98 protein-coding genes and 4 tRNA genes (2 of these 102 running past the window's edge) are annotated in these 114,636 nt (G+C 66.0%); 72 read left to right on the plus strand and 30 right to left on the minus strand.

Annotated elements, in window-relative coordinates; all coding sequences use genetic code 11:
• From I6I07_RS07350 to I6I07_RS07360, 3 genes are all read left to right on the plus strand, one after another.
• Positions 1–19 carry the 3' end of a sigma-70 family RNA polymerase sigma factor gene (locus I6I07_RS07350; RefSeq protein WP_198486171.1) on the plus strand. 536 nt of this gene lie to the left of the window's left edge, so 19 of the gene's 555 nt are visible here — the last part of the coding sequence; its start codon lies off the left edge, out of view; its stop codon occupies positions 17–19.
• 3 nt (positions 20–22) lie between these two features.
• Positions 23–1,066 carry a FecR family protein gene (locus I6I07_RS07355; protein WP_232625939.1) on the plus strand — a complete coding sequence of 348 codons (1,044 nt, stop codon included), beginning with the start codon at positions 23–25 and terminating at the stop codon, positions 1,064–1,066.
• A gap of 161 nt (positions 1,067–1,227) precedes the next feature.
• A complete protein-coding gene (locus tag I6I07_RS07360; protein ID WP_198486172.1) occupies positions 1,228–3,714 on the plus strand; it encodes a TonB-dependent siderophore receptor in 2,487 nt (828 codons plus the stop codon).
• Positions 3,715–3,770: 56 nt separating this feature from the next.
• Here the strand turns inward: I6I07_RS07360 and I6I07_RS07365 are convergent, their stop codons facing one another.
• The 8 genes from I6I07_RS07365 to I6I07_RS07400 form a co-directional block, all read right to left on the minus strand.
• Positions 3,771–3,950, minus strand: a complete 180-nt coding sequence (locus I6I07_RS07365) for a hypothetical protein (RefSeq protein WP_054431010.1) — start codon at positions 3,948–3,950, stop codon at positions 3,771–3,773.
• Positions 3,951–3,981: 31 nt separating this feature from the next.
• Positions 3,982–4,896, minus strand: coding sequence for a TauD/TfdA dioxygenase family protein (locus I6I07_RS07370; protein ID WP_198486173.1), 915 nt, complete (start codon positions 4,894–4,896; stop codon positions 3,982–3,984).
• 225 nt (positions 4,897–5,121) lie between these two features.
• On the minus strand, positions 5,122–6,324 hold the full coding sequence (locus tag I6I07_RS07375; RefSeq protein WP_198486174.1) for a M20 aminoacylase family protein: 1,203 nt from the start codon (positions 6,322–6,324) through the stop codon (positions 5,122–5,124).
• Between the two features lie 108 nt (positions 6,325–6,432).
• Positions 6,433–7,449, minus strand: coding sequence for an ABC transporter ATP-binding protein (locus I6I07_RS07380; protein ID WP_198486175.1), 1,017 nt, complete (start codon positions 7,447–7,449; stop codon positions 6,433–6,435).
• Positions 7,446–8,441: an ABC transporter ATP-binding protein gene (locus tag I6I07_RS07385; RefSeq protein WP_198486176.1), complete on the minus strand. Its 996-nt coding sequence runs from the start codon at positions 8,439–8,441 to the stop codon at positions 7,446–7,448. Before I6I07_RS07385 ends, I6I07_RS07380 begins: the two co-directional genes overlap by 4 nt.
• Positions 8,442–8,452: 11 nt before the next feature.
• Positions 8,453–9,373, minus strand: a complete 921-nt coding sequence (locus I6I07_RS07390; protein ID WP_198486177.1) for an ABC transporter permease — start codon at positions 9,371–9,373, stop codon at positions 8,453–8,455.
• Complete coding sequence (locus tag I6I07_RS07395; protein WP_198486178.1) at positions 9,370–10,344, minus strand: ABC transporter permease; 975 nt, start codon at positions 10,342–10,344, stop codon at positions 9,370–9,372. The genes I6I07_RS07390 and I6I07_RS07395 overlap by 4 nt, the downstream gene beginning before the upstream one ends.
• Positions 10,345–10,366: 22 nt before the next feature.
• The gene (locus I6I07_RS07400) at positions 10,367–11,953 is read right to left on the minus strand and encodes an ABC transporter substrate-binding protein (protein ID WP_198486179.1); all 1,587 of its coding nucleotides are present in this window, start codon (positions 11,951–11,953) and stop codon (positions 10,367–10,369) included.
• 115 nt (positions 11,954–12,068) lie between these two features.
• On the opposite strand from I6I07_RS07400, the gene mnmE reads away from it, so the two are divergent.
• Positions 12,069–13,421, plus strand: a complete 1,353-nt coding sequence (gene mnmE, locus I6I07_RS07405; RefSeq protein WP_198486180.1) for a tRNA uridine-5-carboxymethylaminomethyl(34) synthesis GTPase MnmE — start codon at positions 12,069–12,071, stop codon at positions 13,419–13,421.
• 358 nt (positions 13,422–13,779) lie between these two features.
• On the opposite strand, the gene I6I07_RS07410 is transcribed toward mnmE, so the two are convergent.
• From I6I07_RS07410 to I6I07_RS07425, 5 genes are all read right to left on the minus strand, one after another.
• A complete protein-coding gene (locus I6I07_RS07410; RefSeq protein WP_198486181.1) occupies positions 13,780–13,932 on the minus strand; it encodes a hypothetical protein in 153 nt (50 codons plus the stop codon).
• Positions 13,933–14,031: 99 nt separating this feature from the next.
• A complete protein-coding gene (locus I6I07_RS31860) occupies positions 14,032–14,625 on the minus strand; it encodes a DEAD/DEAH box helicase (RefSeq protein ID WP_332840429.1) in 594 nt (197 codons plus the stop codon).
• Positions 14,626–14,767: 142 nt separating this feature from the next.
• On the minus strand, positions 14,768–16,444 hold the full coding sequence (locus I6I07_RS31865) for a TOTE conflict system archaeo-eukaryotic primase domain-containing protein (protein ID WP_420094567.1): 1,677 nt from the start codon (positions 16,442–16,444) through the stop codon (positions 14,768–14,770).
• 42 nt (positions 16,445–16,486) lie between these two features.
• Complete coding sequence (locus I6I07_RS07420; protein ID WP_198486182.1) at positions 16,487–17,536, minus strand: Fic family protein; 1,050 nt, start codon at positions 17,534–17,536, stop codon at positions 16,487–16,489.
• Between the two features lie 412 nt (positions 17,537–17,948).
• Positions 17,949–19,337 (minus strand): ClcB-like voltage-gated chloride channel protein, encoded by a 1,389-nt coding sequence (locus I6I07_RS07425; protein ID WP_198486183.1) that lies wholly within the window; start codon positions 19,335–19,337, stop codon positions 17,949–17,951.
• A gap of 492 nt (positions 19,338–19,829) precedes the next feature.
• Here I6I07_RS07425 and I6I07_RS07430 point away from each other — a divergent pair, with 492 nt between their 5' ends.
• From I6I07_RS07430 to I6I07_RS07450, 5 genes are all read left to right on the plus strand, one after another.
• Positions 19,830–20,507: a response regulator gene (locus tag I6I07_RS07430; RefSeq protein WP_054504523.1), complete on the plus strand. Its 678-nt coding sequence runs from the start codon at positions 19,830–19,832 to the stop codon at positions 20,505–20,507.
• Positions 20,508–20,604: 97 nt separating this feature from the next.
• The gene (locus tag I6I07_RS07435; protein ID WP_232626106.1) at positions 20,605–21,981 is read left to right on the plus strand and encodes a sensor histidine kinase; all 1,377 of its coding nucleotides are present in this window, start codon (positions 20,605–20,607) and stop codon (positions 21,979–21,981) included.
• A gap of 113 nt (positions 21,982–22,094) precedes the next feature.
• Complete coding sequence (locus I6I07_RS07440; protein WP_006392116.1) at positions 22,095–23,093, plus strand: Bug family tripartite tricarboxylate transporter substrate binding protein; 999 nt, start codon at positions 22,095–22,097, stop codon at positions 23,091–23,093.
• A 10-nt stretch (positions 23,094–23,103) separates the two neighbouring features.
• Positions 23,104–23,541: a tripartite tricarboxylate transporter TctB family protein gene (locus I6I07_RS07445; protein WP_198486185.1), complete on the plus strand. Its 438-nt coding sequence runs from the start codon at positions 23,104–23,106 to the stop codon at positions 23,539–23,541.
• Positions 23,538–25,064: a tripartite tricarboxylate transporter permease gene (locus tag I6I07_RS07450; RefSeq protein ID WP_198486186.1), complete on the plus strand. Its 1,527-nt coding sequence runs from the start codon at positions 23,538–23,540 to the stop codon at positions 25,062–25,064. Before I6I07_RS07445 ends, I6I07_RS07450 begins: the two co-directional genes overlap by 4 nt.
• 105 nt (positions 25,065–25,169) lie before the next feature.
• On the opposite strand, the gene I6I07_RS07455 is transcribed toward I6I07_RS07450, so the two are convergent.
• A complete protein-coding gene (locus I6I07_RS07455; RefSeq protein WP_054430992.1) occupies positions 25,170–26,336 on the minus strand; it encodes a pyridoxal phosphate-dependent aminotransferase in 1,167 nt (388 codons plus the stop codon).
• A gap of 115 nt (positions 26,337–26,451) precedes the next feature.
• Between I6I07_RS07455 and I6I07_RS07460 the strand changes: the two genes are divergently transcribed.
• The 8 genes from I6I07_RS07460 (at position 26,452) to I6I07_RS07495 (ending at position 36,600) form a co-directional block, all read left to right on the plus strand.
• Positions 26,452–27,486: an AbrB family transcriptional regulator gene (locus tag I6I07_RS07460; protein ID WP_198486187.1), complete on the plus strand. Its 1,035-nt coding sequence runs from the start codon at positions 26,452–26,454 to the stop codon at positions 27,484–27,486.
• A gap of 232 nt (positions 27,487–27,718) precedes the next feature.
• Positions 27,719–27,925: a cold-shock protein gene (locus I6I07_RS07465; protein ID WP_006389561.1), complete on the plus strand. Its 207-nt coding sequence runs from the start codon at positions 27,719–27,721 to the stop codon at positions 27,923–27,925.
• A gap of 2,482 nt (positions 27,926–30,407) precedes the next feature.
• Positions 30,408–32,327, plus strand: coding sequence for a tRNA uridine-5-carboxymethylaminomethyl(34) synthesis enzyme MnmG (gene mnmG, locus I6I07_RS07470; RefSeq protein WP_198486188.1), 1,920 nt, complete (start codon positions 30,408–30,410; stop codon positions 32,325–32,327).
• Complete coding sequence (gene rsmG / locus I6I07_RS07475; RefSeq protein ID WP_054430986.1) at positions 32,324–33,013, plus strand: 16S rRNA (guanine(527)-N(7))-methyltransferase RsmG; 690 nt, start codon at positions 32,324–32,326, stop codon at positions 33,011–33,013. The genes mnmG and rsmG overlap by 4 nt, the downstream gene beginning before the upstream one ends.
• Positions 33,010–33,810, plus strand: a complete 801-nt coding sequence (locus tag I6I07_RS07480; protein WP_198486189.1) for a ParA family protein — start codon at positions 33,010–33,012, stop codon at positions 33,808–33,810. The genes rsmG and I6I07_RS07480 overlap by 4 nt, the downstream gene beginning before the upstream one ends.
• Positions 33,811–33,819: 9 nt before the next feature.
• Positions 33,820–34,641: a GNAT family N-acetyltransferase gene (locus I6I07_RS07485; RefSeq protein ID WP_198486190.1), complete on the plus strand. Its 822-nt coding sequence runs from the start codon at positions 33,820–33,822 to the stop codon at positions 34,639–34,641.
• A gap of 44 nt (positions 34,642–34,685) precedes the next feature.
• Positions 34,686–35,603, plus strand: coding sequence for a ParB/RepB/Spo0J family partition protein (locus tag I6I07_RS07490; RefSeq protein ID WP_198486191.1), 918 nt, complete (start codon positions 34,686–34,688; stop codon positions 35,601–35,603).
• Positions 35,596–36,600 (plus strand): asparaginase, encoded by a 1,005-nt coding sequence (locus I6I07_RS07495; RefSeq protein WP_198486192.1) that lies wholly within the window; start codon positions 35,596–35,598, stop codon positions 36,598–36,600. Before I6I07_RS07490 ends, I6I07_RS07495 begins: the two co-directional genes overlap by 8 nt.
• Positions 36,601–36,648: 48 nt before the next feature.
• Here I6I07_RS07495 and I6I07_RS07500 read toward each other — a convergent pair whose 3' ends face one another.
• Complete coding sequence (locus I6I07_RS07500) at positions 36,649–37,530, minus strand: LysR substrate-binding domain-containing protein (RefSeq protein WP_061072889.1); 882 nt, start codon at positions 37,528–37,530, stop codon at positions 36,649–36,651.
• 123 nt (positions 37,531–37,653) lie between these two features.
• Between I6I07_RS07500 and I6I07_RS07505 the strand changes: the two genes are divergently transcribed.
• The 4 genes from I6I07_RS07505 (at position 37,654) to I6I07_RS07520 (ending at position 42,224) form a co-directional block, all read left to right on the plus strand.
• Positions 37,654–38,241: a hypothetical protein gene (locus I6I07_RS07505; RefSeq protein WP_269784340.1), complete on the plus strand. Its 588-nt coding sequence runs from the start codon at positions 37,654–37,656 to the stop codon at positions 38,239–38,241.
• Between the two features lie 5 nt (positions 38,242–38,246).
• The gene (gene metC / locus I6I07_RS07510; protein WP_198486193.1) at positions 38,247–39,458 is read left to right on the plus strand and encodes a cystathionine beta-lyase; all 1,212 of its coding nucleotides are present in this window, start codon (positions 38,247–38,249) and stop codon (positions 39,456–39,458) included.
• A 2-nt stretch (positions 39,459–39,460) separates the two neighbouring features.
• Complete coding sequence (locus tag I6I07_RS07515) at positions 39,461–41,056, plus strand: rhodanese-like domain-containing protein (protein ID WP_198486194.1); 1,596 nt, start codon at positions 39,461–39,463, stop codon at positions 41,054–41,056.
• 166 nt (positions 41,057–41,222) lie between these two features.
• On the plus strand, positions 41,223–42,224 hold the full coding sequence (locus I6I07_RS07520; RefSeq protein ID WP_198486195.1) for a Bug family tripartite tricarboxylate transporter substrate binding protein: 1,002 nt from the start codon (positions 41,223–41,225) through the stop codon (positions 42,222–42,224).
• Position 42,225: 1 nt separating this feature from the next.
• Here I6I07_RS07520 and I6I07_RS07525 read toward each other — a convergent pair whose 3' ends face one another.
• Genes I6I07_RS07525 through I6I07_RS07540 form a run of 4 tightly spaced genes read right to left on the minus strand, consistent with a single transcriptional unit; the run spans position 42,226 to position 46,794 of the window.
• On the minus strand, positions 42,226–42,987 hold the full coding sequence (locus I6I07_RS07525) for a DeoR/GlpR family DNA-binding transcription regulator (protein ID WP_006392098.1): 762 nt from the start codon (positions 42,985–42,987) through the stop codon (positions 42,226–42,228).
• Between the two features lie 17 nt (positions 42,988–43,004).
• On the minus strand, positions 43,005–44,687 hold the full coding sequence (locus I6I07_RS07530) for an ABC transporter permease subunit (protein ID WP_198486196.1): 1,683 nt from the start codon (positions 44,685–44,687) through the stop codon (positions 43,005–43,007).
• A gap of 37 nt (positions 44,688–44,724) precedes the next feature.
• On the minus strand, positions 44,725–45,732 hold the full coding sequence (locus tag I6I07_RS07535) for an ABC transporter ATP-binding protein (RefSeq protein WP_198486197.1): 1,008 nt from the start codon (positions 45,730–45,732) through the stop codon (positions 44,725–44,727).
• 51 nt (positions 45,733–45,783) lie between these two features.
• Positions 45,784–46,794: an ABC transporter substrate-binding protein gene (locus I6I07_RS07540; RefSeq protein ID WP_076408024.1), complete on the minus strand. Its 1,011-nt coding sequence runs from the start codon at positions 46,792–46,794 to the stop codon at positions 45,784–45,786.
• 214 nt (positions 46,795–47,008) lie between these two features.
• Between I6I07_RS07540 and hisN the strand changes: the two genes are divergently transcribed.
• From hisN to rpoC, 17 genes are all read left to right on the plus strand, one after another.
• Complete coding sequence (gene hisN / locus I6I07_RS07545) at positions 47,009–47,815, plus strand: histidinol-phosphatase (RefSeq protein WP_198486198.1); 807 nt, start codon at positions 47,009–47,011, stop codon at positions 47,813–47,815.
• 64 nt (positions 47,816–47,879) lie between these two features.
• A complete protein-coding gene (locus I6I07_RS07550) occupies positions 47,880–49,265 on the plus strand; it encodes a glutamine synthetase family protein (RefSeq protein WP_035359783.1) in 1,386 nt (461 codons plus the stop codon).
• 43 nt (positions 49,266–49,308) lie between these two features.
• Complete coding sequence (locus tag I6I07_RS07555) at positions 49,309–50,700, plus strand: aldehyde dehydrogenase family protein (protein WP_198486199.1); 1,392 nt, start codon at positions 49,309–49,311, stop codon at positions 50,698–50,700.
• An 18-nt stretch (positions 50,701–50,718) separates the two neighbouring features.
• The gene (locus tag I6I07_RS07560) at positions 50,719–51,882 is read left to right on the plus strand and encodes an iron-containing alcohol dehydrogenase (protein ID WP_198486200.1); all 1,164 of its coding nucleotides are present in this window, start codon (positions 50,719–50,721) and stop codon (positions 51,880–51,882) included.
• Positions 51,883–51,995: 113 nt separating this feature from the next.
• Positions 51,996–52,082, plus strand: a tRNA-Tyr gene (locus I6I07_RS07565).
• Between the two features lie 150 nt (positions 52,083–52,232).
• A tRNA-Gly gene (locus I6I07_RS07570) sits at positions 52,233–52,306 on the plus strand.
• A gap of 12 nt (positions 52,307–52,318) precedes the next feature.
• Positions 52,319–52,393, plus strand: a tRNA-Thr gene (locus I6I07_RS07575).
• 68 nt (positions 52,394–52,461) lie between these two features.
• Complete coding sequence (gene tuf, locus I6I07_RS07580; protein WP_198486201.1) at positions 52,462–53,652, plus strand: elongation factor Tu; 1,191 nt, start codon at positions 52,462–52,464, stop codon at positions 53,650–53,652.
• Between the two features lie 164 nt (positions 53,653–53,816).
• Positions 53,817–53,892 (plus strand) — tRNA-Trp (locus I6I07_RS07585).
• Positions 53,893–53,956: 64 nt separating this feature from the next.
• Positions 53,957–54,337, plus strand: a complete 381-nt coding sequence (secE, locus tag I6I07_RS07590) for a preprotein translocase subunit SecE (RefSeq protein ID WP_062680841.1) — start codon at positions 53,957–53,959, stop codon at positions 54,335–54,337.
• Positions 54,338–54,346: 9 nt separating this feature from the next.
• Positions 54,347–54,880, plus strand: a complete 534-nt coding sequence (gene nusG / locus I6I07_RS07595) for a transcription termination/antitermination protein NusG (protein WP_006389586.1) — start codon at positions 54,347–54,349, stop codon at positions 54,878–54,880.
• Positions 54,881–54,941: 61 nt separating this feature from the next.
• Positions 54,942–55,373, plus strand: coding sequence for a 50S ribosomal protein L11 (gene rplK, locus I6I07_RS07600; RefSeq protein ID WP_006389587.1), 432 nt, complete (start codon positions 54,942–54,944; stop codon positions 55,371–55,373).
• A gap of 2 nt (positions 55,374–55,375) precedes the next feature.
• Positions 55,376–56,077 carry a 50S ribosomal protein L1 gene (rplA, locus tag I6I07_RS07605; protein ID WP_006392088.1) on the plus strand — a complete coding sequence of 234 codons (702 nt, stop codon included), beginning with the start codon at positions 55,376–55,378 and terminating at the stop codon, positions 56,075–56,077.
• Between the two features lie 270 nt (positions 56,078–56,347).
• Entirely contained in the window at positions 56,348–56,872 is a 525-nt protein-coding gene (rplJ, locus tag I6I07_RS07610) for a 50S ribosomal protein L10 (protein WP_198486202.1), read from the plus strand.
• An 81-nt stretch (positions 56,873–56,953) separates the two neighbouring features.
• Complete coding sequence (gene rplL / locus I6I07_RS07615; protein ID WP_013397031.1) at positions 56,954–57,334, plus strand: 50S ribosomal protein L7/L12; 381 nt, start codon at positions 56,954–56,956, stop codon at positions 57,332–57,334.
• 163 nt (positions 57,335–57,497) lie between these two features.
• The gene (rpoB, locus tag I6I07_RS07620) at positions 57,498–61,610 is read left to right on the plus strand and encodes a DNA-directed RNA polymerase subunit beta (protein WP_006392085.1); all 4,113 of its coding nucleotides are present in this window, start codon (positions 57,498–57,500) and stop codon (positions 61,608–61,610) included.
• Positions 61,610–65,854 carry a DNA-directed RNA polymerase subunit beta' gene (gene rpoC / locus I6I07_RS07625; RefSeq protein ID WP_198486203.1) on the plus strand — a complete coding sequence of 1,415 codons (4,245 nt, stop codon included), beginning with the start codon at positions 61,610–61,612 and terminating at the stop codon, positions 65,852–65,854. The genes rpoB and rpoC overlap by 1 nt, the downstream gene beginning before the upstream one ends.
• A gap of 111 nt (positions 65,855–65,965) precedes the next feature.
• Here the strand turns inward: rpoC and I6I07_RS07630 are convergent, their stop codons facing one another.
• Positions 65,966–66,361, minus strand: a complete 396-nt coding sequence (locus I6I07_RS07630) for a TssQ family T6SS-associated lipoprotein (protein ID WP_116520756.1) — start codon at positions 66,359–66,361, stop codon at positions 65,966–65,968.
• A gap of 157 nt (positions 66,362–66,518) precedes the next feature.
• On the opposite strand from I6I07_RS07630, the gene I6I07_RS07635 reads away from it, so the two are divergent.
• Positions 66,519–67,790, plus strand: a complete 1,272-nt coding sequence (locus I6I07_RS07635; RefSeq protein WP_198486204.1) for a serine/threonine protein kinase — start codon at positions 66,519–66,521, stop codon at positions 67,788–67,790.
• Between the two features lie 18 nt (positions 67,791–67,808).
• On the opposite strand, the gene I6I07_RS07640 is transcribed toward I6I07_RS07635, so the two are convergent.
• From I6I07_RS07640 to I6I07_RS07650, 3 genes are read right to left on the minus strand one after another with little or no spacing between them, the layout of a single operon-like run.
• A complete protein-coding gene (locus tag I6I07_RS07640; RefSeq protein ID WP_198486205.1) occupies positions 67,809–70,136 on the minus strand; it encodes a CHASE2 domain-containing protein in 2,328 nt (775 codons plus the stop codon).
• Between the two features lie 10 nt (positions 70,137–70,146).
• Positions 70,147–71,256 carry a FecR domain-containing protein gene (locus I6I07_RS07645; protein ID WP_198486206.1) on the minus strand — a complete coding sequence of 370 codons (1,110 nt, stop codon included), beginning with the start codon at positions 71,254–71,256 and terminating at the stop codon, positions 70,147–70,149.
• Between the two features lie 33 nt (positions 71,257–71,289).
• On the minus strand, positions 71,290–72,006 hold the full coding sequence (locus tag I6I07_RS07650; protein WP_198486207.1) for a response regulator transcription factor: 717 nt from the start codon (positions 72,004–72,006) through the stop codon (positions 71,290–71,292).
• Positions 72,007–72,267: 261 nt separating this feature from the next.
• Between I6I07_RS07650 and I6I07_RS07655 the strand changes: the two genes are divergently transcribed.
• The 24 genes from I6I07_RS07655 (at position 72,268) to I6I07_RS07770 (ending at position 94,183) form a co-directional block, all read left to right on the plus strand.
• Complete coding sequence (locus I6I07_RS07655; RefSeq protein WP_198486208.1) at positions 72,268–72,969, plus strand: response regulator transcription factor; 702 nt, start codon at positions 72,268–72,270, stop codon at positions 72,967–72,969.
• Positions 72,970–73,587: 618 nt separating this feature from the next.
• Positions 73,588–73,965, plus strand: a complete 378-nt coding sequence (gene rpsL / locus I6I07_RS07660; protein WP_005017264.1) for a 30S ribosomal protein S12 — start codon at positions 73,588–73,590, stop codon at positions 73,963–73,965.
• Between the two features lie 175 nt (positions 73,966–74,140).
• Complete coding sequence (rpsG, locus tag I6I07_RS07665; protein ID WP_006216561.1) at positions 74,141–74,611, plus strand: 30S ribosomal protein S7; 471 nt, start codon at positions 74,141–74,143, stop codon at positions 74,609–74,611.
• Positions 74,612–74,629: 18 nt separating this feature from the next.
• A complete protein-coding gene (gene fusA / locus I6I07_RS07670) occupies positions 74,630–76,732 on the plus strand; it encodes an elongation factor G (RefSeq protein ID WP_198486209.1) in 2,103 nt (700 codons plus the stop codon).
• Positions 76,733–76,812: 80 nt separating this feature from the next.
• Entirely contained in the window at positions 76,813–78,003 is a 1,191-nt protein-coding gene (gene tuf, locus I6I07_RS07675) for an elongation factor Tu (protein WP_198486201.1), read from the plus strand.
• A 73-nt stretch (positions 78,004–78,076) separates the two neighbouring features.
• On the plus strand, positions 78,077–78,388 hold the full coding sequence (rpsJ, locus tag I6I07_RS07680; RefSeq protein ID WP_003806903.1) for a 30S ribosomal protein S10: 312 nt from the start codon (positions 78,077–78,079) through the stop codon (positions 78,386–78,388).
• A 330-nt stretch (positions 78,389–78,718) separates the two neighbouring features.
• Entirely contained in the window at positions 78,719–79,408 is a 690-nt protein-coding gene (rplC, locus tag I6I07_RS07685) for a 50S ribosomal protein L3 (RefSeq protein WP_006392074.1), read from the plus strand.
• Between the two features lie 4 nt (positions 79,409–79,412).
• Positions 79,413–80,030 (plus strand): 50S ribosomal protein L4, encoded by a 618-nt coding sequence (rplD, locus tag I6I07_RS07690; RefSeq protein ID WP_006389605.1) that lies wholly within the window; start codon positions 79,413–79,415, stop codon positions 80,028–80,030.
• A complete protein-coding gene (gene rplW / locus I6I07_RS07695; RefSeq protein WP_006216557.1) occupies positions 80,027–80,323 on the plus strand; it encodes a 50S ribosomal protein L23 in 297 nt (98 codons plus the stop codon). The genes rplD and rplW overlap by 4 nt, the downstream gene beginning before the upstream one ends.
• Positions 80,324–81,151: a 50S ribosomal protein L2 gene (gene rplB, locus I6I07_RS07700; RefSeq protein ID WP_006392073.1), complete on the plus strand. Its 828-nt coding sequence runs from the start codon at positions 80,324–80,326 to the stop codon at positions 81,149–81,151. It abuts the gene before it with no gap.
• 12 nt (positions 81,152–81,163) lie between these two features.
• The gene (rpsS, locus tag I6I07_RS07705) at positions 81,164–81,439 is read left to right on the plus strand and encodes a 30S ribosomal protein S19 (RefSeq protein WP_006216555.1); all 276 of its coding nucleotides are present in this window, start codon (positions 81,164–81,166) and stop codon (positions 81,437–81,439) included.
• A gap of 3 nt (positions 81,440–81,442) precedes the next feature.
• On the plus strand, positions 81,443–81,772 hold the full coding sequence (gene rplV / locus I6I07_RS07710; protein ID WP_006227021.1) for a 50S ribosomal protein L22: 330 nt from the start codon (positions 81,443–81,445) through the stop codon (positions 81,770–81,772).
• A 9-nt stretch (positions 81,773–81,781) separates the two neighbouring features.
• Positions 81,782–82,573: a 30S ribosomal protein S3 gene (gene rpsC / locus I6I07_RS07715; RefSeq protein ID WP_006389609.1), complete on the plus strand. Its 792-nt coding sequence runs from the start codon at positions 81,782–81,784 to the stop codon at positions 82,571–82,573.
• Positions 82,574–82,575: 2 nt separating this feature from the next.
• Positions 82,576–82,992, plus strand: coding sequence for a 50S ribosomal protein L16 (rplP, locus tag I6I07_RS07720; RefSeq protein ID WP_006392071.1), 417 nt, complete (start codon positions 82,576–82,578; stop codon positions 82,990–82,992).
• Between the two features lie 13 nt (positions 82,993–83,005).
• Positions 83,006–83,197 (plus strand): 50S ribosomal protein L29, encoded by a 192-nt coding sequence (rpmC, locus tag I6I07_RS07725; RefSeq protein WP_003806912.1) that lies wholly within the window; start codon positions 83,006–83,008, stop codon positions 83,195–83,197.
• Positions 83,198–83,199: 2 nt separating this feature from the next.
• The gene (gene rpsQ, locus I6I07_RS07730) at positions 83,200–83,481 is read left to right on the plus strand and encodes a 30S ribosomal protein S17 (RefSeq protein WP_006216549.1); all 282 of its coding nucleotides are present in this window, start codon (positions 83,200–83,202) and stop codon (positions 83,479–83,481) included.
• Between the two features lie 227 nt (positions 83,482–83,708).
• Positions 83,709–85,049: a GumC family protein gene (locus I6I07_RS07735; protein ID WP_198486210.1), complete on the plus strand. Its 1,341-nt coding sequence runs from the start codon at positions 83,709–83,711 to the stop codon at positions 85,047–85,049.
• The gene (locus tag I6I07_RS07740) at positions 85,046–86,023 is read left to right on the plus strand and encodes a CpsD/CapB family tyrosine-protein kinase (protein WP_198486211.1); all 978 of its coding nucleotides are present in this window, start codon (positions 85,046–85,048) and stop codon (positions 86,021–86,023) included. Before I6I07_RS07735 ends, I6I07_RS07740 begins: the two co-directional genes overlap by 4 nt.
• Positions 86,024–86,034: 11 nt before the next feature.
• Positions 86,035–87,429 (plus strand): O-antigen ligase family protein, encoded by a 1,395-nt coding sequence (locus I6I07_RS07745; RefSeq protein ID WP_198486212.1) that lies wholly within the window; start codon positions 86,035–86,037, stop codon positions 87,427–87,429.
• Positions 87,426–89,705 (plus strand): capsular biosynthesis protein, encoded by a 2,280-nt coding sequence (locus I6I07_RS07750; protein WP_198486213.1) that lies wholly within the window; start codon positions 87,426–87,428, stop codon positions 89,703–89,705. Before I6I07_RS07745 ends, I6I07_RS07750 begins: the two co-directional genes overlap by 4 nt.
• Positions 89,702–90,631, plus strand: coding sequence for a glycosyltransferase family 2 protein (locus I6I07_RS07755; RefSeq protein ID WP_198486214.1), 930 nt, complete (start codon positions 89,702–89,704; stop codon positions 90,629–90,631). Before I6I07_RS07750 ends, I6I07_RS07755 begins: the two co-directional genes overlap by 4 nt.
• Positions 90,632–90,635: 4 nt before the next feature.
• The gene (locus I6I07_RS07760; protein WP_198486215.1) at positions 90,636–91,826 is read left to right on the plus strand and encodes a glycosyltransferase family 2 protein; all 1,191 of its coding nucleotides are present in this window, start codon (positions 90,636–90,638) and stop codon (positions 91,824–91,826) included.
• A complete protein-coding gene (locus I6I07_RS07765; protein ID WP_054474560.1) occupies positions 91,823–93,112 on the plus strand; it encodes a lipopolysaccharide biosynthesis protein in 1,290 nt (429 codons plus the stop codon). Before I6I07_RS07760 ends, I6I07_RS07765 begins: the two co-directional genes overlap by 4 nt.
• A gap of 6 nt (positions 93,113–93,118) precedes the next feature.
• A complete protein-coding gene (locus I6I07_RS07770; protein ID WP_198486216.1) occupies positions 93,119–94,183 on the plus strand; it encodes an acyltransferase family protein in 1,065 nt (354 codons plus the stop codon).
• Here I6I07_RS07770 and I6I07_RS07775 read toward each other — a convergent pair.
• The 5 genes from I6I07_RS07775 to I6I07_RS07795 are packed head-to-tail and all read right to left on the minus strand — an operon-like array spanning position 94,155 to position 99,681.
• Positions 94,155–95,171, minus strand: coding sequence for a capsular biosynthesis protein (locus tag I6I07_RS07775; protein ID WP_198486217.1), 1,017 nt, complete (start codon positions 95,169–95,171; stop codon positions 94,155–94,157). The genes I6I07_RS07770 and I6I07_RS07775 overlap by 29 nt on opposite strands.
• Positions 95,172–95,197: 26 nt before the next feature.
• Positions 95,198–96,130: an NAD-dependent epimerase/dehydratase family protein gene (locus tag I6I07_RS07780; protein ID WP_198486218.1), complete on the minus strand. Its 933-nt coding sequence runs from the start codon at positions 96,128–96,130 to the stop codon at positions 95,198–95,200.
• Positions 96,127–97,809 (minus strand): FAD-dependent oxidoreductase, encoded by a 1,683-nt coding sequence (locus I6I07_RS07785; protein ID WP_198486219.1) that lies wholly within the window; start codon positions 97,807–97,809, stop codon positions 96,127–96,129. The genes I6I07_RS07780 and I6I07_RS07785 overlap by 4 nt, the downstream gene beginning before the upstream one ends.
• Before the next feature lie 58 nt (positions 97,810–97,867).
• Positions 97,868–98,629: an SGNH/GDSL hydrolase family protein gene (locus I6I07_RS07790; RefSeq protein WP_198486220.1), complete on the minus strand. Its 762-nt coding sequence runs from the start codon at positions 98,627–98,629 to the stop codon at positions 97,868–97,870.
• On the minus strand, positions 98,629–99,681 hold the full coding sequence (locus tag I6I07_RS07795; protein WP_198486221.1) for an SLBB domain-containing protein: 1,053 nt from the start codon (positions 99,679–99,681) through the stop codon (positions 98,629–98,631). The genes I6I07_RS07790 and I6I07_RS07795 overlap by 1 nt, the downstream gene beginning before the upstream one ends.
• 337 nt (positions 99,682–100,018) lie before the next feature.
• On the opposite strand from I6I07_RS07795, the gene I6I07_RS07800 reads away from it, so the two are divergent.
• A complete protein-coding gene (locus I6I07_RS07800) occupies positions 100,019–100,783 on the plus strand; it encodes a WecB/TagA/CpsF family glycosyltransferase (protein ID WP_198486222.1) in 765 nt (254 codons plus the stop codon).
• Positions 100,780–102,123, plus strand: coding sequence for a hypothetical protein (locus I6I07_RS07805; RefSeq protein ID WP_198486223.1), 1,344 nt, complete (start codon positions 100,780–100,782; stop codon positions 102,121–102,123). The genes I6I07_RS07800 and I6I07_RS07805 overlap by 4 nt, the downstream gene beginning before the upstream one ends.
• A gap of 4 nt (positions 102,124–102,127) precedes the next feature.
• On the opposite strand, the gene I6I07_RS07810 is transcribed toward I6I07_RS07805, so the two are convergent.
• Both I6I07_RS07810 and I6I07_RS07815 read right to left on the minus strand, forming a co-directional pair.
• A complete protein-coding gene (locus I6I07_RS07810; protein WP_332840431.1) occupies positions 102,128–103,582 on the minus strand; it encodes an undecaprenyl-phosphate glucose phosphotransferase in 1,455 nt (484 codons plus the stop codon).
• Complete coding sequence (locus I6I07_RS07815; RefSeq protein WP_198486224.1) at positions 103,566–104,984, minus strand: mannose-1-phosphate guanylyltransferase/mannose-6-phosphate isomerase; 1,419 nt, start codon at positions 104,982–104,984, stop codon at positions 103,566–103,568. Before I6I07_RS07815 ends, I6I07_RS07810 begins: the two co-directional genes overlap by 17 nt.
• A 670-nt stretch (positions 104,985–105,654) precedes the next feature.
• Between I6I07_RS07815 and bcsD the strand changes: the two genes are divergently transcribed.
• The 7 genes from bcsD to bcsZ all read left to right on the plus strand — a co-directional run.
• The gene (bcsD, locus tag I6I07_RS07820) at positions 105,655–106,110 is read left to right on the plus strand and encodes a cellulose biosynthesis protein BcsD (RefSeq protein WP_232625940.1); all 456 of its coding nucleotides are present in this window, start codon (positions 105,655–105,657) and stop codon (positions 106,108–106,110) included.
• A 15-nt stretch (positions 106,111–106,125) separates the two neighbouring features.
• On the plus strand, positions 106,126–106,830 hold the full coding sequence (gene bcsP / locus I6I07_RS07825) for a cellulose biosynthesis protein BcsP (protein ID WP_198486225.1): 705 nt from the start codon (positions 106,126–106,128) through the stop codon (positions 106,828–106,830).
• Positions 106,827–107,606: a cellulose biosynthesis protein BcsQ gene (bcsQ, locus tag I6I07_RS07830; protein WP_198486226.1), complete on the plus strand. Its 780-nt coding sequence runs from the start codon at positions 106,827–106,829 to the stop codon at positions 107,604–107,606. The genes bcsP and bcsQ overlap by 4 nt, the downstream gene beginning before the upstream one ends.
• Positions 107,603–109,801 (plus strand): UDP-forming cellulose synthase catalytic subunit, encoded by a 2,199-nt coding sequence (gene bcsA / locus I6I07_RS07835; protein WP_198486227.1) that lies wholly within the window; start codon positions 107,603–107,605, stop codon positions 109,799–109,801. Before bcsQ ends, bcsA begins: the two co-directional genes overlap by 4 nt.
• Before the next feature lie 140 nt (positions 109,802–109,941).
• Positions 109,942–112,170: a cellulose biosynthesis cyclic di-GMP-binding regulatory protein BcsB gene (gene bcsB, locus I6I07_RS07840; protein WP_232625941.1), complete on the plus strand. Its 2,229-nt coding sequence runs from the start codon at positions 109,942–109,944 to the stop codon at positions 112,168–112,170.
• A 2-nt stretch (positions 112,171–112,172) separates the two neighbouring features.
• Complete coding sequence (bcsB, locus tag I6I07_RS07845; RefSeq protein WP_198486229.1) at positions 112,173–114,503, plus strand: cellulose biosynthesis cyclic di-GMP-binding regulatory protein BcsB; 2,331 nt, start codon at positions 112,173–112,175, stop codon at positions 114,501–114,503.
• Positions 114,503–114,636 carry the start of a cellulose synthase complex periplasmic endoglucanase BcsZ gene (gene bcsZ, locus I6I07_RS07850; RefSeq protein WP_198486230.1) on the plus strand. Its footprint extends 1,090 nt past the window's final position, so only the first 134 of its 1,224 coding nucleotides appear in the window; the start codon lies at positions 114,503–114,505; the stop codon falls past the right edge of the window. Before bcsB (I6I07_RS07845) ends, bcsZ begins: the two co-directional genes overlap by 1 nt.

Raw genomic sequence — 114,636 nt, forward strand, 5'->3', positions numbered from 1 at the left:
GGATCCGACTTTCGCCTGACCCATGGCCGCCATCCCACTGATCCCCGCGGACGGACAAGACGCGCGCCCGGCCTGTGCCCACCCGCCGCACCACGTCATGGAGCAGGCCGCCGAATGGTACGCGCTGCTGATCTCCAGCGACGCGGTCGTGGCCGACCAGCAACGGTGGCTGGCCTGGCTCGATGCAGATCCCAGCCACCGCCAGGCCTGGACTTATGTCGAACGGGTCAGCCAGCGCATCCTCGCCCCCTTGCGCGAAACCCCCGACCCGCGCCTGACCACTGACAACCTGCACGCGGCCGGCCAGCGCGTCATACGGCGCCGCCGCGCCCTGGTCCGCATCGCCTCGTTGGCCGGCGTCGGCGTCTTCGGCTGGCTCGGATGGCGCCAGACGCCGCTGGGCACGCTGGCGGCGGCCTGGACCGCCGACTACCGCGCGGCCACCGGCGAGATCCGCGCCACCGTGCTGTCCGATGGCTCGCGTGTCTGGCTCAACACGGCCAGCGCCTTCAACCAGGACTTCCTGCCCGGCTTGCGTCGCCTGCGCCTGGTAGCGGGTGAAATCCTGATCGAGACAGGGGCCGACAAAGACCGTCCGTTCGTGGTCGACACCGCCGAAGGCCGGTTGCGGGCGCTCGGCACGCGCTTCACCGTGCGCCAGGAGGCGGGCGCGACGCTGCTGGCGGTCTATCAAGGCGCCGTCGAGATCCGCACCACTGGCAACGCGCCCGCGGTCGTCATCACGGCGGGCCATCAGGCGCGCTATACCGCCCGCGCCGTCGCGCCAGCCACGCGGGCCGATCCGGCGCGCGAAGCCTGGATCCGGGGCGATCTGCTGGCCAACAACCTGACGTTGCGGGAGCTCGCCGACGAACTGGGCCGCTACACGCTCGGCCATATCGGCGTGGCGCCGCAGGTGGCGCAACGTCGCGTCTTTGGCACGTTCCCGCTGCGCGACGTCGATAGCGCCCTGGGCCTGCTGGCCCAGGCCGCGCAGGTCAAGCTGCAACGGCCCCTGCCGTGGTGGACCACCCTGGTCGCGGCCGACGACGCGGCTGCGCGCTGACGCGGCCGTTACAAATTTTTCGGCGATTGCGCGGTGGGCCAGGTTCCGTTTGCGGCCGCTCGATTGATTCAGGAGGTGAAAGCGCATTGCCCACATGGCCTGGCGGCCTGGCGATGGCAACGCGCTGACGACACTCCCACCTCCAGCCAGGATTGAACGCCATGTCCCGCCGCTTGTCCCCCGCCCGTCCCGCCATCGCCGGGCCGCGCCGCTCGCCCCCGTTGCGCAGCCCCCGGCGCGCCGCGCTGACCCTGCATCTGGCCGCCGCCTGCCTGGCGGCCGGCGCCTTGCCCGCCCACGCGCAGCAAGTGGCCTCGGACCGTCCCGCGCAAGCCCCCGCGCCGCGCAGCTACGACATCCCCGCCGGCCCGCTGCAGGCAGTCCTGGCGCGCTTCTCGGCCGAAGCGGGCGTCTATCTCGCTGGCGCCACCGAACTCGTCGATGGCAAGCACAGCCCCGGCCTGAAAGGCCGCTTCGGCGCCACGGACGGCCTGGCCGCGTTACTGGCCGGCACCGGCCTGCGGGCGGTCGCCAACAGCCAGGGGCAATATGTGCTGACGGCCGCGCCCCCCGCGAATGGCGTGGCCACGCTGCCGACCATCGCCGTCAGCGGCGCAGCCGTCGACCCGGTGGCCCAGCGGCTCAATCCGCCGACCACGGTCGCCTCGAAAATCCCGTTATCGCAACGCGAGATTCCGCAGACCATCAGCGTCATCACGCAGCAGCAGATCCAGGAACAGAACCTGCAATCGCTGGACGAGGCCATGAAGCGCACGCCCGGCGTGATGGTGCTGCAAAGCGACGCGGACCGGGTCCAATACTATTCGCGCGGCTTCCCCATCAGCTCGATGGTGGTGGACGGACTGCCGGTGGTCATGAACTCGGACATGTCGTCCACCGCCGGCACCAATGCGCCCAGCCTGGCCATGTACGAACGCGTCGAAGTGCTGGACGGGCCGGCCGGCCTGTACGGCGGATTCGGCAGCGTCGGCGGCGTCATCAGCCTGGTGCGCAAGCGCGCGCCGTCGGAATTCGCGGCCTCGCTTTCGACCACCGCCGGCACCAGGGACAACTTCGGCGCCCAGGCGGATATCGGCGGCCCGCTGAACGCATCGGGCACCGTGCGGGGGCGCTTCGTCGCTTCCGCGCAGCGCAAGGATCTGGAACTGGACTCGACCTGGCGCAAGGACCAGTCTTACTACGGCACGCTGGAGGCGGACCTGTCCGCCAATACCTTGCTGCGCACCGGCGTGAGCTACAGCCAGCGCGACTCGAACGTCGGCTGGGCCGACAAGGCGCCGCTGTATGACGACTATTCGGTGGCCGGCGGCCGCAACGATTTCTTCGGCGCGTCGTGGAACCACGACCGCTATGCCACCACCAATGTGTTCGCCAGCCTGGAGCACAAGCTGGGCCAGGACTGGAAGGTCACCGCGACGGGCAGCTTCGACCACAACACGGCGCGGGTGCTGTCCGGCGAGCTCTTCGGCATCGTCGACAAGGCCACCAACACGGCCAACTTCGGCACCACCAACACCGACTACTACGAGGACAACCAGAGCTACGACCTGAACGCCACCGGCAAGTACACGCTGCTGGGCCGCCAGCACGACGTGGTGATCGGCGCGAACTACAGCCACATGTACAACTACGGCACCAGCTACTACGGCACGGACAGCCTGTTCAATTTCCAGACCATCGACATCTGGAATTATTCATACGCCAAACCCAGCTGGAGCGGTTCGCCGGAACACACCTCCAAGGGCGCGGTGGTGCAAAGCCAATATGGCCTCTATGGCAACACGCGCTTTCACGTGACCGACGCCTTGACCGCCATCGTCGGCGCCCGCGTCTCGTGGTGGGACACGCGCTACAAGCAGGATCAAACCTACAACCCGTTCGGCAACCAGTCGAGCAGCGATTCGTACAAGAAGAAGATCACGCCCTATGCCGGCCTGGTGGCCGATGTCGACGACGCGCATTCGGTCTATGCCAGCTACTCCACCATCTTCCAGCCGCAGGCATTGCGCACGCCGTCCGGCGAATTGCTCAAGCCGATGGAAGGCGAGCAGTACGAAGTGGGCGTGAAGGGCAGCTATCTGGAGGGCAGGCTGCAGACCTCGGCCGCGCTCTACCAGATCACGCAGAGCAACCGCGCGCTGCCCACCGACGACACCGGACAGTTCTTCGCGGCCGCCGGCAAGGCGCGTTCGCGTGGCGTCGACCTGCGCGCCTCGGGCCAGGTCACGCCGGGCTGGACGGTGACCGCCGGCTACACCTACAACAACAGCAAGTACCTGGACGAGGCCAGCCTGGACACCAGCGCCTCGGCGTTCTCGCAGATCGCCCCCAAGCACCTGTTCCGGGTCTGGACCAACTACCGCCTGCCCGGCGACCTCAGCCGCTGGGAAGTGGGCGGCGGCATCAATGCCACCAGCAAGCTGTTCAGCGGCAGCGGAGCCACCACGGTCACGCAGAGCGGCTTCTACACCGCGGATGCGCGCATCGCCTACAAGATCGATCCGCACATGACCGTGTCGCTCAACGCCACCAACCTGTTCGACAAGCACTATTACATGCCGCAGAACCAGGGCGTGGTCTTCGGGGAAGGGCGGCGGGTCGCGCTGACGTTGCGCGCCGACTTCTGACGCGGGCCCTGCGCCCGGGCCTGCGGGATATCCACAGGCCCGGCCGGGCCAACGGTTCAGCGCGGCAGGGACGAGGGCGCGTGTTGCGCGCTGGCGGCGCCGGGGGCGGGCAGGTCGGCTTGCCCCGCCACGGCTGGCGTGGGCGCGGCCAGCGCGACGATGGCCAGCGCCAGCGCGACGCCCGCGGCGGTGGCGGTGCGGATCAATCGTTCGCGCAGATCGGGAGACAGACGCATGGCGTTCCTTGTGGATAAGTCGCGGGCCGGCCTAGAACGGCGCGTCGCCTTCGATGGTGGTGCGGTACAGCTTGCGGCGCAGGTGGTCGGGCGTGCCGCCGGCCAGGTGGATCAGCGAGCGGTTGTCCCAAAACACCAGGTCGTGCGGCTGCCAGCGGTGGCGATAGATGTGCTCGGGCCGCACGCTGTGCGCGAACAGCTCGTCCAGCAGTTGCCGGCTCTCGTCCTCCGGCAGGCCTTCGATATGGGTGGTGAAGCCTTCGCTGACGAACAGCGCGCGGCGGCCATTCTCGGGGTGCGTGCGCACCACCGGGTGCGACACCGCCTGCACCTGCGCCACCTGCTGCGCGCTCAGGTTGGGGCGCCAGTTGCCTTCCTTCTGCAGCTGGCCGTACTTGGCCAGGTACGAATGCACCGCGCGCTTGCCCTCGACGGCGTTGCGCAATGCGGCGGGCAGGGTGTCGTAGGCCAGGTGCATGTTGGCGAACAGCGTGTCGCCGCCTTGCGCCGGCAGTTCCTGCGCGTGCAGCAGCGACCCCAGGCTGGGCAGTTCCTTGTACGAAATGTCCGAATGCCAGTACTTGCCGGCATCGCCCAGGCCGACGGGCTTGCCGTGCTCGATGATGTTGGAGACGATCAGGATCTCGGGGTGGTTGGCCAGGTGGAACTGATGCAGCACGTGGATCATCAGGCGGCCGAAGCGGCGGCTGAAATCGATGTGCTGCTGCGGCGTGATGCGCTGGTCGCGGAACACCAGCAGGTGGTGGTCCAGGTGCGCCTGGTGCACGCGCTTGAAATCGGCGGACGACAGTTCACGGCCCAGGTCCAGGCCGATGAGCTCGGCGCCCACGGGGCCCGCCAGCGGCCGCAGCTCGAACGCCTGCGCGGCCGGGGGCGGCGGGACGGGGGCGGCCGCTTCGCGCCGCACGGCGTTGCTCTGGGACATCGGTCACTCCGGTTGGCGTCGCGGCGTTGCCGCCGGCGCTGCGGTCCATCCGCGGATGGATCAGGAATGACCGATTATGGAAAGCGCGCCTTGTATCTCAAACGAAGTTATCGGCGTTTGAACAAAGCCTGGCGTCATATAGAAAAACCGCCCGGAGAACCGGGCGGCTTGGGGTGGCATCGCGCATAAGCAAATAACCGCAATGCCTGAAGCGCGGCGGCGCGCTTAATTGTGCTTGGGCAAATAGGCCTCGACCAGCTTGACCCAATACGTCGCGCCCACCGGCAGCAGCGCGTCGTTGAAATCGTAGTTCGGGTTGTGCAGCTGGCACGGCCCCATGCCGTGATAGCTCTCCATGCGGTGGTCGCCGTCGCCGTTGCCCAGGAACAGATAGGTGCCGGGCAGGGCCTCCAGGAAGAACGAGAAGTCCTCGGCGCCCATGAAGGGCGGCATGTCGCGCACCACGTTCTCGGCGCCGAAGGCGTCCTCGGCCACCTGCGCCGCGAACGCGGTCTCCTTGTCCCAGTTCACCAGCGGCGGATAGGCGCGCACGAAGTCCAGCGTGCCGCTGCCGCCATACACCTGCGGCAGCGTGGTGGCGATGCGGCGCATGTCTTCCTCGATCTTGTCGAGCACCTCGACCGAATAGGTGCGCACCGTGCCGCGCAGCACCGCTTCGCCGGGAATCACGTTGTAGGCGTCGCCGGCGTGGATCTGCGTGATCGACAGCACCGCCTGCTCCAGCGGGTTCTTGCTGCGCGAGATCACCGTCTGCAGCGCATGCACCATGTCGGCCGCGACGATGATCGGGTCGACCGACGCGTGCGGCTGCGCGGCGTGGCCGCCCACGCCTTTGATGACGATGTCCCAGCGGTTGCTCGACGCCATGGTGGGGCCGGCGCGGAAGCCGAACTGGTTGACCGGCATGCCGGGCATGTTGTGGATGCCGAACACCGCGTCACAGGGGAATTTGTCGAACAGGCCGTCCTGCATCATGGCGCGCGCGCCGGCGTTGCCGCCTTCCTCGGCCGGCTGGAAGATGAACACCACGGTGCCGTCGAATTCGCGATGCGTGGACAGGTACTGCGCCGCGCCCAGCAGCATCGTGGTATGGCCGTCATGGCCGCAGCCGTGCATGCGGCCGCTGATGGTGGACTTGTGCGCGAAGCGGTTGTGCTCGGGCATGGGCAGCGCATCCATGTCGGCGCGCAGGCCGATGGTCTTGCCGCCGCTGCCGCCTCGCAGGACGCCGACCACGCCGGTTTTCCCCAGCCCCGTGTGGACTTCCAGCCCCCACTGGCGCAGGCGCTCGGCCACCAGGTTGGAGGTGCGCGTTTCCTGGAAGGCCAGTTCGGGATGGGCGTGGATGTCACGGCGCAGTTCGGTCAGTTCGCCGTGTGCGCGTTCGATTTCGGCGAGGGTTTTCATGGCGGAAGGTAGGCGAAAAGGAAAGAAGAGAACGGATGTCGTATGACAGGGTACCGGGAAATTCTCGCGCCCGTCGCCGGCCGCGTCCAGCGTTGTTACGGATTGGCGTCAGGCCGGGTCGTTCAGATGGCAGGCGCTGAACTGCATCGGCGCCACCTCGCGCAGCAGCGGCCGCTCGGTCTTGCAGCGCGGCATCGCCTGGGGACACCGCGGATGGAAGGCGCAGCCGCCCGGCGGATCCAGCGGCGACGGCAGCTCGCCCTTGATCGGCTGGTAGCTGCGGCGTTCCGGCGTGAGCGTCGGCAGTTCCTTGAGCAGCGCCTGCGTGTAGGGATGGTTGGCGCGCTGGAACACCGTGTCGGTCGGCGCCAGCTCGACCACGCGGCCCAGGTACATGATGGCGACGCGATCCGAGATGTGGCTGACCACGCTCAGGTTGTGGCTGATGAACAGGTACGTCAGGTCCAGCTCGTCGCGCAGCTTCTCGAACAGGTTCAACACCTGCGCCTGGATCGACACGTCCAGCGCCGCCACGGCCTCGTCGCAGACGATCACGGAGGGTTTCAGCGCCAGGGCCCGCGCGATGCCGATGCGTTGGCGCTGGCCGCCCGAGAACTGGTGCGGATAGCGCTGCGCGAAGGCCGGGTCGAGTCCCACCTGGCGCATCAGTCCGGCCACGTACTCGGCCTTGTCGCGCGCGCGGATCAGGCCATGCGCCACCGGCGCCTCGCCGATGATCTCGCGCACCCGCATGCGCGGGTTGAGCGAGGCGTAGGGGTCCTGGAAGATCATCTGCACGCCCAGCTCGTAGGCGCGCCGCTGCGGGCCCGCCATGGCCTTCACCGCCTGGCCCTGGTAGTGCACCTCGCCGGCGGAGGGCGGCAGGATGCCCGAGACGATGCGTCCCAGCGTCGACTTGCCGCAGCCGGATTCACCGACGATGCCGATGACCTCGCCCGGCTGCACGTCCAGGTCCACGCCGGCCACGGCGTGCACCACCTGTGTCTTCAGGCCCGCGCCCAGCAGGTTGGCGATGCGCCCGGCCAGGTCCACGTGCTGCGTGAAGCGCAGCTCCACGCCGCGCAGCGACAGGATGGGGGCGGCGTTGCGATCGGCGGCGCTCATTGAACCTCCGCCGCGCCGGCATGCCAGCACCGCACCCATTGCGCCGGGCGCACTTGCACCGGCTGCGGTTCGACCAGACAGGCGTCGCTGGCGCGCGGGCAGCGCCCGCGGAACGCACAGCCCTGCGGCAGGTTGAGCAGCGACGGCGTCATGCCGGGAATCGGCACCAGCGGCCGGCCGCGCGATTCCGGCGTGGGAATCGAGGCGATCAGGCCGTGCGTGTACGGATGCATTGGATGGCTGATGACGTCGCGCGTGCTGCCGGTCTCGACCACGCGGCCGGCGTACATCACCGACACGCGGTCGGCCAGGCCCGCCACCACCGCCAGGTCGTGCGTGATCCACACCAGGCCGGTGCCGGTCTCGCGGCACAGCTTCTGCACTTCGAACAGGATCTGCCCCTGGATGGTCACGTCCAGCGCCGTGGTGGGTTCGTCGGCGATGATGACGCGCGGTGAATTCAGCAGCGCGATCGCGATCGCCACGCGTTGCCGCATGCCGCCCGACAACTGGTGTGGATAGGTCCGCAGGCGTTCCTGCGGTGACGGGATGCCGACCATCGTCAGCGTCTGCAGGGCGCGTTCACGCGCCTGTTCGCGCGATACCTTGTGATGCGCCTGCACCGCTTCGATCATCTGCGTATCGACGCGCAGCACCGGGTTCAGCGTCATCATCGGGTCCTGGAAGATCATGGCGATCTCCTGCCCGCGCAACTGCCGCCAGCGCGCCGGCGACGCGCCGCGCAGGTCCTCTCCGTTCAGGCGCAGTTCGCCCTCGACGATGCGGCCCGGTTCATCCAGCAGGCCCATCAGCGAGAAGCCGGTGATGCTCTTGCCCGAACCCGATTCGCCCACCAGCCCCAGGATCTCGCCTTCGGCCACCGTCAGGTCGACGCCATCGACCGCCTTCACTACGCCATTGCGGGTGAAGAAATGCGTCTTCAGGCCCCGCACATCGAGCACCGGCGACTTGTCCACAGCTTGCGTCTGCATCGCGTCCGCCCTCAATTCGCGTGGCGCGGGTTGAGCACATCGCGCAGGTGGTCGCCCACCAGGTTGATGGCGATGATGGCCAGCGCCAGCGCGATGCCGGGGAAGAACGAGATCCAGTACTGGCCCGACAGCAGGTACTCGAAGCCGTTGTAGATCAACATGCCCAGCGACGGCTCGGTCACCGGCACGCCCACGCCCAGGAACGACAGCGTGGCTTCCAGCGCGATGGCGTGCGCCAGGTCGATGGTGGCGATCACGATCAGCGGCGGCATGCAGTTGGGCAGCACGTGGCGGAACAGCACCCGCCCCCACGACAGCGACATGCAACGCGCCGCCTCGACGTATTCCTTGCCGCGCTCGACCAATGCGGCGCCGCGCGCGGCGCGAGCGAAATAGGCCCACTGCACCACGATCAGCGCGATGATCACCTTGTCCACACCCTTGCCCAGGATCGCCAGCAGCATCAACGCCACCAGGATCGCCGGGAACGACAACTGGATATCCACAATGCGCATCAGCAGCGCGTCGATGCGGCCGCCGAAGTAGGCCGCGATCAGGCCCACCGTGGCGCCGATGCCGAAGGCCGCCAGCACCGATACGGCGGCCACCATCAGGCTGGTGCGCATGCCGTACAGGATGGCCGACAGCAGGTCGCGCGCCTGGCCATCGGTGCCCAGCCAGTAATGCATGCTGCCGTCGCCGCTTTCGCTGCCCGGCTTGAGCTTGGAATCCATGATGTCCAGCGTCGCCAGGTCATACGGATTCTGCGGCGCGATCCACGGCGCCAGCAGCGCGGCGCCGACGATCAGCACCAGCATCACCAGGCCCAGCGTGGCCAGCTTGCTGGCGAAGAAATCGCCCAGAAAACGGCGCCATGGCGTCTGTTCCCTGGCGGCGGCGGTCGGTACGGTGGCGGTCGCGGGGGCGGTCATCGGCGGCTATCCAGGCGTACGCGGGGATCCAGCACCGTATAGATGATGTCCACCACGAGGTTCAGCATCACAAGGAAGAACACGATCAGCAGCAGATACGCCACCACCACCGGACGGTCCAGGTTGATGATGGAATCGATCAGCAGCTTGCCCATGCCGGGCCACGAGAACACCGTCTCGGTCACCACCGCGAAGGCCATCACCTGACCGAACTCCAGGCCCGCCACGGTGACCACGGGGATCAGGATATTCTTGAGCAGGTGCACGCCCAGCACGCGCTTTTCCGACAGGCCCTTGGCGCGCGCGAACTTGATGTAGTCCATCGGCAGCGCCTCGCGCGTGGCGGCGCGCGTCACGCGGATGATCATGGCGCACTTGGCGAAGGCGATGGTGGCCGCCGGCAGCGCCAGGCTGAGCCAGCCATCCAGCGTCAGCACGCTCAACTGCAGCGAGCCGATGCTGACGGTCTGGCCGCGGCCGCCCGCCGGCACCCAGCCCAGCATCACCGCGAACACCATGATGAGCATCAGGCCGACCCAGAAGTTCGGCAGCGAGAAGCCCAGCACCGATCCCGTCATGATGGCGCGCGAGCCGACCGCCTTGGGCTTGAGGCCCGCGATGATGCCCAGCGGCACGCCGATGAGCACCGACAGCAGCATGGCCACACAGGCCAGCTCGACCGTGGCCGGCATGCGCTCCAGGATCAGGCGCATGGCCGGCTCGCCGGTCAGGAAGCTGTTGCCGAAATCGCCGCGCACCGCCTGGCCCATGAAGATCAGGTACTGCCGCCACAGCGGCAGGTCCAGGCCCAGCGAGGCGCGGATGGCGGCGCGCTGCGCCTCGGTGGCCTCCGGACTGGCCAGCATCGACACCGGATCGCCGACCATGTAGATGCCGGCGAAGACCAGCGCCGACATGACCAGCATGACGACGATGGTTTGCAGCAGTCTTCGTACGATTGTCGCTAGCACGTCATACCGCCCGCTGCGCGCATTACTTCTTCAGCGTTGCGAACTGCGCCAGCGTGACCTGGTCGGGACGGCCCTGGTAGCGGATGTCGTTCTTCATCGCCCACACCGACAGCTCGAAGTGCACCGGCAGCATCGCGAAGTCGTCCATGGCGATGTTGCTGGCCTTGGACAGCAGCTCGGCGCGCTTGGCGTCATCCATGGTGGACGAGGCTTCCTTCACCAGTTCGTCCATCTTGGGATTCGAGTAGCGGCTGCGGTTGGTGGTGCCCAGGCCCGCCTCGGGATTGCGTGTCACCAGCAACGAGGTCAGCGCGTTCGACATCTCGCCGCTGGTCACCGACCAGCCGGCCAGGTAGGCCGAGAACGCGTAGCTGTCGCGGTTCTTGAAGAACACCGGGGGCGCCATGGCGTCGACGCTGGTCTTCACGCCCACGCGCGTCCACATCGACGCGATGGCCTGCGCCACCTTGGAGTCGTTGACGTAGCGGCCCGACGGCGAGCCCAGCGTGATCGAGAAGCCGTTGGGATAGCCGGCGTCCTTCAACAGCGCCTTGGCCTTTTCCACGTCGGCCTTGGGCGCCTTGGAATGCTCCTTGCTCGACCCGAACATGGGGTAGGGCAGCAGGTTGCCCGCGGGCAGCGCCACGCCGCCCATCACGCGCTCGACCAGCGCATCGCGGTTGATGGCCAGCGACAGCGCTTCGCGCACGCGCTTGTCCTTCAGCGGATTCTTGTCGGTGCCCTGGATGCCGGGCGAGGGCTCGGCGTACTGGTCCAGCGCCACGTACACCACGCGCACCGACGGCGTCTCTTCGACGTACAGTTTCTTGTCGCCCTTGAGCTTGGGCAGGTCATCGGTCGGGGGATCCTCGATCATGTCGACGTCGCCGGCCAGCAGGGCCGCCACGCGCGCCGCGGCGTTGCTGATCGGGCGATAGATCACCTTGTCCCAGGCGGGCTTCTTGCCCCAGTAGTTTTCGTTACGCGCCAGCACGAATTCGGCGCCGCGCTTCCACGACACGAACTTGTACGGGCCGGTGCCGATCAGGCCATCGCCGCTGTTCAATTCCGTGGTGGTCTTGCCTTCGGCCGCGGGACCGGAGGCGGCCTTCTTCGACATGATGGGCAGCTGCGCCAGGTTCACCAGCAGGTTCGGCGCCACTTCCTTGGTGGTGATGCGCAGGGTCATCGGATCCACCGCTTCGGCCTTGGCCACCGAGCCCAGGTAGAGCGTGAACGGCGACGGGCTGTTGGGTACCTTCGGCACGCGGTCGTAGGTGAAGACCACGTCTTCGGCCGTGAACGGCGAACCATCCGAGAACTTGACGCCGGGCCGCAGCTTGAAGGTCCACACCTTGCCGTCGACGGTCCAGGATTCGGCCAGCGCCGGCACCGGCTTGAGCTGCGCGTCGGTGGCCACCAGCGTGTCGAAGATGGTCTGGGAGATCTGGGTGTTCGGTGTCAGCGCGTGGTACTGCGGATCCATCGACGACGGCTCGGTCTTCAGGCCGATCACCAGGTCGCGCGCAAGCGCAGAATTGCAGGTGCCGAACGCCAACATGACCGCGACCGAACTACAGGCCAACACACGCGAAAACCGAGATGCCATCGTGATCTCCCAGGGTTGTTTCGGGTTTTAAACCTCTGGGGCACAGTAACCAGCAAACAAGCCGCCGCGCAACAGTTATATTCCCCTATTGTCCTAGCTTCGCGTTATCCCCGATATGTCCGTCCATGCCCCCATCGCCGCCATTGCAACCGCCCCCGGAAGAGGCGGCATCGGCGTCGTGCGCGTTTCTGGTGCGGACCTGTCAGAATTGGTGCGGCGCCTGTTCCAGCGCGACCTCACGCCGCGCCACGCTCACTATCTGCCGTTCAAGGCGGTCGATGGTGAACTGCTCGATGAAGGCATCGCGCTGTACTTCAAGGGGCCGCATTCCTACACCGGCGAAGACGTGCTTGAGCTGCAAGGCCACGGCGGCCCCGCGGTGCTGCGCCGCGTGCTCGACAGCTGCCTGGCGGCGGGCCGCGACCAGGGCCTGCGGCTGGCCGAACCGGGTGAATTCACGCGCCGCGCCTTCCTCAACGATCGCATGGACCTGGCGCAGGCCGAGGCCGTCGCCGATTTGATCGAGGCGTCCTCGGTGGCCGCCGCGCGCGGCGCCATGGCCTCGCTGTCGGGCGAATTCTCGGCGCGCGTCAACGACCTGTCCGACCGCATCATCCACCTGCGCATGCTGGTCGAGGCCACGCTCGATTTTCCCGAAGAGGAAATCGACTTCCTTGAAAAGTATCAGGCGCGCCCCACGCTGGAAAAGCTGGCCGGCGACCTCGGCCATCTGATCGCTCAGGCGCGCCAGGGCGTGATCCTGCGCGAAGGCCTGCACGTGGTGCTGGCGGGCCAGCCCAACGTGGGCAAGTCCAGCCTGCTGAACGCGCTGGCCGGCGACGACGTCGCCATCGTCACGCCGATCGCCGGCACCACGCGCGACAAAGTGGTGCAGCAGATCCATATCGACGGCGTGCCGCTGCACATCGTCGACACCGCCGGCCTGCGCGAAACCGAAGACACCGTGGAAAGCATCGGCATCGCCCGCAGCTGGCAGGAAATCGAGCGCGCCGACGTCATCCTGCACCTGCAGGACGCCACCCAGCCGGGCGATGAACTGGACGCCCAGATCACCGCGCGCCTGCCGCCGCGCACGCCGGTGCTGAAGGTTTTCAACAAGGTGGACCTGTTATCCACAGCGTTTACGGCCGGCCCCGGCGAACTCGGCATTTCCGCCAAGCGCGGCGCCGGCCTGGACGCGCTGCGCGCCGAACTGCTGCGGATCGCCGGCTGGAATCCCGGCGCCGAATCGCCCTGGCTGGCGCGCGAACGCCACCTGCACGCGCTGCAGGACGCCGCCGACCACCTGGCGCTGGCGGCCGAACACGCCGAGCAGGACGACCGCGTGCTGGACCTGTTCGCCGAGGAACTGCGGCTGGCGCATGACAGCCTGTCGAGCATCACCGGGAAGTTCACCAGCGACGACCTGCTGGGCGAGATCTTCTCGAGCTTCTGTATCGGGAAATAATAGCCCCAACCAATGCCATTCGCGAGCAAGTCCCTATCTCGCTAGAGATGTGCAGCGCTTCGTCAAGGCAGTCCTATGTCGTTGCAGCACTGCTCATACTCGCGGCTGCAAGCAGATCTGGGGCAATCTCCAGAAACTCGACCAATGCTTGCTGCGCCGGTGATAGTTCGGCCAAACCGGAAGGAACTTCTGGCTCCAGCATGCCATCTTGCAAAGCATCCCCAGCGGCCAACCACCCTAGATACAGAGGCCGCAAATCGCCACGCATCAACTCATCACGCAAGAGAATCAACCTACGCATCCAACCACTACCATCGTCTTCGGCAAAACGGTCATAATCTTCGCTTTCTTCCAGCGTTCAACCGAAGATCCTGTGTTGATCGCTGGATTCAATCGACAGCGCGGGCGAACGTGCGAAAAGATCCAGCTCTGCCTTGCGGAAAACAGCAGTGGTTGGTGTAACCGCTGGGAGTAATGAGGGCTCAAACTCGTAGAACTGATATTCGCTCATGGGACTGGCATCCTGTTGGTCTTGTCTGACTTGGCAGGCACGCAACCTTCTGCGTCAGGAAGTGACATCGCTTTTTGGTTTAAAACGGCGCCGGAAGCCCTACACTGGCAATTCCAGATTCCGTTCTTCATCCGCGATAACTCTATATCCCATAGCGTGATACCCACGCCGCCGCCTTTCCCACATGCGCAGCAATGAGGGATGCCCAGGATCGATGAAGTCGATGATGCGTACATGCTGTTTGCCCGCCTGCTCTCGATGCAGGCGGCCGGCATACTGTTGTAACGTACCTTTCCAAGATATTGGCATCGCCAACACCAGGGTATCGAGCGGCGGATGGTCAAAGCCTTCGCCGATCAATCTGCCACTGGCAAGCAGCACCCGCGGGACATCGGATTCCAAGGCTACCAAGGCGGAAATCACGCTGGCCCGCTGTCGCTTCGATTGACGGCCATGCAGCACAAACAGGGGCTGGACGCGACCTGCCAGAACGGTGTGCAACATGTCGAGATGGTCGGTCCGTTCGGTCAGGACGAGTATCTTGCCTCCTTCCTGGAAGACGCGCACGATCTCGTTGGCGATACTGGCTGTGCGCGCTTCATCGACAGCAAGCTGGCGGAATATTTCCTGGATGGCGGCATTGTCTGTAAACGATGTTTGCACCGGCAAATAGCGCGGCACGACTTCCAGCATTCGCGGTGCCCCAGTGGGCCTGGCAGCCGTATGGCGAATAGGGCCACATTGCATAAGCAGGATAGGCTGACGTCCATCGCGCCGGATCGGCGTGGCTGTGAGCCCCAACACATGGCGGGCACTAACACGCTTGAGTATCGCTTCAAATGCCCAACACATGGCGGGCACTAACACGCTTGAGTATCGCTTCAAATGAGATCGCCGATAAGTGGTGACATTCGTCGACGATTACATGCCCGTAATTTTCCACAATGGCATTGGTTTCGCCGTGACGATGCAATGACTGCATAACGGCGATATCGATTCGACCGGTTGGCTTAGATTTTCCGCCGCCGATGACGCCCACCATCTCCTCGCCGCCATCGAGAAAGGTCTGCAGACGTTCCTGCCACTGCCTGAGCAATTCAGTTCGATGGACCAACACCAACGTGTTGACTCCACGGCGTGCAATCAACGCAGCAGCAGTAACAGTCTTGCCGAAGGCGGTTGGCGCACACAGGATACCGATATCGAAGCGAAGCATCGTCCTGACCGCATTCTCTTGATCGTCGCGAAGCTGGCCGACAAACATGGCCTCCAGGCGCTGACCGGCATAGCGTTCGTCTTGCAGTTCTTGGACAATACCGTTCTCGCGCAGCAACTCGCAAACGGCATCGAAGCAGCCGCGAGGCAGAGCAATATGGCGAGGAAAATTCTCGGCACAACCGATCAGGCGAGGTTTGTTCCAGACCTGCAGACGCAGGGCCTGGGCCTGGTGGAATTCGGGATTGGCGAAGGCGGCGAGGCGAATGAGCCGATTGGTCAGCGCCTGCGGAAGCGCGTCCTTCTCAATGTAGATGTAGTTGGCCAAGGTTAGCCTAACTGAGGCTGGCATGGGTCCAGCAAGATGCTGTCTGCTAATCGCCGAGCGCCTCCACGGTTCATGCAAGTCTTCATCGCTAGCGAAGGTGACATCAAGTGGGTGTGAACCACCTGTGGCGCGCAGGATAGTGGACTCAATGGCCTGCGGCGCCATTGACTGCATTGAGGCGAGGAATGCCCATTGGTCGATATATGGCTGCAGGGCATCGTCCACGAACACGCTCGCCCCACGTTCGCGTGGAATCTTCTGTAGCGGCAGGGCAATCAGGTTACCGAAGCCTCCCTTAGGCAGGGTATCCTGGTTGGGAAACAGGCGATCGTAAGAGCGGAGTTTCAATTGCCGCGTGCGAGCGCAGGTATGGCTGATTAGGGCCGAGCCCAGCCGACGCGCATCGCGTGCCGGGACGAGGCCGGAGAAAAAAATCCAGGCATGGGCACCACTGCCAGAGCGAGATATCTCCAGCGCTACAGGGACATTCAACTCGCGGCAGGATTGAACAAAGGCCCTGGCATCTTCACGCCAGTCTGCCTCGTCGAAATCCACAGCGAGCAGTTGACAACTATCGTCGACCTGTAGTGGGTAGAGACCAATAGTATGCCGTCCCGCCAGGTGGTCGAAGAGAACCTGATCGGTCAATGGCAACAGCAGCCTATGCTCGCAGTCGGCGCATTTGACACGAGGTTTCTCACAGATGCCAGGGCGCCACTCATTCGCACAGGCCGGTGCGTAGCCGCTCTTGCCAGCCTTGCTTTCCCAACGAATGGGATAAACATCGGTGCGACCATGAAACAGTCGCCGAAAGAGAGCGACCTTTTCATCAGTAGTGAGGGACGAACTCGGAAGGGACGTGCGAACTGGCACAGGCACTTTCCAAGCGATGCCATGTGCTTCGAGCAACCCGACCAAGCGGGCGTTCTCAGCGCGGAGAAGGGTTAGTTCGTCACTGTGTCCAGTCATTTGCGTGGCTACGAGGGCATGTTAAGGCATGCCCCAGAGAGTTCAGCGCAACTCATACCAAGTCCCACGGCCACCGCCATGCTGAGCCAGATGCCCTTGCTCCACCAGCATCCGAAAGTGCTGCTTGAGCGTATTGCGGCTGCCGTCAGTCAGGCGAATCGCTTCGGCCATGGTGATGCGACCATGCTCGCGGGCGAACTCAACGATTTTCAATGCCAGGTCCGGTAGTTTGGCCAGCACCAACTTCTCGCGCTCAACCTTGCGTTCCAGTCGACGCATTTGTTGCGATAGTGCCCGCAGGAAAAACACCAACCAGGGCTGCCAGTTCGGCGTTTCAGTGCGGATGCTGCCCTGGGTTTGTCGCAACGCTAGATAGTAGGCCTCCTTGTTCTGCTCGATCACGCTTTCGAGCGAACTGTATGGGATATAGGCATAACCCGCTTGCAACAACAGCAAGCTGGTCAACACTCGACTCAGGCGACCGTTGCCGTCCTGAAACGGATGGATCTCCAGGAACACCACTCCCCAGATACCGATCAACAACAGCGGATGCAGACGTCCAGCGCGTCGTTCCTCGTTGTACCACGCGATGAGTTCGGTCATGAGGCGCGGCGTATCGAACGGCGTGGCGGTTTCGAACACCACGCCTAGCGGCTTGCCGTCTTCGTCAAATGCGGCCACATTGTTGACGGTTGTCTTGTAGTGGCCCCGGTGCCAGGCGTCCTTATTGCTGTGGATCAGCAAGTCCCGATGCAACTGGCGAACATGGTTCTCGGTCAACGTGATCTCCTGCCAGGAGGAGAACACCAGTTCCATGACCTCGGCGTAACCCGCCACTTCCTGTTCGTCACGGGTCTCGAACGACTTGATCTGCAAATTTGAAAGCAGACGTTCGACGTCTCGATCCGACAGTCTGCTGCCCTCGATCCGGGTCGAGGAACCGATGCTCTCGATAGTGGCAACCCGCCGCAGTGCAGATAAGCGGTCAGGCGCCAGCGTGCCCAAGGCACGCCACGCGCCCTTGAACTCGTCTATGCCTGCAACTAGGCCGAGGATCTCGGGAGTGATCAAAAGAGAATCTGTACGGATCATGCGCACCAATAATATACCCATTTACACCCAAAGCATTTCCCTCGAACTGTTTTCTCACCCATTTACACCCTTTTTTGGCAGGGAGCCATTCCGGATGCGCATCACTTAAGGGCAGGCACTCGTGCTGAAAGACGAAGACGGCATCCGCGCCGTGCAGGCGCTGGCTCGCGAAGCGGACTGCATGCTGTCGGACAACGTGTCGATCCAGGCCCCGAAAATATATGAATAATTACTCGCTTATTTCTCACGAAGCCCACATCGGAGTTCCATCCCGTACATCCTATTTCCACCACCTTCCAGTTTCCACCATCTTTCCTGCGCCAATCTTCATTGCCACTCCAATGCCAAACTCTAAATATGAGCTTTTGCTTACACTTATTCTTCAAGCTATTTCATCAGAAAAAAGCGCCAATCAGGCATCCTTTATCTTGTCGGCCGGCAACGGCGCGGCCCTCAACGCTTCCCGCGCAATTCGATTGCTCGCCAGCGATTTCGCATACACCGAATCCGGCCGGATGCGTTGCGCGATCACGAAGCCGGTGATGCACGCCAGCATCAGCGGCAACATCACCTCATAGCTCAACGTCATCTCGAAGATCATCAAGATCGACATCAGCGGCGCATAGGTCGTGGCCGCCAGCAGCGCCCCCATGCCGACCACCGCATAACTCGACACCGCCGACAGGTCGCCAGCGGGAAACAACGCATGCAGGCCGGAGCCATACAGGGCCCCGACCGCCGCGCCCACGAACAGGGTCGGCGTGAACACGCCGCCGATCGCGCCGGAGCCAACGCTGGCGCCGGTGGCCACGATCTTGAACAGCAGGATCGCCGCCACCGCCTGCCAGGCCCATTCGGTATGCAACATGCTGTTGACCACGCTGTAGCCGTTGCCCCAGACCTCGGGCTTGAACACCGACAGGGCACCGACCACCAGTCCGCCCAGCGCCATCTTGGCCCACAGCGGCAGGGTCAGGCGGCGAAACAGCGCCTTCGACCCATCGAGAAACCGCAGGAATTGCGGCGCCACCATCCCGGCGATCAGGCCCAGCCCCAGGTAATTGACCACTTCCCAGCCCGACACGAACTCGAATGGCGGCATATGAAAGACCGCGTCGTAGTGCAGGATCTGACGCGTCACGATGTTGGCGACCACCGATGACACCACCAGCGGCACCAGGGTCGCCGACGAAATGGCGCCGTAGACGATCTCGGAAATGAACAGCGCGCCGGCGATCGGCGCGTTGTAGGCGGCCGTGATCCCCGCGGTGGCGCCGCAGGCCACCAGCAGCCGCAAATGCCGAGGCGGCAGGACCAGGTAGCGGCCCGACAGCGACGAGAACATCGCCGCCAACTGCACCATCGGCCCCTCACGGCCGATCGATGCGCCCGAACCAATTGAAAACAAAGAAGAAATGCTGCGCGCCACGGTCTGGCGAAAACCGATCACGCCGCGGCCGATGGCAATCGCTTCCATGTAGTCGGCGGCCCCTCGCGGCGGCAGGCGCCGGGCGGCCGCCTGCAGGATCAACCCCGCGATCGCGCCCCCGGCCGCCGGCAGCAGAAACCGTTCCCAGAGCGACATCCCGCGCGCCAGCGACACCATGCCGTGCGGCGAATCGACCCCGCCCAGCACCATCTGGATCCAGCCCAGCAATTCCCGAAAGATCACCGTCGCCAGCGCGCCGGCCAGTCCCATCAGCGCGGCCGCGCACAGGGTCGCGGGCAGGTTGTCGGCCAGCAAATGGCCCCTCAGCCAGGTCGCCCAGGCCGGTTTTTTGATTCTGAGTTGTCGTGCCATGGGCGGAATTCTACGGCGGAAATCTGCTCACTTTTTGTTCAGCACAACGTCAACCGCACGGGGGCGCCACCCCTCACGTGGCCAATTCCAGCTGCGCCTCCAGGGGCTTTTACGGGCCTGGAAAGGGGCGAAAACCAGGGTAGGCAAGGGGCGTTTTTTCGGGGTAAAAGTGCCGCTTCCCGACCCGGTTCGGCAGAAAAGGGCTGTGGATAACTCCTAAGGCGGCAGGTTGTGCACATTGTGTGGAGGCAAGTTGAACAAGCGGGGGTTTTCGACCGGGTCCGAAATCTTGTCCAACTTCGACTCTTTTCCCACACAGAGTTCTTGCACAGCCAAAAACGCTCGCAACCTGATGAAAAAAAACAGGTTTCCAAGGTTAAGGTAGTTATCCACAGGCCTTATTAATCATTAGTCTTTATATAAAGAGAAATACAGGGAAAAGACAAACATGCTTTCTCCTATCTCCCAGCCACGCCCCCCCGGACTCCGTCCATGCGCATCCTTCTCATAGAAGACGAAGCCGAACTTGCTCGCTGGCTCTCAAGAAGCCTGGCCCGGCATGCGGGCTTCGTGGTCGACTGGGCTGACGACGGCCTGGTCGCCGAAAGAAGACTGGCGGTCGAAGAATTCGATGCGGTCATCCTCGACCTGGGACTGCCGGGCATGGATGGCCATACCTTGCTGGCGAAGATTCGCGCGCGAGACGACCGTACGCCGGTGCTGGTCCTGACCGCGCGCGATTCACTGGCCGAAAAAATCGGGACACTTCACGAAGGCGCGGACGATTTCCTGCCGAAACCGTTTGTTGTGGAAGAGTTGGAAGCGCGTTTGATCGCACTGGTACGCCGCAGCCGTGGCCGCGACCATCCGCGACTCACCCTGGGAAACCTGGTTTTCGAGACTTCCGCGCAAAAATTCACGGTCTCCGGACAGGCTTTGCAGTTATCCCCACGTGAACACGCGGTCCTGCGGGTGTTGATCCAGAAAAGCGGCGAACCGATCAACAAGCAGCAGATCCTGGATCGGATCGTGACCGACGATGCCGACATCAACCTCGAGGCCATCGAGGTGCTGGTGCACCGGTTGCGCAAAAAATTGGCGGAAACCGGCGTGCAGATCACCACCATGCGCGGCATGGGCTACTGCCTGGAGAACGCTGTTGACAACTAGTTTTCCGGAAAAAACCCTGGTTTCCAGGAAAAAAAGCCGCAACCGGACCCTGAAAACGCAGTTGCTCTGGTGGTTGATCCCGACCCTGGTGCTGGTGATGGTCGGCGCGCTCTGGCTGTCCAACCACCAGCTGCGAAACCAGGTCGATATCGCCTATGACCGGTCGCTCGCTGGCGCGCTGCGCGCGATCGACCACAACATATCCACAGCCAGCGGTGGATTAGCCATGGAACAGCCCTACCTGATGCTGGAATTTTTCGAGCTGACGGCCAATGGCAGCGTGTTCTACCGCGTGGCCACCGAGGACGGGCTGGCCGAAATCGGCCATCCCGGGCTGCCCATGCCGACCCAGCCGCTGGAATCCGGCGAGGCCCAGTTTTTCTACGCGACCTACCTGGGCACCCCGGTACGGGTCGCCGCGCTGGCGCGGACGATGGATCCGCCGCTCTATGCGAACAAAGGGGGACGGGTTATCGTGCAGGTCGCCGAGGGGCTGCAGAGCCGCCAGGCGTTCCTGCACCAGGTGCTGGTGCGCTCGGTCGAGCGCGACCTGGCCGTGATCCTGATCAGCGTCCTGGTGATCGTCCTGGGGGTTTTCATGGCCCTGCGTCCCCTGCAGCGCCTGAAGCAGGAAGTGGAAAGGCGCTCTGCGGACGATTTAAGCCCCGTCAGCGCGTCGGAGATGCCAGGGGAGGTCCTACCCCTGGTCGCGGCCGTAAACCTCCACATGGCCCGCTACGCGGCTCAGGCGAGGGTCCAGAGCCAGTTCCTGGACGACGCCTCGCATCAGTTGCGTACGCCGCTGTCGGTCTTGCGGACCCAGACCGCGTATGCCTTGCGCGAAACATGCCCCCAGGAGGTCCGTACAGCCCTTCTGGCGATGCAGGAGGGGTTGGACAGGGCCGTACGCACCACCAACCAGATGCTGGCCCTGGCGCGCGCCAAGGACGCTTCCCTGCCCGAAGCCGGTTTCGCGCCCGAACCGGTCGACCTGGCCGAACTGGCCCACGGGGTGATCCGCGGCCTGTTGCCGACCGCCCGCGCCCGTCAGCTGGACATCGGCCTGGACGCCGAAACCGGTCCGGTGGTGGTCAACGGCGCCGACTGGCTGCTGCGGGAGGCGGTCAGCAACCTGGTCGACAACGCCATCCGCTACACCGCCCCCGGGGGCATGGTCACGGTGCAGGTCCGCAACCAGCCCGGCCAGGCCTGGCTGACGGTGGAGGACGACGGTCCCGGCATGTCGGCCGAGGACATCGCCCGCGCCGGCGTGCGTTTTCGCCGCGGCGCCGCCGGCAAGAACAAGCCGGGCGCCGGACTGGGGCTGGCCATCGTCGGCACCATCGCCGAGCTGCTGGGCGCTCGCCTGGTGCTGGAGAACCGGATTCCCGGGCCGGGCCTGCGCGCCTCGCTGGTGTTTTCCCTGAAAACGGCCACGAATGTTGCGTCGCACCCAGAAAACGGCGATTTTTGAAAGCTTTTGGAAAGCTTCGATTTTGTACGGTGGCATCCGCTGGACCCCGGGACCGGCGGAACACCGCCGGGATCGCCAGCCATGCCTAGACCTATAAATTCGGAGACGCAAGAATGCAGACCAGCCTCAAGCTGCGCCTGGCCGCCGTCGCGGCCCTCGGCGCGATCACCCTGTCCCTGGGCGCCGCCCATGCCGCCGACGAGCCGCGCCGCCCCGAGTGCATCGCCCCCGCCCAGCCCGGCGGCGGTTTCGACCTGACCTGCCGCCTGGCCACCGAAGGCCTCAAGCAGAGCGGGGCGCTCAAGAGCGCCATGCGCATCGTCTACATGCCGGGCGGCATCGGCGCCGTGGCCTACAACAACATCGTGGCCCAGCACCCCAACGAGCCCGGCACCATCGTCGCGTTCTCGGGTGGTTCGCTGCTCAACCTGGCGCAAGGCAAGTTCGGCAAGTACAACGTCGACGACGTGCGCTGGCTGGCGGCCATCGGCACCGACTACGGCGTGGCCGTGGTGCGCAACGATTCGCCGTACACCGACCTCAAGGGCCTGATGGAGGCCTTCAAGCAGGATCCGACCAAGATCGTGCTGGGCGCCGGCGGCACCGTGGGCAGCCAGGACTGGATGAAGGCCGCGCTGACCGCCAAGGCGGCCGGGGTCGATTTCAAGAAGATGCGCTTCGTGGCCTTCGAAGGCGGCGGCGAGGCCGTCACCGCGCTGCGCGGCGGCCACATCCAGGCCTACATGGGCGACGCCGCGGAAGCCTTCACCATGCTCGAGGGCGGCGCCCCCATCCGCGTGCTGGCGGTGTTCAACGACCAGCGCCTGCCGGGCAAGCTCGGCACCGTGCCGACCGCGAAAGAGCAGGGCTACGACATCGTCTGGCCCATCATCCGCGGCTTCTACGTGGGCCCGAAGGTGTCGGACGCCGACTACCAGTTCTGGGTCAACGCCTTCAACCGCGTCACCGAGGCGCCCGAGTTCGCCAAGCTGCGCGAACAGCAGGGCCTGTTCCCCTTCAACAAGACGGGCGCCGACCTGGACGCCTACGTGAAGCAACAGGTCAAGCAGTACGCTGAACTGGCCGGCTCCTTCGGCCTGGTCAAGAAGTAGGCCGCCAATCATGAACGATCGAATCCTGGGCATCGCGGCGTTGCTGCTGGCGGCCTTCATGACCTGGGCGGGGTGGGGCATCGAGGCCCCGTTCGCCTACGAACCGGTGGGGCCGCGCGCCTTCCCGATGCTGCTGGCGCTGATCATCGGCCTGTGCGGATTGCGGCTGGCCTACAAGGGCGGCAACACGGTCGAACCCAACCCCGCCGGCGCCAACGGCCGCATCGCGCTGATGGTGGCGTTTGCCGCCGCCTACGCGTTCCTGTTCCAGTGGCTCGGCTTCATCATCGCGACCTCGCTGATGACGGTGTTCGTCGGCCGCCTGTTCGGCGGCGGCTGGGCCAAGTGCGCGCTCGGCGGCGTGGTCATGAGCGTCTTCTTCTTCGTGTTGTTCGACAAGGTGCTGGACGTGGTCCTGCCCGGTGGTCTGCTGGAGAACCTGATATGAGCGGAATCCTCGATCATCTGTCGATCGGCTTTGGCGTCGCGCTGTCGTGGAACAACATCCTGGTGGCCGCGATCGGCTCGTTCTTCGGCACCATGGTGGGCGTGCTGCCGGGCCTGGGGCCCATCAACGGCGTGGCGATGCTGATCCCGATCGCCTTCGCCATGAACCTGCCGCCCGAGACCGCGCTGATCCTGCTGGCGGCGGTGTACGTGGGCGCGGAATACGGCGGCCGCATCACCTCGATCCTGCTGAACGTGCCGGGCGAGGCCAGCGCCATCATGACCACGCTGGACGGCTATCCGCTGGCGCGCCAGGGCCTGGCCAACGTCGCGTTGTCGCTGTCGGCGTGGTCCGCCTTCTTCGGCGCGATCGTGTCGGTGGTGGGCATCATCCTGCTGGCGCCGCTGCTGGCCAAATGGGCCTTGGCATTCGGTCCGGCCGAGTACTTCGTGCTGATGATCTTCGCCTTCTGCTGCCTCACCAGCCTACTCGGCAAGCAACCCATCAAGGGTGTGCTGGCGGCCATGATCGGCTTGTCGATCTCGGTCATCGGCGTGGATGCGAACTCGGGCGTATACCGCTATACCTTCGACTCCGTGCACCTGGCCGATGGCATCGATTTCGTGGTCGTGGTGATCGCGCTGTTCGCGGTCAGCGAGATGCTGGAGATGCTTGAAAAAGTGATGGCGGGCCACAGCGTCGAGGTCAAGCCCAGCGGCCGCAAGCTGTTCAACCTGAAGGAATTGGCCTTCACCTGGTGGAGCGTGGTGCGCAGCGCGCTGGTCGGCTTCGGCGTCGGCGTATTGCCGGGCGCTGGCGCCAGCGTGGCCGCGGCCGTGGCCTACTCGCAGGAAAAACGCATCATCGAAGCCAAGGATCCGGACGCCAAGTTCGGCAAGGGCGACATGCGCGGCCTGGTCGCGCCGGAAGCCGCCGCCACGTCGTCGGCGATCGGTTCGTTCGTGCCGATGCTGACGCTGGGCGTGCCGGGCTCGGGCACCACCGCGGTGATGATGGGGGCGCTGACGCTCTACAACATCACGCCGGGCCCGGTGCTGTTCGACACCAAGCCGGAACTGGTGTGGGGCCTGATCGCGTCGCTGTTCGTGGCCAACGTGCTGTTGTTCGTCATGAACGTGCCGATGGTGCGGCTGTTCTCGAAGGTGCTGTCGGTGCCGGGCTGGCTGATGGTGCCGGGCATCCTGTGCATCAGCTACATCGGCGTGTATGCCATCAACGCCGGCACGTTCGATCTGCTGCTGGTGACGGGCATTGGCGCGATCGGCTACTTCCTGCGCAAGTTCGGCGTGCCGATGGCGCCGCTGGTGCTGGGCGTGGTGCTGGGCAACATGATGGAACAGAACCTGCGCCGCGCTTTGTCGATGACCGACGGCAACGTGTCGGTGCTGTTCGCCAGCCCCGTCGCCATCACGTTGTGGACCGCCGCGATCGCCGTGGTGGTGGTGCCGCAGATCCTGCGCCGCGTGCGCCGGGCCAGGAAGGTTGCCGCCGAACCGGTGTGACGGGTTCCGCGCCGCGGCGCTCCTTTCTTTATCGCCGTATTTGTGGTCGAGACAAAAGAAAAGCGCCCCATCGGGGCGCGTTGTCTTGATGCGTGCGTCGCGTCGTCAGACCTGTGCCAGGCGCTCCAGCGCGGCATCGAGCGTGGCGTCTTTCTTGGCGAAGCAGAAGCGCACGATGCGATGGTTCGATTCGGCCGCGTCGGGCTTCTGGTAGAAGGCCGAAACGGGAATCACCGTGACGCCGTGGCGCACCGTCAGGTCGCGCGCGAAGTCCGCTTCGTTCTGCTTGGAGATTTCGCTGTAGTCGGCCAGCAGGAAGAACGTGCCGGGGCTGGGCAGCGGCTTGAAACGCGTCTTGGCCAGGCCTTGCGACAGGCGGTCGCGCTTGGCCTGGTAGAACGCCGGCAGCTCCAGGTAGGGCTTGGGATCGCGCATGAATTCGGCCAGCGCGAATTGCATCGGCGAGGGCACCGTGAACACCATGAACTGGTGCACCTTGCGCAGCTCGGCGCTGAGCTGGCGCGGCGCGCAGCAGTAGCCGATCTTCCAGCCGGTGGTGTGATAGGTCTTGCCGAACGACGAGATCACGAACGCGTGCTCCGCCAGCAGCGGGCGGCGCGCGATGCTGGCGTGCGGCTTGCCGTCGAACACGATGTGTTCGTAGACCTCGTCCGACACCAGCAGCACGCCGGTGTCGCGCACGATGGCTTCGAGCGCGTCCAGGTCGCTGTCGTCCAGCACCGCCCCGGTGGGGTTGTGCGGGAAGTTCAGCATCAGCAGCCGGGTCTTGGACGTGATGGCGTCGCGCACGCGCTGCCAGTCGATGCGGTAGTAAGGATCCTCGGCGGTGGGCGCGCGCAGCGGCACCGGCACCGCGGTGCCGCCGGCCAGGCGGATGGCCGGCAGGTAGGAGTCGTAGCAGGGCTCGATGACGACGACTTCGTCGCCGCTGTTGACCGCGGCCAGCACGGTGGCCATCAGCGCCTCGGTGGCGCCGCTGGTGACGGTGATCTCGGTTTCCGGATCGTAGGCGCGGCCATACAGGGCCTGCGTCTTGGCGGCGATGGCTTCGCGCAGCGGCGCTACGCCGGGCATGTAGGGATATTGGTTATGGCCGTCGGCCATGGCCTTGCTGACCAGCGCGCACAGCGCGGGATCGGGATCGAAGTCCGGAAAGCCCTGGCCCAGGTTGATGGCCTTGTGCTCGATGGCCAGGCGGCTCATCACGGTGAAGATGGTGGTGCCGACGTCGGGAAGTTTGGATCGGATCATGGTGGACGCGAAGTGGAACGCTGGGTGTGCAAGAGAGTTTTCGTAAGTATCCCACTAACTCATAATTCGGTTTTCTCATGAGCTTATTGGCGTGGGCGGTATCGTGGTTCAAAACATGTTGTGGAGGGTCGTCGGCGGCCTGGCGATCGCGTTGACGGGCGCCTTGCTGGCGCTGTGGATGCATTTGCCGTTGCCGTGGATGCTGGGCGCGTTGCTGCTGACGGCGGCGGTGCGGATCGCGGGCGGCGGCACGGTCTGCCCGCGGCCGGCGCGCAATGCCGGGCAGTGGGTCATCGGCACGTCGCTGGGCCTGTATTTCACGCCGCAGGTGATCGGGCACATCGGTAGCAATGCCGGTCCCATCATCGTCGGCATGCTGTTCGCGCTGGGGCTGGCGTTCATCGGCACGGCCATCCTGCGGCGCTACACCGATGCCGATTTCAAGACGGCGTGGTTCTCGTCGGCCATGGGCGGCGCCAGCGAAATGGCCAGCCTGGCGGAACGCCATGGCGCCCGTATCGACCGCGTGGCGACGGCGCACAGCGTGCGCGTGTTGCTGGTGGTGGTGACGGTGCCGTTCATTTTCCAGTGGTGGGGTGTCGCGGGCATCGACCCGACGGTGCCCGGGCCCAGAACCGTGCATGGTGCCGGTCTGGCCGCGCTGGTGGCGCTGACCTGCGTTGGCGGCCTGTGCTTCATGAAGCTGCGCCTGCCCAATCCGTGGGTGCTGGGGCCGATGCTGGTGGCGATGATCCTGACGGCCAGCAGCATCGAATTGTCGGCGTTGCCGGATTTCGTGCCGAAGATCGGCCAGCTCTTCATCGGCTGGTCGCTGGGGGATCGTTATCGGCCGGACTTTTTCCGCGCGGCGCCGCGCTTCATCGCGGCGGTGGCGGTGTTCACGGTGATCGCGTTGGCCCTGGCGTTCGGCCTGGGCGCGTTGTTGTCGTTGTGGTCCGCGGCGCCGGTGCCGACGCTGATCCTGGGCACTACGCCGGGCGGCATCGCGGAGATGGCGATCACCGCCAAGGTGCTGCAGCTGGGCGTGCCGGTGGTGACCGCATTCCACGTATCGCGCATGGTGTTCGTGGTGATCGTGACGGGTCCGATGTACGCGTTTCTGGCGCGGCGGCAGGCAAATTCCGCGTAGCGGTACTGGCGTTCCAGTCAGAAAAATACGACATTGGGGAAAACAACTATATGAGTCTGTAATGCGGGATGAGTATGCTGGTTCCGCAGTTGATTCAAGCAGCGCGCGGACTTGTTCTGCCGCTTTTGCGGCATGCGAGAACGCAGCAGCAACGCAGGTATCCCTACCGGTCGTTCAGTTCTCACGGCGTCCTTGATTCATTGCATTTCGTTAATTACAGGACGCTAGGAAAATGGCTCAGAAGGGCAAAGTCAAGTGGTTCAACGCTGACAAGGGTTACGGTTTCATTACGCCGGATGCCGGTGGCACCGACGTTTTCGCACACTTTTCCGCCATCCAGGGCCGCGGCTATCGCAGCCTGAACGAAGGGCAGGAAGTCGAATTCGAAGTCAAGGATGGTCCGAAAGGACCTCAAGCGGCCGAAATTCGCCCGCTCTAAATCGGGAAATCCCAATTTCCCGTCCGCCAGGCTTGGCCTGGCTACAACGCCCCAGTACCTCGCGGTCTGGGGCGTTGTTTCATTTGCGGCGTGGGTTTCCATGGCCCGTTCTCGCCATGATGTTAGTGATTACTAACATATCCTCGAGCGTTGGATAAGTTTGTGGATAATTATTTTCGGGCATGTGCATTGCGCTGCGCAGTAATGAAGCACACCGCTTTTGCGCGAGGTAGTTTTGCACAATTTCTGGAAAGATCGATCGACGTGGAATCGTGATTCACATGTCATCGTTGCGCCCCTTCCTGCCAGGGCGCGCTTCATGAGAAACAGCGTGTTTCCCTAGGAAAACCGGGCGCTTACGGCGTTTTCTCGCATGCATGGCGGCGCTGAATCCGGTGCGGGCGGGGAAGCATTGATGCTCGTCATGACGCATTTTTGTCCTTTCGCGCCGTGGTTGTTCACAAAGATATCCCCATCCCGGTTATGCACAGAATGACACCTTGGATAGCCAAAAGGTGGGTGCTCAGCCTGTGGATAGAAATGGGGATAGCGAGTCGAAAACCGGGTTTTCCGGATCGGCCGGCGGCGTGCTGTCGTCGGCTTTTGCATCGGACCGCCTGGCTGTGGATTTCATGTGAAGGCGAATTCTCGCCGGGATTTTCCGCCAACGAGTTTTCCACAGTTGGCGGCGAGTTGGCCGTGGGGATGGAAGCGTGTCAGCCGAATGGATGATGGCGCGAAGCTTCCAGGACGGGCAAGATGATTGTCCGATCAAGCGTCCTGCCACGACTTGTGCACAGCCGCGCGATGCGAACCGGCGGCACGGGATAAATATGTGAATAAGGTGCTGGCTTCCGCTTAAGGCGCGGTTGGACTTTTGACCGGGTTTGAAGTTCCCCGTGAAGTCGCGGCAATGTCCCACCTGCGCGGCCGGAGCAAAGACAGATTTGTTTTTCCGCGGCGACTTTGGGATTCGGGTTTTGGCGGCGCTTATCGAATCGATAGCGGCAGCTTATCCACAATCTTTTCCACCGTTTTTTCTCCCTCTTTCTGTATCGTCCCGGGTATACCTGGCGGGCAGATCGCAGACGTTGCAGGCATGGCAATTTCGCGCTTGTGGCCTGCCTTTCCCAGGTAGCGCGTTGTGAATTTGTGCGCTTTCCGCAATCTGGGTAATTCCCCCTCGGGTCACCTCGGGCCCGCATTTTCCACTTCTTGCGTCCGTCGCCTCTCCGAGTTATCCCCAAAGTTGTTCCACGTGAAACCCAGGCCATGGGAGGCGTTCATGGCTGTGGATGGCTTTGTGCATAAAGTGCGAGCGGGCTGGCGTTGCTCTGGCGTTCCGCGTGAACTCGATTTCCATTCACACCATTTCCGGGCGATGTACTTGCGGGTCCCGACTTGTGGCTGTTGATCGACGTGATGGATTTTTCATAGGGGCTTAGTGTTTCAGCTGAATGACGGGAGATATTCAAGGCGGATAGCTGCGAATGCGATGGTGAAGATTGTGAGATTCAGGGCACGCAAGTTGAATTGAATCGACGTGCTGTTTCACGTGGAACAGGAAAATGATGATGTTTTGGGGATAGGGGTAGGGTAGGGGTGGTAAAAAGCTTTTTTTCTGCATGAACCCAGGCTCCGCTCCGTTGAGCTACGGGAGTCTCGTTCCTCCCTTATCGGGCAGGCTTGAGGGGAATCCAGAAGATGAAGTGCTTGCTTCCGTGGCATTTTCAATGCGATGGGTTTCCCGGGATTGATGAGCTTCTCGCTATGTTTCACGTGAAACAGCTATCGGTGTTCGGTCCGGTAGCTGGTTGGAGCACCGAATCTAAGGTTCAGGTGCGGCATGTTTCACGTGAAACATCGAATCAAAGCACCGGTCTTTTGAGTTGCAGCTTTGTTCGCCAGCTTGCTAGGGGGCATGTATCCTTGGCCGACGGTGCGCTATGAAGCGATGTTTCACGTGAAACATTGGCAGTTATCGAGGGTGAAGTAGGGCAACCGATGAGGGGTGGACTATCGATGCATCGGCAGTTGCCTGACCGGAATCCCCGTACTGGCCGAGTTGGAAATCCTTCATACGTGGCTCACCCCCCCTCACATGTTTCACGTGAAACATCAGGCAGTCATGTAGCGAGTGCTAGGGCAGGGGAGACTTCAGGCGACGAGAGCCTAGTCTCAGCTCAGGCCAGGATGTCTTTGATGAACGGTATTGGACACTGCAACTGGCCCGGCAGTCTGCCATGTTTCACGTGAAACATCGCCCCGACTCACCGTGGGTATCAGGTGTTCCACGTGAAACATCACCCGCTAACAGCGGCAGATGCCGACATATTCAAACGCCGATCCACCCTTCCTCGTTGCCAATCTGCACACGAGGGCAAGTGTTACTGCCTCCATTGCTGCACCGAACCATGTTTCACGTGAAACATGCACACCCTGCCTCTATAATGAGCACCGAACGCTCTCTTATCTCCCCATCATGGATTATCCCCGCGAATTCGATGTCATCGTCGTCGGTGGCGGCCACGCCGGTACCGAAGCGGCGCTGGCTGCGGCACGTACTGGTGCCCAGACGCTGCTGCTGACTCACAACATCGAGACCCTAGGCCAAATGTCCTGCAATCCCTCCATCGGCGGGATTGGCAAGGGCCATCTCGTCAAAGAAGTCGATGCCCTTGGCGGTGCCATGGCACTGGCGACGGACGAGGCGGGGATTCAGTTTCGTATCCTGAACGGCTCCAAGGGCCCGGCCGTGCGCGCTACCCGCGCGCAGGCGGACCGGGTGCTGTACCGCAAGGCCATCCGTGGCCGCCTGGAGAACCAGCCCAACCTCTGGTTGTTCCAGCAGGCGGTGGAGGATCTGATGGTGGAGGGCGACCGCGTGGTCGGCGCCGTTACCCAGGTCGGCCTGAAGTTCCGGGCGAAAACGGTGGTCCTGACCGCCGGCACGTTCCTGAACGGCCTGATCCACGTGGGACTGCAGAACTATTCCGGCGGCCGTGCCGGCGATCCCCCGGCCATTTCGCTGGGGCAGCGCCTCAAGGAACTGCAGTTGCCGCAAGGTCGTCTGAAGACCGGCACGCCGCCGCGCATCGACGGCCGCAGCATCAACTACAGCATCCTGGAAGAGCAGCCGGGCGACCTGGATCCGATTCCGGTGTTCTCGTACATGGGCAACGTGGCCATGCACCCGCGGCAGCTGCCGTGCTGGATCACGCACACCAACGCCCACACCCACGACATCATCCGCGGCGGCCTGGACCGCTCGCCGATGTACAGCGGCGTCATCGAGGGTGTTGGCCCGCGCTACTGCCCGTCGATCGAAGACAAGATCCATCGCTTCGCCGACAAGGAATCGCACCAGGTCTTCCTGGAGCCCGAAGGGCTGGACACGCACGAGGTCTATCCGAACGGCGTTTCCACCAGCCTGCCTTTCGATGTGCAGCTGGACCTGATCCATTCCTTGCCCGGCCTGGAGAACGCGCACATCCTGCGCCCCGGCTACGCCATCGAATACGACTACTTCGATCCACGTGGATTGAAGAGCACGCTGGAAACCAAGGCGATCTCCGGTCTGTACTTCGCCGGCCAGATCAACGGCACCACCGGCTACGAAGAAGCCGCGGCCCAAGGCCTGCTGGCCGGAGTCAACGCCGCCCTGTCGTCGCTCGGCCGCGACCCCTGGACGCCGCGGCGCGACGAGGCCTACCTCGGTGTGCTGGTGGACGACCTCGTCACCCGCGGCGTGACCGAGCCGTACCGCATGTTCACCTCGCGCGCCGAATACCGCCTGAGCCTGCGCGAAGACAACGCCGACCTGCGCCTCACCGAGATCGGCCGCCAGCTCGGCATCGTCGACGACGCCCGCTGGGATGCCTTCAACCGCAAGCGCGACGCCGTCGCGGCCGAGGTCGAGCGCCTGAAATCGTCGTGGGTCAATCCGCGCGTGCTGCCGCTGGAAGTGGCCGAACCGCTGCTGGGCAAGGCGATCGAACGTGAGTACTCACTTGCAGACCTGCTGAAACGGCCCAATGTTTCCTATGAAGCGCTGATGGCCGCCCGCAACACCGACGGCACGCTGCTGGCCGGTCCGGGCGTGGTCGAGGACGAAGTCCTGGCCGAACAGGTCGAGATCCAGGTCAAGTACGCCGGCTACATCGCCCGCCAGCAAGACGAAGTACAGAAACAGATCGCGCACGAACAGCAGCCGATTCCGGCCGACGTCGACTACGACGCCGTGACCAGCCTGTCGTTCGAAGTGCGCCAGAAACTCAAGACGCATCGCCCCGAGACCATCGGCCAGGCCGCCCGTATTTCTGGCGTGACGCCGGCGGCGATCTCGCTGCTCCTGATCCACCTGAAGCGCCTGCACTACGGCTCGCGCAAGCAAGCCGCATGAGCGCCCATCCCCAACCGGCCGGCGCGGACATGGCCGGCCGCCTCTCGCATGCCTTCGAGCAACTCGGACTGCAGGCGGATGCCGCCGCGGCCGCCAAGCTGCTCGACTACCTGGCGCAGATGCAGCGCTGGAACCGGACCTACAACCTGACCGCCATCCGCGATCCGCAACAGATGCTGGTGCAGCATCTGTTCGACAGCCTGGCCGCCGTGGGACCGTTCAGCGAAGCGCTGGGCGCGCCCGGCACGCCGGCCAAGGTCTACGACGTCGGCTCCGGCGGCGGACTGCCTGGCGTCGTCCTGGCGGTCATGCGGCCCGAGTGGTCGGTGACCTGCATCGACGCCGTTGAAAAGAAAACCGCATTCGTCCGGCAGATGAGCGGCGCGCTGGCGCTGCCCAACCTGCAGGCGCGCCACGCGCGCATCGAAACACTGGAACCCGCCGGCTGCAACATTGTGACGTCGCGCGCATTCGCCTCCTTGGAGGATTTTGCGATGCTCGCGGGCAGACATGTGGACAACGGTGGTACCCTCGTCGCCATGAAGGGCAAGGTCCCGGATGATGAAATCCAGGCGCTGCATGCGCGTGGGGAATGGCAAGTCGACCATATTCAGCCGCTCCGTGTGCCGGAGCTGCAAGCAGAACGCTGCCTGATCTGGATGCGCCGCAGTCAAGGAACCCTATGAAGAACTTACCCCCCAGCTCGACCGCCCGCGTTTTCTGCATCGCCAACCAGAAGGGCGGTGTCGGCAAGACGACCACCGCCATCAATCTGGCGGCCGGGCTGGCCACGCACAAGCAACGCGTGCTGCTGGTGGACCTGGACCCGCAAGGCAACGCCACCATGGGCAGCGGCATCGACAAGAATTCGCTCGAGTCGAATCTGTACCAGGTGCTGATCGGCGAAGCCACCATCGAGCAGGCGCGCGTGCGCTCCGAGTCGGGCGGCTACGACGTGCTGCCCGCCAACCGCGAACTGTCCGGCGCCGAGATCGACCTGGTGCAGATGGATGAACGCGAGCGCCAGCTCAAGGCCGCCCTCGACACGGTCGGCAGCCAGTACGACTTCGTGCTGATCGATTGCCCGCCGACGCTGTCGCTGCTGACGCTGAACGGCCTGGCCGCGGCGCATGGCGTCATCATTCCGATGCAGTGCGAGTACTTCGCGCTCGAAGGCTTGTCCGACCTGGTCAACACGATCAAGCGCGTGCACCGCAATATCAACGACGACCTGCGCGTCATCGGTCTGCTGCGCGTGATGTTCGATCCGCGCATGACCCTGCAGCAGCAGGTGTCGGCGCAGCTCGAATCGCACTTCGGCGACAAGGTCTTCAAGACCGTGGTGCCGCGCAACGTGCGCCTGGCCGAAGCGCCCAGCTACGGCATGCCCGGCGTGGTGTACGACCGTGCCTCGCGTGGCGCGCAGGCGTACATCTCTTTTGGCGCCGAAATGATCGAGCGCGTTCGCGAACTCAACAAGTAAGCCGCCCGCATGTCCGCCGTCACGCGCCTGTCCCCGGACTCCCCCCATACCCGCACGCCGCCCGTCGACGTGCGGGACGGGCTGCGCGTGCGGCTGGAAGAGGCCGCGCTCAATGCCACCGCGGTGCGCGCGCAGGTGCTCTACGACGGCTGGCTGGTGCGTTTCGCGCCGTCGTCCGCCAAACGGGTACGCAGCATCAATGTGCTGGGGTTATCCACACGTCCGCTCGATGAGCGGCTGGCGTATTGTTCAACGTTGTACGCGCGCCATGGCTTGCCCATGGTGCTGCGCCTGACCTCCATCGGCCCCGATTTCGCCCTGGATGCCGAACTGGCGTCGCGGGGCTACCTCCTCACCGAAGAGACCCGAGTCATGAGCATGCCGCTCGCTCCCAGGCTGGCCGCCCGGGGCGATCTGCTTTTCAGGACAGTGGACGCTGCCCGCTTCGCGGCGGCGGTCGGACGCATGCGCGATTCCCGGCCCGAGCATGTCGCCGAGCATCAGTCGCGCCTGGAGGGACTGGCTGTGGATATCTCGCCGGTGCTGGCGTTCGACGCCGCCGGCGAATGCGTGGCGGGCGGCATGGCCGTGCGGGATGGCGATCTCGCGGGGCTGTTCGATATCGTGACGGACCCCGCGCAGCGGCGCAAGGGCCATGCCGCGATGTTGGTCGAGCATCTGCTGGCCGTGTGCGTCGAAGACGGCGCCACCACGGCCTATCTGCAGGTGGAGCCGCAAAACACCGCCGCGCGCGCTTTGTATGGCCGCTACGGTTTCAAAGACTGTTATGCGTATTGGTACCGCCTGCCCGCCGAGCAGGCGGCCGCCTGAGCTCCGCTCGGGATACCAAAAACAGAAGGAAAGAGGATTTAACTATGGCCACCAAGAAACCCAAGGGATTGGGTCGCGGACTTGACGCTTTGCTGGGCGCCGACGCGCCCGCTATCGACAATATCGGCAAGGCTCCGGCCAAGCCCGAGGGTCTGCCGTCCACCTTGCCTGTTTCGAAGATGCGGGCCGGCAAGTATCAGCCGCGCACCCGCATGGACGAGGGCGCGTTGGGCGAGCTGGCCGAGTCGATTCGCACACAAGGCATCATGCAACCCATTCTTGTGCGCGCGCTGGGCGATACGCCCGGCCATTACGAAATCATCGCGGGCGAACGCCGTTTCCGCGCCGCGCAACTGGCCGGCCTGAAGGAAGTGCCGGTGCTGGTGCGCGAAGTCGCCGACGAAAACGCGGCCGTCATGGCGCTGATCGAGAACATCCAGCGCGAAGACCTGAACCCGCTGGAAGAGGCGCATGGCGTGCGCCGCCTGCTGGACGAATTCGGCCTGACCCACGAGCAAGCCGCCCAGGCCATCGGCCGCTCGCGCTCGGCCACCAGCAACCTGCTGCGCCTGTTGAACCTGGCTTCCGCGGTGCAGACCATGCTGCTGGCCGGCGACGTCGACATGGGCCATGCGCGCGCGCTGCTGGCGGTGGACGCCGCCACGCAGATCCAGCTGGCCAACCAGATCATCGCGCGCCGCCTGTCGGTGCGCGAAGCCGAAAAGCTGGTCGCCAAGACTGCCAAGGAAGCCGAGAGCGCCGCCTCGCCCAAGAAGAAGGCCAACGGCGTCTCGCGCGACCTGACGCGCCTGGAAGAGGCGCTGTCCGACCATCTGGGCACGCGCGTGGCGCTGAAGGTCGGCGCCAAGGAAAAGGGCCAGATCGTCATCGACTTCCACGGCTGGGAACACCTGAATTCGCTGCTTGAACGGCAAGGCCTGTCGGGAGTGGTCGATGCCTGAGCAGGCATTGCCGGTCGTCGCGGTCCTGGCCACCGGCGGCACCATCGCCGGCGCCCAGGCCGACGCCACGTCCGCCGGCTACAAGTCGGGCTCGTTCTCGGTGAGCGACCTGCTGGCGGCGGTGCCGCAGCTGTCCGGCCTGGCCGACATCCGCGCCGAACAGGTCGCCAACGTCGGCAGCCAGAACATGACGCACGATGTCTGGCTCGCTCTGGCGCGCCGTGTCGATGCGCTGTGCGCCGATCCGTCGGTGGCCGGCATCGTCATCACGCATGGCACCGATACGCTTGAGGAAACCGCGTACTTCCTCAGCCTGGTGATCCAGCACGACAAACCGGTGGTGCTGGTGGGCGCGATGCGTCCGGCCACCGCGCTGGGCGCCGAAGGCCCGGCGAACCTGTACAACGCCGTGGCGCTGGCGCGCCACCCCGACGCGCGCGGCCGCGGGCCGCTGGTCGTCATGAACGAAGACGTGCACTACGCCCGCGAGCTGCAGAAGATCGCCAGCGCCGGCATCAACGCCTTTGCCTCGCCCAATCGCGGCCGCGCCGGCGTGATGCATGGCGGCACGCCGTGCTTCTATTCGCGCAACACCACCACGCACACCACACAAAGCGAGTTTTCACTCGCATTGCTGGAAAAGGCCGGATGGCCGCGCGTGGACATCGTCCATGCGCACGCCGATTTGCAAGGCGATGTCATCGAATTCATCGCGCGGCAGGCCGACGGCATCGTGCTGGCGGGCGTGGGTGATGGCAACGCCACCGACCTGGCCATCGACGCCCTGACCCGCGCCGCCGCCGCCGGCGTCGCGGTGGTGCGATCCAGCCGCACCGGCAGCGGTTTCGTCGCGCGCGATGTCGAACTGGATGACGCGGTGCTGGGGTTCGTCGCCGCCGGCGACCTCAATCCGCAAAAGGCCCGCGTCCTGCTGATGCTGGCCTTGTGCGTCACGCGCGAACCCGTGGCGCTGCAGCGCTGCTTCGACCGCTACTGAGCGCCGCGCACGGCGGCGCGCAACGGGCCCTTTCGTTGCACGCCTTCGTCAGGGATTGGGCGGCGCGTCCGCGCCGTGCGCCAATCCCAGGCTGGTGCGCAGCATGTCGTAGACCTGCCGCGTCAGCGGATTGATCAGATCCCGCCTTATCCACAGGAAGTACGTCACGTCCGGCAAGGGCGGCAGGCCTTCCTTTTCCCCCAGCACCCGCATTTCCGGCGCCAGCAGTTCCACGCTGCGCGCCGTCACGCCCAGGCCCGCGCGCAGCGCGGCCTTGATGCCGACCAGGTTGGGCGCCACGTAGTTGGTGTGCCAGCGCACCTGCGCCTGCTCCAGCGCGGTCAGCGCCAGGCGGCGGAAGATGCTGGGCTCGTCGGCCAGCACCAGCGGCACCGGCGCGTTGATGTCATGCACATAGTCGGCCGAGGCCAGCCACACGGTGGGCGAGGTGCGCAGCGCCACGCCCTCGAATTCCTGGTCGAAGCGGGTCGAGATGGTCAGGTCCAGCTCGCCGGCGCGCAACGCGTCCATCAGGAACGGGCTGCGATCGGTGCGGATCTCCAGTTTCACGCGCGGCGCGGACCGCGCGATATGAGTCAGCAGGGTCGGCAGGATGGTGTCGGCCACGTCCAGCGGCGCGCCCAGCCGCAGGTCGCCTTCCAGCGGCGCATCCTGCAGCGCGCGCAGCGCTTCATCGTTGATGGCCAGCATGTGGCGCGCATATTCGACCAGGCGCCGTCCGTGCGTGGATAACGCCTTGTTGCGCCCCTGTTTCTCGAACAGCGGCAGGCCGATGGCCGCTTCCAGCCGCTGCATCTGCTGCGTCACAGCCGATTGGGTCTTGTGCAGCCGGTTGGCCGCTTCCGAAAACGTTTCGTAGCGCGCGATCGCGGTCAGCGTGCGCAGCAGGTCCAGATCGAGATTACGCATGGGAGCGGCGAGGCCGAAAGTATTAGGGATGCTTATGGAATATTAAGGCAATTTAAATTGTTGGCGCCCCGGTGCGGCGATACAGTGACTGCAATAACTCATGAAACAAGAGGGAAAGTCATTGTGAGCACCACGCACCCCCAGCAGCAGGGCATCGACAGCGCCATCGGAAATATTAAAAATACTTTAGGAAATAAGGGCCTGAACCGCGACAGCCTGAAGGTCGTGCTGGACGAGCTGATCGGCCTGGCCGGCCATGCCGACTGGTGGGCCCAGGACCGCTATCCGGCGCCGGAAGAGGGCGAGCGCCAGGCGCGCTACCTGATCGGCGAAGACGCCGACAAGAGCTACGCGCTCTACCTGAACGTGATGCGGCCCGGCAAGCAGATCGTGCCGCACAACCACACCACCTGGGCCTGTATCGCCGCCGTGGAAGGGGTGGAATACAACTACGTCTACGACCGCACCGACGATGGCTCGGTGCCGGGCGTGGGCCACCTGGAAAAGACCGGCACCGTGGTGGTGGGACCGGGCGCCGGCATCGCGCTGATGCCCGACGACATCCACGCCGTCGAGATCCAGGGCGACAGCGTCATCCGCCACCTGCACATGTACGGCCGCGCCCTCGAGACGCTGACCGAGCGTCTGGCCTTCGACCTGGCCGCCGGCACCTGCAAAGTCATGCCGATCGGCGTGCAGACCCGCCGCTGACCATCATGAACAAGCCCCTGCGGCCCGCGACGCGCCTGCTGCGCGCCGGGCGTCCCCATGCCGGCTGGGTCAACACCCCGGTCACGCGCGCCAGCACCTATGTGTTCGACAGTGTCGCGGCCTGGCGTGACACCCGCGCCCGCCGTGAACAGGAACGCCTGCCGTCGTATGGCGCGCGCGGCACCGACAGCACGCACGCGCTGGAAGACGCGCTGGTCGAGCTGGAGCAGGGCCATCGCGCGCAGTTGTATCCCACGGGGCAGGCCGCCATCGCCGTCGTGTTGCTGGCTTATCTGCGCGCCGGCGACCACGTGCTGGTGACCGACGCGGTCTATGAACCGGTGCGCCGCTTCTGCGCCGAGCACCTGGCGCGGCTGGGCATCGAATTCACGTTCTATCCGCCGGACGGCGCCGGCCTGGCGCAGCTGCTGCGTCCCAACACGCGCATGATCTATGCCGAGTCGCCCGGCTCGCTGACCTACGAGATGCCAGACCTGCGGCAGCTTGCCGACCTGGCGCGGCGCCACGATTGCTGGCTGGCTGTGGATAACACCTGGGCGTCGGGATTGCTGTGCCAGCCGCTGGCGCTGGGCGCGGATATCTCGATCCTTGCCGCCACCAAGTACCTGGGCGGCCACGCCGACGTGATGATGGGCGCGGTCGTGACCAATGCCCGCGCCTGGCGCGCGCTGGAACGCGCCAGCATCGACTTCGGCCAGACCGTCGGCGCCGACGACGCCTACCTGGTGCTGCGCGGCATGCGTTCGCTGCCGCTGCGCATGGCGCAGCACGCCCGCAGCGCCTTGCGCGTGGCGCAGTGGCTGCAGGGCAGGGCGGACGTGGCGCGCGTGCTGTGCCCGGCCCTGCCCGACGATCCCGCGCATGCGGTCTGGCAGCGCGAATGCACGGGCGCCAACGGCCTGCTGACGCTGGAGTTCGCCGCCGGCATCACTGACGCCGACATGGAACGCGCCATCGACGCGCTGCGCCTGTTCGGCATCGGGGCCTCGTGGGGCGGCTTCGAAAGCCTGGTGATTCCCGTCAATCTGGCCAAGGCCCGATCCCTGCCCGTCGCCCCGCATGGCGCCATGCTGCGCCTGCATATCGGGCTGGAGGATCCGGACGACCTGATCGCCGACCTCGAACAGGCATTCGGCCAATTGCGGCCCGCCCTGACGGCCCCGAACTCCCATTCCCCCGATTCCCTGCGGATTTAACGATGCATTCCCATTCCGACCTGAAACTGGCCGATATCGACTCGCACACCCTCAAGGGCTGGCTGCATGACGGCGGCGAGATTGCGCTGCTGGACGTGCGCGAGCATGGCCAGTACGGCGAGTCCCACCTGTTCTATGCGGCGCCCGTGCCGTTCAGCCGCCTCGAGGCCGACATCGCGCGCCTGGCGCCGCGCCGCGACGTGCGCGTGGTGGTCTACGACGAAGGCGGCGATGATGACGTCGCCGCGCGCGCGGCGACGGCCTTGCGCGCGCTGGGCTACACGCGGGTCTATCGCCTCGCCGGCGGCATCGCGCAATGGCAGCGCGATGGCTACGCCGCCTTCGCCGGCGTCAATGTGCCGAGCAAGACTTTCGGCGAACTGGCCGAGGAAGTTTTCCACACCCCGCGCATCAGCGCCGCCGAACTGGCCGAACGCCAGCGCCGCGGCGATGACCTGATCGTGCTGGACGGCAGGCCCTACAGCGAATACCAGAAGATGAGCATTCCCGGCGGCGTCTGCTGCCCGAACGGCGAGCTGGCGCTGCGCGCCCACACGCTGGCGCGCGACCCCAACACCACCATCGTGATCAATTGCGCCGGCCGCACGCGCAGCATCATCGGCGCGCAGACGCTCATCAACCTGGGCGTGCCCAACCCGGTCTACGCGCTGGAGAACGGCACCCAGGGCTGGTACCTGGCGGACTTCAAGCTGGACCACGGCGCCAGCCGCCGCTACGACGACGCCGTTGCGCCGGCGGACCTGCCCGACCTGGCGCAGCGCTCGGCCGGCCTGGCCCGCCGTCATGGCGTGCCCGAGGTGGATGCCGCGCAGGTGCGCGCCTGGCTGAACGATGCCAGCCGCAGCACTTTCCTGTGCGACGTGCGCAGCGCCGAGGAATTCGCGCGCGGCTCGCTGCCCGGCGCGCAGCACACACCTGGCGGCCAGCTGGTGCAGGCCACCGACCAATACCTGGCGGTGCGCGGCGCGCGCATCGTGGTGTTCGATGGCGAAGGCGTGCGCGCGCCGGTGGTGGCGAGCTGGCTGCGCCAGATGGGGTGGGACGCGAGCGTGCTGCGGGAAGGCGTGGCCGCCGATCTGCAAGCGCCCGCCGCCCCGGTGGCGGAGCCGGCGTTGACGGTGCTCGACGACGCGGGCCTGGCCGCCGCGCTGGCGCAGGGCGCGCAGTTGCTCGACATCCGTTCCAGCATGCGCTATCGCGCGCAGCACATCGACGGCACGCGCTGGTCGGTGCGGCCGCGTTTCGCCGACCTGGCGCTGGATCCCGCGCGTCCGCTGGTGCTGCTGGCCGAAGAACGCGCGGTGGCCGCATGGGCCGCGGCGGACCTGCGCGCGCTCGGCGTGCGCGACATCAAGGCCAACCTGGGCACGCCCGCGGGCTGGTCGGCGGCCGGCCTGGCGCTGGTGTCGACGCCAGCCGAACCGGCCGATGCCGATTGCATCGACTACCTGTTTTTCGTGCACGACCGCCACGACGGCAACAAGGCCGCGGCGCGTCAATACCTCGCCTGGGAAACCAACCTGGTCAAGCAGATCGACGCGCGCGAGCGCGCCGCGTACCGCTTCCCGGCCGGGTGACCGCCGGGACGGAATGACCCTCGCGGCCGCCACGGCGGCCGCGCGCAACGCTTCATCCGATCAGCACGCCCCGGCGCATTCGCCGGCGGGGCGCGGACGGTTCATGGCGAACCGAAATGCAATGGACGGCCGAGCATCCGGCCGCCAACCACAAGGGGAAATACCGATGAACAAGCTCAACCTGCAGCATGCCTGCAAGACCGCCGCGGCCCTGGCCTGCCTGGCGTGGGGACTGAATGCCCACGCCCAGGCGCCGGCGCCACTGGCCGACTATCCGAAGCAGGCGATCACCGTGGTGTCGCCGTTCCCGCCCGGGGGCGGCAATGATGGCGTGGCGCGTCTCATCGCGCAGGAACTGGGCACGCTCATCGGCCAGAGCGTGGTGGTGGAAAACCGCTCCGGCGCGGGCGGCAACGTCGGCACCTCGCAGGTCTCGCGCGCCAAGCCCGACGGCTACACGCTGGTGATGTCGCAGACCAGCGTCATGGCGGTCAACCCGCGCCTGTACAAGAACGTGGGCTTCGATCCGCTGAAGGACTTCGTGCCGATCTCGCAGATCACCTCGGCGCCGCTGGTGCTGGTGGCGCGCAGCGAAAGCGCCTACAAATCGCTCGGCGACTACCTGGAGGCCGCGCGCAAGCAGCCGGGCGTCATCACCTACGCCACGCCCGGCAACGGCACCATGAGCCATCTGATGGGGGCGCTGCTGTCGCAGAAGGCCAACGTCAAGCTGGTGCACGTGCCGTACCGCGGCGCCGCGCCCGCCATTACCGACCTGATGGGCGGCACGGTCGACATGCTGATCACGTCGCCGGCCTCGGCCGAGCCGATGGTGGCGGCCGGCAAGCTGCGCATCCTGGCGCTCAGCCATGAGAACGGCATCGGCATCTTCAAGGGCGCGCCCACGCTCGGGCAGTCCGGCATGGACGGCATCACGGCCGACGACTGGTATGGCCTGTTCGCGCCGGCCGGCACGCCGCCCGAACGCGTCGCCTATCTGGCCCAGGCGGTGGCGCAGGCGATGAAGTCGCCCAACGTCATCGCCAAGATCCAGGCCGGCGGCAGCCAGCCCGTGGGCAGCGCGCCCGACGCCTTCGGCAAGCGGTTGCAGCAGGACACCGCGTACTGGGCCGACATGGTCAAGGTCGCCGGCGTCTCGGTGGATTGAACTACACCACCAGCAGCTTGCCCACGGCGGCCTTCACCGCCGCATAGGCGGGCTGCTTCTGCGCGTTGCTGTTGGTCACCAGGTGGTCGATGCGGTTCACCTCGCAGTACGACACCCGGCTGCACAGGCCGATCTTGCTGAAGTCGGCCAGCAGGATGCGCTGCTTGGCGTTGGCCGCCATGGCGCGCGCCACCTCGGCCTCGCGCAGGTCGTAGCTGGTGGCGCCGCACTCGGCGTCCACGCCCACCGGCGACAGCAGCGCCACGTCGGCGCGGTAGCGGTGGATCTCGGAGATGGTGATGTCGCCGGCGGTGGCGCAGACCGGGCCGCCGACCGAGCCGCCCAGCATGAGCAGTTCGTTGGCGCCGCTGCCCGCGGCGCCGACCTTGAGCGCCACGTCGAACGAATTGGTGATGATGGTCAGGCCGCTCAGTTTGGCCAGTTCGTCGGCCAGCATGCTGGTGGTGCTGCCGGCGTCCAGGAATAGCGTCTGGCCGCTGCTGACCAGGCCGGCGGCGGCGCGGGCGATGGCGCGCTTGTACTTGACGCGGGTGTGCACGCGTTCGGTGATCGGCGGCTCGCTGTGCACCGGCACCGCGCCGCCATGCACGCGGCGCAGCTCGCCCATCGCTTCCAGCTCCAGCAGATCGCGCCGCACGGTCTCCCGCGATACCCCCAGTTCGCCGACGATACGGTCGGTCGATACCTGCTGCAGGGAAGACAGCAGGGCGCGGATTCTCTGATACCGCTCTTCTTGCCACATATCGGATGCTTCCTAATCTATTTGCGGCGGCGCGCCGGCAGCGCGATCAACGCGCGCATCGCCAGCAGCGAACCGCCCACGGCCAGCATGATAAGCGTCGAATAGGCCGCCGCCTGCGAGACGAACCCCGCTTCGTCCAGCCGCAGTACGGAAACCGGCGCGACGCTGACCGACGGCGTGACCAGGAAGATCACCGCCGACAGCGTCACCATGGAACGCATGAAGAGGAAAAAGAACACGCCCAGCACCGTCGCGGCGATCTGCGGCAGCACCGCGTCGCGCAGCACCTGCAAGGTGCCGCCGCCCAGGCAGCTCACCGCTTCCTCCAGCGCCTGCGGCACGGCGCGCATGCCGGTCATCATCGTCAGGAAACCCTGCGTGTGATAGTGGTAGAAGTTGCACAGCGCGATCAGCGCGGCGCTGCCGTACAGCGCGTAGAGCGGCGTGGCGGGCGAGTTGAACGCGAAGATGTACGACAGCCCCAGCACCAGCCCCGGCACGCCGACCGGCAGCACCGACACCAGATACACCAGCTTGGCCCAGGCGCGCGGGATGCGGCACACGCCGAAGGTCAGGAAGAACAGCAGCAGCACGCCGCCGGCCGCGGCCGCCAGCGACAGGTACAGCGACGTCCACAGCGGCGCATAGCCGCCGCTGACGGTGATGTCGTAATGCTTCAAGGTCCATTCCATGCGGTACGGCCACAGCCGCATGAAGCTGGCGAACACCACCGTGCCCACCGTCACCACGATGGCGCTGGCGCACAGCAGCACGCCGGCCGTGAACGCCAGGTCGCGGCCGCGCGCCGGTTGCGGCGTGACCCGCAGCCCGCTGGGCGAGGCGGCGCCGAACTGGCGCTGCGACGCCACCCGTTCGATCTGCACCGAGATCAGCGACGGCAGCAGCAGCAGGATGCCGACCACCGAGCCCATGCCGAAATTCATCTGGCCCGACACCTGGCTGTAGATCTCCGTGGCCAGCACGCGATAGTTGCCGCCGATCACGGCGGCGTTGCCGAAGTCGGTGATGGTGATGACGAACACCACGAACGCCGCGCTGAGCAGGCCGAACTTGCAGTTGGGCAGCGTGATGTCGAAGAACTGCCGCAGGCTCGACGCGCCCATCACTTCGGCCGCGTCGTAGTAGCGCGCATCGGTGTTGCGCAGCGCCGCCTGCAGGATCAGCACGGCCTGGGGCAGGGCATAGAACACGTTCGAGATCAGCAGGCCCCAGAAGCCGTAGATGTCGAACTCCCACCCGGTCCAGCGATGCACCAGGCCGTTGCGCCCGAGGATGAAGATCAGCCCCAAGCCCTGCACCAGCGATGGCGCCAGCAGCGGCAGCACCAGCGCGAGCTTGACCAGTGCCTTGCCTCGCATGCGGCTGCGGTCCAGTCCGAAGGCGATGGCAAAGCCCAGCAGCAGGCTGACGGCGGTGGTGGCCGCGCTCATCGTCAGGCTGTTGGCGGTGGCGGTCAGGATGCCGCGGGTGGCGAACACCTCGGCGTAATTGCCCAGGCCGATGCCGCCGTCCTTTTCCACCAGGCTGCGCCAGCCGACCGTGGCCAGCGGATACAGGAAGAACAGCGCCAGGCCCGCCATCGGGATGCCGACGCAGGTCCACAGCAGCAGGCGGTCCAGGGAGGCCGGCGCGCGGTTGGCGCGAGGCGAGGTGGCGGCGCCGATACGAACCGTGTTCATGCCATGGCTCCCGCGCGTGCCGGCGTGGCGGACGCAGTCATACGCGGACCCAGGCGCATTGCTCCGGCGCCATGTCCAGGCGCACCGGCGCGCCTTGCGACAACCCCGCCGCGCCCTGCTGTTCGACCAGCAGCTCGCGGCCCTGCCACGCCACCCGCACGCGCGTCAGGTTGCCCATGAAGGTCATTTCGCGCACCCGGCCCGGCCCGCGTTCATCGGCGGCGATGCGCAGGCTTTCCGGCCGCAGGCAGGCCTCGAAACGCTCGCTGGCGCCATCGGGCCGCGTGGCCAGCAGGGCGGGCATGGCCTCGCGCACCCAGTCGGTCGGCAGCAGGTTGCTCAGGCCGACGAAGTTGGCGACGAAGCGCGTGCGCGGCCGCAGGTACAGGTCTGACGGCGATCCCACCTGCTCGACGCGGCCGTCGTTCATGCACACGATCTTGTCGGCCAGCGTCAGCGCTTCCTCCTGGTCGTGCGTCACCATGATGGTCGGGATCTGCAGGCGGCGCTGCACGTCGTGGATCTCGGCGCGCATGTCGGTGCGCACGCGCGCATCCAGCGCCGACAGTGGTTCGTCCAGCAGGATCAGCGCGGGGTCCACCGCTAGCGCCCGCGCCAATGCCACGCGCTGCTGCTGGCCGCCGGAAAGTTGGTGGGGATAACGCTGTGCATAATCCGGCAGCTTGATCAGCGCCAGCAATTCACGCACCCGCGCGTCGATGCGCTCGCGGCTCTCGCCGCGGATGCGCAGGCCGTAGCCGACGTTCTCGGCCACGGTCATGTTGGGAAACAGCGAATACGACTGGAACACGATGCCGAAGCCGCGCTTGCGCGCCGGCAGCGCCGACAGGTCGCGCCCGCCCAGCGTGATGGCGCCGCTGTCGAAGGGCAGCAGCCCGGCGACGATACGCAGCAGGGTCGTCTTGCCGCAGCCGCTGGGGCCCAGCAGGCAGACGAATTCGTGTTCGCCGACGGACAGGTCGATGCCTTCCAGCGCCACCGCGCCGTCGAAGGTCTTGCGGATCCCGCGCAATTCCAGGTACATGGCCGCTCCAGGCGGTGGCGTGGCGGCCGGGGGCGCCGGCCGCGCGCGCCGTCAGCGTTTGATGGTGTCCTGCCAGGTCTTGATGGTGGCGTCGCGTTCCGCCGCCGATTTCTGGAAGTCCACCGGGTACAGCACGGCGGTCAGGTCCTTGGGCAAGCCCGCGGCCTCGGCCGCCTTGTTGGGGGCGGCGCCGGGAATCGTCACCAGTTCCTTGTACTTGCTGTACAGCCCGCCGGCCTGCGCCGACAGCGTCCAGTCCAGGAAGCGCTTGGCGTCCGCGGGATTCTTGGCGGTCTTCATCAGGCCCGAGGCCTCGAGTTCGTAGCCCACCCATTTCGACGGGATCACCATCTTCACGGGAAAGCCTTCCTCGATCGACTGCATCGCCGGGAACGCGAACGACACGCCGATCGCATATTCGCCGGCGCGCGCCATCTTGCAGGGCCGCGAGCCTGACGGCGTGTACTGCGCCACGTTCTTGTCCAGGTCCTTGAGCAGCGCCCAGCCTTTCTCGGCGCCCAGGCCCTGCAGCAGCGCGACGATCTGCAGGTAACCGGTGCCGGATGCCGCCGGGCTGGGGATGACGATCTCGCCCTTGTAGACCGGCTTGGCCAGGTCTTCCCACGAGGTCGGCATCGGCAGGTTCCTGGACTTGAGCCGGTCGGTGTTGACACAGAACGCGGCCACGTAGCCGGTGGCGGCGAACCACTTGTTGTCGGCGGCCTTGTATTGCGCGGGCAGGGCGTCGATGCCCTTGGCCGCATACGGTTCCAGCAGCTTTTGCAGGCGCGGATCCAGCATGTTGCTGACCGCGAAGCCCCAGATCACATCCTGCTGCGGATTGCCGGCCTCGGCGATCAGGCGCGCGCCCAGGTCGCCGGTGGACAGGCGCAGCACGTTCACCTTCACGTCCGGCAGGGCGGCGTTGGCGGCCTTCAGGTAGGCGGCGATCTCGTCTTCCTCCAGCGCCGTGTAGACGGTGATGGCGCCGGCGTGGACGGCCTGGGCAAAACCTAGGGAAATTACTGCAACCACGAGACCAAGCTTCTTCTTACATTGCATGATGGAACTCCGGAAAGGAATACACGGCAACGGCGATGAGCTGCTTTTCTGCGGACGGCGACCTGCGGGCGGGGCGGTAGGGTTGCGCGAGGAAACGTTGCGTTTCCCGGGTTGCGTTTTTAGGTATATTTGCAAATTTGTGGCAACGTGTCTAGACTGGAAAAACCCGAATCGCATGGGTCTTTCAGCGCCGCGCCACGCCTCGGAGCTCGTCATGCAAACTTCGCCGCCGCTCAATGCGCAGCAATTGGCCGCGTTTTCCTCGTTCGCCCAGACGCTGGCGGACCAGGTCCGGCCCTTGTCGCGCCAGTGGTTCCGCCACCCCCTGATGGTGGAAACCAAAGCGGATGAAAGTCCCGTCACCCGTGCCGACCGCGAGGTCGAGGCGGCGCTGCGCGAAGCCATCGCCCGCCAGTATCCCGACCACGGCATCTTCGGCGAGGAATACGGCGCCAGCCATGCGGAGGCCGAATGGGTGTGGTCGCTCGATCCCATCGACGGCACCCGCGCCTTCATCTCCGGCAATCCCCTGTGGGGCACGCTGCTGGGCCTGCTGCACCGCGGCCGCCCGGTGCTGGGCCTGATCGACATTCCCATGATGGCCGAGCGCTGGCTCGGCGCCGCCGGTTCGCCCGCGCGCCTGAATGGCGAGCCTTGCCGCACCCGCCAGTGCACCGAACTGGACCAGGCGATTCTCTATGCCACCTCGCCCGACATCTTCGAAGGCGCCGACCTGGGCGCGTTCGACGCGCTGGCGCGCTCGGTGCGCATGCGCCGCTATGGCGGCGATTGCTACAGCTATGGCCTGCTGGCCAGCGGCCATGTCGACCTGGTGGTCGAGGCCGGCCTGCAGCCGTATGACTATCTGGCGCTGATGCCCGTGATCGAAGGCGCGGGCGGCGTCATTACCGATTGGTCGGGGCAGCCGTTAGGCCTCGCGTCGCAGGGCCGCGTGATCGCGGCCGCCACGCCGCAACTGCATCGCGAGGCGATGCGGGTGCTGGGGGCGGCCGTGACCTGAAACACCGCGCCCCGCGACCCCGCACGTCAACGCAACGCTTCAGCCACGACAAGGTGAACGAGCCATGCATGCACTAGGGGTAGCAACGGTGGAAGACGCGGAGCGGCTGGTCCAGGCCAGCACGCTCTCGCATATCAAGATCGGCCTGTCCGACGTCGATGGCGTCATGCTGGGCAAGTACGTCAGGCGCGACAAGTTCCTGGCCGCGCTGCGCGGCGGGCTGGCGTTCTGCGACGTGGTGTTCGGCTGGGACCTGGACGACCAGCTCTACGACAACACCAAGTACACCGGCTGGCACACGGCCTATCCCGACGCCAAGCTGCGCATCGTGCCCAGCACCTGCCGCCGGCTGCCGCTGGAGCAGGGGCCAGGCGGCGAGGACATGCTGCTGTTCCTGGCCGAGTTCGAAGGCCCTGCGGCCGACATCTGCCCGCGCCGCCTGCTGCACCGCACGCTGGACCGCGCCGCCGGCATGGGCTTCGAGGTCTACGCCGCGCTCGAATACGAGTTCTTCATGTTCCGCGAGACGCCGCACTCGGTGCGCGCCAAGCACTATCGCGACATGGAGAACTGGACTCCCGGAAACTTCGGCTATTCGGTGTTGCGCAGCACCGTGCAGGGCGATTTCTACCGCAAGCTGCTCGACATGTGCGAACGCATGGACATGCCGATCGAAGGCCTGCATACCGAGACCGGTCCCGGCGTGCTGGAAGCGGCCATCGCCGTCGACCAGGCCGCCGCCGCGGGCGACAAGGCCTTCCTCTTCAAGACCTTCACCAAGGCGCTGGCGCAGCAGAACGGCCTGATGGCCACCTTCATGGCGAAGTGGTCGCACGATCACCCCGGCCAGAGCGGCCACATCCACCTGTCGCTGCGCGACCGCACCAGCGGCCGCTCGGCGTTCTACGACGAGTCGCGCCCGCATGGCATGAGCGCGACGCAGACCGCCTTCATGGCCGGCGTGCAGCGCTACCTGCCCGAATTCATGGCGCTGTACGCGCAGACCATCAACAGCTATTCGCGCCTGGTGCCGGGCTACTGGGCGCCGCTGGACGCCACCTGGGGCATGGAGAACCGCACCACCGCGCTGCGCCTGATTCCCGGCAGCGACAAATCGCAGCGCGTCGAAGTGCGCATCGGTTCGGCCGACGCCAATCCGTACCTGGCGTTGTCCGCGGCGCTGGCCTCCGGCCTGCATGGCATCGAACAGGGCCTCGAACCCGAGCCGATGGTGCAGGGCAACGCCTACACGCAGCAGTTTCCCGAACACCTGCGCCTGCCCACGACGTTGTGGGAAGCGGCGCAGCGCTTGCGGCAGTCGGAGGCCGCGCGCGAGCTGTTCGGCGCTGCCTTCGTCGAGCACTACGCCGCCACGCGCGAATGGGAGGAACGCCAGTTCCGGCGCCACGTCACCGACTGGGAACTGGCGCGCTACTTCGAGATCATCTGAACTCCGCCGCTTCACTCATCCACCACGCATGCACAGGGTCGCCATGACGCAGGAACTCATCACCATCAGTCCCATCGACGGCCGCGAAGTCGTGCGCCGCCCCTACGCCAGCGAGGCGCAGGTCGCGCAGGCGCTGGCCGACGCGCAGGCCGCGCAGGGCGCCTGGCACGCGCTCGGCATCGAGCAGCGCGGCCGCATCCTGTCCGATGCGGTAGCGCGCTTCGTCGCCGGCAAGGCCGAGATTGCGCGCGCCATCACGATCCAGATGGGACGCCCCTTGCGCTATACACCAGGTGAAGTGGATGGCTTCGAAGCGCGCGCGCGCCACATGATCGGCATCGCCGCCGAGGCGCTGGCGCCGATCCAGGTGCCGGAGATCGCGGGCTTCACGCGCTTCATCAGCCGCGAGCCGATCGGCGTGGCGCTCACCATCGCGCCGTGGAACTATCCGCTGCTGACGGCGGTGAACAGCATCGTGCCGGCGCTGATGGCGGGCAATACCGTCATTCTCAAGCACTCCGACCAGACCCCGCTGTGCGCCGAGCTCATCGGCCGCGCCTTCAGCGAAGCCGGCGTGCCGCATGGCGTGTTCCAGTACCTGCACGCGAACCACGACATCGCGCAACGCCTGATCCGCGCGCCCGAGATCGGCTACGTGTCCTTCACCGGTTCGGTGCGCGGCGGCCAGAGCGTGGAACAGGCTGCCGCCGGCCGCTTCATCGGCGTCGGCCTGGAGCTGGGCGGCAACGACCCCGCCTATGTGCGCGCCGACGCCAACCTGGCGCACGCGGTCGAAACGCTGGTGGACGGCGCCTTCTTCAACTCCGGCCAATCCTGCTGCGGCATCCAGCGCATCTACGTGGCGCGCGAGCGCTACCAGGACTTCATCGACCGCGCCGCGGCCCTGACCCGCGAATACGTGCTGGGCGATCCCCTGCAGCCAGACACCACGCTGGGTCCGGTGGTGCGCACACGCGCCGCCGACGAGGTGCGCGAGGTCATCGCCGAGGCCGAATCGCGCGGTGCCCGCAACCTGGTCGAGGCGGCGCGTTTCGACGCCGCGCGCGCCGGCACGCCATACGTGGCGCCGGCGCTGCTGACGCAGGTGGATCACCGCATGCGCGTGATGAACGACGAATGCTTCGGCCCCGTGGTCGGCGTGATGCCGGTCGACAGCGACGAAGAGGCCGTGGCCTTGATGAACGACAGCCCCTACGGCCTGACCGCCGCCGTCTTTACGCAGGACGAAGACGCCGCATTGCATCTCGGCCGCCAGCTGCGCACCGGCACCGTCTTCATGAACCGTTGCGACTACCTCGACCCCGCGCTGGCGTGGACCGGCGTCAAGCACACCGGCCGTGGCGTCTCGTTGTCGCGCGTCGGCTACGAACAGCTCACCCAAGCCAAATCCTTCCATCTGCGCCGCAACGCCTGAGCGCGACCAGGAGCCGACATGACCGTCCCCAGCGTCAACTGGAACTATCCCACCGCCATCAAGGCGGGCCCCGGCCGCATCAAGGAATTGCCCGACTGGTGCCGCGAACTCGGCATGGCGCGGCCGCTGCTGGTCACCGATCCCGGCCTGGCCGCGCTGCCCATGATCGCCGACGCGGTGCGTGGCTGCCGCCAGGCCGGACTCGAATGCGGCCTGTTCCACGAAGTGAAGGGCAACCCCACCGGCAGGAACGTGGACGATGGCGTGGCGGGCTATCGCGAGGGCCGCCACGACGGCGTCATCGCGTTCGGCGGCGGCTCGGCGCTGGACGCGGCCAAGGCCATCGCGCTGATGGCCGGCCAGAAGCGTCCGTTGTGGGACTTCGAAGACGTGGGCGACAACTACCTGCGCGTGGATGTCGCCGGCATGGCGCCGGTGGTGGCGGTGCCGACCACCGCGGGCACCGGTTCGGAAGTGGGGCGCGCCTCGGTCATCACCGACGAGGCGGCGCAGGTCAAGCGCATCATCTTCCACGCGCGCATGCTGCCCGCCATCGTCATTCTCGATCCCGAACTCACCGTCGGCCTGCCGCCGCGCATCACTGCAGCGACCGGCATGGATGCGCTGTCGCACAACCTCGAGGCCTACTGTTCGCCGTTCTTCCATCCGATGGCCGCCGGCATCGCGCTGGAAGGCATGCGCATGATCAAGGAATACCTGCCGCAGGCCGTGGCCGACGGCGCCGACCTGCAGGCGCGCCAGCAGATGCTGGTGGCCTCCAGCATGGGCGCCACCGCGTTCCAGCGCGGACTGGGCGCGATGCATGCGTTGGCCCACCCGCTGGGGGCGCTGTACGACGCCCACCACGGCATGCTCAACGCCATCCTCATGCCCTACGTGCTCAAGGCCAACCAGCACGCGGTCGCGCCGCGGCTGCAGGCGCTGGCGCGCTACCTGGCCTTGCCGGACGACAGCCCCGGCGCCGTGCTCGACTGGGTGCTGGCGCTGCGCGAGACCGTCGGCATCCCGCACACCCTGGCCGACATCGGCATCGACGATGCGCAAGCGGAGCGGGTGGGGCGCATGGCAAGCGAGGATCCGTCGGGCGGCACCAACCCCGTCGCCTACACGCCGGAGCAGTACGCTGAACTTTTTCGTGCAGCCGTTCGCGGAATCTTGTAAGCTTCGCCCCCTCTGCGCGGAAACGCGACAGGAGGAACAAAAGATTTGAATATTTTTCGTCCCAGGCGTTTGACAGCGGATTTGAAAGTGTTCATAATCTCAAGTTCTCCGCTGGAGGGGTGCCCGAGTGGTTAAAGGGGGCAGACTGTAAATCTGTTGGCCTTGCGCCTACGTTGGTTCGAATCCAACCTCCTCCACCAGAGACCCAAACCTGAATCCAGGCGATGTTTGCCTGGATTTTAAAATGTAGGCCTAGTGAACTGGGCGGCCTTCGCAACGAAGGTAGCAAGTTCTCCGGGCCTTGATTTTGAAAGTCTGGGAAAGAGTAGTGAGGTGGTGAAAGGACAGCCGCGGGTGTAGCTCAATGGTAGAGCAGAAGCCTTCCAAGCTTACGACGAGGGTTCGATTCCCTTCACCCGCTCCAAGCAGTACACATGCCCATGTGGCTCAGTGGTAGAGCACTCCCTTGGTAAGGGAGAGGTCGCGCGTTCGATCCGCGCCATGGGCACCACAAATTCCAAAGTCTTATCTTCAGTCAGCAGCTTCAGTCAAAAGCGCAATCCAGGTCAGGAGTCAGCCATGGCAAAAGGCAAGTTTGAACGTACCAAGCCGCACGTGAACGTGGGTACGATTGGTCACGTTGACCACGGCAAAACGACGTTGACGGCGGCGATCACGACCGTTCTGTCGACCAAGTTCGGCGGCGAAGCCAAGGGCTACGACCAGATCGACGCGGCTCCTGAAGAAAAGGCACGCGGCATCACGATCAACACGGCTCACGTCGAGTACGAAACGGAAGCGCGTCACTACGCGCACGTTGACTGCCCGGGCCACGCTGACTACGTCAAGAACATGATCACGGGCGCCGCCCAGATGGACGGCGCGATCCTGGTCGTGTCGGCCGCTGACGGCCCGATGCCGCAAACGCGCGAACACATCCTGCTGAGCCGCCAGGTTGGCGTGCCGTACATCATCGTCTTCCTGAACAAGGCCGACATGGTTGACGACGCCGAGCTGCTGGAGCTGGTGGAAATGGAAGTTCGCGAACTTCTGTCGAAGTACGACTTCCCGGGCGATGACACCCCGATCGTGAAGGGTTCGGCCAAGCTGGCGCTGGAAGGCGACAAGGGCGAACTGGGCGAGCAAGCGATCCTGTCGCTGGCCCAAGCCCTGGACACCTACATCCCGACGCCCGAGCGTGCCGTTGACGGCGCGTTCCTGATGCCGGTTGAAGACGTGTTCTCGATCTCGGGTCGCGGCACCGTGGTGACCGGCCGTATCGAACGCGGCATCATCAAGGTCGGCGAAGAAATCGAAATCGTCGGTATCGTCCCGACGGTCAAGACGACTTGCACCGGCGTGGAAATGTTCCGCAAGCTGCTGGACCAAGGTCAAGCCGGCGACAACGTGGGCATCCTGCTGCGCGGCACCAAGCGTGAAGACGTCCAGCGCGGCCAGGTTCTGGCCAAGCCGGGCTCGATCACCCCGCACACGGACTTCACGTCCGAGGTGTACATCCTGTCCAAGGAAGAAGGCGGCCGCCACACCCCGTTCTTCAACGGCTATCGTCCCCAGTTCTACTTCCGCACGACGGACGTGACGGGCACGATCGACCTGCCGGCCGACAAGGAAATGGTTCTGCCGGGCGACAACGTGACGATGACCGTCAAGCTGCTGGCCCCGATCGCCATGGAAGAAGGCCTGCGTTTCGCCATCCGTGAAGGCGGTCGTACCGTCGGCGCCGGCGTCGTCGCCAAGATCCTGAAGTAAGCAATACCCGGATGGGTAGAGTGGGCTCTCAAGCCCCTCTATCCATCTTTGCTGTAAAAGTAGTATGATGTATGGTTCCGCAAGCCGCTACACATGGTAGTGGCCAGATAGATGAAGCGGAACGATGAAAGTGCAATGCACGTGAGTGCGAATGTGAGTGTTTTAGGGGCATAGCTCAATTGGCAGAGCGTCGGTCTCCAAAACCGAAGGTTGTAGGTTCGATTCCTACTGCCCCTGCCACCGCCAGGATAAACCCGCGGGAGATCATCGCGAGTTACGCATTCACGGCGGCTCGCGTCGCAATATGTCTAATACCAGCGTAGAAACCGTAACCAGTACCGCCGACCGGGTCAAGCTCGGGCTGGCGGTTCTTGTCGTTATTGCTGGCATCGTCGGGTTTTCCGTGCTCAGCGCACAACCGATGCCTGCTCGTATCGGCGTCTTTGTCGGCGGCCTCGTGATCGCGGCCGCGATCGCCTGGTTCAGCGAACCGGGTCGTCGCACGTTGAGCTTTGCCAGCGAGTCCTACAACGAAGTCAAGCGTGTTTCGTGGCCCACCCGCAAGGAAACGACCCAGATGACGGGCATCGTTTTCGCGTTCGTGGCAGTCATGGGCATTTTCATGTGGGTGCTCGACAAGGGCATCGAATGGATTCTCTACGGCCTGCTGCTGGGCTGGAAATAAGGACGGCGAATGAGTAAGCGTTGGTATGTCGTCCATGTGTACTCCGGCATGGAAAAAAGCGTACACAAGGCCTTGAACGAGCGCATCGAGCGCGCGGGCCTGCAGACGTCTTTCGGCCGTATTCTTGTGCCCTCCGAGGAAGTCGTCGAGGTCAAGGGTGGCCAGAAGTCGATCACCGAGCGCCGCATTTTCCCCGGTTACGTCCTGGTTGAAATGGACCTGACCGACGAAACGTGGCACCTGGTCAAGAACACCAACCGCGTCACCGGCTTTTTGGGTGGCTCGGGCAATCGTCCGACCCCGATTTCCGAAAAGGAAGTCGAAAAGATCCTCTCCCAGATGGAAGAGGGCGTCGAGAAACCCCGCCCCAAGATCCTGTTCGAAGTGGGCGAGATGGTTCGGGTCAAGGAAGGTCCGTTTGCGGACTTCAACGGCAACGTCGAAGAAGTCAACTACGAAAAGAGCAAGGTTCGCGTGTCTGTCACGATTTTCGGTCGTGCCACCCCCGTCGAACTGGATTTCAGCCAGGTCGAAAAGACCTGATTTCAACCCCCGGGGAGCCCTGGCCGTGCGCTAGGGCGATATAACCCGCAAGGAGCAAAGCATGGCGAAGAAGATCGTCGGCTTTATCAAGCTGCAAGTACCGGCTGGTAAGGCTAACCCCTCCCCCCCGATTGGCCCGGCGCTGGGTCAGCGTGGCCTGAACATCATGGAATTCTGCAAGGCGTTCAACGCCAAGACCCAAGGCATGGAGCCTGGTCTGCCGATTCCGGTGGTGATCACCGCTTTCGCCGACAAGAGCTTCACCTTCATCATGAAGACCCCGCCCGCGACGGTCCTCATCAAGAAGGCCGCCGGCGTGCAAAAGGGTTCGTCCAAGCCGCATACCGACAAGGTTGGCACGCTGACCCGCGCGCAAGCTGAAGAAATCGCCAAGGCCAAGGGCCCCGATCTGACCGCCGCTGATCTGGACGCCGCCGTCCGCACGATCGCTGGCAGCGCCCGCAGCATGGGCATCACGGTTGAGGGGATCTAATCATGGCAAAACTGAGCAAGCGCGCCGCCGCCATTGCGCAAAAGATCGACCGCACCAAGCTGTACCCGGTCGCCGAAGCCCTGACCCTGGTCAAGGAAACCGCTGTCGCCAAGTTCAACGAATCGATTGACGTGGCCGTGCAGCTGGGCATCGACCCGAAGAAGTCGGACCAACTGGTCCGCGGCTCGGTCGTGCTGCCCGCCGGTACCGGCAAGTCGGTCCGCGTCGCCGTGTTCGCCCAAGGCGACAAGGCTGAGGCCGCCAAGGCCGCTGGCGCCGACATCGTCGGCCTGGACGACCTGGCTGACCAGATCAAGGCCGGTCAAATGGACTTCGACGTGGTCATCGCCTCGCCCGACACGATGCGTGTCGTCGGCGCCCTGGGTCAGATCCTGGGCCCGCGTGGCCTGATGCCGAACCCGAAGGTCGGCACCGTGACCCCCGACGTCGCCACCGCCGTCAAGAACGCCAAGGCCGGTCAGGTTCAGTACCGTACCGACAAGGCCGGCATCATCCACGCCACGATCGGCCGCGCGTCGTTCGGCGTGGAACAGCTGCAAACCAACCTGGCCGCTCTGGTCGACGCCCTGCAAAAGGCTCGTCCCGCCGCTGCCAAGGGCATTTACCTGCGCAAGCTGGCCGTTTCGTCCACGATGGGCGGCGGTGCGCGCGTGGAAATTGCCTCGCTGTCGGCTTCCAACTAAGCCAACAGCTGTAAACGTACTTTGGGCCGCATCCGGATTCCTCCGGATGCTGCTGTCAAAGACCGCTGGAGCAGGTCGGCGCGAAGGTTCTCCTTCCGCTGGAAGCAGTACCCCCGCTGCCCCGCTTAATCCCGAAGCTCGCACAGTTCGGATCCAGCGTAGACGGCGTCCCCAGGAAGATTTCTTTATATGAAGAACTCGACCAGGCGCCGCATTCGGTTGACGTGCAAGGCTTCGGCCCCAAGCGTCTTTTGATGGAGTGTTCAAACCGTGAGTCTCAATCGTCAAGAGAAAGCGGTGGTAATCGAGGAAGTCTCGGCCGAAGTGGCCAAGGCGCAATCGATTGTTATCGCCGAGTACCGTGGTCTGGACGTCGCCTCTGTCACCGTACTGCGCAAAACTGCGCGTGAATCGGGCGTGTATCTGCGTGTTCTGAAGAACTCGCTGGCCCGTCGTGCTGTTGCCGGCACGGCTTTCGAGCCGTTGGCTGAGCAACTGACCGGTCCGCTGATCTATGGCATCAGCACTGATCCGGTTTCGGCGGCCAAGGTCCTCGCAGGTTTCGCGAAAAGCAACGACAAGCTGGTCATCAAGGCGGGCGCTCTGCCCAACAACCTGTTGAACCAAGAAGGCGTGAAGGCCCTGGCCACCATGCCCTCGCGCGAAGAGTTGCTGTCGAAACTGCTGGGCACCATGCAAGCCCCCATCGCGCAATTCGTGCGTACGCTCAACGAAGTTCCGACCAAGTTCGCCCGTGGCCTCGCCGCCGTGCGCGACCAGAAGGCCGCGGCTTAATCCCCGCCCTTCACGGAATTCGCTGAACGACCGAGCGACACCCAAACCCTGGCATTACCAAAATTTTTGGAGTTCTGAAAAATGGCACTTAACAAAGCTGAAATCCTTGACGCCATCGCTGGCATGACCGTGCTCGAGCTGTCCGAGCTGATCAAGGAAATGGAAGAGAAGTTCGGCGTGTCGGCTGCTGCCGCCGCTGTCGCTGTCGCTGCTCCCGCCGCTGGTGGCGCTGCCGCCGCTGCTGAAGAGCAAACCGAGTTCACCGTTGTGCTGACCGAAGCCGGCGCCAACAAGGTGTCCGTCATCAAGGCCGTGCGCGAGCTGACCGGTCTGGGTCTGAAGGAAGCCAAGGACCTGGTCGACGGCGCTCCGAAGCCCGTCAAGGAAGCTGTGGCCAAGGCTGACGCCGAAGCCGCCAAGAAGAAGCTGGAAGAAGCTGGCGCCAAGGTCGAAGTCAAGTAAGACCTGCGTCAACTTGCCCGGGGACAGCGCAATTTGCCGTCCCCGGGCTTTTGCGTTTCCAGGAAACCCCTGCTGGGGTCAGGCCCTTTCCAGAGGGGTTTCCTGGAGTCGTATCACCTGGGGCCGTGGTTGACGGCCCATGCAACCTCGAGTCGGAGTGCTCATGCCTTACTCGTACACCGAAAAAAAGCGCATCCGCAAAAGCTTCGCCAAGCGTGAAGACGTTCAAAACGTTCCCTTCCTTTTGGCGACTCAGCTTCAATCCTACCTAACTTTCCTGCAGGCGGATACCGCCCCGTCCGATCGCGTAGCCGACGGTTTGCAGGCGGCGTTCTCGTCGATTTTCCCGATCGTTAGTCACAACGGTATGGCGCGCTTGGAGTTCGTGAGCTATGTGCTCGGCGAACCGGTGTTCGATGTCAAGGAATGTCAGCAACGTGGCCTGACCTATGCCTCGCCCCTGCGAGCCAAGGTCCGCCTGGTGCTGCTTGACCGCGAAGTCAGCAAGCCCACCGTCAAGGAAGTGAAGGAACAGGAAGTCTACATGGGCGAAATTCCGCTCATGACCGGCACCGGTTCGTTCGTCATCAACGGCACCGAGCGTGTCATCGTCTCGCAGCTGCACCGCTCGCCTGGCGTGTTCTTCGAACACGACCGCGGCAAGACGCACAGCTCGGGCAAGCTCCTGTTCTCGGCCCGCGTGATTCCTTACCGCGGTTCGTGGCTGGACTTCGAGTTCGACCCCAAGGACGTCCTGTTCTTCCGCGTCGACCGTCGCCGCAAGATGCCCGTGACGATCCTGTGCAAGGCGATCGGCATGACGCCCGAATCGATCCTGGCCAACTTCTTCGACTTCGACAACTTCGAATTGAAGAGCGAAGGCGGCATGATGGAATTCGTGCCCGAGCGTTGGAAGGGCGAAATGGCCCGTTTCGACATCGCGGACCGCTCCGGCAAGGTCATCGTCGAAAAAGACAAGCGTATCAACGCCAAGCATCTGCGCGACCTGGCTGCCGGCGGCATCCAGCGCATCTCCGTGCCGGAAGACTTCCTGTACGGCCGCGTGCTGGCCAAGAACATCGTTGACGCCGATACCGGCGAAGTCATCGCCAACGCCAACGACGAGATCACCGAAAGCGTGCTGGGCGCCCTGCGCGCCGCCAACGTGCACGACATCCAGACGCTCTACACGAACGACCTGGATCGCGGCCCGTACATCTCGCAAACGCTGCGCACCGATGAAACCGCCGACCAGATGGCCGCGCGCGTTGCCATCTACCGCATGATGCGTCCTGGCGAACCGCCCACCGAAGAAGCGGTGGAAGCGCTGTTCCAGCGCCTGTTCTACAGCGAAGAAACGTACGATCTGTCGCGCGTCGGCCGCATGAAGGTCAACAGCCGTCTGGGCCGTGGTGAGGACATCACCGGCCCGATGACGCTGACCAACGAAGACATCCTTGAAACCATCAAGGTGCTGGTCGAGCTGCGTAACGGCCGCGGCCAGATCGACGACATCGATCACTTGGGCAACCGCCGCGTGCGTTGCGTCGGCGAACTGGCCGAGAACCAGTTCCGCGCCGGCCTCGTGCGCGTCGAACGCGCCGTCAAGGAACGTCTGGGCCAGGCCGAGACCGAAAACCTGATGCCGCACGACCTGATCAACTCCAAGCCGATCTCGGCCGCCATCAAGGAGTTCTTCGGTTCGAGCCAGCTGTCGCAGTTCATGGACCAGACCAACCCGCTGTCGGAAATCACGCACAAGCGTCGCGTTTCCGCACTGGGCCCGGGCGGTCTGACCCGCGAGCGCGCCGGCTTTGAAGTCCGTGACGTGCACCCGACTCACTATGGCCGCGTCTGCCCGATCGAAACGCCGGAAGGCCCGAACATCGGTCTGATCAACTCCATGGCGCTGTACGCTCGTCTGAACGAGTACGGCTTCCTGGAAACGCCTTACCGCAAGATCATCGACGGCCGCGTCAGCGAGCAGATCGATTACCTGTCGGCCATCGAAGAAAGCCACTACGTCATCGCGCAGGCCAACGCCGCGCTGGACGAGCAGGGCGCCTTTGTCGACGACCTGGTCGCTTGCCGTGAAGCGGGCGAAACGATGTTGACCTCGCCGGCCAACGTGCACTACATGGACGTTGCCCCGTCGCAGATCGTGTCGGTCGCCGCCTCGCTGATTCCGTTCCTGGAGCACGACGACGCGAACCGCGCACTGATGGGCGCCAACATGCAACGTCAGGCCGTGCCTTGCCTGCGTCCGGAAAAGCCGGTCGTGGGTACGGGTATCGAGCGCACCGTGGCCGTTGACTCGGGCACCACCGTGCAGGCGCTGCGTGGCGGCCTGGTCGACCACGTCGACGCCGAGCGCGTGGTTATCCGCGTGAACGACGAAGAAAACGTCGCCGGCGAAGTCGGTGTCGATATCTACAACCTGATCAAGTACACGCGTTCCAACCAGAACACGAACATCAACCAGCGTCCCATCGTCAAGCGTGGCGACAAGGTCGCCAAGGGTGACGTGCTGGCCGACGGCGCATCGACCGACCTGGGCGAACTCGCCCTGGGTCAGAACATGCTGATCGCGTTCATGCCGTGGAACGGCTACAACTTCGAAGACTCGATCCTGATCTCCGAAAAGGTTGTTGCCGATGACCGCTACACCTCGGTTCACATCGAGGAATTGACGGTTGTCGCCCGCGACACGAAGCTCGGCCCGGAAGAAATCACGCGCGACATCAGCAACCTGGCCGAGACGCAACTGAACCGCCTGGACGATTCCGGCATCACCTACATCGGCGCCGAAGTCAGCGCCGACGACGTGCTGGTCGGCAAGGTCACGCCCAAGGGCGAAACCCAGCTGACGCCGGAAGAAAAGCTGCTGCGCGCCATCTTCGGTGAAAAGGCGTCCGACGTTAAGGACACCTCGCTGCGCGTGCCTTCGGGCATGACCGGCACCGTGATCGACGTGCAGGTGTTCACGCGTGAAGGCATCGTGCGCGACAAGCGCGCCCAGTCCATCATCGACGATGAACTGCGCCGCTACCGCCAGGACCTGAACGACCAGCTGCGCATCGTTGAAAACGACCAGTTCGACCGTATCGAAAAGATGCTGGTCAACAAGACCGTCAACGGCGGCCCGCGCAAGCTGGCCAAGGGCGCGACGATCACCAAGGCCTACCTGGCCGACCTGGATCGCTGGCAGTGGTTCGACATCCGCCTGGCCGACGAGCCCCACGCCGTGGTGCTGGAGCAGGCCAAGGAATCGCTCGAGCAGAAGCGTCACCAGTTCGACCTGGCCTTCGAAGAGAAGCGCAAGAAGCTGACGCAAGGCGACGAGCTGCCCCCGGGCGTGCTGAAGATGATCAAGGTCTACCTGGCCGTGAAGCGTCGTCTGCAGCCTGGCGACAAGATGGCAGGCCGTCACGGCAACAAGGGCGTGGTCTCGCGCATCACCCCGGTGGAAGACATGCCGCACATGGCTGACGGCACGCCGGCCGACATCGTTCTGAACCCGCTGGGCGTGCCCTCGCGGATGAACGTGGGTCAGGTGCTGGAAGTGCACTTGGGCTGGGCTGCCAAGGGCGTGGGCCACCGCATCGCCGACATGCTGCGCGACGAGCGCACCGCGCAGGTCAAGAACGTCCGTGCGTACCTGGACAAGGTCTACAACACGACCGGCACCGGCGCGCGCATCGACGAGCTGACCGACGAAGAAGTCATGGAAATGGCCCAGAACCTCAAGAACGGCGTGCCGTTCGCGACGCCCGTCTTCGACGGCGCGACCGAAGAGGAAATCACCAAGATGCTGGAACTGGCCTATCCGGACGAAGTCGCCAAGCGCATGGCGCTGACGCCCTCGCGCACGCAGGCGTGGCTGTACGACGGCCGCACCGGCGAGAAGTTCGAGCGTCCGGTCACCGTCGGCTACATGCACTACCTGAAGCTGCACCACTTGGTCGACGACAAGATGCACGCGCGTTCGACCGGCCCGTACTCGCTCGTGACCCAGCAGCCGCTGGGCGGCAAGGCGCAGTTCGGTGGCCAGCGTTTCGGGGAAATGGAAGTGTGGGCGCTGGAAGCATACGGCGCCGCCTACACCCTGCAGGAAATGCTGACGGTGAAGTCCGACGACATCACCGGCCGCACCAAGGTATACGAAAACATCGTCAAGGGCGATCACGTCATCGATGCCGGCATGCCGGAATCGTTCAACGTGCTGGTCAAGGAAATCCGCTCGTTGGCCCTGGACATGGATTTGGAGCGTAACTAATGAAAGCGCTACTCGACCTCTTTAAGCAAGTCTCGCAAGACGAGCAATTCGATGCCATCAAGATCGGCATCGCCTCGCCCGAGAAGATCCGTTCGTGGTCCTACGGCGAAGTTCGCAAGCCCGAGACCATCAACTACCGCACGTTCAAGCCTGAGCGCGACGGTCTGTTCTGCTCCAAGATCTTCGGCCCGATCAAGGACTACGAGTGCTTGTGCGGCAAGTACAAGCGCCTGAAGCACCGTGGCGTGATCTGCGAGAAGTGCGGCGTTGAAGTCACCGTTGCCAAGGTTCGCCGTGAACGCATGGGCCACATCGAACTGGCCAGCCCCGTCGCGCACATCTGGTTCCTGAAGAGCCTGCCGTCGCGTCTGGGCATGGTGCTCGACATGACCCTGCGCGACATCGAACGCGTTCTGTACTTCGAAGCCTGGTGCGTGATCGAACCCGGCATGACGCCGCTCAAGCGCGGCCAGATCATGTCGGATGACGATTTCCTGGCCAAGACCGAAGAGTACGGCGACGACTTCCGTGCCCTGATGGGCGCCGAAGCCGTGCGCGAACTGCTGCGCACCATCGACATCGACCGCGAAGTGGAAACGCTGCGCGGCGAACTGAAGGCCACCAGCTCGGAAGCCAAGATCAAGAAGATCTCCAAGCGCCTGAAGGTGCTGGAAGGCTTCCAGAAGTCCGGCATCAAGGCCGAGTGGATGGTCATGGAAGTGCTGCCCGTGCTGCCGCCGGACCTGCGTCCGCTGGTGCCGCTGGACGGCGGCCGCTTCGCGACCTCCGACCTGAACGACCTGTACCGCCGCGTCATCAACCGCAACAACCGTCTGAAGCGCCTGCTGGAGCTGAAGGCCCCTGAAATCATCCTGCGCAACGAAAAGCGCATGCTGCAGGAAGCCGTCGACTCGCTGCTGGACAACGGTCGCCGCGGCAAGGCCATGACCGGCGCCAACAAGCGCCAGCTCAAGTCCCTGGCCGACATGATCAAGGGCAAGAGCGGTCGTTTCCGCCAGAACCTGCTGGGCAAGCGCGTCGACTACTCGGGCCGTTCGGTCATCGTGGTGGGTCCGCAGCTCAAGCTGCACCAGTGCGGCCTGCCCAAGCTGATGGCCCTGGAACTGTTCAAGCCGTTCATCTTCAATCGCCTGGAGATGATGGGCCTGGCCACGACCATCAAGGCCGCCAAGAAACTGGTGGAAAGCCAGGAACCGGTGGTCTGGGACATCCTGGAAGAAGTCATCCGCGAACACCCGGTGATGCTGAACCGCGCGCCGACGCTGCACCGCCTGGGCATCCAGGCGTTCGAGCCGGTGCTGATCGAAGGCAAGGCCATCCAGTTGCACCCGCTGGTTTGCGCGGCGTTCAACGCCGACTTCGACGGTGACCAGATGGCCGTCCACGTGCCGCTGTCGCTGGAAGCCCAGCTCGAAGCGCGCACGCTGATGCTGGCTTCGAACAACGTGCTGTTCCCGGCCAACGGCGAACCGTCGATCGTGCCGTCCCAGGATATCGTGCTGGGTCTGTACTACACGACGCGCGAGCGCATCAACGGCAAGGGCGAAGGCATCTTCTTCACCGACGTCGCCGAAGTGCAACGCGCCTACGACAACGGCGAAGTGGAACTGCAGACGCGCATCACCGTGCGCCTGAAGGAACACGAGCGCGACGAAGCGGGTGAATGGCAGCCGGTGATCCGCCGCCACGAAACCACCGTCGGCCGCGCGCTGCTGTCCGAGATCCTGCCCAAGGGCCTGCCCTTCACCGTCCTGAACAAGGCGCTGAAGAAGAAGGAAATCTCGCGCCTGATCAACCAGTCGTTCCGCCGTTGCGGCCTGCGCGACACGGTGATCTTCGCCGACAAGCTGATGCAGTCGGGCTTCCGCCTGGCCACCCGCGGCGGTATCTCGATCGCCATGGGCGACATGCTGATCCCGTCGGCCAAGGAAGGCATCCTGGCCGAAGCCAGCCGTGAAGTGAAGGAAATCGACAAGCAGTACTCGTCGGGTCTGGTCACGTCCCAGGAACGCTACAACAACGTGGTGGACATCTGGGGCAAGGCCGGCGACAAGGTCGGCAAGGCGATGATGGAACAGCTGGCAACCGAACCCGTGGTCAACCGCCACGGCGAGGAAGTGCGCCAGGAATCGTTCAACTCCATCTACATGATGGCTGACTCGGGCGCCCGCGGTTCGGCCGCCCAGATCCGCCAGCTGGCCGGCATGCGCGGCCTGATGGCCAAGCCGGACGGCTCGATCATCGAGACGCCCATTACCGCGAACTTCCGTGAAGGTCTGAACGTGCTTCAGTACTTCATCTCGACTCACGGCGCGCGTAAGGGTCTGGCCGACACGGCACTGAAGACCGCGAACTCGGGTTACCTGACCCGTCGTCTGGTCGACGTGACGCAAGACCTGGTGATCACCGAGGACGATTGCGGTACGTCGCAGGGCTACAACATGAAGGCCCTGGTGGAAGGCGGTGAAGTCATCGAGCCGCTGCGCGACCGCATCCTGGGCCGCGTGGCTGCCATCGACATCGTCAACCCGGACACGCAGGAAACGGCGATCACCGCCGGCACCCTGCTGGACGAAGACATGGTCGACATGATCGACCGCATCGGCGTGGACGAAGTCAAGGTCCGCACGCCGCTGACGTGCGAAACGCGCCACGGCCTGTGCGCGCACTGCTACGGCCGTGACCTCGGCCGCGGCTCGCCGGTCAACCAGGGCGAAGCGGTTGGCGTCATCGCCGCCCAGTCCATCGGTGAACCGGGCACGCAGCTGACGATGCGTACGTTCCACATCGGTGGCGCGGCGTCGCGTTCGGCCCTGGCCAGCGCGGTGGAAACCAAGTCCAGCGGCGTGGTCGGCTTTGCCAGCACCATGCGCTACGTCACCAACGCCAAGGGCGAACGCGTCGCGATTTCGCGCTCGGGCGAACTGGCGATCTTCGACGACAACGGCCGCGAACGCGAACGCCACAAGATCCCGTACGGCGCGACCGTGCTGGTGGGCGATGGCGAGGCCGTGAAGGCCGGCGCGCGCCTGGCGACGTGGGATCCGCTGACCCGTCCGATCGTGTCGGAATACGGTGGCGCCGTCCGCTTCGAGAACATCGAAGAGGGCGTGACCGTGGCCAAGCAGGTGGACGAAGTCACCGGCCTGTCGACGCTCGTCGTCATCACGCCCAAGACCCGTGGCGGCAAGATCGTCATGCGTCCGCAGATCAAGCTGGCCAACGAGAACGGCGAAGACGTCAAGATCGCCGGCACCGATCACTCGGTGAACATCTCGTTCCCGGTCGGCGCGCTGATCACCGTGCGTGACGGCCAGCAGGTTGCCGTGGGTGAAGTCCTGGCGCGTATTCCGCAGGAATCGCAAAAGACCCGCGACATTACCGGCGGTCTGCCGCGCGTGGCCGAGCTGTTCGAAGCCCGTTCGCCCAAGGATGCCGGCATGCTCGCCGACGTCACCGGCACGGTCTCGTTCGGCAAGGACACCAAGGGCAAGCAGCGTCTGGTCATCACCGACCTGGAAGGCGTCAGCCACGAGTTCCTGATTCCGAAGGAAAAGCAGGTGCTGGTGCACGACGGCCAGGTGGTGAACAAGGGCGAAATGATCGTGGACGGCCCGGCCGATCCCCACGACATCCTGCGCCTGCAGGGCATCGAGAAGCTGGCGACCTACATCGTCGACGAAGTGCAGGACGTGTACCGTCTGCAGGGCGTGAAGATCAACGACAAGCACATCGAAGTGATTGTTCGTCAGATGCTGCGCCGTGTGAACATCGTCGATGCGGGCGATACCGAGTTCATCCCGGGCGAGCAGGTCGAGCGCTCCGAGCTGTTGAACGAGAACGACCGCGTCAACGCTGAAGACAAGCGTCCGGCTTCGTACGAAAACGTGCTGCTGGGTATCACCAAGGCCTCGCTGTCGACCGACTCGTTCATCTCGGCCGCCTCGTTCCAGGAAACCACGCGTGTCCTGACCGAAGCCGCCATCATGGGCAAGCGCGACGACCTGCGTGGCCTGAAGGAAAACGTCATCGTCGGCCGCCTGATCCCGGCCGGTACCGGCCTGGCGTACCACCATGCCCGTCGCGACAAGGAAGCCCTGGAGGCCGCGGAACGCGAAGCCGCCCGCCAGCTGGCCAACCCGTTCGAAGACTCGCCGGTCACGGTGGGCTCGGACGCCGATGCCCCGTCGTCCGACCTGGGCAGCGAGGACGCCGCCGAATAAGGGCGACGTCCGGTGCACCCCCCGCGCAGGACCGGCGGGGGAGGCCAGAAACAAAAAGGCCGCTGATGCGAATCAGCGGCCTTTTTTTGTCTGCGCGACGGGGCGCTGGCGCTACTTGGCCGCCTGGCCCTTGGCGCGCTGGAACACCGGGCCCCAGACCGGGTGGCCGGCTTCGTTCGGCGCCAGTTCGAAGGCGGGGTCCAGCTGCAGGATACGGCTGAAGCTGTCTTCGCAGAGTTGCGGGTACTTGCTGACGCAGTAGCTGAACGCCTGCAGCTTGTAGGCCTCGATGCGCACGGCCTTGCTGGAGCCGGCCAGCTCATCGGACCTGGCCACGCGGCGGATGACCTCGCCGTAATGCCCGGCGCTATATTGATCACGAACCTGTTGCAACTGCTCCAGCGCCTCGGGCGTGGGCGGATGGTCGGGCTGGGTGACCGGCAGGCCGGAACAGCCGGCCAGGGCGAACGATAATCCGAGCAAACTGCCGAGCAGGCGAATTTTCATGGGCTTTCATCTAGGTGGGGGAATTTGGCGATACGCTATCGTGCCACAGCCTGATGCGCTCCGACATTTTCGGCAATGTCCTTGCGTAACGGATTGGATAATATTCCGCCTATCCCCCCTCAACCCGTTTTCGCGCCCCTTGCGCAGTATGTTGAACATGTCCTCACCCGCCGGCCCGCACACGCCGCGCAGCCCTTTTTCAGGCGCCGCGCCGCTCGCGTTGCGCCCCTTGAGCGCCATCGCCGCCAGCGCGGCGGGCGGGGTGCCGGAAACCCGCATCAAACGGTTGTTGTCGGATCTGCTGCCTTCGCTGATGGGCCTGCATGCGCAGGGCGAAATATGCGGCGACATCTCGCTGGATACGGTGGGCATGGACGAAGGCGCGCGCGCGCACCTGCTGCCGGAGCTGTCGGTGCCCCGGTCGCGCCGCTCGGGGCTGACTCCCGTGCCGGGCTTCGCCCCGTTCGAGCTGTACACGGATTCGGCCGAATGGCCGCGCGGCCCCTGGACCGACGTCTATGCGCTCTGTGCGGTGATGCACGCGCTGGTGATCGGGCTGCGCCCGCCGCCGGCGCCGGAGCGCCGCGCCACGGACAGTTACGAGCCGCTGGCTTCGCTGGGCCTGACGAAGTACAGCCCGGCGTTCCTGGACGCGATCGATCGTGGCCTGGCCATGCTGCCGGCCGACCGCCCGCAGACCCTGGGTGAACTGGCCGCCCTGCTGGACATCGCGGTCTACGTGGATGAGTCGCCCGCCGCGCCGGAAACAGCCGCGGCCGAGGTGATGGCCGCGCCCGCCGCGCCGCCGGCAGTGGTCGCCAAACCGCGCGGTGGCGGCGGCCGGCCGCTGCTGCTTCTGCTGCTGCTGCTGGCGTTGATCGGGGCCGGCGCCTACGCCTGGATCCGTTCCGGGCTCGGCACCGGCAATGCCTTGATCACCCGTTCCGAAGTGGTGCAGCCGAATCCGCCGGCGGCGCCCGTTGCGCCACCCGCCGCGAGCCCCGCGCCGCCCGCCGCCGAACCGACGCCATCGCAGGCGGCAGCGCCCGCGCCGCAGGCCGCCCTGCCCGAGACACCCGCGCCGGACGCGGGCGGCACGGCGCCGCCGCCGCCCGCCACGGCGGAGCCGGACGCCAATGCGGCGCCCGCGACGCCGGGCGCACAGGAACCCGCCGCGCCGGCCGCGGCGCCACCGGAAGAGGCGCCCAAACCCAAGCCCGTGCCCGTGCTGGTGCGCCTGGACATCCGGCCGTGGGGCGAGGTGTGGATCAATGGCGTGGCGCGCGGCATCAGTCCGCCGGTCAAGGAATTGCGGCTGATTCCCGGCAAGTACCAGGTGTTGCTGCGCAACGCCGATCTGCCGCCCTATCGGGCAACGCTGGAAGTCAAGGCGGGCAAGCCGGCCGTCATCTCGCACGCCTTCCAGTGACGTGAACGCCGCCAGGTCCTAATCCTGGGCCGTGGCGTCCTCGGGCGCCATCGGCAGGCACAGCGTAAACACCGAGCCGACGCCCGCTTCGCTGGTCACCTCGACCTCGCCGCCGTGGCGTTGCGCCACGGTGCGCACGAAGGCCAATCCCAATCCCGCGCCGCCGACATCCCCGCGGGTGGCGACCCCGACCCGCGCGAACGGTTCGAACAGCCGCGCCAGGTCCTGCGCGGCGATGCCTTGTCCCTGGTCGCGGATGTGCACGCGCCAGTAGCCGGATGCCTGGTCGATGTCGCAGGTGATGCGGCTGTCGGCCGGGCTGTATTTGATGGCGTTGTCGATCAGGTTGCTCAAGGCCCGCATCAGCAGCGTCTGGTCGCCGCGCACGTAGGCCACCGGCAACGACGGCGCGACCGCCAGCGTGATGCCGCGCTTGTGCGCGGCCGCCCAGAATTCATCGACGCCATCCTGCAGCAGGCTGCCCAGGTCGAGGTCGACCGCGTTGATGGCCATCGATTCGGCGCGCGTCAGGTGCACGAAGTCATCGACCAGATGCAGTGTGCGGTTGGCCAGCGCGGCGATGCGGGTGAGGGTGTCGTCGCGGCCATCCTGCGGCGCGCCATCCTGCTTCATTTCGACCAGCGCCAGGATCGAGCTTTGCGGCGCGCGCATGTCGTGCGAGATGAAGCGCAGCGTCTCTTCGCGCTGGCGTTCGGCCTGGCGGATGCCGGAGATGTCGGTCAGGGTGGCGACGGTGCCGGCGAAGTTGCCCTCGGCGGTATGGATCGGCACGCATTTCAGGATCAGGTCGCGGCCGGCGTGGTCGCGCACTTCCAGGTCGGCGCTCCAAGGCGACTGTTCGGCGGCCGGTCCCTGGCCGCTCAGCACCTGGGCCACGCGTTGCCGGGTGGCGTCGTCGCCGATGGTCTTTTCCAGCAGGTGGATGGCGGGATGGCCGACCCGCGGTGGCCGCATGCCCAGCCGCTGGAAGTACATCACGGCGGCCTGGTTGCGAAATTGCATGCGGCCGTCCTGGTCGAACACGAGTGTCGCGTCGGGCATGCCGTCGAGCCCGTCGGCCAGGAAGCGCCGCAGGTTGCGCACCCGCGCCAGCGCGCGCCGCAGTTCGCCGACGCGGCTTTCGAGCGAGGCGCTGGTGCCGCCCGATTGCGCCCGGGCTTCGTTCAGCACCGGCGGGTATTCGCGCTGCAGTCGGCGCAATTCGTTGTCCATATAGCGCAGCGCGGCTTCCTGGCTGCGCCAGCTCCATAGCGGATAGCAGAGCGCCACGCCCACCAGCGCGGCGGTCGGCGCGAACCATTGATAGCTGTGGCCGAGCAGCAGCAGGCTGGCCAGCAGCACCAGCGCCAGCAGCCCGATGTTGACCAGCAGCGCCAGGTTGGGCGACAGGCGCCACAGCGCCAGGCAGGCCAGCAGCACCGGCAGGGCCGAGAACAGGGCATTGAGCCAGGGGGCGGGCGGCCGGAAGGCGATGTCGTCGTTGGCCGCCTGCAGCAGGTTGGCGATGATCTCCACGCCCGGCATGCCGCTGACCTCGTGCGAAACCGGCGTGGTGTAGGCATCGCCCAGGCCGGTGGCCCAGGCGCCCACCAGCACATACTTGCCGCGCAGCTGCTCGGGTGGCACGTCGCCGCGCAGCACCGACAGGTAGGACACCGCGCGCGTATGCGCCGCGGGGCCGGCGTAGGGAATCAGGATGCCGCCATCCTTGCCCGCGCGGCGCAGCAGCCGGTCGGCCATCGCCGTCTGGCCGCCCACGTCCAGCATGCTCAACGCGAAATGCTGCCAGCGCTCGCCGGCGAAACGCGTCGTCAGCATCGCCGACCGCAGCACGCCATCGGCATCCAGGTTGGCGTTGATGAAACCGCTGCCCGCCGCGGCCTGCGCCAGGATCGGGATCGGGGTGCTGATGGAGGAGGGATAGGCCAGGCGGTCCAGCACCACCGGCAGCACGGTGTGGCCATTGCGCCGCAGGCTGTCGGCGAGGATCGCGTCGTCGCCGGGATGGGTGGTGTCGGGTTCGGCGAAGATCAAATCCAGGCCGACCGCGCGCGCGCCCTGCAGGCGGTCCAGCAATGCCGCGTGCACCGCGCGGCGCCAGGGCCAGCGGCCGAGCGCGTCGATGCTGGTGTCGTCGATCGCCACGATCACGATGTCGGGCGACATGTCGCGGCCCGTCAGCGCGACGGCGCGGTCATACAGGATCTGGTCGACGCGTCCCAGGCCATTGAAGGAACCGAGCAGCGCGGCCAGCAGCGCCAGCGCCACCGTCAACCACAGGCCTGATCGCGAGGCCCGGTCGTTGGAGTCGGCGGCATCTGCCATGGGCGTGGATCTAGTAGTCGTTCAGCGTCACGAATCCGCCGAAGCCGGTGGCGACGCCCAGGCCGCTGTTGGTCATCAGCTGGTTCACGCCGGTGAAGGTGGCCGTGGCGTCCTGGCCGCCCAGGCCCAGTTCGTCGATGGCGCGCACCGAGACGTAGAAGGTGCCGGGACCGGGGGCGCTGAAGCGGATGTCCGGGCCGGGAAAGCGGGTCGAGGACACCGGCTGCGTGCCGTCGGCGTCGCGCGCCACGCGCACGACGTAGGCCTGTGCGCCGGGCACGGGCGGGAATGCGCTGGTCCAGCTGCCACCGCCGGCGCGCACCGGTTCGCCGAGCTGCGGCGCGGCGAGCAGAGGGCGCACGCCTGCGACGCTGCCATCGGCGCCGATGGCGGCGCCGTAGCCCCGGGCCACCGCCACCGGTTGCGCCGGCGCGGCGCCGGGGGCGTGCGGTTGCAGCCGCACGCTGCCTTCCAGCACTTCACTGCGCACGCCCTGGCTGCCGCTCTGCACGCGGAAACGCGTGCCGCGCACGCCCGTCACGGCCACCGGGGTGCGGACCTCGAAGCGGCCCACGCCCTGGCCGCCCGGCGCGACGCTGGATTCGACGCTGCCGCGTTCGACATGGATGACCGAGTCGGTCAGGTCAGTGCCTTCGAATTGGCGCAGGCGGGTCAGTTCGACGGCGCCGTCGGCCGGCAGCGTGAGCTTGGAGCCATCGGCCAGCTCGAGCGTCACGAAGCCGTTGGGGGCGGTCACGACCTTGCTGCCTTCGGCCACGTTGGCGCCCGGCTTGAGGGCCTGGCCGTCGAGGTTCGCCTGGCCGCTGACGTGGACCACGCGCGCATCGGCGGCGCGCTCCGGAATCATCGACAGGGGGATGCGCAGTTCCAGCCCGATGGGCAGGCGTTCGGGCGTGGCGACCTGGTTGAGCGACTGCAACGGGCTCCAGTTGGCCTGGTTGCGCGTGTAGGTCGCGGCGATGTTGATCAGCGTGTCGCCCTGGCGCACGCGGTAGATGAAGTTTTCTCCCAGCGCGCCCGCGGGTTGGCTGTGGGAGGGGATTGCGAGCAGCAGGCCGGAAAGCAGGGCAAGCAAAGAAAGCGCGCGGCAGCGGCTCATGTCGTTCAAATCTCCAGGTAATGCCGCCAGGCGCTAAGGCGCGGAGGGCGGGCTATCTTCGGACGCGGATATCAATTCCAGCCGGTAGCCGAGCGCATAGGACGAGCTCAGGCGCACGCCGTGTTCCGGGCGCAGTTGCAGCTTCTGCCGGATGTTCGACAGGTGCGTGTCGAGGGTGCGCGAGGTCGCGGGGATCTCGCGGTTCCAGACGCATTCGGCCAGCACGTCGCGCGACATGAGACGGCCGAGATTGCGGAAAAAGAGCAGGGCGAGCTCGAATTCCTTGGGCGCCAGCGCGACCGCCGCGCCATCGAGCAAGATCGTGCGCGCGGCGGGCTCGATGCGGTAGGCGGCCACGTCGAACGATTCGTCGGCGGGCTCGGCGATCTGGCTGCGGCGCAGCAGCGCCGCGACGCGCGCCAGCAGTTCCAGCGGCCGCAACGGCTTGACAATGTAGTCGTCGGCGCCGGCGCGCAGGCCCTCGACCAGGTCGTCCTCGCTGGAACGGTTGGTCAGGAAGATGACGGGCACGCGCGGGCCGATGTTGGCGCGCAGCCAGCGCACCACATCATCGCCATCGATATCGGGCAGGTGCCAGTCCAGCAGCACCAGGTCGAATGTTTCAGTGCGCAAAGCGGCAAGCAGGTCGCGGCTTTGCTGATAGCTGGTGCAGGTATATCCGGCGGCGGTCAGGACTTGCTGGATACGTTTCGCCTGGTCCAGGTCGTCTTCCAGCGACGCGATTTTCATCAGACGTGGTCTCGCGAAGGTTGGCTGTGCAAGCGCGCCCTGTGGCGCCCTACTGCAAGAAGAAGAAAGGATTGTGTAATGGAATGATAACTCGCGTCGCGTCACTGTTGGCTACGTTGTGCCAAGAACTGTCAAACATTGCAAACTTGACGAATCTTGACTGGAGTTGTTGCACAACAACAGGCCACACTGTCCCGACCCCTCCCGTCAACCGGCGCAGTCTGCTGGGCGCGGCAGGGGCAGATGGGATGGAAAGAACCTATGAATCAATTGCGCGTACTGATGATGTCGCCGGACGAGGCTGCACGTAACACCGCTGTGTCCGCACTGCTTCAAGCTGGAATTTCGGCCCGCGGCTGCTCGACTTCCCTGGAATTGTTTGGCCTGCTCAGCAACAGCCCCTACGACGCCGTGGTGCTGAACGTGGGCACCCTCGGTGAAATCGGCTATGCCCTGGTGGCCCGCCTGCACGGCTCGTCGCCGATGGGTATCGTGGTGATGGGCAACAACCTGTCCCTGGATACCCGCCTGCGTTGCCTGCAGAGCGGCGCGGACGCCTGCCTGCCGCCGCCGCACGACCCTCGCGAACTGGCCTGCATCCTGCTGGCGCTGGCGCGGCGCCTGCCGGCCGGGCAGGACAGCCTGACGACCGAGGAGCCGACCCTCGGCCAGTGGGAATTGCGCGACCAGGGCTGGACCCTGGCGGCGCCGTCCGGCACCACGATTTCCCTGTCGGCCAATGAACGCCTGATCGTGCGCTCGCTGCTCGAGGTGGCGGGCAGGGCGGTCGGCCGCAACGAACTGGGCGACGAACTGCGCCAGGAAGGCGGCGGCGCGCGTTCCAGTGGCACGCGCAGCATCGACGTGATCGTCAGCCGCCTGCGCCGCAAGGCCGAAATGGCGGGACTGATGCTGCCGATCCGCACCGTCTACGGCAGCGGCTACCTGTTCGCCGACCAATAGCGGCCTGCCGCGCGCCGCGGGACGGTTCCCCACAAAGTCCCGGCGCCGGCTACACTGCCAGCCAGTCCGCCGCCGCCGCGTGGCGTTCCCGGCCCTGGCAGGAGGCCTTTTCCTGGCCTGGCGCTCCCCGCGCCCAAGACCGCATGCCCACGTCGTCAATTTGGCCCCAATTTTGCCGACCTGGGCCGGACCTGCGCCTAACAGGCCGTCTTTTGCCGCCAACGTGCCCGCGCGCAACGCTTACAAAAGTTTTTGACAGTGCGCCGGAATCTAAGCTATGCTAAAGGGCTTACTGCTTTAATCGCGCGCAAAGTCGATGCCAGGACTGGCATTTGAGGCGCCAGGAAGACAGGTCCGGCCAATCACCCAAGCGAAGCCTTCGTGCCCAGCTTGGCGGCCCAAGACCGAAGGGGTGCGTCACGAGCCCCCGTCAACCAGCGCCGCCATCTCCGAAGCATCCGGTTTGTGCGTTTGTCATGGTTTGTTGGCAAGCCCGCTCTTTTACGTATTTGAACGTTTGAGGCGGTTTTGCGCGAGCCGCCTTCTCAGAGAGTCATCACTCGAAGAGACGAGTACGTAAGTACTTACCAGTGGTACGTAAAAGGGATTTCAAAGGTCATGCCTACCATTAGCCAACTCGTGCGCAAGCCGCGCGAAGTCAGCATCATCAAAAGCAAGAGCCCCGCGCTCGAAAACTGCCCGCAACGCCGCGGCGTGTGCACTCGCGTGTACACCACCACCCCCAAGAAGCCGAACTCCGCTCTGCGTAAGGTTGCCAAAGTGCGTCTGACCAACGGTTACGAAGTCATTTCGTACATCGGCGGTGAAGGCCACAACCTGCAAGAGCACTCGGTGGTTCTGGTGCGTGGCGGTCGTGTGAAGGACTTGCCCGGTGTGCGTTATCACATCGTGCGCGGTTCCCTCGACCTGCAAGGCGTCAAGGATCGCAAGCAAGCGCGCTCGAAGTACGGCGCCAAGCGCCCGAAGAAGGCCTAAGGGTTCGCAACGCGAATCAGCAGTACCCCCGCGTGGCGGCCATCCGTCATTAGGGAAGTGCAACCGCGCCAACCAGGAAATGGGAAGGTGCGCGGCACGTAAGGGGTCGTCCCAGTGGACGGCCATGGCCGTGTAATGAAACACGGTTCAACTGAACAGACACAAGGAAGCAACAATGCCCCGTCGTCGCGAAGTACCCAAGCGCGAGATCCTGCCCGATCCCAAGTTCGGCAGCGTCGAGCTCGCCAAGTTCATGAACGTCGTCATGCTGGACGGCAAGAAGGCCGTCGCCGAGCGCATCGTCTACGGTGCCCTCGAGCAAGTGCAAACCAAGACCGGCAAGGAGCCGATCGAAGTTTTCAGCCTGGCGATCAACAACATCAAGCCGATCGTCGAAGTGAAGAGCCGCCGCGTTGGCGGTGCCAACTACCAAGTGCCGGTTGAAGTGCGCCCCGTGCGCCGCCTGGCCCTGGCTATGCGTTGGCTCCGTGAAGCCGCCAAGAAGCGTGGCGAGAAGTCGATGGATCTGCGTCTTGCTGGCGAACTGATCGACGCCTCCGAAGGTCGTGGCGCCGCGATGAAGAAGCGCGAAGACACGCACAAGATGGCCGAGGCCAACAAGGCCTTCAGCCATTTCCGCTGGTAATTTAAGGACTAACCCACCATGGCCCGCAAAACCCCGATCGAGCGCTATCGCAACATTGGCATCTCTGCGCACATCGATGCAGGGAAAACCACCACGACCGAACGTATCCTGTTCTACACCGGCGTCAATCACAAGATTGGCGAAGTGCATGATGGCGCCGCCACCATGGACTGGATGGAACAAGAGCAAGAGCGTGGCATCACCATTACGTCGGCTGCTACGACGGCGTTTTGGCGTGGCATGGCCGGCAACTACCCCGAGCACCGCATCAACATCATCGACACCCCGGGGCACGTGGACTTCACCATCGAGGTGGAACGTTCCATGCGCGTCCTGGACGGTGCTTGCATGGTCTACTGCGCGGTGGGTGGTGTTCAGCCCCAGTCCGAAACCGTGTGGCGTCAAGCCAACAAGTACGGCGTGCCGCGTCTGGCGTTCGTCAACAAGATGGACCGTACCGGCGCGAACTTCTTCAAGGTCTATGACCAGCTGAAGACGCGTCTGCGCGCGAACCCCGTGCCCATCGTGATCCCCATCGGCGCCGAAGACACGTTCCAAGGCGTGGTCGACCTGGTCAAGATGAAGGCGATCATCTGGGACGAAGCCAGCCAAGGCACCAAGTTCGACTACAAGGACATTCCGGCCGAGCTGGAAGGCACTGCCAACGAATGGCGCGAAAAGCTGGTTGAAGCCGCCGCCGAATCGTCGGAAGAGCTGATGAACAAGTACCTGGAAACGGGTTCGCTGGACGAGGCCGAGATCAACCTGGCCATCCGTCAACGCACTATCGCTGGCGAAATCCAGCCGATGCTGTGTGGCACCGCTTTCAAGAACAAGGGCGTGCAGCGCATGCTGGACGCGGTCATCGACTACCTGCCTTCGCCCGTGGACATTCCCCCGGTCGACGGTCAGGACGACGACGGCAATGCCGTGCAGCGCACTGCCGACGACGGCGAGAAGTTCTCGGCCCTGGCGTTCAAGCTGATGAGCGATCCGTTCGTGGGTCAGCTGACCTTCGTGCGCGTTTACTCGGGCGTCCTGAAGTCGGGCGACACGGTCTACAACCCCATCAAGGGCAAGAAGGAACGTATCGGCCGCATCCTGCAGATGCACGCGAACAACCGCGAGGAAATCAAGGAAGTTCTGGCTGGCGACATCGCCGCCGTCGTGGGCCTGAAGGACGTGACGACCGGCGAAACGCTGTGCGACATCGACTCCCACATCCTGCTCGAACGCATGGTGTTCCCGGAGCCCGTGATCTCGCAGGCCGTCGAACCCAAGTCGAAGGCTGACCAGGAAAAGATGGGTCTGGCGCTGTCGCGTCTGGCTCAGGAAGATCCGTCGTTCCGCGTGCGCAGCGACGAAGAATCCGGCCAAACCATCATTTCCGGCATGGGCGAGCTGCACCTGGAAATTCTGGTCGACCGCATGAAGCGCGAATTCGGCGTGGAAGCGAACGTCGGCAAGCCCCAGGTGGCCTACCGCGAAACGATCCGCAAGACCTGCGAAGAAGTCGAAGGCAAGTTCGTCAAGCAGTCGGGCGGTCGCGGCCAGTACGGTCACGTGGTCCTGAAGGTCGAACCGCTCCAGCCGGGCGGCGGCTACGAGTTCGTCGACGCCATCAAGGGCGGTGTGGTTCCTCGCGAATACATCCCCGCGGTGGACAAGGGCATCCAGGAAACGCTGCCTGCCGGCATCCTGGCCGGTTACCCGGTCGTGGACGTCAAGGTCACGCTGTTCTTCGGTTCGTACCACGATGTGGACTCGAACGAAAACGCGTTCAAGATGGCCGGCTCGATGGCGTTCAAGGAAGGCATGCGCAAGGCTAGCCCCGTGCTGCTGGAACCGATGATGGCCGTTGAAGTCGAAACGCCTGAAGACTACGCCGGTACCGTGATGGGCGATCTGTCCTCGCGTCGCGGCATGGTTCAGGGCATGGACGACATGGTTGGTGGTGGCAAGACCATCAAGGCCGAAGTTCCGCTGGCCGAGATGTTCGGTTACGCCACGAACCTGCGTTCGCTGACGCAAGGCCGTGCCACGTACACGATGGAATTCAAGCATTACTCCGAGGCCCCCAAGAACGTCGCTGACGAAGTCATCGCCGCTCGGGCCAAGTAAATAACCCTTTGCCGGGTCCGCCCCATCCGGGCGGTCCCGGCAGAAACCAAAGTTTCCTTGAAAGTCAAAGGATAGAGATCATGGCAAAAGGTAAGTTCGAACGCACCAAGCCGCACGTGAACGTCGGCACGATCGGTCACGTTGACCACGGCAAAACGACGTTGACGGCGGCGATCACGACCGTTCTGTCGACCAAGTTCGGCGGCGAAGCCAAGGGCTACGACCAGATCGACGCGGCTCCTGAAGAAAAGGCACGCGGCATCACGATCAACACGGCTCACGTCGAGTACGAAACGGAAGCGCGTCACTACGCGCACGTTGACTGCCCGGGCCACGCTGACTACGTCAAGAACATGATCACGGGCGCCGCCCAGATGGACGGCGCGATCCTGGTCGTGTCGGCCGCTGACGGCCCGATGCCGCAAACGCGTGAACACATCCTGCTGAGCCGCCAGGTTGGCGTGCCGTACATCATCGTCTTCCTGAACAAGGCCGACATGGTTGACGACGCCGAGCTGCTGGAGCTGGTGGAAATGGAAGTTCGCGAACTTCTGTCGAAGTACGACTTCCCGGGCGATGACACCCCGATCGTGAAGGGTTCGGCCAAGCTGGCGCTGGAAGGCGACAAGGGCGAACTGGGCGAGCAAGCGATCCTGTCGCTGGCCCAAGCCCTGGACACCTACATCCCGACGCCCGAGCGTGCCGTTGACGGCGCGTTCCTGATGCCGGTTGAAGACGTGTTCTCGATCTCGGGTCGCGGCACCGTGGTGACCGGCCGTATCGAACGCGGCATCATCAAGGTCGGCGAAGAAATCGAAATCGTCGGTATCGTCCCGACGGTCAAGACGACTTGCACCGGCGTGGAAATGTTCCGCAAGCTGCTGGACCAAGGTCAAGCCGGCGACAACGTGGGCATCCTGCTGCGCGGCACCAAGCGTGAAGACGTCCAGCGCGGCCAGGTTCTGGCCAAGCCGGGCTCGATCACCCCGCACACGGACTTCACGTCCGAGGTGTACATCCTGTCCAAGGAAGAAGGCGGGCGCCACACCCCGTTCTTCAACGGCTATCGTCCCCAGTTCTACTTCCGCACGACGGACGTGACGGGCACGATCGACCTGCCGGCCGACAAGGAAATGGTTCTGCCGGGCGACAACGTGACGATGACCGTCAAGCTGCTGGCCCCGATCGCCATGGAAGAAGGCCTGCGTTTCGCCATCCGTGAAGGCGGTCGTACCGTCGGCGCCGGCGTCGTCGCCAAGATCCTGAAGTAATTCGGATCACTTAAGCAGCACACAACCAGCGGGGGCGCCTGCCGCCCTCGCCTCTCGTTCTTTAGGAAACGCCATGAAAAACCAAAAGATCCGTATCCGCTTGAAGGCTTTCGATTACAAGCTGATCGATCAATCGGCCGCTGAAATCGTCGACACCGCCAAGCGCACGGGCGCCGTTGTCCGCGGCCCGGTGCCGCTGCCCACGCGTATTCGCCGTTACGACGTGCTGCGTTCGCCGCACGTCAACAAGACGTCGCGTGACCAGTTCGAAATCCGTACCCATCAGCGCCTGATGGACATCGTTGATCCCACCGACAAGACCGTTGACGCCCTGATGCGTCTGGACCTGCCGGCCGGCGTCGACGTCGAAATCGCGCTGCAGTAAGGCGTATCGCGAGTCCGCTACCTTCGCCAGTGGACTTGTGCAGAATGGCCGCAATCCTTCGGGACTGCGGCCATTTGTTTTTGCGCCACAGCCCGGCGCGCGGGCGGCGGGGCAGGGGCCTATTTAGGCTAAGTGCTTGTGCTGCCTGAAAAAAACATGCTAATATGCCAAGCTTGCCATTTTGTGGCAGGTCTAACTATGGTGAGGCGCGCAAATCCGGGATTTTCCGGGTGGGCAACCCCAAGCCAGGTTGAACATAGTCGTAGGGCAAAGGCCGTTACCTTTTGCCTGATTAGCCCCGACCAATCGCAGTCGGGAATGGAGAAAACGATGTCGAATTCGACACCCACGCCCGCCGCTCATCGGCTGGGGCTGGTGGGTCGCAAGGTCGGCATGACCCGCATTTTTACCGAGGAAGGTGAATCCATCCCGGTGACCGTGCTGGACGTGTCGAACAACCGCGTGACCCAAGTTAAGTCGCTGGAAACCGACGGCTACGCCGCGATCCAGGTGGCTTATGGCGCTCGTCGCGCCTCGCGCGTGCCGCAAGCACAAACGGGCCACTACGCCAAGGCCGGCGTTGAAGCCGGTAGCATCCTCAAAGAATTCCGCCTTGATCCCGCCCGCGCCGCTGAATTTGCGGCTGGTTCCGTGATCGCCGTGGAATCGGTGTTCGAAGCCGGCCAACAGGTCGACGTCACGGGCACCACGATTGGTAAGGGCTTCGCCGGTACCATCAAGCGCCACAACTTCGGCTCGCAACGCGCTTCGCACGGTAACTCGCGTTCGCACCGCGTTCCCGGCTCGATCGGCCAAGCTCAAGATCCGGGCCGTATTTTCCCGGGTAAGCGCATGGCGGGTCACCTGGGTGATGTCACCCGCACCGTTCAAAACCTCGACGTCGTTCGCGTTGACGTTGAGCGCGGCCTGCTGCTGGTCAAGGGCGCTGTCCCCGGCCACGCTGGCGCCGACATCGTCGTGCGTCCGGCCATCAAGGCCCCGGCCAAGAAGGGAGCGTAAGTAAATGGATCTCAAGCTCCTGAACGACCAAGGTCAGGCCGCGACTTTCAGCGCGCCCGACACGATCTTCGGCCGTGACTTCAACGAAGCGCTGATTCATCAGATCGTGGTGGCTTTCCAAGCCAATGCCCGTGCCGGCAACCGCGCTCAGAAGGATCGCTCGGAAGTCAAGCACTCGACCAAGAAGCCCTGGCGCCAGAAGGGTACCGGCCGCGCTCGCGCCGGTATGACCTCGTCGCCGCTGTGGCGTGGCGGTGGTCGGATTTTCCCGAACTCGCCGGAAGAGAACTTCAGCCAGAAGGTCAACAAGAAGATGTACCGCGCCGGGATCCGCTCGATCCTGTCGCAACTGGCTCGCGAAGACCGCATCGCCGTCGTCGAATCGTTCGATCTGGAATCGCCCAAGACCAAGGCTGCCGCTGCAAAGCTGAAGAGCCTGGGCCTGGACTCGGTCCTGATCATCACCGACAACGTTGATGAAAATGTTTACCTCGCCACCCGCAACCTGCCGCATGTTGCCGTTGTCGAGCCCCGTTATGCCGATCCGTTGTCGCTGGTCCACTACAAGAAAGTGCTGATCACCAAGCCGGCCATCGCTCAACTCGAGGAGATGCTGGGATGAACGCTGAACGCTTGATGCAAGTCATTCTGGCTCCGATCGTGACCGAAAAGGCCACGTTCGTCGCTGAGAAGAATCAGCAAGTCGCTTTCCGTGTCGTGGCTGACGCTACCAAGCCGGAAATCAAGGCTGCCGTCGAACTGCTCTTCAAGGTGCAGGTCGAGTCCGTGCAGGTCCTCAACCGTAAGGGCAAAGTCAAGCGCTTTGGCCGATTCGTTGGCCGCCGTCGCAATGAGCGCAAGGCTTACGTGTCGCTCAAGGACGGCCAGGAAATCGACTTTGCGGAGGTGAAGTAAATGGCCCTCGTAAAAGTTAAGCCGACTTCGGCTGGCCGCCGTGGCATGGTGAAGGTTGTCAGCCCGAACCTGCACAAGGGTGAGCCCTACGCGCCGCTGCTGGAAAAGAAGACCCGTGGTTCGGGCCGTAACAACAACGGTCACATCACGATCCGCCACCGTGGCGGCGGTCACAAGCAGCACTACCGTGTCGTCGACTTCCGTCGCGACAAGGACGGCATCCCCGCGAAGGTCGAGCGTCTGGAATATGACCCCAACCGTACGGCGCACATCGCTCTGCTGTGCTACGCCGACGGCGAGCGTCGTTACATCATCGCTCCGCGCGGCCTGGAAGTGGGCGCCACGCTGATCTCGGGCATCGAAGCCCCGATCCGCGCCGGCAACACGCTGCCGATCCGCAACATCCCGGTGGGTACGACGATTCACTGCGTCGAAATGCTGCCCGGCAAGGGTGCCCAGATGGTCCGTTCGGCCGGCGCTTCCGCCGTCCTGCTGGCCCGCGAAGGTACCTACGCTCAAGTGCGTCTGCGCTCGGGTGAAGTCCGCCGTGTGCACATCGAGTGCCGTGCCACCATCGGTGAAGTCGGTAACGAAGAACACAGCCTGCGCCAAATCGGCAAGGCCGGTGCAATGCGTTGGCGCGGTATTCGCCCGACGGTTCGTGGCGTCGCCATGAACCCGGTCGATCACCCGCACGGTGGCGGCGAAGGCCGTACCGGTGAAGCACGCGAACCGGTCAGCCCGTGGGGCACCCCGGCGAAGGGTTTCAAGACCCGTCGCAACAAGCGGACGAACAATATGATCGTCCAACGGCGCAAGCGCAAGTAAGAGGCGAACACTATGTCACGTTCGATCAAGAAAGGCCCGTTTGTCGATGCTCACCTGATCAAAAAGGTGGACACGGCCGTCGCGGGCAAAGACAAGAAGCCGATCAAGACCTGGTCGCGTCGCTCGACGATCCTGCCCGAGTTCATCGGTCTGACGATCGCTGTGCACAACGGCAAGCAGCATGTTCCCGTTTACATCAACGAGAACATGGTCGGTCACAAGCTGGGCGAGTTCGCGCTGACCCGTACGTTCAAGGGTCACGCCGCGGACAAGAAGGCGAAGAGGTAAGCGATGGAAACTACTGCCATTATCCGTGGGGTTCACATCTCCGCTCAAAAGACGCGTCTGGTTGCGGATCTGATCCGCGGTCAGAAGGTCGGCCGTGCGCTCGAGATCCTCACCTTCTCGCCGAAGAAGGCCGCCGTCATCCTGAAGAAGGCTGTCGAGTCCGCCATCGCCAACGCCGAGCACAACGACGGTGCCGATATCGACGAACTGAAAGTCACCACGATCTTCGTGGACAAGGCTCAGTCGATGAAGCGCTTCTCCGCTCGCGCCAAGGGCCGCGGCAACCGTATCGAGAAGCAGACCTGCCACATCACGGTCAAGGTCGGAGCTTAAGGAGTCACGATGGGTCAGAAAATTCACCCCACTGGGTTCCGTCTCGCGGTCACCCGTAATTGGTCCTCGCGTTGGTTCGCCGACGACAAGGCCTTCGGCAGCATGCTGGCCGAAGACATCCGTGTCCGCGAGTACCTGAAGAAGAAGCTCAAGAGCGCCTCCGTCGGTCGCGTGATCATCGAGCGTCCCGCCAAGAATGCCCGCATCACCGTCTACTCGGCTCGTCCGGGCGTGGTGATCGGCAAGCGCGGCGAAGACATCGAAAGCCTGAAGGCTGATCTGCAGCGCCTGATGGGCGTGCCCGTGCACGTCAACATCGAAGAAATCCGCAAGCCGGAAACCGATGCTCAACTGATCGCCGACTCGATCTCGCAACAGCTCGAGAAGCGCATCATGTTCCGTCGCGCCATGAAGCGCGCGATGCAGAACGCCATGCGTCTGGGTGCCCAAGGCATCAAGATCATGAGCTCGGGCCGTCTGAACGGTATCGAAATTGCTCGCACCGAGTGGTATCGCGAAGGCCGTGTGCCGCTGCACACCCTCAAGGCCAACATCGACTACGGCACCTCCGAAGCCCACACCACGTACGGCGTGATCGGCATCAAGGTCTGGGTCTACAAGGGCGACATGCTGGCCAACGGCGAATTGCCGCCGGAAACCGCCGCCCCGCGTGAAGAAGAACGTCGTCCGCGCCGCGCTCCGCGTGGTGATCGTCCGGACGGTGCTCGCACCGGTCGTCCGGGTGGTCGTGGCCGTGGTCCCCGCAAGGCGGACGCTGCTCCGGCGCCTGAAGGAGAATAACCATGCTGCAACCCTCTCGCAGAAAGTATCGCAAAGAGCAGAAGGGCCGCAACACCGGTCTGGCGACCCGTGGTACCCACGTGTCGTTCGGCGAATACGGTCTGAAGGCCACCGGCCGTGGCCGTCTGACCGCTCGCCAGATCGAAGCCGCTCGTCGTGCCATCAACCGTCACATCAAGCGCGGCGGCCGCATCTGGATTCGCATTTTCCCGGATAAGCCCATCTCGCAGAAGCCTGCCGAAGTCCGTATGGGTAACGGTAAGGGCAACCCGGAGTACTGGGTCGCCGAGATTCAGCCCGGCAAGGTGCTCTACGAAATGGAAGGGGTTAGCGAAGAGCTCGCGCGTGAAGCTTTCCGCCTGGCCGCTGCCAAGCTGCCGATTTCGACCACGTTCGTCGCGCGTCATATCGGTGCTTAAGGAGTACTAAGACATGAAAGCCAGCGAACTCCGTTCGAAAGACGCCGCCGAGCTCGGCAAAGAGCTCGAAAGCCTGCTGAAGGCACAATTCGGTCTGCGTATGCAGAAGGCCACGCAGCAGCTTGCCAACACCAGCCAGCTGCGTAACGTGCGCCGCGACATCGCGCGCGTGCGTACCTTGCTGACCGAGAAGGCAGGGAAATAAAGATGAGCGAAACTCAAAACACCCAAGTGGCCAAGCGCCAGCGTACGCTGGTCGGCAAGGTCGTCAGCAACAAGATGGACAAGACTGTCGTCGTTCTGGTTGAACGCCGCGTCAAGCACCCCATCTTCGGCAAGATCATCATGCGTTCCGCGAAGTACAAGGCGCACGATGAGTCGAACCAGTACAACGAAGGCGATACGGTTGAAATCGCTGAAGGCCGTCCCATCTCGCGCTCGAAGTCGTGGCGCGTGGTGCGTCTGGTTGAAGCCGCACGTATCATCTAAGTGCCAGCTTTCGGAGCGGTTCGCCGTTCCGGGCTAGAAAGGCAAGGGCTCAGGCCCTTGCCTTTTTTTTGCGATAAATATCGTCATCGGGCGTTTTATTTCCGGTATTTTTCCCATCTGGCCCCCAGATCGGACTCTCCGGTAGAATCAGCTATTACGCCACGCTGACTCCAGATCCCGCCGTGACTCCCGAATACAGTCTGCTCTCGTTGAATCAGGTGTGGGCAATGCTGGCCGCCCGCGCGCGGTTGGTCGCCCGGGTGACCCTGGCGACGCTGGCGCTGACCTGCCTGTTGCTGCTGGTGCTGCCACGCGTGTGGACGGCATCGTCGGACGTCTTCATCGACTACCGCGAAAACGACCCGATCAACGGACGCTCGTTTTCGGCGCTGCTCGACGAAAGCTATATGCAGACGCAGATCGACATGATCCGCAGCCAGGCGGTCGCCGACCACGTGATCTCCACCCTGGAGCTGCTGTCCGGACCGGACGCGTCGCAGGGCACCAAGGCGCACAACGAACTGGTCGCCTACATCCGTCGCAACCTGGAAGTCGTCAAGCAGCAGAACAGCCGCGTGCTGACGGTGTCGTTCTCGGCCGATACGCCGCAGAAGGCGCGTGAGTTCACCAATGCGGTGGTCAATTCCTATCTCGCGGTCAGCCAGAACATCTCGTCGGCGGCGGCGCGCGCGCGCAGCGAACAGTACACGGCGCAGCTGGAGCAGTTGCGCGGCGAAGTCGACGCCATCCAGGACAAGCTGACGCGCTACCAGCAGGAAACCGGCATCGTCGACACGGAACAGACCGGCGGCGATATCGACGTGCGCAGCCTGAACGACATGACGACCTCGATGCTGGCGCTGGATTCGCAGCTGGAAGCGGCGAAGGCGCGCAACGAAACCACCGAGCGCCTGCTCAAGAGCGGCATTCGTCCCGAGGACCTGCCCGAGGTGGGGCAGGTCGCGCCCATCAATGACCTGCGCAACGGCCTGACGGTGGTGGAACACCAGCTCGGCCAGCTGCGCGGTTCGCTGGGTCCGCGGCATCCGACCGTGGCCGGCCTGCTGGCCCAGCGGGCGCAGATGCAGGCCGACATCACGCGCCAGGCCAAGGCGACGATCGAGGCGCAACGCGGCGAACTCGAGCGCCTGCAGACCCAGAAGGCGGCGCTGCAGCGCGATATCGATGCGCAGCGCGCCAAGGTGCTGGAGCAGATGGCCAAGCGCGATCGCATCGCCGCCTACCGGCGCCAGTTCGCCGGCGTCGAGCAGGTCTACCAGACCGCGCTGCAGAAGTACGACAGCATCCTGATGGCCAGCAATATTTCCCTGCCCAACCTGGCGGTGCTGCGCGCGGCCGACATGCCGACCTCGCCGTCGCGTCCGAAGGTGCGCAGCAGCCTGGCGCTGGGCCTGGTGGTGGGCCTGCTGGCGGGCCTGGCGCTGGCGATGCTGCTGGAGCTGAGCCGGCGCCGCATTCGCTGCGCCGAAGACCTTGAGCGCAATACGCGCCAGCCCGTGCTGGGCCGCATCGGCCGCAACCCGACTCCCGCGACGGTGACGCCATGAGCGATTCCACGCTGCGTCCTTTGTTTGACCGCCTCAACCAGCAACAGGCTGACGAACCCGCTTCGAGCCAGGCGCCCGATACCGTGCCCGGCGAGAAGATGGGCGAGCGCTTCGTGCGCCTGGGCCTGCTGACCGAGGACCAGGTCCAGCACGTGGTGCAGTTGCAGCAGGCCGAGCGCCTGCGCTTCGGCCAGGCGGCCGTGAAGCTCGGTTTCGTGTCGGAAGCGCGCGTGCAGTCGGTGCTGGCCGAGCAATACCGCTATGACTACGCCTCGGCCCAGCATGGCGACATCCAGCTGGCGATCGCGGCCGCGCCGTTCAGCCGCGAGGCCGAGGCGATCCGCCAGGTGCGCGCCGAAATCTCGATCCGCCTGGAAGACCTGCCGCGCATCGCGGTGGCGGTGGTGAGCCCGGACGACAACGAGGGCCGCGCCTATCTGTCGGCCAGCCTGGCGCTGGCATTCGCGCAGACCGGCCGCCGCACGCTGCTGGTCAACGCCAACCTGCGCGCCAGCGGCCAGGACGACATCCTCGGCGGCGCCAGCGGCGCGGGCTTGTCCTCGATCCTGGCCGGACGCGCGCCGGCCGGCGACAGCCGCGCCGTGCCGGGCTTTCCGACGCTGGGCGTGCTGGACGCCGGACCGCAACCGCCCAACCCGGCCGAACTGCTGCGCGAGCCGGCGCTGGACCGACTGCTGGCGGCCTATGCCGATCAGTACGAAATCTTCATCGTGAACACGCCGGCGGCGGCGCATTCCTCGGACGCGCAGAGCATCGCGCGCCAGGTGGATGCCTGTGTGCTGGTGGCGCGCAAGGACGTGACGTCGCTGAGCGCCCTGACGCGCACCGCGGAGGTGCTGGAGACGGCCGGCGTGCGCGTGCTGGGCACGGTCTACAACGAATACGAGCCGGATGCCCCGCGGGGCTGGAAGGACCGGCTGCGCGCGCTCCTGCCGGCGCGGCTGCGGCGTTGAGGGGCACGGCCATGGGCGCGCCCGCGGTCGTGGCGGTTGGCGGACAGAGCCGGGGCGAGCGCTGGGCCGTCTGGCTGCTGGTGGGGCTGAGCCTGCTGTTCGCCATCGTGCCGGACACGCTGTCGGTCAACGCGGTGGGCCCGGAAGCCAACCACACCATCGAGCAGGGCTCGATGCTGCGCCAGGTGCAGTACGGGTCGCTGTTCCTGGGTGCGCTGTTCGTGCTCTGGCACCACGTGCGTCCGGCGCTGATGAACCTGCGTGCGTCCAACCTGTTCCTGATGCTGCTGGTGCTGTATTGCCTGGTCAGCGCGACCTGGTCGCCGTATCCGGACATCACCATCAAGCGCACCATCATTTTCGCGGGCCTGGTGCTGATCGGGCTGACCGTGGCGCCGCCGTTCAGCAGTCCGCGCCAGTTCCTGCGCGTCATCCTGGGCACCTACACGATCGTGCTGGTGCTGTCGTGCCTGGTGGCGGTGTTCATTCCGAGCATGGGGGTGGACACCCTGCTGGGCAATGCGTGGCGCGGCATCACCTGGCAGAAGAACATGCTGGGCTCGATCGCCGGCTTTGCCGTGCTGCTGTGGCTGCGCGAATGGCTGATGACGCCATCGATCCGGCGCATGAGCGCGGTGGGGCTGCTGTTCAGCGTATTCATGCTGGTGATGGCCAAGAGCGCCACCGCCATGCTGGTGACGGGACTGGGCGCCGGGGTCTACCTGCTGACGCGCAAGCGGTTCTTCGGCGGCCGCCATACCGGGCAGATCCTGATGCTGGGCGCGCTGCTGGTGGCGCTGTACTTCCTGCTGATGTTCTACGTGGCGGTGGGCCGCATGCCGCAGGTCGGCGACGTGGTGCTGGTGGTCACGTCGCTGTTCAACAAGAGCAATGACCTGACCGGCCGCGGCGAGATCTGGGCGCTGGTGGACATGGCGATTGCGCGGCATCCGGTCTGGGGCATTGGCTATAGCGCCTTCTGGGTGGGCGAAGGCGGTCCGGCGCAGTTCATCGCCGACAAGCTGGGCTGGCTGCCGGGACAGGCGCACAACGGCTACATCGATATCCTGCTGGACCTGGGCCAGGTCGGCATGGGGCTGTTCCTGGGCTGCCTGCTGTGGCACGTGGTCAGCATCATGCGCCTGTTCAAGATCGACCGCGAGGATGCGGCGATGCACCTGGGCATCTGCGTGACGATCATGGTCAGTAATTTCTCGGAAAGCCAGATCCTGCGCGACACCAACTTCCAGAACATCATGTTCATCTATTCGTCGCTGGCGATCAGCGGCCGCCTGGCGATGGAACGCTGGCGGCGGCGCGCGGCGGCGCAGCCCACGCCGACGCCGCCACCTGTTCGGGCCGCGGTCGCGCGGCCATATGCCGTCCGCCGGGAGCGCCAGGCATGATGCGCTGGCGCGCCGTGCTGGTTCTGGCGCTGATGTGGGTGATGGGCGCCGCGACGGCCGCGCCCGCGAGCTGGTTCGGCTTCGAGATGAATCCGGCGGCGCTGTCCGGCGCGCCGGATGTGTCGGCGCTGAACCGGCCGCTGGATGCGGCCTCGCGCATCGTCGTGCGCAACGGGCATTTCTATCGCGTCGGCGCTGACGGCCAGCCGGGCACGGGCGACGATGCGCGGGTGCGTTTCTTCGGCGTGAACCTGACGTTCGGCGCCAACTTCCCGGATCCGGTCGAGGCCACCGTGCTGGCGCGGCAGTTGCGCAAGCTGGGCTTCAACGCGGTGCGCCTGCATCATCTGGACTCGCTGCCGTCGGATTATCCGGACGCGCCGATCAGCATTCTGACGACGGGACCGTTTCCGACGTTCAGCCCGACGGCGGTGGCGCGGCTGCGCGGCCTGATCGAGGCGCTGGCGCGCGAGGGCATCTACGTCAACCTGAACCTGCACGTGGGCTATCGCTTCCGCCCGCGGGTGGACGGCCTGCCGGCGCTCGACGGCGGCGCCGAGATGCCGCCGCTGACGGCGCCGATCCATGTCTACGACCCGCGCCTGATCGCGATGCAGGAAGACTACGCGCGGCGGCTGATCCAGGCGTTGGGCCTGAAAGACAACCCGGCGCTTGCCATGGTCGAGCTCAACAACGAGTCGTCGCTGCTGGCGGCCTGGCTGGGGCCGGACTGGCTGGCGGCGATTCCGTCGGCCTACGCGCCCGAACTGCGCAAGCAGTGGCGGGCCTGGCTGATGCAGCGTCATGGGTCGCTGGCACAGGCCTGCGCGGCATGGGGCGGGTGCGCGGGCGGCAACGACAACGCGGTGGAGTTCCCGGTGCCGGGCCAGCAGCAGCCGCTTTACGAGAGCGGCCTGGCGCAGTTGCGCTCGGGGATCGCGCGGCGCGTCAACGCGCTGTTCGGCAGCGACGCCAAGCCGGACCTGCGCGAACGCGATTTTCTGCTGTTCCTGGCGGCGACCGACCAGGCCTATTTCGAGCGCCTGCGCCGCGTGGTGCACGAGAGCACCGACCCGAGGGTGCCGGTGACCGGCACGCAGATGGGCTATGGCGGCCTGCTGAATTTCGATTCCCAGGTCGCCATGGACTACATCGACGAGCACTTCTACGTCGGGCATCCGGACATCCGGGCCGACAATGACTGGCGCATCCCGGACCTGAGCGCCAGCGGCAACGAGTTCGACCGCGTGCTGGCCCTGTCGCTGCGGCGCGATGCCAAACGGCCCTTCGTGGTCAGTGAATTCAACCAGCCTTTCCCCAACCCGCGTGGTGCGGAGATCCTGCCGCTGATGAGCGCGGTCGGCGCGCTGCAGGACTGGGATGGCCTGTTCTATTTCGATTACAGCGACGCCCAGCGCCTGCCGCAATCGCCGTCGCGCTTCGCGCTGAGCGGCGACTGGGGGCGCCTGGCGCTGGCGGGCCAGAGCGCCCGGCTGTTCCGCCAGCCGCTGCTGGCCGCGCTGCCCGACGCGGTGACCCTGCCGGTGGGCCCGCAGCAGCGGCTGCAGCTGGGCGCCGACCGGCGCTTCGATGCGATCACTACCGGCCTGGCCGACGGCCTGGGCGTGAGGCCGCAATGGGCCCTGCAGGGACGGTTGGGGCTGGACCTGGGCGCGGCGCCCGGCGCGGCGCTGCCCGGCCTGCCGAACGCGACGCCGCTCTTGAACCATGATGCATCGGCCGGCCGCATCGTGATCGATGCGCCGGTACTGTGGGCCGTATTCGGCGCCACGGGCACCGGACGTATCGGTGGCCAGTCGGCGTGGATGCAGTTCGACGCGGCAGGCACGGCCAGCGCCATGCTGACGGCGCTGGACGGCCAGCCGCTGGCGCAGTCGCGGCACCTGCTCCTGAGCCTGGGCAACGACACCACCGGCACGCAGCCGGGTTCGATGCCGGCGCGGCCCAAGATGCGGGTGCCCTATCGCGGCCAAGGCGCGTGGTCCACGCTGGAGCCGGACGCCGGTTCCGCGGGCCCGTCCGGCAGCTACGCCACCCGCGCGCCGGCCTGGCTGCGCCGCACGCCGGCCATGCTGGGCCTGGCGCCGCGCACCGGCCGGCTGTCGGTCTATCCGCTGGATGGCGAAGGCCGCCGCCGGGCGTCGCTGCCGGCCGCCGACGCGGTCTCGGGCACCGATGGCGTGCGCGTGCGGGTGCAGACCCGCGATGACGGCGCCAGCCCCTGGTATGAACTGGTTTTCGAGGAAACGCCATGAGCGCCGGCCCCATCAGTGTGTGCATCGCCACCTACCGCCGTCCGGACATGCTGGACCAGTTGCTGGGCGACCTGGCGGCGCAGACCTTGGCGCCGTCGCAGATCGTGGTGGTGGACAACGATGCCGCGGGCAGCGCGCGCGCCGTGGTCGACGCCCGGCGCGACGCCTTCACGGCGCAGGGCGTGGCGCTGGACTACGCTATCCAGCCCGAGAAGAATATTTCATTGACCCGCAACATGACGGTCACGCTGGCGCGCGGCGACTGGCTGGCGATGATCGACGATGACGAGCGCGCGCCGGCCCAGTGGCTGGCGTTGCTGGCCGCGGCGGCCCGCGAATATGGCTCCGACGCGGTGCAGGCGCCGGTCGTGCCGGAGATTCCGCCGACCGCGCCGGACTGGATACGGCGCGGCCGTTTCTACGACTGGCCGCGCTTTCGCACCGGCGACGCGGTGCCGCGCAATGCGGTGCGCACCGGCAACTGCTTCATTGCCGCCAGCTGGCTGCGGCGCCAGGAGCAGGTCTTCAACCCGGCCTATGGCCTGACCGGGGGCGAGGACGGCGACCTGTTGATGCGACTGATGGGCCAGGGCGCGCGCATGGTCTGGTGCGACGAGGCCTATGTGATCGAACCCGTGCCCGAGAGCCGGATGCGGACCGGCTGGATCCTGAAGCGCGCCCTGCGCGGCGGCCAGGATTTCGCCATCCATTTCGAGGCGGGCCGGCTGGCCAACCGCCGTCCCGCGATCATGCGCCGCGTGGTGTTCTACGCGCGGGCGCTGGCGCAGATGGTGGTGGCGGGCATCCTGGCGCTGGTATCGTGGCCGCTGGGCCGGCATCGCGCGGTGCACTGGCTGGGCCGGGCCTACGCCAACTACGGAAAACTGTCCGTCCTGTGGGGCGGACATTACCAAGAGTACGCTTGAGCCCATGGCCGGATTCCTGCACCTGATCCTGTTCGTCATTGCCCTGCCCGTCACGGCGGCGACCGCCTACCTGGGCCTGCTGACGCTGCTGTCGGCGCGCCTGCCGCGGCCGCAGCCGCAGCGGCGGGACATGCGTTTCGACATCCTGGTGCCGGCGCACAACGAGACCGCGGTGATCGAGCGCACGGTGCGCAGCCTGGCGGCCATCGACTGGCCGCGCGAGCACTACCGCATCATCGTCATCGCCGACAACTGCACCGACGACACGGCGGCGCTGGCGCGCGTCGCGGGCGCCGAGGTGATCGAACGCCACGACGACCAGCATCGCGGCAAGGGCTACGCGCTGGAGTACGGCATCGCGCGCAGCGCGGCCGACGGCTTCGCGCACGCGGTCGCGGTGATCGACGCCGACACCGAGGTCACGCCCAACCTGCTGGCCGCCTACGCCGCGCGCATCGAGCAGGGGGCGGCCGTGATGCAGGTGCATTACGGGGTGCTCAATCCGGACGAGTCGTGGCGCACCCGCATCATCACCATCGCCTACGGCGCCTTCCACGCGGTGCGCGGCCGCGCGCGTGAACGGCTGCGCGCTTCGAACGGCCTGCGCGGCAACGGCATGTGCATGACCCACGCGCTGCTGCGCGAGGTGCCGTTCAATATCCATTCGATGGCGGAAGACCTGGAGTACGGCGTGGTGCTGGGCCTGCACGGCCACCGCGTGGTCTATATCGACGAGGCCAGCGCCGACGCGGAACTGGTGGCGTCCGAGCGCGGTTCGCGCACGCAGCGCCAGCGCTGGGAAGGCGGCCGCCTGGCGGTGATGCGGACCTACGTCGGCCGCCTGTTGCGCCAGGCCATGGCGCGCCCGAGCTGGATCTGCCTGGAACTGGCGATCGACCTGCTGACCATGCCGCTGGGCTACATCGCGCTGCAGATCGGCGCGTTGCTGGTGCTGGGCGGGCTGGCCGCGTGGCTGGTACCCGGCGCGGGGCTGGCCGCATGGCCGCTGCTGGCGCTGGTCCTGCTGGGCGTGCTGGCGCTGCACGCGCTGCGCGGCTGGCAGCTGTCGCCGCTGGGACCGCGGGCGCTGCTGGACCTGCTGCGCGTGCCGTTCTTCGTGCTGTGGAAGCTGTACGTGCTGCTGCGCAACCGGCGCAACAAGCACTGGATCAAGACCGATCGGGATTCCAAGTGACGCGGACACGCCTCTCCGCCTCCGGCCTGGCGCGTCTGTTCGGCAGCTCGATCGCCGACCAGGCCATGCTGTCGGCCGCCAACTTCGGCGTCGGCCTGATCCTGATCCGCTACGCGGCGGAAGCGCAGTACGGCTATTACATCCTGGCCTTCAACACCATGATGTTGCTGACGACGTTGCAGGGCACCTTCATCGGCACGCCGATGGTGATCCGCCTGCCCGCCCTGGACGAGGCGGCGCGGCGCCAGTGGATGGGCAGCCTGCTGCGCGACCAGAAATGGCTGGGGGCGGCGGGCGGCGCGCTGGCGCTGGCCGTGGCGCTGGCCGGCTGGGCGATGGGGCTGTTCGACGGCGAATCGACCCTCGTGGTGGTGGCGGCCATCGGCCTGGTGCTGGCGGCGCTGTACCGCGAATACCTGCGCGGCATCCTGTTGATGTACCACCGTCCGCAACAGGTGCTGGGCGCGGACGCGATCTACGTGGCGGTGCTACTGGCCGGCTGCGCGCTGGCGGTGAAGACGCCGGTGGCGGCGGCCGGCGCCCTGCTGGCGGGCACGATGGCGGCGCTGGCCTGCGCCGGCGTGCTGCGCCGGGTGCTGGCCAGTGATATCGAGCGCGACGCGGCGCCCGGCCGCCTGCGCGAGATCGCCCGCATGGGGTTCTGGGCGGCCTCGGGCGGCGTCATCTATTGGTTGTTCAACCAGGGCTACAACTTCCTGACCGCGGCCACGCTGGACCTGGCGGCGGTGGCGGCGCTGGCCGCTTCGCGCCTGACGCTGATGCCGATCAACCTGCTGCTGGCCGGCATGCAGAAGCAGCTGACGCCGCTGGCCTCCGTCTGGATGCACGGCATGGGCGCGCGCCGCACCCTGCGCCGCCTGATGCTGTTCTCGCTGGCGCTGGCGCTGTTCACGCTGCTGTACGGCGCGGTGATCTGGCTGTTGCGCGACTGGATCTTCCTGGACCTGATGCGCAAGGATTTCCCGCAACGCGACCTGTTGCTGGTGCTGTGGATCGGCCTGTTCGTGCTGATGGTGATCCGCGAGCCGATCATGATGGTGCCGCTGCTGCGCCAGCGCTTCCGGGCGCTGAGCGCGGCCACGCTGGTCTGCGCGCTGATCGCGTTGGCGATAAGCTATGTGGGCATGCTCCAGCTGGGCCCCATCGGCGCGGTGATCGGCATCCTGACGGGCGAGGCCTGCTATGGCCTGGCGGTGATCGTCATGGCGTGGCGCGAAGTGCGGCGCGATGACGGTGACGCTTTCCCTTCTTACCGTACCAGGTAATCGTACATGGACATTCTCTCGATTCAGTACCTGCGCGGCGTCGCGGCCATGATGGTGGTGCTGGTCCACCTGTATCCGCAGCTCGAGCGCATGGGCTACCAGGGCTACTGGCCGCACTGGCTGGCCGCCGGCGTCGACATCTTCTTCGTCCTGAGCGGTTTCCTGATGTGGATCACCACGCGGGGCAAGAAGGTCGGCGTGCTGGAGTTCTACCGGCGCCGCGCGGTGCGCATCGTTCCGCTGTACTGGCTGCTGACCTCGGTGGCGGTGGCGGTGATGCTGATCGCGCCGCAGCTGCTGCAGACCACCCGCTTCGGCCTGTTCCACGTGATCGCCTCGTACCTGTTCGTCATGGTGCCGAACCCGGCGGGGCTGATCGAACCGGTGCTGACGGTGGGATGGACGCTCAATTACGAGATGCTCTACTACGTCATCTTCGGCCTGACGCTGGTGCTGCCGACGGCGTGGCGCTTCGCGACCACGACCCTGGTGCTGCTCGGCCTGAGCATGCTGGGCTGGTTCGTGGTGGGCGACGATACGCCCATTCTCAAGGTCTATACGTCGGACATCGTGCTCGAATTCGTGCTGGGCATGAGCGTGGGCTGGTGGTTCTCGCGGCCGCACAAGGGCGGTTCGGCGACGTTGGGCTGGACGCTGGTGCTGGGCGGCTTCGTGGTGATCGGGCTGATGTCGGTGCTGGCGCCGAACGCCTCGCGGCCGCTGGCGCAGGGCGTGCCGGCGGCGGCGATCGTGGTGGGCGCGATCCTGCTGGAACGCTTCCAGGCGCTGCCGCGCATGAATTTCCTGCACAAGCTGGGCGACGCCTCGTACTCGCTCTACCTGTCGCACGCCTTCGTGCTGTCGGCCGTGAGCCAGGGCTGGCGCAAGCTGCACCTGGACAGCCTGCCGGGCGGCCAGGTGGCGTTTTGCGTGGTCGGCATCGTGGCCTGCACGGTGGCGGGCCTGCTGGTCTACCAGCTGATGGAACGGCCGCTGATCAATATCTTCAAGAAGCCGCGCGAGCAGGAGGCCTCCAAGGCCGCTACCCGCCGATCCGTAGCCGGTCTTTGAGCAGGCGCAGCCAGCGCTTGTGGCGGCGCGCCGCGGCGCGCTGCGGGGTCCAGTCGATCATGCTGTCGTGGATGTCGTAGTGGCCGCGCTGGGCGTCCGGCACCTGGCCCGATTCGACCGCGGCGATCAGTTCCGGCAGCCTGCGATAGAACTCCGCGCCGCGATAGGGCGGGTGCAGCGACCACAGGCCGGGCGCCGAGCCCAGCAGGTCGACGCGGCGCAGGCCGTTGGCGCGCAGCACCTCGCTCAGGATGACCTCGGCCTCGCGCACGTCCGGCGGATTGCCCAGCAGATGTGATTTGGTTCGCTGCATGGCGCCTGGCCGCATCAGCGGCAGGTGGCCAAGGGTCGCGCGCAGCCGCTCCATGTCGAGCATGAAGATGCGCGTGCTGGCGTTCTGGAAGCGATAGGCGGGGGCGCCGGCGATCTCGACGCGCTCGGGCTCGGGCAGGCCGTGGCCATGGACCGCCGCATCGGCGCGCGGTGGACCGGGGAAGGGGCCGGTCAACAGCACGGTGGGATCCTGGTCGGTGTAGGCGATGGCCTCTTCTACCCAGGTGTGGCTGCCGCCGCCGAACAGCATGTCGCCGTCGAAGTGCACGATATGGCGCGCCTGGCTGTGGTGCATGCCGTAGAAGTAGGCATAGAACGGGCCGCCGTCCCAGGCCTTGACGGGAATGTCGTCGACGCCGAAGAACGATTGCGCCACCTCGCGGCGGGCCGCCGGCGCGTAGTCGACTTCGATGACATCGAGCTTGGGCATGTCGCGGCGCAGGTCCTGCGCCAGCGCCAGCAGCTTGGACCGGTATTCGTCGAAGTGCGTGCCGCGATAGCGCCCCGAGCGGCTGCGGTGCGTGTCGATGGTGACGAGGATGCGGTCGACCATGGGCGCCCAGACACGGATCTGGTGCGGCAGCAGCAGCGCCGCATGGGGATAGTCCATGGGGTACATGCTGATCTGGGCGGCAACGCGATAGGGGTAGGCCACGGCCGGTTCTCCTGGTGGTGGCGGCATCATGTCCGGGCGGCGGCGACGGTCGCCGCGAGTCCCTGCTGCAGGGAAGTCCAATGCAGGCCGAGCTGCTGCTCGGCGCGCGTCGAGACCAGCCGGATGGGCTGGCGCCAGAGGCGCGCCAGCGACGGCGGAATCGGCGGCGGCAGGCGCACGCCGACGCGCCGCAGGCCGATCTCGGCGATCTTCAGCGCCGGCGCCAGCAGGTGCGTCTCGATCTTCAGGCGGCGCGCGCCGATGCGCTTGAGCGGCACGGCCTCGAGCGCGCGGGCGTAGGCCAGGAAGTAGCCGTTCCAGTCGGGCGCGCCGGCCATGGCGAGGTTGTAGGCCGCGGCCCCGGTCGGCACGCGCAGGCCGGCCAGCACGGCCGCCACGACGTCGTCGATGTAGACGAGGTTGCTGCAGCCGTCGCCGGCCGCGCCCAGGTCGCCGATGCGGTGCGCGCGTAGCTGGTCGGCGATGCGCAGGCTCCATTGCGGACTGTTGGGGCCGTAGATGCAGCCCGGCCGCAAGGTGATGACGGTGTCGCGCGCGGCCAGCAGCCGTTCGGTTTCGACCTTGGCGCCGGCATAGCCTTGCAGGTTCGCGGCCATGGGGTGGTCTTCGCCAATGTCGCCGCGCGCCGCGCCGTAGACCGCCATGGAACTGAAATGCACCAGGCGCGCGGCCCGCGCGTCGAGCGCGGTCGCCAGGGCGCGGGCGCCGGCCGTCATGGCGTCGGCGGAGCCGGCCACGCAATTGACCACGGCGTCGACGTCGCCCAGGGCGCGCGTGACGGCGGCCGGATCGGTGGCGTCGAGCACGATCTCGCGGCCTTGCTGGCGGGCGCGGCGCACGCCGGCCACGGGTTCGGCCCAGTCGCTGGCGGCCAGCGCCGCCACCACGCGCCGGCCGACATAGCCGTTAGCGCCCAGGACCAGGATGCGTTGTTTCATGTGCGGGTCTCCGTGGCTACGTCGCTGGGCGCATGGACGCGGCGCAGGTGATCGGCCAGGCGCAGGGCCAGCGCGACGATGGTCAGGGTCGGGTTGGCCTGGCCGGAGGTCGGGAAGACCGCCGAGCCGGCGATGTAGAGATTGGGGGTTTCGTGCACGCGGCAGTCGGCATCGACCACGCTGTCGCGCGGATCGTGCCCCATGCGCGTCGTGCCGATATGGTGGCCGCCGTAGGCGCCGTAGCGCGTCATCTCGGCCTCGACCTGGGCCGGGTCGTAGTCGAAGCGGCCCACGCCGCTGGCCGCCAGCGCCTCGGCCAGCGCCGCCAGCGCGGTCTGCACGGTGGCCACGTCGCGCGGCGTGTAGCGCCAGTCGATGTGCAGGCGGCGCATGCCGAGCGCGTCGACGTCGTTGCCCAGCGTGACGCGGCTGTCGGGGTTGGGCTCCTGCTCCGCGTGGAAGTCGAGGCTGTAGCGGCGGTTGCGCGGGTGGACGATGATGGACGGAAACTTGCGCGCGGCCAGCTTGCGTTCGGTCAGCATGTGCCACATGAAGCGCGCGGTGGCCGGCGCGCCCAGCAGCACGTTGCGCAGGTGGCTGAGCCACAGGCCGAGTGAACCCGGCGTGTCGCCATACAGCCGCTTGGCGTATTCGTAGGGCACGACGGGACGGGCCAGGTACAGCGCCGACAGGACGCCGCTGCCGTGCCCGGGATCCGGAATGCGCGGATGGTGCAGGCGCGCGATGAAGTTGCCGGCGTGCAGGCGGCGCTGCGCCTCGGGTTGCAGGGCCAGGCGCCGGCGGCAATAGATGCCTTCGTCGGAGACCTCGTAGCCATGCCAGACGGAACGGGCGCCGGCCAGGTCCACGTTGCCGATGGTGCCGGCGATGTGGCACATGTAGTAGCGGCCCACCACGTCGTGGGCGTTGCCCAGTCCGCGGCCGCTGGCGCCGGGGTTGGCGAGCAGCAGCCGCGCGGTTTCCAGGCCGCCGGTGGCGAGCACGTAGGCGCGCGCCCGGACCGTGAAGACATTGTTGCCGGCCAGCGTGCGGACCCGGGCCGGGCCGACGGGGGCGCCGGCCGCGCCGCTGTCGAGTTGGCACAGGTTGGCGTTCTGCAGCACGCGCACGGGGCCCTGGCGCAGCCGCTCGGCGTAGCGCCAGCCGAAATCGGTGGGCACGCTGAAGCGTTCCAGCGTGTCGGTGGAGAACTCGGGGCTGTCGAAGCCTTCGATCATCGGCCGCACGGGGCGATGGAAGACGGTCTCGACGGTGTAGGCGAAATCGCCCGCTTCGCACAGCTGGTTGGCGCGCGGGTAGTAGGGCCGCAGGTCGTCCAGGCCGATGGGCCAGCCGCTGTGCGCGATGTAGTCGCGCGGCTCGAAGTCGATGGGATCGAACGGCATGCAGCGGCCACCCCAGATGGTGGTGGAGCCGCCCATGCGGCGCTGGCGGTAGCGCTCGGGCTCGGGGTGCATGCGCGCGTCGGCGACGCTGCCGGCGTAGAGCGCCTGGGTGGCCTTGTCCTCGGCCGGGCCGCCGCTTTCGAGCAGCACGACGTCCAGGCCGCTGTCCAGCAAGGCCAGGGCCAGCGTGATGCCGGCGGCGCCACCGCCGACGATGCACAGGTCGGCGGCGAGGGTCGAGCCGTTCGGAATGGTGTTGGCGTCCAGGATCATCGTGTCGCTCCGGGCAGGCGCCGCAAGCCTGGCGCCGCGCGTGCGCGGACCAGGGGCATCAGTATCGCACGGCGGCGCCCGCCGGCAGCTTCAGCGTTTCGTGGATGTAGCCCGCGAAGGCGGTATAGCCGGCGATGTTCGGATGCACGCCGTCGGCGAACAGGCCCGGCGCCAGCTTGAGGAAATCGTTGGTGCCGCCGCTGGACCAGTACAGGTAGTCGACGACCCGCACGTGCGGGTACTGGCGCGGCAGTTCATGCAGCAGCCAGTCATTGAAGGCGCGCGTCACCTCGATCATCGGCGGCGTCATGCCGAGATAGGCGCCGATGTTGTCCACGACCAGCGGAATGCCCAGCTTCGCCGTGGTCTGGGCGAAGTAGGTGAAGTTGTCCTGCAGGGTCTGCAGCGGCACCATGCCCACGGCGACGTCGTTGATGCCGACGTGCAGGTACGCCAGGCTCGGCCGCGTGCCGGCGGGCAGGGTGCGCGCGCCGCGGCCATCGCCGGGATCGTATTCCTCGGCCAGCACGTCGCGGCGCCAGCGCGCGCGGACCTGCGCCGACATCTGGCCGCCGATGCCATGGTTGAAATGGAACACGCCGGAATAGCGCGCCAGTTCGTACGAGAGCTGGCCCGGGTTGGACGGATAGTCCGGCACGAACTGGCCCTGCACGTTCAGGCGGCCCTTGCGCTGGATCTCGCCTTCGGCGATCGAGTCGCCGACCACCACCGCGTAGATGCGTTCGTTGCGCGCCCAGGCGGGCAGCGCGGCGCATCCCGGGGCCAGCAGCAGGGCCGAGAGCAGGGTGCGGCGGTTCATCAGAAGAAGCGCTCGTTGACGTGGATGACGTCGCCGGGCTGCACCGCGTCGGTCAGCTTGGCGCGCCGATCTGTGATCTCGCCGGTGAGTGCGTCGGTGCGGTTCAGGTCGATGCGGCTGTCCGAGGCGCGCGGCGTCAGGCCGCCGGCGACCGCCAGGGCGCGCATGACGTTCAGGCCTTGTTCGAGCGGATAGGCGCCGGGCTTGCCGACTTCGCCGTAGACGTAGAAGCGCGGCGCTTCCGGCACGAACACGACGTCGCCCGGTTGCAGTTCGGTGTCCTGCAGGCTCTGCGAGGGCGACTGGCGATTGCCGACGTAAAGATTGATGCGGTCGTTGCCGCCGCCGGCGCGGCGCACCAGGGTGGCGACGTCGCCGGCGCCGCCCGTGGCGCCGCCGGCCATGGCCAGCAGTTCCAGCACCGACAGCTTGCCTTCGATCGGGTAGCGGCCGGGCCGCGCGACCTGGCCCAGCACCGACACGATGCGGCTGCGCAGCGTGACGACTTCGACGGCGACCTGCGGATCGGTCATGAAGCCCTTGCTGCGCAGGTCCTGTTCGATGCGCTTGCCGATGGCCGCGGGCGTCAGGCCCGAGGCGCGGACGTTGCCCAGCATCGGCACCACGATCTGGCCGTCGGCGTCGACGGTGGCGCGGGCCTGGGTGCCGCCGGTGCCGAGGATGTTGATGTTGAGCGTGTCGCCCGGTCCGACCGCGCCGATGGCGCTGCCGATGGCCTGTTCCACGGCCGGGTCGACCGGCGTCGCGGCGGCCTGGCGCGGGGTGGGCACGACGCCGTTTTCCGGCAGCCGGTTGCCGGCCATGTTGCGGTCGGTGCCGCGGTCACCGCTGCCGCTCTTGACCGCGGGCGGCACGGCCGGCGGCGTGTAGGCGGCGGGCGGCGGGGGCGGGGCGGCGACCGGCGTGGTCGGCTGCGGGCGCACGGGCGCGCCAACGGGGGCGGGCGGGGTGTAGGCGGGGGACTCGTAGGGCGCGTTGTAGCGCTTGAAGTCGTTGTCGGGCGAGGTCGCGGCCGGACGGGATGGAGACACGGGGTCGGGAATCGGCAAGTCCTGCGCGCCCGCGGATTGTGCACAGGCCAGCAGCGCCGCCAACATCGCTCTTCGCCACATCGTCGTCAGACACGCCACGTTATTCTCCGATCCTTTGGTTAAAGGTTGCGCGCGTCCAATAGTAGCCGAAGCAAAACGCCACACTGCGGGTATTTTAAATACAATACGCGCGTGCCGGCTCGATGAATGTGGTTTTCTCAAATGCAAACGTGAGACCATTGTTCTCGAGCTTACCGCCCCTTGAGCGAGATTCTCCTTGCACAGTTCAGAGCACGTATCCGACCCCCGCGGAACTGCGAACGACGATATCCCCGTCATGCCCGTCGTGCGGCTGTTCGACCTCGATATCGCGGCAGTTTCGTTTGATGAGGCCGTCGAAGGCCTGGCGCAGGCGGCCGTGCGCCGCGATGGCCGCGCCCGCATCGTGGTCACGCCCAATGTCGATCATGTGGTGCGCCTGGATGCTTCGCCGGAATTCCGCGAGCGCTATGCCAAGGCCGATTTCATCTTCGCCGACGGCATGCCGGTGGTATGGGCCAGCCGTTTCCTGGGGCAGCCGCTGCCCGAGCGCATCACCGGTTCCGACCTGTTCGTGGCACTGTGCCAGCGCGCCCAGCGCGAGGGCTGGCAAGTGATGCTGCTGGGCGGCATGCCCGGTTCCGAGCCCGACCTGCTGGCGCGTTTCGCGCAGTATTACCCGGGCTTGAACATCGATATCGTCAGCCCCTCGATGCGCTTCGATCCGCTCGGACCCGAGGGGCAGGCCTATGCCGACCGGGTGCGCCAGCGCCAGCCCGATGTCGTCTTCCTGTGCGTGGGCATGCCCAAGCAGGAACACTGGGTGCTGCATCATGCCGGCGAGTTGCCCGGCGGCATCCTGTTGTGCGTGGGCGCGGCCATGGAATTCGCCATCGGCCTGCAGCGCCGGGCGCCCATGTGGATGCAGCGCATCGGCCTGGAATGGCTGTGGCGCCTGGCCAGCAATCCGCGTCGCCTGTGGCGCCGTTACCTGGTCGACGATCCACGCTTCCTGGGGCTTTGCTGGCGGCAGTGGCGCAAGCGGCGCGGCTCGGCGCCGTGATCTTGCGCCCCAGCGCCAGCCTTGCCGTGGATGGCGGGGCCAAGCGAGGCACGTTCACGATCGGACGGAAGCTGGCCGCGGCCAGCCTGATGATGTGCGGCGCCCAGGCCCTGGGCGCGCCGGGGCCGGCCGACTACGCGGTGCAACTGGGCAGTTCCTACCAATACCAGAGCAATCCCGCGCGCCTGCCGCAGTCGTCTTCCGACATCCGCGGCGCCGGCGTGTGGGTCAATTCGGTCGGCCTGGGGTTGCGCATGCCGCTGCTGTCCGACGACACCCGGCTGGACGTCGGCGGCACGCTGGCCGATGCCCGCTACAGCAACAACCGGCAGCTCGACCACCAGCCCGGCAACATGCTGTCGACGCTGCATTGGCGCGTCGGCCGGCTGTTCGCCGGGCGCTTCGATTACGGCTACCAGAGCCAGCTCAATCCCAACATGGCGCGCACCTGGCCCGAGCGCGACCTGCAGACCCGCGACAACAAATCGGCCGAGCTGGGCCTGCGGGTTTCCGAGCGGCTGACGCTGCCGGTGTTCGGCGTCTTCACCAACGGCACGCGCTACGACCAGGACATCAACCGTACGCTGTACAACCGCAAGGACCAGGGCTGGCAGCTGTCGGCGCGCTACGCCGGCTTCGGCCGCTCTCTCGCCCAGGCCGGCTTGCGTCACACCGAGGCCGACTACTACAGCCGCACGCCCGACCTGGTCGCGATCATCGACGACCGCTTCACGGACAACGAGGCCTTCGTCGCGGCGCGCTGGGACTACAGCCCCAAGACCTTGCTGCAGGCGCGCGTCGGGCTGCTCAAGCGCAGCTACGTGCACCTGGGCGACCGCGACACCAACCTGTTCACCTTCGCCGGCCGCGCCACCTGGGACTATTCGCCCAAGACGCGCCTGGACCTGCAGCTGTGGCGCCGGCCCTACGCCTATGACGACGATCCCACGGTGCTGTATTCGATCCAGACCGGCGGCCTGGCCTCGGTGACGTGGCGGCCCACGGTCAAGACGGCGTTCCAGCTGGGCGCGGAACTCACTCGCCAGCGCAACACCGCCTTCACCGGCGGCAACGACCAGACCCTGCAGATCCGCCGCTTCGGCGCGCGCGTGCAGTGGCAGCAGGAAGACAACCTGCGCTGGATCGTGGACGTCTACCGCGACCGGCAGATGGGCGAATCCGCCGGCGACAGCTACAACCAGAATTTCGTGCGCGTCGGGCTGGAATACACCTTCGGCAGCCGCGGCAAGGAAAACCTGCGGCTGATGATGCAGCCGACCGACTGCCAATGGCGTCGGCCGGAACTGGCGATGTGCGATCCGATGGGCGAGGAGCCCTGAGCGCTCAGTAGGCGTTGCGGTCCCAGAAGATCACGAGCACGGTGCGGAACAGGATCTTCAGGTCCAGCATCAGCGACCAGTTGGCGATGTAGTAGCGGTCGTAGCGCACGCGCTGCAGCATCTTGTCGGTGGTGTCGGTCTCGCCGCGCAGGCCGTGGATCTGGGCCCAGCCAGTGATGCCGGGCTTGACGCTGTGGCGCAGCATGTAGCCCTGGATCATGCGCCGGTAGATCTCGTTGTGCTCGGCCGCGTGTGGGCGCGGGCCGACCAGGCTCATGGTGCCGGCCATCACGTTCAGCAGCTGCGGCAGCTCATCCAGCGAACTCTTGCGCAGGAAGCGGCCGATGCGCGTCACGCGCGAATCGCCTTGCTGCGCCTGGCGCAGCGTGCCGTCGGCCTCGGTGCCGGCGTTGGCGCGCATGGAACGGAACTTGAACACCGTGATCGGCAGGCCGCGTTCGCCATAGCGCATCTGGCGGAAGATGACGGGCCCGGGCGAGTCGAGCTTGATGGCCAGCGCGATCACCAGCATGACCGGCGACGCCAGCAGCAGCATCAGGCCGCCCAGCGTCAGGTCCATGGCGCGCTTGAGGCTGCGCGACAGGCCCTGCATGTGGGTCTCGTGCAGCGCCAGCAACGGCACGCCGGCGATTTCGGCGCTGCTGGCGGTCAGTTCGCCCAGGAAGGGCGACTCGGGCATCAGGTAGATGGCGGCCGTCGAGTCATACAGCCGGTTCATCAGGTTGAGCACGACGGGATTGTCCTTCGTGTCGTCCAGCGTGACGAAGGCCATGCCGTATTCGCCGGCCTCGATGCGGGTCAGCGCGTCGGGGTAGCGGCCCAGATAGGGCGGCGGCGTCGGTTCGCCCTTGCGCGTGCGCACCTGTTCCTCGGCGTAGTAGCCCGCCGTGTGGATGCCCAGGATGGGCGAGCGCTGCAGGCGCATGGCGAGCTTGCGCGCCTCGGGCCCCATGCCGAAGAACACGGCCGAGCGGCGGCTGGCGGACGCGTTGTTCAGCCGATAGGCGGTGCGGCGCAGGCTGTAGAGGGCAAGCACCTGCAGCGGCAGGGTGATGGCCGCCCACTTCAGCAGCAACACCCGCAGCGACTCGGTGTCGGTGGCGCTGCCGGGCAGGAAGAACAGCGCGACCAGCGCCAGGAACAGCACGCTGAACCAGCGCATCACGCCGCGGCTCAGCATCCACCAGACGCTGCGGGCGCTGATCAGCAGGGTGAAGCGGGCGAACGCGATGGAGGCGCCCGCGGCCAGAATGACGGGAATCCAGCCGCGGAAGATGGGCGACGCCATGTCCTCGGCCAGCGTCAGGCCGAGAAAGGTGCCGGCGTTGATCAGCGCGCAGATCAGGCCCGTCAGGGCCATGAAAGAGCGTTGAGGGTGGCTGGGCGTCGCGTAGGTGAGCATGGAAAAGGTGGTGGGGGTATCAGCGACCGTAGACATCATCAAACCGCACAATATCGTCCTCGCCCAGATACGGGCCGGACTGCACTTCTATCAGCTCCAGGTCGATGGAGCCCGGATTCTCCAGGCGGTGTTTTACACCCAGAGGAATGTAGGTGGACTGGTTTTCCGTCAGCAGGAAGACCTCGTCGCCGCGCGTGACGCGCGCCGTGCCGGTGACGACGATCCAGTGTTCGGCGCGGTGATGGTGCATCTGCAGCGACAGCCGGCCGCCGGGCGCCACGCGGATGCGCTTGACCTGGAAGCGGTCGCCGTCGTCGATGGCGTCGTAGCTGCCCCACGGCCGGTAGGTCAGGCGGTGGGCCGTGGCCTGCGGACGCTTGGCCTGGTTCAGGCGGGCGACGATGCGGCGCACGTCCTGCACCTTGTCGCGCGCGGCGACCAGGAGGGCGTCGGCGGTCTCGACCACCACGGTGTCCTCCAGCCCCAGCAGCGTGACCAGGCGGTGGCTGGAATAGGCGTAGACGCCATGGCAGTCCTCGGCCACCACGTCGCCGCGCAGGGCGTTGCCGTCGGCGTCCTGCTGCGCCAGCTGCCACAGCGAGGCGAACGAGCCGATGTCGCTCCAGCCGGCGTCCAGCGGCACCATGGCCACGCCCGGATCGCGTTCCATGACGGCGTAGTCGATCGAGTCGGACGGGCAGGCGGCGAAGGCGGCTTCGTCGATCCGCAGGAAATCGCCGTCATGGCGCGGCGCGGCCATGGCCTGGCGGCAGGCCGCCAGGATGTCCGGGCGGTGCGTCTGCAGGGCCTGCAGGTAGCGGGAGGCGCGGAACAGGAACATGCCGCTGTTCCAGAAGTACTGGCCGCTCGCCAGGTATTGCGCCGCCGTGGCCGCGTCGGGTTTTTCGACGAAGGCCTCGACGTCGGCCACGCCGTCACGGGTCGCGCCGGCGCGGATGTAGCCGTAGCCGGTTTCGGCGTAGGTGGGCTGGATGCCGAAGGTGACCAGGCGGCCGGCCTCGGCGGCCGGCAGCGCCTGGCGCACGGCGTCGTGGAAGCGCTCGACGTCGGGCACCGCGTGGTCGGAAGGCAGCACCAGCAGCACCGGGTCGTCGCCCTCGGCCTGCGCCAGCAGGGCGGCCAGCGCGATGGCCGGCGCCGTGTTGCGGCCGACGGGTTCGAGCAGGACGGTGGGTTGCTGCTGGCCGATCTGGCGCAACTGTTCGGCGACGATGAAGCGATGCTCCTCGTTGGCCACGAAGATCGGCGCCAGGCCGCCGAGTCCGGCCACGCGCTCACAGGTGGCTTGCAGCGGGGAGAGGTCGCCGAGCAGGGGAAGGAACTGTTTGGGGTAGCTGCCGCGGGACAGCGGCCACAGGCGGCTGCCGGTACCGCCTACCAGCAGTACGGAACGCAGTTGCGGCGTGGTACTCGACATCGGAAGTCCCTTGCAATCTGTCGCCGGCGGCGCGTGGCGCCGTGGGGCGGGATACTCATCGGTCGCGGCACACGTTCTGCGTCCTGCCAGCGGCCTCAACTATAAAGGTTGCGGAATCGGCTGTGGCAAAGTGTTTGCAAATCTTTAAGATCTTTAGGATGTGTATGTCTTTAAATTGATTGTTGTCTTCACTATACTAAAAGACTGTGCCGCAGCGCAGGCTTGATGCATATATATCGATGCATTTTGCTATTATCGGCAATATAAGTCAGCACGCGTTAATACTGCCCGAAACAAAACGTTTACGAGCATCCGTGAAAAGACTTCAAACCGATGACACCGCGCGCTGCCGTCTAAGACGCAAGGTCATGCTCCAAGAATGCGGCCTAAAGTACCGCAGCTCCGCCTTGCCAACTCGCGGATGCAGGCTATGCAAAGCCTGAAAGCCAGGATGTCCCCCGTGTCGTCCGCGCCTCCCTTGACGCGCGGTTTCCCGCGCGCGGCCTCGATTCGCGTCGACGCCTGTATGAAACAACTCGGCATGGCGGCCTTTACCCGGGCCGCCGCATGCCTGCCAGCCTTGCCTTTCAACACTTGCCCTGGTCCCGCGGCGCGTCGCGCTGACGCTTGCGGGCCAAGTCCTGTCGCCTGTCCATGACGAAGGAACAACGTGCAAAGCGCCATCCTCTCCCACCTCGATGATCGACTCTGTGCCAGCCAGTGGCGCGATGTGCTGGCGGCCTTCGCCCAGGAGCTGTCGCAGGATCTGACCGTGCAGCGCTTGCACACGCTGATGCGGCGCGCCGGCGAGCAGTTCGCCGACAGGCATGCGCTGTCGAGCGCCGCGTCGATCGCCGAGATGCAGTCCGCCATCAACCAGGTCTGGCGTCCGCTGGACTGGGGTTGGGTGGAGATCGAAGAAGCCGAGGACCACCTGGCGCTGGCGCACTACTGCGCGCCGCTGCGCGCGGCGTTCGGCGCCACGCACCTGGACTGGAGCGCGGGATTCCTGGAGGGCGCCTACGAATCGTGGATGCGCCTGCTGGGCGCCGACGCGCAGTTGAAGGTGACGCAGCAGCGCGCATCCGATGAAGACGGTGTCATTCTCTACCGGTTCGGCCGCTAGGACGCGGGACCACGGATGAGAGACGACAACGACATCACCAGCCTGTATCGCGAGTTCGGGGGCGATCCCCGCAACTATCGCGAGATCGGCCGCGAGGACCGGGCCCACGCCGCGCGCGGCCGCTGGCCGCTGCTGAGCCGCATCCGGCCGGGGCAGGCCGGCGTGCCGCCCGCCGCCGGCGATTCGCCCGCCGACCGTCCCGCGCAGGCCGCGGCCTGGCCGCTGGCGCCCGGCGCGGCCGTGTCGGCGCTGCCGTTGTCCCGGTTCTCGCCCGTGCGCCGTGGCGCCGCGGTGGATGCGGCCAAGGTGGCCGCGTTGATCCGGGGCGCGCGCGTGCAGCGTCCGGCGCTGGATGCGCTGGAGATTCCGCGGGCGCCCTCGCGGGAAGCGCCGTTGGCGCCTGCTGCCGAGCCGGTGGTCGCCTCCGCCGCGGCCATTGCTGCTGTCGCCCTCGAACCGCGGGTCAGCGCGCCGGTCGTTGCGCCGGCGCCGCCCGATGCCGCGCCCCGCGCCCCGGTCGCCGCCGAGCCTCCCGCGCGTTCCGCGCCGAAAGTCCTTATCGAACCCACTCTTGCGCCCGAGCGGCCTGCGGCGGTTGCCCCCGAGCCCGCGCCCGCCAGCGCCGCGACGCCGTTGCAAGGCGTCTTCGCGCGCCTGGCGCGGACGGCGCCCGCGGACGCGGCCCAGGATCCGCCATCTTCGAAAGCGGCGAAAAAATGAAAACCATCGCGATTGTTTCCGCCAAGGGCGGGGTAGGAAAGACCACGATAGCCGCCACGCTGGGCCTGGCCCTGAGCCGGGCCGGCCATTCCGCCCTGCTGGTGGACCTGGATCCGCAGAACGCGCTGCGTTTTCACCTGGGCGTCGAATCGCAGGCCGCCGAGGCCGGACTGGCGCGCGCCAGCCTGGCCAACATCCCCTGGCGCGAAACGGTGGTGCGGGGCGACGCCGGTCCCTACCTGTTGCCGTTCGGCCAGATCAATGAGGCGGACCGGCTGGCGCTGGAACAGCAGATGCGGCAGGACGACGCCTGGCTGGCGAACCACCTGCGGGCGCTCGATCTCGATCCCGATACCGTGGTGCTGGTGGACACGCCGCCGGGGCCGTCGAGCTATCTCAGCCAGGCGTTGCGCTGCGCCGACCTGGTGCTGGTCGTGACGCTGCCGGACGCCGCTTCCTACGCGACGCTGCCGCAGGTCGAGAACCTGATCGCGCAGTACTGCGAGGGGCGCCCGGAATTCATGGGCCATGCCTTCGTGGTCAACCAGGCCGACAGCGCCGCGCCGTTGGCCAAGGACACGCTGCAGGTGATGCGCGGCATCCTGGCCGACCGCCTGGCCGGCGTGATCCACCGCGACGCCACCGTCAGCGAGGCGCTGGCCTTCGGCGCCACCGTGATCGACCACGCCCCGCACAGCCAGGCCAGCAATGACATCGGCGTCAGCGCGCAATGGCTGCTGCGGCAATTGCGCGAGCCCCGGGAGGACCAGCCATGAAGTCGGTGACCAACGAGACCGCGGCGCACAGTCCGCGTCTCTCGCGCCTGAGCAACAGCCTGTTGTCCTGGCGCATCTGGAAGATGGGCTGGGTCCGGGTGTTGTCGCTGGTGCTGGCCGGCGTGCTGTCGGTACTGGCGGTGGCCGTCGAGATGGGCCTGCCGCAACAGATGATGTTCGCGGCGTTCTGTGTGATCGTGGCGCTGCTGCTGCACCGCGTGGGCGGACGGCTGGCGACGCTGACGCTGGTGATGCTGTCGGTCATCACGTCGTTGCGCTACATGTATTGGCGGGTCACGGACACCATCGGCTTTCACAATGTCCTGGACGCGTTCTTCGGCTACGGGCTGCTGCTGGCGGAAATCTACGCCCTGACGGTCATGCTGCTGAGCTATTTCCAGACGGCCTGGCCGCTGCGGCGCAAGCCCGCGCCGTTGCCGGCCGATCGATCCACCTGGCCGAGCGTGGACGTCTACATTCCCACCTACAACGAGCCGCTGGACGTGGTGCGCCAGTCGGTGCTGGCGGCGCAGTCGCTGGACTGGCCGGCGGACAAGCTGCGCGTCTACGTGCTCGATGACGGCCGCCGGCAGGCGTTCCGCGAGTTCAGCGAGCAGGCGGGCGTGGGCTACCTGACGCGCCCGGACAACAAGCATGCCAAGGCCGGCAACATCAACGCCGCGCTGACCAAGACCGACGGCGAATTCATCGCGGTGTTCGATTGCGACCACGTCACGGTGCGCTCGTTCCTGCAGATCTGCATGGGCTGGTTCCTCAAGGACAAGCGGCTGGCGCTGCTGCAGACGCCGCACGTGTTCTTCTCGCCCGATCCGTTCGAGCGCAACCTGGGCACCTTCCGCAACGTGCCCAACGAAGGCGAGCTGTTCTATGGCGTGATCCAGGACGGCAACGACCTGTGGAACGCCACGTTCTTCTGCGGCTCCTGCGCCGTGATGCGCCGCTCGTCGCTGGACGCGGTCGGCGGCGTGGCGGTCGAGAGCGTGACCGAGGACGCGCTGACCGCCCTGAAGATGAACCGCCTGGGCTTCAATACGGCCTACCTGGCGGTGCCCCAGGCCGCGGGCCTGGCGACCGAGAACCTGTCGCGCCACATCGGCCAGCGCACGCGCTGGGCGCGCGGCATGGCGCAGATCATCCGCACCAACAATCCCCTGCTGGGCAAGGGCCTGAAGATCGGGCAGCGGCTGTGCTACCTGAGCGCGATGCTGCACTTCTTCTTCGGCCTGCCGCGGGTGGTGTTCCTGACGGCGCCGCTGGCCTATCTGTTCTTCCATGCCAACGTGTTCCAGGCGTCGGCCATCATGGTGGCGGCCTACGCCTTGCCGCACATCGTGCTGTCCAACCTGACCGGTTCACGCATCCAGGGGCGCTTCCGCCATTCGTTCTGGAACGAGGTCTACGAATCGGTGCTGGCCTGGTACATCATGCGCCCGGCGCTGGTGACGCTGATCAGCCCCAAGACGGCGCTGTTCAACGTGACGGCCAAGGGCGGCATCATCCGCGAATCGTATTTCGACTGGACGCTGGCGCGGCCCTACGTGGTGCTGCTGGGGCTGAACCTGGCCGGCTTCATCGTCGGCGTGGTCAGCCTGGTGGCGGGGTACGGGGGCGTGGACGCGCGCCTGACCATCGTGCTGAACCTGATCTGGACCATCTACAACATTGTCATGACCAGCGCCAGCGTGGCCGTGGCCGGCGAGGTCCGGCAACTGCGCAACACGCCGCGCGTGGCGATCTCGCTGGCGGCCATGCTGTTGCTGCCCGATGGACGCACCGTCGCCTGCCGCACCAGCGACTACTCGCAGGGCGGCCTGGGCCTGGTGTTGCCGCCCGGGGTGCTGGTGCCCAACGGCATGCCGCTGAGCGTGTCGCTGTTCCGCAATGACGAGGAAGCGATGTTCCCGGCGCTGGTCACGTTCAGCCGCGGCGATCGCCTGGGGATCAGCTTCCAGTCGCTGACGCTGGAGCAGGAACGCGACTTGGCACAAATGACTTTTGGCCGTGCCGATACCTGGGCCAGCACCTGGGGCAACAACGCGCCCGACTCGCCGTGGGTCGCGTTGAGGCAGATCTCGAGCATCGGCGTCCGCGGTTTTTCGTTGCTGCTGCGCCAGTTGCGCGATCGCAGCCTTGCGGCCGTGCGCCGTCCCACGTCCGTGTCCACCAAAAACTAGAGGACGACAGAGCGATGAATCCCAGGCTTGATGCTTGGCCGCCCAGGCCTTGCCCGTCTCCCGCGCGGCCCGTCCTGCGGTGGCGGCTGCTATCGGCGTTGCTGGCCCTGGGGGCCGCAATGCCGGCCCTGGGGGCCGCAATGCCGGCCCTGGCCCAGACCGTGGCGGCCGATCCGGCGACCACGGCCACGACTGCCGCGGCCGCCGAGCCAGCGCCCGCGCTGCCGCCGGGAGCGCGGACCTATTCCGTGCCCCTGTCGCGCCTGAGCGGCCAGAGCGCGCTGCCATTGCGCGGCGTGGACGGCATCAACGGATTGGGCTTCAGCGCGCGTCGCGACCAGCAGGTCATCGGGGCGCGCGTCAACCTGGATTACAGCTATTCGCCCGCGCTGCTGCCGGACCTGTCGCACCTGAAGGTGTTGCTGAACGGCGAGGTGGCGGGCAGCGTGGCGCTGCCGAAGGAAGCCGCGGCCACGCCGACCCGCCAGACGGTCGAACTGCCGGTGCCGGCGCTGGCCGACTACAACCGGCTCGACGTGCAGCTGATCGGCCATTACACGCTCGGTTGCGAAGACCCGGTGCATTCGAGCCTGTGGGCCGACGTCGCCGGCCGCAGCACGCTGGAACTGACCGTGATGCCGGTCGACCTGCCCAATGACCTGGCGCTGCTGCCCGTGCCCTTCTTCGACAGCCGCGACATCCGCCAGCTGGTGCTGCCGATCGTACTGGGCCGCGGTCCCGATGCGGCGCGGCTGGAGAGCGCGGGCGTCCTGGCTTCGTGGTTCGGCGCGCTGGCGGGATACCGCGGCGCCAAGTTCGACGCCCACCTGCAGGACCTGCCGGCCACCGGCAACGCGGTCGTGCTGTTGCAGCCGGGCGATACCGTTGCCGGGCTGACGACGCCGACGATAGACGGTCCGTCGGTGGCGATGCAGACCAACCCGCGCGACCCGCACGGCAAGTTGCTGCTGGTGATGGGGCGCGACGCCAAGGAACTGAAGCAGGCCGCCGCTGCGCTGGCGCTTGGCAGCGAGGCGCTGTCCGGCCCGCAGGCGCGCATCACGCGCCTGGAGACGCCACGGCCGCGCAAGCCGTTCGACGCGCCCAACTGGCTGCGCAGCGACCGGCCGGTGGCGTTCGGCGAACTGGTGCCGACCCGCGACCTGAACGTCTCGGGCCATCGGCCGCCGCCCGTGCAGGTCAACCTGCGCGTGCCGCCGGGCCTGTTCGGCTGGCACAGCGATGGCGTGCCGGTAAACCTGGTCTACCGCTATTCGCCGCGCCCCGGCGCCAAGCAGTCGGTCATGGAGATGATGGCCGGCAACCAGCTGATCCGCAGTTTCGCGCTGCACGAAGGCCCGGGCGTCTACAACCGCCTGACCGGCGTGCCGGTCTCGGAAGGCAAGGCGCGGGTGATGGTGCCGACCTATCTGCTGCCGCCGCAGACGGCGCTGCAGTTCAACTACGTGTACGAATACGCCAAGCTGGGCGAGTGCCAGAACAGCATCCTGGACAACGTGCGCAGCGCGATCGATCCGGGCTCGACCATCGACATCTCCGGCCTGCCCAAGTACGCGGCGATGCCGGACCTGTCGCTGTTCGCCGATGCCGGTTTCCCGTTCACGCGCATGGCCGACCTGTCGGAAACCGCGGTCGTCATGCCCGAGGGCGCGGGCGTGTCGGACTTCTCGTCCTACCTGACCTTGCTGGGCGTGATGGGGCAGGCGACCGGCTATCCCGCCACCGGCGTCACCGTCACCCAGAGCGGGCAGGTCGCGGCGCAACGCGACAAGGACCTGCTGGTGCTGGCCTCCGGCGACAACCAGCCGCTGCTGGCGCAGTGGGGCGATGCGCTGCCGAGCGGCTTCAACGGCAAGGAGCGCCGCTTCAGCCTGTCGGGCTGGGTCGATGGCGTCGCGTCCTGGCTCGGCAACGATCCGCGCGACCGCAAGCGCCAGGCCGACATCCAGCTGGCCTTTTCCAGCGGCGGCGTCTCGGCCACGCTGGCCGGCCTGCAATCGCCGCTGCAGTCGGGCCGCAGCGCCGTGGTGGTGTCCGGCACCAGCGCCGATGGCCTGGCCAGCGCCGTGCAGGCGCTGCTGACCAGCCGCGACACCGAGAGCAAGGCCGACAACCCGCAGGACCGCATCGGCGGCAGCCTGACGGTGATCAGCGGCAAGGAGGCCTACACCCTGCAGGATGAGCAGAACTACTACGTGGGCACCTTGCCGACCTGGCTGGGCCTGCAGTGGTTCTTCGCACGCCATCCGCTCACGCTCGTGGGGGCGTTGCTCCTGAGCGCGCTAGTCATCGCCGTGTTGCTCTACCTGTCGCTGCGCGCCCGCGCTCAGCGCCGCCTGGGATCGTGATCATGCATAAGAAAATCCGTTCGACCCAACCGCCGGCCGCGCAGGCGACGCCGTCCCGTTCGCCGCGCCGCCGCGGCCATGCGCTCGGCCGCGCATCGCTGGCGCTGCTGGCCGGCTGCTCGCTGCTGGCCAGCGCGGCCGAGGCGCCAGGCACCGTGCCGGCCGCCGCACCGGCGCCGGCGCCGTTCGTGGCCGACCAGACCTACACCTTCAAGCAGCTCGGCGCGCAGTATCCGCTCAACCTGCGCGGCGTGGATGGCAGCAACACGCTGAACTTCAGCGTGCGCAACGATCGCGTGGTGACCGGCGCGCGGGTCGACCTGCGCTATGCCTATTCGCCCGCGCTGCTATCCGACCTGTCGCACATCAACGTGCTGGTCAACGACGAGGTGGCCGCCACCATTCCGGTGCCGCGCGAGACCGCCGGCAGCAATCTGCGGCAGACCATCGAGATCCCGCCCTACCTGATCACGCCGTACAACGACCTGCGCCTGCAGCTGATCGGCCACTACACGCTGAACTGCGAAGACCCGCTGCATTCGAGCCTGTGGGCCAACATCAGCAACCTGAGCACGCTGGACCTGGCGACCGCGGCGCTGCCGCTGCCCAACGAGCTGGCCAATCTGCCGCTGCCGTTCTTCGACCGTCGCGACATGCGCAAGCTGGTGCTGCCGTTCGTGTTCCAGGCCGAGCCGGACAACGCCACGCTGGAAGCCGCCGGCGCGCTGTCCTCGTGGTTCGGCGGGCTGGCGGGTTATCGCGGCTCGGACTTCCCGGCCGCGGTGGCGCAGGTGCCCAGCCGCGGCAATGCCGTGGTGTTCGCGATGGGCGCGGCCACCGCCGGGTTGACCCAGGCCACCGTGAACGGTCCGACGCTGGCCGTCGTCACCAACCCCAACGATCCCGAAGGCAAGCTGCTGCTGGTGCTGGGCCGCGACGGCAAGGACCTCAAGCAGGCCGCCGCCGCGCTGGCGCTTGGCAGCCAGACGCTGGCCGGCCAGTCGGCCGCCATCACGCGCCTGGCCGACGTCAAGCCGCGCCAACCGTACGACGCGCCGCGCTGGCTGCGCACCGACCGCCCGGTGCGCTTTGGCGATCTGATCGACCCCAAGCGCCTGAACGTGTCGGGCTTCAGCCCCGACACCATCCGCATCGACGTGCGCGTGCCGCCGGACCTGTTCGGCTGGCAGGAAAAGAAGGTGCCGATCGACCTGCGCTACCGCTACACGCCGCAGCCGACGTCGCTCAACTCCTCGCTGCTGTTCGGCGTCAACGGCGAGTTCGTCAAGTCGATGCCGCTGTTCGCGCTGGAACGCATCGAGGGCGGCGACAAGCTGCGCGCCGAGGTGCTGCCCGACGAGAGCCTGCCGATGCGCGCCCAGCTGGACGTGCCGCTGGACCTGCTGAAGGCGAATGGCCAGCTGCAGTTCCGCTACATGTACGACTACATCAAGCAGGGCGAGTGCCGCGACATCATCATCGACAACGTGCGCGGCATGATCGAGCCCGAGTCGACCATCGACTTGTCGGGCTATCCGCATTTCATCGAAATGCCGGATCTGCGCGCGTTCGCGCAGGCGGGCTTCCCCTTCACCCGCATGGCCGACCTGTCGGAAACGGCCGTGGTGCTGGATGACCGCGCCAACGCGGCGGCCTATTCGGCCTACCTGAACGTGCTGGGCCGCCTGGGCGACGCCACGGGCTATCCGGCCATCGGCGTGACCGTGACGCGGGCGCAGCAGGCCAGCGGGCAGGCCGGCAAGGACCTGCTGGTGATCGCGGGCGACACCGCCAATCCGCTGCTCAAGACCTGGGCGTCGCACATTCCCGGCAGCTACGAGTCGGGCGCGCACTTCGGCCTGTCGGACCTGATCTACCGCGTGACGGACTGGTTCCATGCCGATCCGCGCCTGGATCGGCGCGAGCCGCGCGTGGCCATGAGCTACACCGGCGAAGGCGTCAGCGCGATCGTGGCCGGTTTCGAATCGCCGCTGGCTGCCAAGCGCAGCGTGGTGCTGCTGGCCAGCAGCAAGCCCGACGGGCTGGACGCGGCCGTGGCCGCGCTGCGTGGCGGCGAAGGCTATGACAAGAGCGTGCAGGGCAGCCTGTCCGTGATCCGCGGCAAGCAGATCGACGCGCTGGTCGGCGACCAGACCTACACGCTGGGCCAGCTGCCGCTGCTCAAGCGCATCGACTGGTGGGTCTCGTCGCAGCTGCCGGGCTACACCCTGCTGCGCCTGGTGGTGATGGCGCTGGTCTGGCTGGTCGGCATCGCCGTGGCGCTGGCCGTGCTGCGCGCGCTGTTGCGCCGCCTGCGCAAGAAGGACGCCTGATGCATCCGGCCCGGCCCGCCCGCCGCCGTTCCGCCTGGCGCCAGCGTGCCCGGCGGGCGTTGCTGGCGCTCGGCCTGGCCGTGGCGGCGTCGGGCGCGGCGCGGGCCGCGCCGGCCTGCACGGCGGTGGCCTG

Origin of the sequence: Achromobacter deleyi, from assembly GCF_016127315.1 — a bacterium.
Taxonomy (GTDB): domain Bacteria; phylum Pseudomonadota; class Gammaproteobacteria; order Burkholderiales; family Burkholderiaceae_B; genus Achromobacter; species Achromobacter insuavis_A.

Excerpts from the sequence above, each read along its gene's own strand:
- bcsB (WP_198486229.1), top strand. The coding sequence starts at position 112,173 with ATGCATAAGAAAATCCGTTCGACCCAACCGCCGGCCGCGCAGGCGACG.
- I6I07_RS07800 (WP_198486222.1), top strand. The coding sequence starts at position 100,019 with ATGCCCGTCGTGCGGCTGTTCGACCTCGATATCGCGGCAGTTTCGTTT.
- rplK (WP_006389587.1), top strand. The coding sequence starts at position 54,942 with ATGGCGAAGAAGATCGTCGGCTTTATCAAGCTGCAAGTACCGGCTGGT.
- I6I07_RS07370 (WP_198486173.1), bottom strand. The coding sequence starts at position 4,896 with ATGTCCCAGAGCAACGCCGTGCGGCGCGAAGCGGCCGCCCCCGTCCCG.
- I6I07_RS07540 (WP_076408024.1), bottom strand. The coding sequence starts at position 46,794 with ATGCAATGTAAGAAGAAGCTTGGTCTCGTGGTTGCAGTAATTTCCCTA.
- I6I07_RS07790 (WP_198486220.1), bottom strand. The coding sequence starts at position 98,629 with ATGAACCGCCGCACCCTGCTCTCGGCCCTGCTGCTGGCCCCGGGATGC.
- rplV (WP_006227021.1), top strand. The coding sequence starts at position 81,443 with ATGGAAACTACTGCCATTATCCGTGGGGTTCACATCTCCGCTCAAAAG.
- I6I07_RS07785 (WP_198486219.1), bottom strand. The coding sequence starts at position 97,809 with ATGATCCTGGACGCCAACACCATTCCGAACGGCTCGACCCTCGCCGCC.
- rplP (WP_006392071.1), top strand. The coding sequence starts at position 82,576 with ATGCTGCAACCCTCTCGCAGAAAGTATCGCAAAGAGCAGAAGGGCCGC.
- I6I07_RS07425 (WP_198486183.1), bottom strand. The coding sequence starts at position 19,337 with ATGGCACGACAACTCAGAATCAAAAAACCGGCCTGGGCGACCTGGCTG.
- I6I07_RS07630 (WP_116520756.1), bottom strand. The coding sequence starts at position 66,361 with ATGAAAATTCGCCTGCTCGGCAGTTTGCTCGGATTATCGTTCGCCCTG.
- I6I07_RS07560 (WP_198486200.1), top strand. The coding sequence starts at position 50,719 with ATGACCGTCCCCAGCGTCAACTGGAACTATCCCACCGCCATCAAGGCG.
- I6I07_RS07645 (WP_198486206.1), bottom strand. The coding sequence starts at position 71,256 with ATGAGCCGCTGCCGCGCGCTTTCTTTGCTTGCCCTGCTTTCCGGCCTG.
- I6I07_RS07515 (WP_198486194.1), top strand. The coding sequence starts at position 39,461 with ATGCATTCCCATTCCGACCTGAAACTGGCCGATATCGACTCGCACACC.
- I6I07_RS07430 (WP_054504523.1), top strand. The coding sequence starts at position 19,830 with ATGCGCATCCTTCTCATAGAAGACGAAGCCGAACTTGCTCGCTGGCTC.
- I6I07_RS07815 (WP_198486224.1), bottom strand. The coding sequence starts at position 104,984 with ATGTCGAGTACCACGCCGCAACTGCGTTCCGTACTGCTGGTAGGCGGT.
- I6I07_RS07460 (WP_198486187.1), top strand. The coding sequence starts at position 26,452 with ATGTTGTGGAGGGTCGTCGGCGGCCTGGCGATCGCGTTGACGGGCGCC.
- rplB (WP_006392073.1), top strand. The coding sequence starts at position 80,324 with ATGGCCCTCGTAAAAGTTAAGCCGACTTCGGCTGGCCGCCGTGGCATG.
- I6I07_RS07490 (WP_198486191.1), top strand. The coding sequence starts at position 34,686 with ATGGCCACCAAGAAACCCAAGGGATTGGGTCGCGGACTTGACGCTTTG.
- I6I07_RS07420 (WP_198486182.1), bottom strand. The coding sequence starts at position 17,536 with ATGATCCGTACAGATTCTCTTTTGATCACTCCCGAGATCCTCGGCCTA.
- I6I07_RS07495 (WP_198486192.1), top strand. The coding sequence starts at position 35,596 with ATGCCTGAGCAGGCATTGCCGGTCGTCGCGGTCCTGGCCACCGGCGGC.
- I6I07_RS07530 (WP_198486196.1), bottom strand. The coding sequence starts at position 44,687 with ATGAACACGGTTCGTATCGGCGCCGCCACCTCGCCTCGCGCCAACCGC.
- rpsL (WP_005017264.1), top strand. The coding sequence starts at position 73,588 with ATGCCTACCATTAGCCAACTCGTGCGCAAGCCGCGCGAAGTCAGCATC.
- bcsB (WP_232625941.1), top strand. The coding sequence starts at position 109,942 with ATGCCGGCCCTGGCCCAGACCGTGGCGGCCGATCCGGCGACCACGGCC.
- rplA (WP_006392088.1), top strand. The coding sequence starts at position 55,376 with ATGGCAAAACTGAGCAAGCGCGCCGCCGCCATTGCGCAAAAGATCGAC.
- I6I07_RS07640 (WP_198486205.1), bottom strand. The coding sequence starts at position 70,136 with ATGGCAGATGCCGCCGACTCCAACGACCGGGCCTCGCGATCAGGCCTG.
- I6I07_RS07410 (WP_198486181.1), bottom strand. The coding sequence starts at position 13,932 with ATGAGCGAATATCAGTTCTACGAGTTTGAGCCCTCATTACTCCCAGCG.
- bcsQ (WP_198486226.1), top strand. The coding sequence starts at position 106,827 with ATGAAAACCATCGCGATTGTTTCCGCCAAGGGCGGGGTAGGAAAGACC.
- bcsA (WP_198486227.1), top strand. The coding sequence starts at position 107,603 with ATGAAGTCGGTGACCAACGAGACCGCGGCGCACAGTCCGCGTCTCTCG.
- hisN (WP_198486198.1), top strand. The coding sequence starts at position 47,009 with ATGCAAACTTCGCCGCCGCTCAATGCGCAGCAATTGGCCGCGTTTTCC.
- I6I07_RS07555 (WP_198486199.1), top strand. The coding sequence starts at position 49,309 with ATGACGCAGGAACTCATCACCATCAGTCCCATCGACGGCCGCGAAGTC.
- nusG (WP_006389586.1), top strand. The coding sequence starts at position 54,347 with ATGAGTAAGCGTTGGTATGTCGTCCATGTGTACTCCGGCATGGAAAAA.
- I6I07_RS31860 (WP_332840429.1), bottom strand. The coding sequence starts at position 14,625 with ATGCTGGAAGTCGTGCCGCGCTATTTGCCGGTGCAAACATCGTTTACA.
- rplW (WP_006216557.1), top strand. The coding sequence starts at position 80,027 with ATGAACGCTGAACGCTTGATGCAAGTCATTCTGGCTCCGATCGTGACC.
- I6I07_RS07465 (WP_006389561.1), top strand. The coding sequence starts at position 27,719 with ATGGCTCAGAAGGGCAAAGTCAAGTGGTTCAACGCTGACAAGGGTTAC.
- mnmG (WP_198486188.1), top strand. The coding sequence starts at position 30,408 with ATGGATTATCCCCGCGAATTCGATGTCATCGTCGTCGGTGGCGGCCAC.
- I6I07_RS07390 (WP_198486177.1), bottom strand. The coding sequence starts at position 9,373 with ATGACCGCCCCCGCGACCGCCACCGTACCGACCGCCGCCGCCAGGGAA.
- I6I07_RS07385 (WP_198486176.1), bottom strand. The coding sequence starts at position 8,441 with ATGCAGACGCAAGCTGTGGACAAGTCGCCGGTGCTCGATGTGCGGGGC.
- I6I07_RS07810 (WP_332840431.1), bottom strand. The coding sequence starts at position 103,582 with ATGTCTACGGTCGCTGATACCCCCACCACCTTTTCCATGCTCACCTAC.
- tuf (WP_198486201.1), top strand. The coding sequence starts at position 76,813 with ATGGCAAAAGGTAAGTTCGAACGCACCAAGCCGCACGTGAACGTCGGC.
- I6I07_RS07635 (WP_198486204.1), top strand. The coding sequence starts at position 66,519 with ATGTCCTCACCCGCCGGCCCGCACACGCCGCGCAGCCCTTTTTCAGGC.
- rpsG (WP_006216561.1), top strand. The coding sequence starts at position 74,141 with ATGCCCCGTCGTCGCGAAGTACCCAAGCGCGAGATCCTGCCCGATCCC.
- tuf (WP_198486201.1), top strand. The coding sequence starts at position 52,462 with ATGGCAAAAGGCAAGTTTGAACGTACCAAGCCGCACGTGAACGTGGGT.
- I6I07_RS07375 (WP_198486174.1), bottom strand. The coding sequence starts at position 6,324 with ATGAAAACCCTCGCCGAAATCGAACGCGCACACGGCGAACTGACCGAA.
- I6I07_RS07745 (WP_198486212.1), top strand. The coding sequence starts at position 86,035 with ATGGGCGCGCCCGCGGTCGTGGCGGTTGGCGGACAGAGCCGGGGCGAG.
- rplL (WP_013397031.1), top strand. The coding sequence starts at position 56,954 with ATGGCACTTAACAAAGCTGAAATCCTTGACGCCATCGCTGGCATGACC.
- I6I07_RS07500 (WP_061072889.1), bottom strand. The coding sequence starts at position 37,530 with ATGCGTAATCTCGATCTGGACCTGCTGCGCACGCTGACCGCGATCGCG.
- I6I07_RS07655 (WP_198486208.1), top strand. The coding sequence starts at position 72,268 with ATGAATCAATTGCGCGTACTGATGATGTCGCCGGACGAGGCTGCACGT.
- fusA (WP_198486209.1), top strand. The coding sequence starts at position 74,630 with ATGGCCCGCAAAACCCCGATCGAGCGCTATCGCAACATTGGCATCTCT.
- I6I07_RS31865 (WP_420094567.1), bottom strand. The coding sequence starts at position 16,444 with ATGACTGGACACAGTGACGAACTAACCCTTCTCCGCGCTGAGAACGCC.
- rpoC (WP_198486203.1), top strand. The coding sequence starts at position 61,610 with ATGAAAGCGCTACTCGACCTCTTTAAGCAAGTCTCGCAAGACGAGCAA.
- I6I07_RS07770 (WP_198486216.1), top strand. The coding sequence starts at position 93,119 with ATGGACATTCTCTCGATTCAGTACCTGCGCGGCGTCGCGGCCATGATG.
- I6I07_RS07445 (WP_198486185.1), top strand. The coding sequence starts at position 23,104 with ATGAACGATCGAATCCTGGGCATCGCGGCGTTGCTGCTGGCGGCCTTC.
- I6I07_RS07780 (WP_198486218.1), bottom strand. The coding sequence starts at position 96,130 with ATGAAACAACGCATCCTGGTCCTGGGCGCTAACGGCTATGTCGGCCGG.
- I6I07_RS07400 (WP_198486179.1), bottom strand. The coding sequence starts at position 11,953 with ATGGCATCTCGGTTTTCGCGTGTGTTGGCCTGTAGTTCGGTCGCGGTC.
- mnmE (WP_198486180.1), top strand. The coding sequence starts at position 12,069 with ATGTCCGTCCATGCCCCCATCGCCGCCATTGCAACCGCCCCCGGAAGA.
- I6I07_RS07365 (WP_054431010.1), bottom strand. The coding sequence starts at position 3,950 with ATGCGTCTGTCTCCCGATCTGCGCGAACGATTGATCCGCACCGCCACC.
- I6I07_RS07485 (WP_198486190.1), top strand. The coding sequence starts at position 33,820 with ATGTCCGCCGTCACGCGCCTGTCCCCGGACTCCCCCCATACCCGCACG.
- secE (WP_062680841.1), top strand. The coding sequence starts at position 53,957 with ATGTCTAATACCAGCGTAGAAACCGTAACCAGTACCGCCGACCGGGTC.
- I6I07_RS07550 (WP_035359783.1), top strand. The coding sequence starts at position 47,880 with ATGCATGCACTAGGGGTAGCAACGGTGGAAGACGCGGAGCGGCTGGTC.
- I6I07_RS07735 (WP_198486210.1), top strand. The coding sequence starts at position 83,709 with ATGCTGGCCGCCCGCGCGCGGTTGGTCGCCCGGGTGACCCTGGCGACG.
- rpmC (WP_003806912.1), top strand. The coding sequence starts at position 83,006 with ATGAAAGCCAGCGAACTCCGTTCGAAAGACGCCGCCGAGCTCGGCAAA.
- rplD (WP_006389605.1), top strand. The coding sequence starts at position 79,413 with ATGGATCTCAAGCTCCTGAACGACCAAGGTCAGGCCGCGACTTTCAGC.
- rpsS (WP_006216555.1), top strand. The coding sequence starts at position 81,164 with ATGTCACGTTCGATCAAGAAAGGCCCGTTTGTCGATGCTCACCTGATC.
- I6I07_RS07650 (WP_198486207.1), bottom strand. The coding sequence starts at position 72,006 with ATGAAAATCGCGTCGCTGGAAGACGACCTGGACCAGGCGAAACGTATC.
- rplC (WP_006392074.1), top strand. The coding sequence starts at position 78,719 with ATGTCGAATTCGACACCCACGCCCGCCGCTCATCGGCTGGGGCTGGTG.
- I6I07_RS07355 (WP_232625939.1), top strand. The coding sequence starts at position 23 with ATGGCCGCCATCCCACTGATCCCCGCGGACGGACAAGACGCGCGCCCG.
- I6I07_RS07380 (WP_198486175.1), bottom strand. The coding sequence starts at position 7,449 with ATGAGCGCCGCCGATCGCAACGCCGCCCCCATCCTGTCGCTGCGCGGC.
- rpoB (WP_006392085.1), top strand. The coding sequence starts at position 57,498 with ATGCCTTACTCGTACACCGAAAAAAAGCGCATCCGCAAAAGCTTCGCC.
- metC (WP_198486193.1), top strand. The coding sequence starts at position 38,247 with ATGAACAAGCCCCTGCGGCCCGCGACGCGCCTGCTGCGCGCCGGGCGT.
- I6I07_RS07360 (WP_198486172.1), top strand. The coding sequence starts at position 1,228 with ATGTCCCGCCGCTTGTCCCCCGCCCGTCCCGCCATCGCCGGGCCGCGC.
- I6I07_RS07755 (WP_198486214.1), top strand. The coding sequence starts at position 89,702 with ATGAGCGCCGGCCCCATCAGTGTGTGCATCGCCACCTACCGCCGTCCG.
- rpsJ (WP_003806903.1), top strand. The coding sequence starts at position 78,077 with ATGAAAAACCAAAAGATCCGTATCCGCTTGAAGGCTTTCGATTACAAG.
- I6I07_RS07480 (WP_198486189.1), top strand. The coding sequence starts at position 33,010 with ATGAAGAACTTACCCCCCAGCTCGACCGCCCGCGTTTTCTGCATCGCC.
- I6I07_RS07750 (WP_198486213.1), top strand. The coding sequence starts at position 87,426 with ATGATGCGCTGGCGCGCCGTGCTGGTTCTGGCGCTGATGTGGGTGATG.
- I6I07_RS07760 (WP_198486215.1), top strand. The coding sequence starts at position 90,636 with ATGGCCGGATTCCTGCACCTGATCCTGTTCGTCATTGCCCTGCCCGTC.
- I6I07_RS07450 (WP_198486186.1), top strand. The coding sequence starts at position 23,538 with ATGAGCGGAATCCTCGATCATCTGTCGATCGGCTTTGGCGTCGCGCTG.
- I6I07_RS07435 (WP_232626106.1), top strand. The coding sequence starts at position 20,605 with ATGGTCGGCGCGCTCTGGCTGTCCAACCACCAGCTGCGAAACCAGGTC.
- I6I07_RS07740 (WP_198486211.1), top strand. The coding sequence starts at position 85,046 with ATGAGCGATTCCACGCTGCGTCCTTTGTTTGACCGCCTCAACCAGCAA.
- rpsQ (WP_006216549.1), top strand. The coding sequence starts at position 83,200 with ATGAGCGAAACTCAAAACACCCAAGTGGCCAAGCGCCAGCGTACGCTG.
- bcsP (WP_198486225.1), top strand. The coding sequence starts at position 106,126 with ATGAGAGACGACAACGACATCACCAGCCTGTATCGCGAGTTCGGGGGC.
- rsmG (WP_054430986.1), top strand. The coding sequence starts at position 32,324 with ATGAGCGCCCATCCCCAACCGGCCGGCGCGGACATGGCCGGCCGCCTC.
- I6I07_RS07455 (WP_054430992.1), bottom strand. The coding sequence starts at position 26,336 with ATGATCCGATCCAAACTTCCCGACGTCGGCACCACCATCTTCACCGTG.
- I6I07_RS07525 (WP_006392098.1), bottom strand. The coding sequence starts at position 42,987 with ATGTGGCAAGAAGAGCGGTATCAGAGAATCCGCGCCCTGCTGTCTTCC.
- I6I07_RS07535 (WP_198486197.1), bottom strand. The coding sequence starts at position 45,732 with ATGTACCTGGAATTGCGCGGGATCCGCAAGACCTTCGACGGCGCGGTG.
- I6I07_RS07440 (WP_006392116.1), top strand. The coding sequence starts at position 22,095 with ATGCAGACCAGCCTCAAGCTGCGCCTGGCCGCCGTCGCGGCCCTCGGC.
- I6I07_RS07520 (WP_198486195.1), top strand. The coding sequence starts at position 41,223 with ATGAACAAGCTCAACCTGCAGCATGCCTGCAAGACCGCCGCGGCCCTG.
- rpsC (WP_006389609.1), top strand. The coding sequence starts at position 81,782 with ATGGGTCAGAAAATTCACCCCACTGGGTTCCGTCTCGCGGTCACCCGT.